This window comes from Sulfitobacter sp., assembly GCF_039977885.1.
GTDB lineage: Bacteria > Pseudomonadota > Alphaproteobacteria > Rhodobacterales > Rhodobacteraceae > Sulfitobacter.
Genome location: NZ_JBDWCI010000018.1, coordinates 1 through 113,029 on the forward strand (window position 1 = coordinate 1; position 113,029 = coordinate 113,029).

At 56.0% G+C, this 113,029-nt stretch carries 108 protein-coding genes, 3 tRNA genes, 1 pseudogene and 1 riboswitch (1 of these 113 cut by a window edge); of the genes and pseudogenes, 57 read left to right on the top strand and 55 right to left on the bottom strand.

The window, feature by feature from the left end; all coding sequences use genetic code 11:
• Positions 1 to 225 precede the first annotated feature (225 nt).
• The 6 genes from ABJM03_RS12170 to ABJM03_RS12195 form a co-directional block, all read right to left on the bottom strand.
• The gene (locus ABJM03_RS12170; RefSeq protein ID WP_348417853.1) at positions 226 to 1,836 is read right to left on the bottom strand and encodes a tyrosine-type recombinase/integrase; all 1,611 of its coding nucleotides are present in this window, start codon (positions 1,834 to 1,836) and stop codon (positions 226 to 228) included.
• The gene (locus ABJM03_RS12175) at positions 1,833 to 2,210 is read right to left on the bottom strand and encodes an AlpA family phage regulatory protein (RefSeq protein WP_348417855.1); all 378 of its coding nucleotides are present in this window, start codon (positions 2,208 to 2,210) and stop codon (positions 1,833 to 1,835) included. The genes ABJM03_RS12170 and ABJM03_RS12175 overlap by 4 nt, the downstream gene beginning before the upstream one ends.
• 147 nt (positions 2,211 to 2,357) lie before the next feature.
• Positions 2,358 to 2,570 carry a MerR family transcriptional regulator gene (locus ABJM03_RS12180; protein WP_348417857.1) on the bottom strand — a complete coding sequence of 71 codons (213 nt, stop codon included), beginning with the start codon at positions 2,568 to 2,570 and terminating at the stop codon, positions 2,358 to 2,360.
• A gap of 27 nt (positions 2,571 to 2,597) precedes the next feature.
• Positions 2,598 to 3,311, bottom strand: a complete 714-nt coding sequence (locus ABJM03_RS12185) for a hypothetical protein (protein ID WP_348417859.1) — start codon at positions 3,309 to 3,311, stop codon at positions 2,598 to 2,600.
• Positions 3,305 to 4,492 (bottom strand): tyrosine-type recombinase/integrase, encoded by a 1,188-nt coding sequence (locus tag ABJM03_RS12190; protein ID WP_348417861.1) that lies wholly within the window; start codon positions 4,490 to 4,492, stop codon positions 3,305 to 3,307. The genes ABJM03_RS12185 and ABJM03_RS12190 overlap by 7 nt, the downstream gene beginning before the upstream one ends.
• Positions 4,493 to 4,642: 150 nt before the next feature.
• Positions 4,643 to 4,733 (bottom strand) — tRNA-Ser (locus tag ABJM03_RS12195).
• Positions 4,734 to 4,890: 157 nt separating this feature from the next.
• Here ABJM03_RS12195 and ABJM03_RS12200 point away from each other — a divergent pair.
• The 9 genes from ABJM03_RS12200 to ABJM03_RS12240 all read left to right on the top strand — a co-directional run bounded on the left by ABJM03_RS12200 (position 4,891) and on the right by ABJM03_RS12240 (position 12,477).
• Positions 4,891 to 5,733 carry a DUF2059 domain-containing protein gene (locus tag ABJM03_RS12200; RefSeq protein ID WP_348417863.1) on the top strand — a complete coding sequence of 281 codons (843 nt, stop codon included), beginning with the start codon at positions 4,891 to 4,893 and terminating at the stop codon, positions 5,731 to 5,733.
• A gap of 2 nt (positions 5,734 to 5,735) precedes the next feature.
• The gene (locus tag ABJM03_RS12205; RefSeq protein WP_348417865.1) at positions 5,736 to 6,560 is read left to right on the top strand and encodes a hypothetical protein; all 825 of its coding nucleotides are present in this window, start codon (positions 5,736 to 5,738) and stop codon (positions 6,558 to 6,560) included.
• A gap of 209 nt (positions 6,561 to 6,769) precedes the next feature.
• On the top strand, positions 6,770 to 7,474 hold the full coding sequence (locus ABJM03_RS12210) for a 50S ribosomal protein L21 (RefSeq protein WP_348417867.1): 705 nt from the start codon (positions 6,770 to 6,772) through the stop codon (positions 7,472 to 7,474).
• Between the two features lie 11 nt (positions 7,475 to 7,485).
• Positions 7,486 to 7,755, top strand: a complete 270-nt coding sequence (gene rpmA / locus ABJM03_RS12215) for a 50S ribosomal protein L27 (protein WP_348417869.1) — start codon at positions 7,486 to 7,488, stop codon at positions 7,753 to 7,755.
• 77 nt (positions 7,756 to 7,832) lie between these two features.
• Complete coding sequence (locus tag ABJM03_RS12220; protein WP_348417871.1) at positions 7,833 to 8,345, top strand: GNAT family N-acetyltransferase; 513 nt, start codon at positions 7,833 to 7,835, stop codon at positions 8,343 to 8,345.
• A 171-nt stretch (positions 8,346 to 8,516) separates the two neighbouring features.
• Positions 8,517 to 9,050 (top strand): GNAT family N-acetyltransferase, encoded by a 534-nt coding sequence (locus tag ABJM03_RS12225; RefSeq protein WP_348417873.1) that lies wholly within the window; start codon positions 8,517 to 8,519, stop codon positions 9,048 to 9,050.
• A gap of 16 nt (positions 9,051 to 9,066) precedes the next feature.
• The gene (gene obgE / locus ABJM03_RS12230; RefSeq protein WP_348417875.1) at positions 9,067 to 10,101 is read left to right on the top strand and encodes a GTPase ObgE; all 1,035 of its coding nucleotides are present in this window, start codon (positions 9,067 to 9,069) and stop codon (positions 10,099 to 10,101) included.
• Complete coding sequence (gene proB, locus ABJM03_RS12235; RefSeq protein ID WP_348417877.1) at positions 10,089 to 11,195, top strand: glutamate 5-kinase; 1,107 nt, start codon at positions 10,089 to 10,091, stop codon at positions 11,193 to 11,195. The genes obgE and proB overlap by 13 nt, the downstream gene beginning before the upstream one ends.
• Before the next feature lie 16 nt (positions 11,196 to 11,211).
• Complete coding sequence (locus ABJM03_RS12240; protein WP_348417879.1) at positions 11,212 to 12,477, top strand: glutamate-5-semialdehyde dehydrogenase; 1,266 nt, start codon at positions 11,212 to 11,214, stop codon at positions 12,475 to 12,477.
• Here ABJM03_RS12240 and ABJM03_RS12245 read toward each other — a convergent pair.
• Positions 12,474 to 13,067 carry a histidine phosphotransferase family protein gene (locus tag ABJM03_RS12245; RefSeq protein WP_348417881.1) on the bottom strand — a complete coding sequence of 198 codons (594 nt, stop codon included), beginning with the start codon at positions 13,065 to 13,067 and terminating at the stop codon, positions 12,474 to 12,476. The genes ABJM03_RS12240 and ABJM03_RS12245 overlap by 4 nt on opposite strands.
• A 33-nt stretch (positions 13,068 to 13,100) precedes the next feature.
• Here ABJM03_RS12245 and ABJM03_RS12250 point away from each other — a divergent pair, with 33 nt between their 5' ends.
• From ABJM03_RS12250 to ABJM03_RS12260, 3 genes are all read left to right on the top strand, one after another.
• On the top strand, positions 13,101 to 13,286 hold the full coding sequence (locus ABJM03_RS12250) for a DUF3553 domain-containing protein (RefSeq protein ID WP_348417884.1): 186 nt from the start codon (positions 13,101 to 13,103) through the stop codon (positions 13,284 to 13,286).
• Positions 13,287 to 13,485: 199 nt separating this feature from the next.
• Positions 13,486 to 14,235, top strand: coding sequence for a GNAT family N-acyltransferase (locus tag ABJM03_RS12255; protein ID WP_348418191.1), 750 nt, complete (start codon positions 13,486 to 13,488; stop codon positions 14,233 to 14,235).
• On the top strand, positions 14,232 to 15,068 hold the full coding sequence (locus ABJM03_RS12260; RefSeq protein ID WP_348417886.1) for a lysophospholipid acyltransferase family protein: 837 nt from the start codon (positions 14,232 to 14,234) through the stop codon (positions 15,066 to 15,068). Before ABJM03_RS12255 ends, ABJM03_RS12260 begins: the two co-directional genes overlap by 4 nt.
• On the opposite strand, the gene ABJM03_RS12265 is transcribed toward ABJM03_RS12260, so the two are convergent.
• Entirely contained in the window at positions 15,058 to 15,621 is a 564-nt protein-coding gene (locus tag ABJM03_RS12265; RefSeq protein ID WP_348417887.1) for a hypothetical protein, read from the bottom strand. The genes ABJM03_RS12260 and ABJM03_RS12265 overlap by 11 nt on opposite strands.
• A 241-nt stretch (positions 15,622 to 15,862) precedes the next feature.
• On the opposite strand from ABJM03_RS12265, the gene rpsB reads away from it, so the two are divergent.
• Together rpsB and tsf are read left to right on the top strand one after the other, a co-directional pair.
• Positions 15,863 to 16,636, top strand: coding sequence for a 30S ribosomal protein S2 (gene rpsB / locus ABJM03_RS12270; protein ID WP_348417889.1), 774 nt, complete (start codon positions 15,863 to 15,865; stop codon positions 16,634 to 16,636).
• A 77-nt stretch (positions 16,637 to 16,713) separates the two neighbouring features.
• Entirely contained in the window at positions 16,714 to 17,589 is an 876-nt protein-coding gene (gene tsf / locus ABJM03_RS12275; RefSeq protein ID WP_348417891.1) for a translation elongation factor Ts, read from the top strand.
• A 405-nt stretch (positions 17,590 to 17,994) separates the two neighbouring features.
• Here the strand turns inward: tsf and ABJM03_RS12280 are convergent, their stop codons facing one another.
• From ABJM03_RS12280 to ABJM03_RS12335, 12 genes and pseudogenes are all read right to left on the bottom strand, one after another.
• Entirely contained in the window at positions 17,995 to 18,750 is a 756-nt protein-coding gene (locus tag ABJM03_RS12280; protein WP_348417894.1) for a LuxR family transcriptional regulator, read from the bottom strand.
• On the bottom strand, positions 18,747 to 19,187 hold the full coding sequence (gene aroQ, locus ABJM03_RS12285; RefSeq protein WP_348417896.1) for a type II 3-dehydroquinate dehydratase: 441 nt from the start codon (positions 19,185 to 19,187) through the stop codon (positions 18,747 to 18,749). The genes ABJM03_RS12280 and aroQ overlap by 4 nt, the downstream gene beginning before the upstream one ends.
• A gap of 333 nt (positions 19,188 to 19,520) precedes the next feature.
• Entirely contained in the window at positions 19,521 to 20,210 is a 690-nt protein-coding gene (gene phoB / locus ABJM03_RS12290) for a phosphate regulon transcriptional regulator PhoB (protein ID WP_348417898.1), read from the bottom strand.
• A 4-nt stretch (positions 20,211 to 20,214) separates the two neighbouring features.
• Positions 20,215 to 20,925, bottom strand: coding sequence for a phosphate signaling complex protein PhoU (phoU, locus tag ABJM03_RS12295; protein ID WP_348417900.1), 711 nt, complete (start codon positions 20,923 to 20,925; stop codon positions 20,215 to 20,217).
• A 4-nt stretch (positions 20,926 to 20,929) separates the two neighbouring features.
• Positions 20,930 to 21,727 (bottom strand): phosphate ABC transporter ATP-binding protein PstB, encoded by a 798-nt coding sequence (gene pstB, locus ABJM03_RS12300; RefSeq protein ID WP_348417902.1) that lies wholly within the window; start codon positions 21,725 to 21,727, stop codon positions 20,930 to 20,932.
• A gap of 15 nt (positions 21,728 to 21,742) precedes the next feature.
• Positions 21,743 to 23,068 carry a phosphate ABC transporter permease PstA gene (gene pstA, locus ABJM03_RS12305; protein WP_348417904.1) on the bottom strand — a complete coding sequence of 442 codons (1,326 nt, stop codon included), beginning with the start codon at positions 23,066 to 23,068 and terminating at the stop codon, positions 21,743 to 21,745.
• A pseudogene (pstC, locus tag ABJM03_RS12310) lies at positions 23,065 to 24,570 on the bottom strand (phosphate ABC transporter permease subunit PstC). The gene pstA and the pseudogene pstC overlap by 4 nt, the downstream one beginning before the upstream one ends.
• Before the next feature lie 84 nt (positions 24,571 to 24,654).
• A complete protein-coding gene (locus tag ABJM03_RS12315; protein ID WP_348417905.1) occupies positions 24,655 to 25,692 on the bottom strand; it encodes a substrate-binding domain-containing protein in 1,038 nt (345 codons plus the stop codon).
• A gap of 156 nt (positions 25,693 to 25,848) precedes the next feature.
• On the bottom strand, positions 25,849 to 26,886 hold the full coding sequence (locus ABJM03_RS12320) for an ATP-binding protein (RefSeq protein ID WP_348417907.1): 1,038 nt from the start codon (positions 26,884 to 26,886) through the stop codon (positions 25,849 to 25,851).
• A 2-nt stretch (positions 26,887 to 26,888) separates the two neighbouring features.
• Positions 26,889 to 27,410, bottom strand: a complete 522-nt coding sequence (locus tag ABJM03_RS12325) for a gamma carbonic anhydrase family protein (protein WP_348417909.1) — start codon at positions 27,408 to 27,410, stop codon at positions 26,889 to 26,891.
• A complete protein-coding gene (gene gmk, locus ABJM03_RS12330; RefSeq protein ID WP_348417912.1) occupies positions 27,407 to 28,048 on the bottom strand; it encodes a guanylate kinase in 642 nt (213 codons plus the stop codon). Before gmk ends, ABJM03_RS12325 begins: the two co-directional genes overlap by 4 nt.
• A gap of 3 nt (positions 28,049 to 28,051) precedes the next feature.
• Positions 28,052 to 28,948 carry a YicC/YloC family endoribonuclease gene (locus ABJM03_RS12335; RefSeq protein ID WP_348417914.1) on the bottom strand — a complete coding sequence of 299 codons (897 nt, stop codon included), beginning with the start codon at positions 28,946 to 28,948 and terminating at the stop codon, positions 28,052 to 28,054.
• 350 nt (positions 28,949 to 29,298) lie between these two features.
• On the opposite strand from ABJM03_RS12335, the gene ABJM03_RS12340 reads away from it, so the two are divergent.
• Positions 29,299 to 29,961, top strand: a complete 663-nt coding sequence (locus ABJM03_RS12340; protein ID WP_348417916.1) for a PAS domain-containing protein — start codon at positions 29,299 to 29,301, stop codon at positions 29,959 to 29,961.
• Between the two features lie 92 nt (positions 29,962 to 30,053).
• Here the strand turns inward: ABJM03_RS12340 and ABJM03_RS12345 are convergent, their stop codons facing one another.
• On the bottom strand, positions 30,054 to 31,424 hold the full coding sequence (locus ABJM03_RS12345) for a 3-deoxy-7-phosphoheptulonate synthase class II (protein ID WP_348417918.1): 1,371 nt from the start codon (positions 31,422 to 31,424) through the stop codon (positions 30,054 to 30,056).
• A 184-nt stretch (positions 31,425 to 31,608) separates the two neighbouring features.
• On the opposite strand from ABJM03_RS12345, the gene ABJM03_RS12350 reads away from it, so the two are divergent.
• Both ABJM03_RS12350 and ABJM03_RS12355 read left to right on the top strand, forming a co-directional pair.
• Positions 31,609 to 32,613: a GlxA family transcriptional regulator gene (locus ABJM03_RS12350; RefSeq protein WP_348417920.1), complete on the top strand. Its 1,005-nt coding sequence runs from the start codon at positions 31,609 to 31,611 to the stop codon at positions 32,611 to 32,613.
• A gap of 10 nt (positions 32,614 to 32,623) precedes the next feature.
• A complete protein-coding gene (locus ABJM03_RS12355; RefSeq protein WP_348417921.1) occupies positions 32,624 to 33,085 on the top strand; it encodes a GNAT family N-acetyltransferase in 462 nt (153 codons plus the stop codon).
• Here the strand turns inward: ABJM03_RS12355 and ABJM03_RS12360 are convergent.
• Entirely contained in the window at positions 33,082 to 34,671 is a 1,590-nt protein-coding gene (locus ABJM03_RS12360; RefSeq protein WP_348417923.1) for a helicase HerA-like domain-containing protein, read from the bottom strand. The two genes, ABJM03_RS12355 and ABJM03_RS12360, sit on opposite strands and share 4 nt — an antisense overlap.
• A gap of 455 nt (positions 34,672 to 35,126) precedes the next feature.
• On the opposite strand from ABJM03_RS12360, the gene ABJM03_RS12365 reads away from it, so the two are divergent.
• A complete protein-coding gene (locus ABJM03_RS12365) occupies positions 35,127 to 35,771 on the top strand; it encodes an invasion associated locus B family protein (protein WP_348417925.1) in 645 nt (214 codons plus the stop codon).
• Between the two features lie 83 nt (positions 35,772 to 35,854).
• Here ABJM03_RS12365 and ABJM03_RS12370 read toward each other — a convergent pair whose 3' ends face one another.
• From ABJM03_RS12370 to ABJM03_RS12385, 4 genes are read right to left on the bottom strand one after another with little or no spacing between them, the layout of a single operon-like run.
• Positions 35,855 to 37,063: a beta-ketoacyl-[acyl-carrier-protein] synthase family protein gene (locus ABJM03_RS12370; protein ID WP_348417927.1), complete on the bottom strand. Its 1,209-nt coding sequence runs from the start codon at positions 37,061 to 37,063 to the stop codon at positions 35,855 to 35,857.
• On the bottom strand, positions 37,060 to 37,323 hold the full coding sequence (locus ABJM03_RS12375; protein ID WP_348417930.1) for an acyl carrier protein: 264 nt from the start codon (positions 37,321 to 37,323) through the stop codon (positions 37,060 to 37,062). The genes ABJM03_RS12370 and ABJM03_RS12375 overlap by 4 nt, the downstream gene beginning before the upstream one ends.
• Before the next feature lie 35 nt (positions 37,324 to 37,358).
• The gene (gene lpxD / locus ABJM03_RS12380) at positions 37,359 to 38,450 is read right to left on the bottom strand and encodes a UDP-3-O-(3-hydroxymyristoyl)glucosamine N-acyltransferase (protein ID WP_348417932.1); all 1,092 of its coding nucleotides are present in this window, start codon (positions 38,448 to 38,450) and stop codon (positions 37,359 to 37,361) included.
• A 29-nt stretch (positions 38,451 to 38,479) separates the two neighbouring features.
• On the bottom strand, positions 38,480 to 40,096 hold the full coding sequence (locus ABJM03_RS12385; RefSeq protein WP_348417934.1) for a L,D-transpeptidase family protein: 1,617 nt from the start codon (positions 40,094 to 40,096) through the stop codon (positions 38,480 to 38,482).
• A 342-nt stretch (positions 40,097 to 40,438) separates the two neighbouring features.
• On the opposite strand from ABJM03_RS12385, the gene ABJM03_RS12390 reads away from it, so the two are divergent.
• A complete protein-coding gene (locus ABJM03_RS12390) occupies positions 40,439 to 41,008 on the top strand; it encodes a DUF882 domain-containing protein (RefSeq protein ID WP_348417936.1) in 570 nt (189 codons plus the stop codon).
• 75 nt (positions 41,009 to 41,083) lie between these two features.
• On the opposite strand, the gene ABJM03_RS12395 is transcribed toward ABJM03_RS12390, so the two are convergent.
• The gene (locus ABJM03_RS12395) at positions 41,084 to 41,824 is read right to left on the bottom strand and encodes an RlmE family RNA methyltransferase (RefSeq protein ID WP_348417938.1); all 741 of its coding nucleotides are present in this window, start codon (positions 41,822 to 41,824) and stop codon (positions 41,084 to 41,086) included.
• Positions 41,824 to 42,945 (bottom strand): Ppx/GppA phosphatase family protein, encoded by a 1,122-nt coding sequence (locus ABJM03_RS12400; RefSeq protein ID WP_348417940.1) that lies wholly within the window; start codon positions 42,943 to 42,945, stop codon positions 41,824 to 41,826. The genes ABJM03_RS12395 and ABJM03_RS12400 overlap by 1 nt, the downstream gene beginning before the upstream one ends.
• Positions 42,946 to 43,210: 265 nt before the next feature.
• Between ABJM03_RS12400 and ABJM03_RS12405 the strand changes: the two genes are divergently transcribed.
• The 12 genes from ABJM03_RS12405 to sulP all read left to right on the top strand — a co-directional run bounded on the left by ABJM03_RS12405 (position 43,211) and on the right by sulP (position 52,509).
• Entirely contained in the window at positions 43,211 to 43,507 is a 297-nt protein-coding gene (locus ABJM03_RS12405) for a virulence factor (RefSeq protein WP_348417941.1), read from the top strand.
• A 31-nt stretch (positions 43,508 to 43,538) separates the two neighbouring features.
• Complete coding sequence (locus tag ABJM03_RS12410; RefSeq protein WP_348417943.1) at positions 43,539 to 44,459, top strand: methylenetetrahydrofolate reductase; 921 nt, start codon at positions 43,539 to 43,541, stop codon at positions 44,457 to 44,459.
• 11 nt (positions 44,460 to 44,470) lie between these two features.
• Complete coding sequence (locus tag ABJM03_RS12415; RefSeq protein ID WP_348417945.1) at positions 44,471 to 45,550, top strand: methyltetrahydrofolate cobalamin methyltransferase; 1,080 nt, start codon at positions 44,471 to 44,473, stop codon at positions 45,548 to 45,550.
• Between the two features lie 237 nt (positions 45,551 to 45,787).
• A complete protein-coding gene (nrtS, locus tag ABJM03_RS12420) occupies positions 45,788 to 46,051 on the top strand; it encodes a nitrate/nitrite transporter NrtS (RefSeq protein ID WP_348417947.1) in 264 nt (87 codons plus the stop codon).
• Between the two features lie 185 nt (positions 46,052 to 46,236).
• On the top strand, positions 46,237 to 46,701 hold the full coding sequence (locus tag ABJM03_RS12425) for a rhodanese-like domain-containing protein (RefSeq protein ID WP_348417949.1): 465 nt from the start codon (positions 46,237 to 46,239) through the stop codon (positions 46,699 to 46,701).
• A gap of 21 nt (positions 46,702 to 46,722) precedes the next feature.
• Positions 46,723 to 47,820 carry an FAD-dependent oxidoreductase gene (locus ABJM03_RS12430; RefSeq protein WP_348417950.1) on the top strand — a complete coding sequence of 366 codons (1,098 nt, stop codon included), beginning with the start codon at positions 46,723 to 46,725 and terminating at the stop codon, positions 47,818 to 47,820.
• 153 nt (positions 47,821 to 47,973) lie between these two features.
• Complete coding sequence (locus ABJM03_RS12435; RefSeq protein ID WP_348417952.1) at positions 47,974 to 48,645, top strand: Crp/Fnr family transcriptional regulator; 672 nt, start codon at positions 47,974 to 47,976, stop codon at positions 48,643 to 48,645.
• An 84-nt stretch (positions 48,646 to 48,729) separates the two neighbouring features.
• Positions 48,730 to 48,942, top strand: a complete 213-nt coding sequence (locus ABJM03_RS12440) for a DUF2892 domain-containing protein (protein ID WP_348417954.1) — start codon at positions 48,730 to 48,732, stop codon at positions 48,940 to 48,942.
• Positions 48,939 to 49,373 carry a YeeE/YedE family protein gene (locus ABJM03_RS12445; protein ID WP_348417955.1) on the top strand — a complete coding sequence of 145 codons (435 nt, stop codon included), beginning with the start codon at positions 48,939 to 48,941 and terminating at the stop codon, positions 49,371 to 49,373. The genes ABJM03_RS12440 and ABJM03_RS12445 overlap by 4 nt, the downstream gene beginning before the upstream one ends.
• 3 nt (positions 49,374 to 49,376) lie before the next feature.
• Complete coding sequence (locus tag ABJM03_RS12450) at positions 49,377 to 49,817, top strand: DUF6691 family protein (protein ID WP_348417956.1); 441 nt, start codon at positions 49,377 to 49,379, stop codon at positions 49,815 to 49,817.
• 18 nt (positions 49,818 to 49,835) lie between these two features.
• A complete protein-coding gene (locus tag ABJM03_RS12455; RefSeq protein WP_348417958.1) occupies positions 49,836 to 50,717 on the top strand; it encodes an MBL fold metallo-hydrolase in 882 nt (293 codons plus the stop codon).
• Between the two features lie 61 nt (positions 50,718 to 50,778).
• Positions 50,779 to 52,509, top strand: a complete 1,731-nt coding sequence (gene sulP, locus ABJM03_RS12460) for a sulfate permease (protein ID WP_348417960.1) — start codon at positions 50,779 to 50,781, stop codon at positions 52,507 to 52,509.
• An 8-nt stretch (positions 52,510 to 52,517) separates the two neighbouring features.
• Here the strand turns inward: sulP and hemA are convergent, their stop codons facing one another.
• The 3 genes from hemA to ABJM03_RS12475 form a co-directional block, all read right to left on the bottom strand.
• Complete coding sequence (gene hemA, locus ABJM03_RS12465; RefSeq protein WP_348417962.1) at positions 52,518 to 53,738, bottom strand: 5-aminolevulinate synthase; 1,221 nt, start codon at positions 53,736 to 53,738, stop codon at positions 52,518 to 52,520.
• A 134-nt stretch (positions 53,739 to 53,872) separates the two neighbouring features.
• Positions 53,873 to 55,021, bottom strand: coding sequence for an amidohydrolase (locus ABJM03_RS12470; protein ID WP_348417964.1), 1,149 nt, complete (start codon positions 55,019 to 55,021; stop codon positions 53,873 to 53,875).
• Positions 55,022 to 55,030: 9 nt separating this feature from the next.
• Positions 55,031 to 56,785 carry a hypothetical protein gene (locus ABJM03_RS12475; RefSeq protein WP_348417966.1) on the bottom strand — a complete coding sequence of 585 codons (1,755 nt, stop codon included), beginning with the start codon at positions 56,783 to 56,785 and terminating at the stop codon, positions 55,031 to 55,033.
• Positions 56,786 to 56,994: 209 nt separating this feature from the next.
• Here ABJM03_RS12475 and ABJM03_RS12480 point away from each other — a divergent pair, with 209 nt between their 5' ends.
• From ABJM03_RS12480 to ABJM03_RS12495, 4 genes are all read left to right on the top strand, one after another.
• Positions 56,995 to 58,026 carry an L-idonate 5-dehydrogenase gene (locus ABJM03_RS12480; protein ID WP_348417968.1) on the top strand — a complete coding sequence of 344 codons (1,032 nt, stop codon included), beginning with the start codon at positions 56,995 to 56,997 and terminating at the stop codon, positions 58,024 to 58,026.
• A gap of 51 nt (positions 58,027 to 58,077) precedes the next feature.
• Positions 58,078 to 59,052: a LysR family transcriptional regulator gene (locus ABJM03_RS12485; RefSeq protein WP_348417970.1), complete on the top strand. Its 975-nt coding sequence runs from the start codon at positions 58,078 to 58,080 to the stop codon at positions 59,050 to 59,052.
• A gap of 143 nt (positions 59,053 to 59,195) precedes the next feature.
• The gene (locus tag ABJM03_RS12490; protein ID WP_348417972.1) at positions 59,196 to 61,634 is read left to right on the top strand and encodes an FAD-dependent oxidoreductase; all 2,439 of its coding nucleotides are present in this window, start codon (positions 59,196 to 59,198) and stop codon (positions 61,632 to 61,634) included.
• A 134-nt stretch (positions 61,635 to 61,768) separates the two neighbouring features.
• Entirely contained in the window at positions 61,769 to 62,665 is an 897-nt protein-coding gene (locus ABJM03_RS12495; RefSeq protein WP_348417974.1) for a DMT family transporter, read from the top strand.
• A 75-nt stretch (positions 62,666 to 62,740) separates the two neighbouring features.
• On the opposite strand, the gene ABJM03_RS12500 is transcribed toward ABJM03_RS12495, so the two are convergent.
• The 11 genes from ABJM03_RS12500 to ABJM03_RS12550 form a co-directional block, all read right to left on the bottom strand.
• Positions 62,741 to 62,817: transfer RNA gene (locus ABJM03_RS12500), tRNA-Arg, on the bottom strand.
• Between the two features lie 55 nt (positions 62,818 to 62,872).
• On the bottom strand, positions 62,873 to 64,093 hold the full coding sequence (locus ABJM03_RS12505) for a cysteine desulfurase (protein WP_348417975.1): 1,221 nt from the start codon (positions 64,091 to 64,093) through the stop codon (positions 62,873 to 62,875).
• Positions 64,086 to 64,673: a YIP1 family protein gene (locus ABJM03_RS12510; RefSeq protein ID WP_348417976.1), complete on the bottom strand. Its 588-nt coding sequence runs from the start codon at positions 64,671 to 64,673 to the stop codon at positions 64,086 to 64,088. Before ABJM03_RS12510 ends, ABJM03_RS12505 begins: the two co-directional genes overlap by 8 nt.
• Positions 64,673 to 65,161 carry a YIP1 family protein gene (locus tag ABJM03_RS12515; protein ID WP_348417977.1) on the bottom strand — a complete coding sequence of 163 codons (489 nt, stop codon included), beginning with the start codon at positions 65,159 to 65,161 and terminating at the stop codon, positions 64,673 to 64,675. The genes ABJM03_RS12510 and ABJM03_RS12515 overlap by 1 nt, the downstream gene beginning before the upstream one ends.
• A 1-nt stretch (position 65,162) precedes the next feature.
• Positions 65,163 to 66,443 (bottom strand): SufD family Fe-S cluster assembly protein, encoded by a 1,281-nt coding sequence (locus ABJM03_RS12520; RefSeq protein WP_348417979.1) that lies wholly within the window; start codon positions 66,441 to 66,443, stop codon positions 65,163 to 65,165.
• Positions 66,443 to 67,198, bottom strand: a complete 756-nt coding sequence (sufC, locus tag ABJM03_RS12525) for a Fe-S cluster assembly ATPase SufC (RefSeq protein WP_348417981.1) — start codon at positions 67,196 to 67,198, stop codon at positions 66,443 to 66,445. Before sufC ends, ABJM03_RS12520 begins: the two co-directional genes overlap by 1 nt.
• Positions 67,199 to 67,257: 59 nt before the next feature.
• Positions 67,258 to 68,055, bottom strand: coding sequence for a polysaccharide pyruvyl transferase family protein (locus ABJM03_RS12530; RefSeq protein WP_348417983.1), 798 nt, complete (start codon positions 68,053 to 68,055; stop codon positions 67,258 to 67,260).
• A 37-nt stretch (positions 68,056 to 68,092) separates the two neighbouring features.
• Positions 68,093 to 68,278: a hypothetical protein gene (locus ABJM03_RS12535; RefSeq protein WP_348417985.1), complete on the bottom strand. Its 186-nt coding sequence runs from the start codon at positions 68,276 to 68,278 to the stop codon at positions 68,093 to 68,095.
• Positions 68,278 to 69,792 (bottom strand): Fe-S cluster assembly protein SufB, encoded by a 1,515-nt coding sequence (gene sufB / locus ABJM03_RS12540; RefSeq protein ID WP_348417987.1) that lies wholly within the window; start codon positions 69,790 to 69,792, stop codon positions 68,278 to 68,280. The genes ABJM03_RS12535 and sufB overlap by 1 nt, the downstream gene beginning before the upstream one ends.
• A 25-nt stretch (positions 69,793 to 69,817) precedes the next feature.
• Positions 69,818 to 70,921, bottom strand: a complete 1,104-nt coding sequence (locus ABJM03_RS12545; RefSeq protein WP_348417989.1) for an aminotransferase class V-fold PLP-dependent enzyme — start codon at positions 70,919 to 70,921, stop codon at positions 69,818 to 69,820.
• Between the two features lie 6 nt (positions 70,922 to 70,927).
• Complete coding sequence (locus tag ABJM03_RS12550; RefSeq protein ID WP_348417991.1) at positions 70,928 to 71,386, bottom strand: Rrf2 family transcriptional regulator; 459 nt, start codon at positions 71,384 to 71,386, stop codon at positions 70,928 to 70,930.
• Positions 71,387 to 71,573: 187 nt separating this feature from the next.
• Between ABJM03_RS12550 and ABJM03_RS12555 the strand changes: the two genes are divergently transcribed.
• The 8 genes from ABJM03_RS12555 (at position 71,574) to typA (ending at position 78,013) form a co-directional block, all read left to right on the top strand.
• Positions 71,574 to 72,227 (top strand): alpha/beta hydrolase, encoded by a 654-nt coding sequence (locus tag ABJM03_RS12555; RefSeq protein ID WP_348417993.1) that lies wholly within the window; start codon positions 71,574 to 71,576, stop codon positions 72,225 to 72,227.
• Entirely contained in the window at positions 72,227 to 72,463 is a 237-nt protein-coding gene (locus tag ABJM03_RS12560; protein ID WP_348417995.1) for a hypothetical protein, read from the top strand. Before ABJM03_RS12555 ends, ABJM03_RS12560 begins: the two co-directional genes overlap by 1 nt.
• A gap of 4 nt (positions 72,464 to 72,467) precedes the next feature.
• A complete protein-coding gene (locus ABJM03_RS12565) occupies positions 72,468 to 73,004 on the top strand; it encodes a hypothetical protein (protein ID WP_348417997.1) in 537 nt (178 codons plus the stop codon).
• Positions 73,001 to 73,588: an HD domain-containing protein gene (locus ABJM03_RS12570; protein ID WP_348417999.1), complete on the top strand. Its 588-nt coding sequence runs from the start codon at positions 73,001 to 73,003 to the stop codon at positions 73,586 to 73,588. The genes ABJM03_RS12565 and ABJM03_RS12570 overlap by 4 nt, the downstream gene beginning before the upstream one ends.
• A 92-nt stretch (positions 73,589 to 73,680) precedes the next feature.
• Positions 73,681 to 74,895 carry an NADP-dependent isocitrate dehydrogenase gene (locus ABJM03_RS12575; protein ID WP_348418001.1) on the top strand — a complete coding sequence of 405 codons (1,215 nt, stop codon included), beginning with the start codon at positions 73,681 to 73,683 and terminating at the stop codon, positions 74,893 to 74,895.
• A gap of 156 nt (positions 74,896 to 75,051) precedes the next feature.
• The gene (locus tag ABJM03_RS12580) at positions 75,052 to 75,663 is read left to right on the top strand and encodes a YitT family protein (RefSeq protein WP_348418002.1); all 612 of its coding nucleotides are present in this window, start codon (positions 75,052 to 75,054) and stop codon (positions 75,661 to 75,663) included.
• 108 nt (positions 75,664 to 75,771) lie between these two features.
• Positions 75,772 to 76,104 carry an SMR family transporter gene (locus ABJM03_RS12585; protein WP_348418005.1) on the top strand — a complete coding sequence of 111 codons (333 nt, stop codon included), beginning with the start codon at positions 75,772 to 75,774 and terminating at the stop codon, positions 76,102 to 76,104.
• Positions 76,105 to 76,195: 91 nt separating this feature from the next.
• Positions 76,196 to 78,013 (top strand): translational GTPase TypA, encoded by a 1,818-nt coding sequence (gene typA, locus ABJM03_RS12590; protein ID WP_348418007.1) that lies wholly within the window; start codon positions 76,196 to 76,198, stop codon positions 78,011 to 78,013.
• A gap of 138 nt (positions 78,014 to 78,151) precedes the next feature.
• Here typA and ABJM03_RS12595 read toward each other — a convergent pair whose 3' ends face one another.
• The 3 genes from ABJM03_RS12595 to recA form a co-directional block, all read right to left on the bottom strand.
• Positions 78,152 to 78,439, bottom strand: coding sequence for a DUF1330 domain-containing protein (locus ABJM03_RS12595; protein ID WP_348418009.1), 288 nt, complete (start codon positions 78,437 to 78,439; stop codon positions 78,152 to 78,154).
• 5 nt (positions 78,440 to 78,444) lie between these two features.
• Positions 78,445 to 81,102, bottom strand: coding sequence for an alanine--tRNA ligase (alaS, locus tag ABJM03_RS12600; protein ID WP_348418011.1), 2,658 nt, complete (start codon positions 81,100 to 81,102; stop codon positions 78,445 to 78,447).
• A 142-nt stretch (positions 81,103 to 81,244) separates the two neighbouring features.
• Positions 81,245 to 82,306, bottom strand: coding sequence for a recombinase RecA (gene recA, locus ABJM03_RS12605; RefSeq protein WP_348418012.1), 1,062 nt, complete (start codon positions 82,304 to 82,306; stop codon positions 81,245 to 81,247).
• Between the two features lie 203 nt (positions 82,307 to 82,509).
• On the opposite strand from recA, the gene ABJM03_RS12610 reads away from it, so the two are divergent.
• Positions 82,510 to 83,106: a gamma-glutamyl kinase gene (locus ABJM03_RS12610; protein WP_348418014.1), complete on the top strand. Its 597-nt coding sequence runs from the start codon at positions 82,510 to 82,512 to the stop codon at positions 83,104 to 83,106.
• Positions 83,107 to 83,120: 14 nt separating this feature from the next.
• On the opposite strand, the gene ABJM03_RS12615 is transcribed toward ABJM03_RS12610, so the two are convergent.
• From ABJM03_RS12615 to guaB, 3 genes are all read right to left on the bottom strand, one after another.
• Positions 83,121 to 85,421, bottom strand: coding sequence for an ATP-binding protein (locus ABJM03_RS12615; RefSeq protein WP_348418016.1), 2,301 nt, complete (start codon positions 85,419 to 85,421; stop codon positions 83,121 to 83,123).
• Between the two features lie 154 nt (positions 85,422 to 85,575).
• A complete protein-coding gene (locus ABJM03_RS12620) occupies positions 85,576 to 86,739 on the bottom strand; it encodes an RsmB/NOP family class I SAM-dependent RNA methyltransferase (protein WP_348418018.1) in 1,164 nt (387 codons plus the stop codon).
• Positions 86,740 to 86,742: 3 nt separating this feature from the next.
• Positions 86,743 to 88,191: an IMP dehydrogenase gene (gene guaB / locus ABJM03_RS12625; protein WP_348418020.1), complete on the bottom strand. Its 1,449-nt coding sequence runs from the start codon at positions 88,189 to 88,191 to the stop codon at positions 86,743 to 86,745.
• 136 nt (positions 88,192 to 88,327) lie between these two features.
• Between guaB and speB the strand changes: the two genes are divergently transcribed.
• The 4 genes from speB to ABJM03_RS12645 all read left to right on the top strand — a co-directional run bounded on the left by speB (position 88,328) and on the right by ABJM03_RS12645 (position 92,453).
• Positions 88,328 to 89,287, top strand: a complete 960-nt coding sequence (speB, locus tag ABJM03_RS12630) for an agmatinase (protein WP_348418022.1) — start codon at positions 88,328 to 88,330, stop codon at positions 89,285 to 89,287.
• Positions 89,288 to 89,461: 174 nt separating this feature from the next.
• Positions 89,462 to 91,501, top strand: a complete 2,040-nt coding sequence (locus tag ABJM03_RS12635) for an ASKHA domain-containing protein (protein ID WP_348418024.1) — start codon at positions 89,462 to 89,464, stop codon at positions 91,499 to 91,501.
• A complete protein-coding gene (locus ABJM03_RS12640; RefSeq protein WP_348418026.1) occupies positions 91,498 to 92,340 on the top strand; it encodes a methyltransferase domain-containing protein in 843 nt (280 codons plus the stop codon). Before ABJM03_RS12635 ends, ABJM03_RS12640 begins: the two co-directional genes overlap by 4 nt.
• Positions 92,341 to 92,379: 39 nt before the next feature.
• A tRNA-Gly gene (locus ABJM03_RS12645) sits at positions 92,380 to 92,453 on the top strand.
• An 809-nt stretch (positions 92,454 to 93,262) separates the two neighbouring features.
• Here the strand turns inward: ABJM03_RS12645 and pgi are convergent.
• Together pgi and zwf are read right to left on the bottom strand one after the other, a co-directional pair.
• The gene (gene pgi, locus ABJM03_RS12650) at positions 93,263 to 94,849 is read right to left on the bottom strand and encodes a glucose-6-phosphate isomerase (RefSeq protein WP_348418028.1); all 1,587 of its coding nucleotides are present in this window, start codon (positions 94,847 to 94,849) and stop codon (positions 93,263 to 93,265) included.
• Position 94,850: 1 nt separating this feature from the next.
• On the bottom strand, positions 94,851 to 96,341 hold the full coding sequence (gene zwf, locus ABJM03_RS12655) for a glucose-6-phosphate dehydrogenase (protein WP_348418030.1): 1,491 nt from the start codon (positions 96,339 to 96,341) through the stop codon (positions 94,851 to 94,853).
• A 237-nt stretch (positions 96,342 to 96,578) separates the two neighbouring features.
• Here zwf and ABJM03_RS12660 point away from each other — a divergent pair, with 237 nt between their 5' ends.
• From ABJM03_RS12660 to ABJM03_RS12670, 3 genes are all read left to right on the top strand, one after another.
• Positions 96,579 to 97,526, top strand: a complete 948-nt coding sequence (locus tag ABJM03_RS12660; protein WP_348418032.1) for a radical SAM protein — start codon at positions 96,579 to 96,581, stop codon at positions 97,524 to 97,526.
• A 190-nt stretch (positions 97,527 to 97,716) separates the two neighbouring features.
• Positions 97,717 to 100,479 (top strand): DNA gyrase subunit A, encoded by a 2,763-nt coding sequence (gene gyrA, locus ABJM03_RS12665; RefSeq protein ID WP_348418034.1) that lies wholly within the window; start codon positions 97,717 to 97,719, stop codon positions 100,477 to 100,479.
• A 171-nt stretch (positions 100,480 to 100,650) separates the two neighbouring features.
• Positions 100,651 to 100,737: riboswitch (glycine riboswitch) on the top strand.
• A 136-nt stretch (positions 100,738 to 100,873) separates the two neighbouring features.
• Complete coding sequence (locus ABJM03_RS12670) at positions 100,874 to 102,106, top strand: D-amino acid dehydrogenase (protein ID WP_348418035.1); 1,233 nt, start codon at positions 100,874 to 100,876, stop codon at positions 102,104 to 102,106.
• A gap of 84 nt (positions 102,107 to 102,190) precedes the next feature.
• Here the strand turns inward: ABJM03_RS12670 and ABJM03_RS12675 are convergent, their stop codons facing one another.
• The 3 genes from ABJM03_RS12675 to ABJM03_RS12685 are packed head-to-tail and all read right to left on the bottom strand — an operon-like array spanning position 102,191 to position 105,617.
• Positions 102,191 to 103,669 (bottom strand): carboxypeptidase M32, encoded by a 1,479-nt coding sequence (locus ABJM03_RS12675; RefSeq protein WP_348418037.1) that lies wholly within the window; start codon positions 103,667 to 103,669, stop codon positions 102,191 to 102,193.
• Positions 103,666 to 104,817: a heme A synthase gene (gene ctaA, locus ABJM03_RS12680; RefSeq protein WP_348418038.1), complete on the bottom strand. Its 1,152-nt coding sequence runs from the start codon at positions 104,815 to 104,817 to the stop codon at positions 103,666 to 103,668. Before ctaA ends, ABJM03_RS12675 begins: the two co-directional genes overlap by 4 nt.
• Before the next feature lie 53 nt (positions 104,818 to 104,870).
• Positions 104,871 to 105,617 carry an RNA methyltransferase gene (locus tag ABJM03_RS12685; protein ID WP_348418039.1) on the bottom strand — a complete coding sequence of 249 codons (747 nt, stop codon included), beginning with the start codon at positions 105,615 to 105,617 and terminating at the stop codon, positions 104,871 to 104,873.
• A 117-nt stretch (positions 105,618 to 105,734) separates the two neighbouring features.
• Between ABJM03_RS12685 and ABJM03_RS12690 the strand changes: the two genes are divergently transcribed.
• Positions 105,735 to 106,361 (top strand): thiamine phosphate synthase, encoded by a 627-nt coding sequence (locus ABJM03_RS12690; protein WP_348418040.1) that lies wholly within the window; start codon positions 105,735 to 105,737, stop codon positions 106,359 to 106,361.
• Between the two features lie 6 nt (positions 106,362 to 106,367).
• Here the strand turns inward: ABJM03_RS12690 and ABJM03_RS12695 are convergent, their stop codons facing one another.
• Positions 106,368 to 107,537: a HupE/UreJ family protein gene (locus ABJM03_RS12695; protein WP_348418041.1), complete on the bottom strand. Its 1,170-nt coding sequence runs from the start codon at positions 107,535 to 107,537 to the stop codon at positions 106,368 to 106,370.
• On the opposite strand from ABJM03_RS12695, the gene ABJM03_RS12700 reads away from it, so the two are divergent.
• From ABJM03_RS12700 to ABJM03_RS12715, 4 genes are all read left to right on the top strand, one after another.
• Positions 107,536 to 108,357, top strand: coding sequence for a DUF4198 domain-containing protein (locus ABJM03_RS12700; protein WP_348418042.1), 822 nt, complete (start codon positions 107,536 to 107,538; stop codon positions 108,355 to 108,357). The two genes, ABJM03_RS12695 and ABJM03_RS12700, sit on opposite strands and share 2 nt — an antisense overlap.
• Positions 108,358 to 108,396: 39 nt before the next feature.
• On the top strand, positions 108,397 to 109,281 hold the full coding sequence (locus ABJM03_RS12705; protein WP_348418044.1) for a PfkB family carbohydrate kinase: 885 nt from the start codon (positions 108,397 to 108,399) through the stop codon (positions 109,279 to 109,281).
• Positions 109,278 to 110,189: a pseudouridine-5'-phosphate glycosidase gene (locus ABJM03_RS12710; RefSeq protein ID WP_348418045.1), complete on the top strand. Its 912-nt coding sequence runs from the start codon at positions 109,278 to 109,280 to the stop codon at positions 110,187 to 110,189. Before ABJM03_RS12705 ends, ABJM03_RS12710 begins: the two co-directional genes overlap by 4 nt.
• Before the next feature lie 85 nt (positions 110,190 to 110,274).
• Positions 110,275 to 111,015 carry a DUF502 domain-containing protein gene (locus ABJM03_RS12715; protein ID WP_348418047.1) on the top strand — a complete coding sequence of 247 codons (741 nt, stop codon included), beginning with the start codon at positions 110,275 to 110,277 and terminating at the stop codon, positions 111,013 to 111,015.
• Between the two features lie 72 nt (positions 111,016 to 111,087).
• On the opposite strand, the gene ABJM03_RS12720 is transcribed toward ABJM03_RS12715, so the two are convergent.
• Positions 111,088 to 111,873, bottom strand: a complete 786-nt coding sequence (locus ABJM03_RS12720) for a 3-hydroxybutyrate dehydrogenase (RefSeq protein ID WP_348418049.1) — start codon at positions 111,871 to 111,873, stop codon at positions 111,088 to 111,090.
• Positions 111,874 to 112,421: 548 nt separating this feature from the next.
• On the opposite strand from ABJM03_RS12720, the gene ABJM03_RS12725 reads away from it, so the two are divergent.
• Positions 112,422 to 113,029 carry the 5' portion of an extracellular solute-binding protein gene (locus tag ABJM03_RS12725; RefSeq protein ID WP_348418192.1) on the top strand. The gene runs 1,111 nt beyond the window's last position, so the window shows 608 of its 1,719 coding nt (coding positions 1-608); it begins with the start codon at positions 112,422 to 112,424; the stop codon falls past the right edge of the window.

Here is a 113,029-nt window from a genome sequence, read left to right on the forward strand (position 1 = left end):
GAGAGGTACTGGCGGATGTCGCTCAGATCGACGAACCGGTCTATCGAACGCAAAAGGTGGTCTTGTGGAACATGATCTTCCAACGAGAACTCATAAAACAGCGCCGCCTGTGCCTCCTGCTTTGGTCCCATCATCGTCAGAGCCCCCGCTTTTATAGGGGAATTGAATCAGTCAAAGCTCTTCAAATCAACAAGAGTTTTTCAACAAAATTCGCCCTTCACCCCATTACGCGAAGGTGCCTTTCTTTTGATGCTCCGAAATAAGTTCTCTGGCACGTTCAAATTCCGCCGTTCCCTTGACCAACCCGTGCTCGTGATAGCGCAACATAAGGATCAGGTCGTCCGGTTGTGCGTCTGAGCCTGAGGCTTGCTCAAAAGCTTCAAAGACGTCATCGATGTCGTTTTGCCCCATTTTTTGATAGTAGCGTTGCGTTGTGCTGATATCGGTGTGGGCCATGTTCGCAGACCAAGCCGCAGTTTGTTGTAGTGTTTTGCAGTGCTTTAGGCCCAACGCTCCGATGTAGTATTTGACGGAATGAGGAGTGAAGCGTTTCTTAACCAGCTCAGACGCGCAATTGAATGCGTTAGAAACCGCATGAATTGAATTCATTACGGCAATATTGGCAGCGCTTCTTGAACTGGGGTGCGGACGCAAGTCTTTTTCGGCGGGAAAGAGTGCGTCGTCTCCACGAAAGCCTAGAGCCGAGATTTCTTCTAGCCAATCCACCACAACCTTTTCGAAAATCGGGGGTAGGGGGAAAAATTTGGTCCTCCAACTCTTGCTGTTTTTTGTCCGTGAAACCTGGCCATCTTGAATGATTTTTCGCTTTGGGACGTCTATATGTTTGACCCTTAAGGATGTAGTCGTATCCACACGCAGAGCACCAAGAAACGCGACTGAAATCATAGCCCGGTCTCGTCGCGCCTTGATGGTGTCCGTCGGCATCCTTTCAACCATCGCGACGACCTCCTTGTCGGTGGGTGTCGGTTTTTCTTCGTCACTAAGGCCTTTCAAATCAAACTTTTTTGGTAAGATAAAATGGCCTGGCAAGGACCTATTCAGGTTTAGGTAGCCACTCTGATCAATCAGCCAATCGAAGAACGCCTTAAGATGCGATGCGCAGTGGCGGACCGTCGACACGCTGCGTTTGTTGTCTCGATCACTCTCAACGCTCATTTTAAGACTGTCGCGGAATGCTGAAACATCGTCCGTTTTAATCTTCCCAAATGACTTTCCGTGAAAGAAAGCCTCGAATTCACGGATAAACGCGAGCTTCGCGCTGATCGTTTTGGCGTCGTAACGCCCGGCAAACTGAAGCCATCGATGTATGATGCGGTCATTCTCGAAGTAGATACCGTCGTTTTCTGATACCTTACTTTTCACAAGACCAACTGGGTCCGGTTCATCTCCTTCGTCTAGCGACACCAAGGTGGTATTGGTATTGATGCAATATGAAATCTTGTCCCAATCTGTCTCATTCACTCGCTTTTGAACCACGCATTCGCAGCTTGGGCAGCGAGCCCAAACGCCTCCAGAACCATTTTTCAGTGGATATAGTTCAAGCGAAGTCAGATCAGGAAAAATCCGCTCTTTGCATTTAAAGCATTTGAACTGACCAATCCGAAGAGTGCCCGTGGTCGCCAGACGCCTTGTCTGGTGAAACCGCTTAATCTCGGCCCCACTGAAGATATATGGTTTGTGGCCGTCAGACGGACGGAGTCCCTCAGCGACCCAATTCGAAGCCGTATTCCGTGTAATGCCAAAGAGCTGCATCAGATCTTCGACTGTGTATACGAAGTGTTTCTTGGGCCTTATTCTTTTGTAAGATCTGCTCATGATGCTCGCCCTTTGGCTAGAAGGCCTTTCGCACCTTTGCGGATCTTGGGCCGCTTGGTTGGCGTACCGCCGGAAGCGCCTGCTTCAAATGCAAGAAGCTCGGTTTCCGACCAGCGGCTTGTGCCTGGGGATAGTTTGATTGGCGCAGGAAACCGGTCGTCTGTTTTGACCCAGCGCCATACGGTGGAACGTCCCACACCGTAGCGTTTTGTGACGTCATCAATTGATAGAAATCGCGAGGCGATCACGGATGCTTGAGTGCGCTTAGTCTTTTCTGCTTTCGGCTTATTTGACTGGGTAGCCTTCTTTGGCTGAGGCTTTAGATCAAACAAATCACCTTGCAATTGCTGTGAGCTAGGAGGGGCTTTAGTCACGAACCTGCCCCCCAAGCCCTGCATGTAATTTGAGCCAGGCGAAAATATGGTGACGGTGCCCAAGTCGTGCAGCGACCCAGAGATAAGCGTCAAGGAAAGTAAGTGATGGTATCGCTGTCGCAAGTGCGATGAGTTCTGAGACCGCCATTAGTCTTGACCCCGATGCGATGGATCAATCCGGTTGGTTTCAGCCCAAGAGTTCAGATCTGATCCACGATAGATGACTTTGCGACCAAGTTTGTAAAAGGCAGGGCCTCGCAATTTGTGACGCCATTGCGCCAGTTTCTCACGGTCTCCAATGATATCGAGCTCTGGGTCGCCCAAGACATAGTTGCGTTCATTTTCGAAGAGATCTGGCACTTTCGACGTTCCTTACGTTGTATTGGATTACAACGAATGGATGCGACTTAAGCTACGCCTTAAGGGTCCCCGATCTCGAAATCGGGGACCCTTAAGGCTTGATAAATATACAAAATAAATTTGGTCCGCAGCAGCAACATACGGCTTAGACGTACCCTTCGGGCAGTTTTGGCTTAGGGTTTGGCGATATTGTTCAGCTATATGAAGCAGATTCGCCTGCTGTTTGGGGTTTTCCTCAACGAAGTCGATCGCCATTCCTAGATGGGCGACGCCTTTATAGGTGGCCCACACCTTTCTCAGGGTATCTATATCCCTTGCTCCACTCACCGAGTGGTATTTTGCAGCCTCCCGGACTTGCTGCAAAATACCAATTTCAGTTTGAACACCCTCGAACTTGTTGTCCATGATCGAGAGCCAGATGAGTTTTCCGATATGCTCCGCGATGTTGAGACGGCGCTCGGTTTTCTCCTCGTAACGTCGGGCAGTTTGCGAAAATTCATATGCAGATTCGCGGCGTTCAGCTTGTGTCCTAATGCTCCATTGTACGAATTTCGCGTTGTCCGGATTAGTAGCCCAACCACTCCCTCCTTCACCTGCGAGCAAATCAAGTCGGGCTGCCACGGCCTCATGCTTCACATTCTTGATGGCCCGTTCTCTGTTTGCATGTGTTTCTTCGCTTAGCGCCACACGTATCAATTCGACAAAGCCCAGTTCCGGCTCGTTTATTGCAATTGTTAGCATTGATTTAACCTCGGTGCGCTGGTGACAAAATCAGACCACTGCGCCATCAATGCTCGTCTTTTTTCAAGCAAATCGGACCGCGCATAGGCTCTCTCAACCTTTGTGCCCACCTTGTGAGACAGACTTCGTTCTGCCACCTCCCACTGACCGTTGCCGGTCTCAGATACCCAGTCCCGGAACGTTGATCGAAAGCCATGAACGGTAACGCCTTCGACGCTCATTCGGCGCAGCAGCATCAGCATTGCCATGTTGGACAAGGGATGATTGCGCTTCTGCCCTTCAAAGACAAAAGTGGATTTAAGCGCTTTCAAGGGCTCTATGATTTCAAGCATCTGGGCCGTGAGCGGCACACGGTGTTCCTCGTTCCCTTTCATGCGATCCTCCGGGCATGTCCAAACGCCCGCATCAAAGTCGAGCTCTTCCCAACGCATCTTCAAGACCTCAGTTGTGCGCGACCCTGAAAGGCAGGTCAGTCGGAACGCGTTTGCAGCCATAGCGTTCCGGCTCACGAGGTCCGCGTAAAAGGCTGGCACATCCTGCCACGCCATCGCTTTATGATGCTTTACTTTTACCTTCACCTTGGGCAGGACCTGTGCCTCTTTAACCAAAGTCACGGGATTTTCTCCCGACCGAAACCCTTTAGAGCGCGCCACGTCCAGCACAACCTTCATACGTTGCGCCAAGCGTTTCGCTGTTTCATGCTTTTCCGTCCAGATCGGCGCAAGACACATCATCACTTCTGGCTGGTCGATGCTATCAATCGGCATGCGCCCGATCTTAGGAAATGCGTAATCGCGGAGGGTATTGATCCATTGTTGACCGTGTTTTGCATTTTTCCACGTTGGCAGGCGCTCAATGTGGACCTGTTGTGCGACCTCTTCAAACGTGGGAACCTCGCGGGTTGCATTGAAACGTGGGTTCAGCCCTTGCTTTGCCATGCGGCGATACTCGAGCGCTCTCTCGCGAGCTTGGTTGATCGTGACAATATCTGCACCGCCAAGCCCAAAGTCCGTGCGCAGTGGTGCGCCCTTTCTGTTCTTCTGGCCTTTCACGACCACACGTACAATCCAACGGCGCGCACCTGAGGGGTCGACTACCAAATATAGACCATTACCGTCGCCATGCCGCCCAGCGCCGAGATTCTCGACCAGCTTCTTTGTCAGTTTTCCGGATAGCGCCATCTAAAAATACCACATTCCATACCACTCAATGAATGATAATAGACGTAATTCGAAGAAACTCAAGGCAACCGGTGAGTGCTGGTAAGTTCCTGAAAATATATGAAAAAGGCCACTCAAAGTGGGCCATTCAAATTCAATAAAAAGGTGTGGTGGCGGAGAGACAGGGATTCGAACCCTGGGAACCCTTTAGAGGCTCAACGGTTTTCGAAACCGTCCCGTTCGACCACTCCGGCACCTCTCCGCGGGGATCGTGGGTCGGCGTTTAGAATGGATTGGCAGGGCAGGCAAGGGGGTACGCGCGCATCTTTGCGCATCTTGCGTATTTTACGTTGCAGCGACTGGAAGAAGGGCTACCTTTGGTCCGAACTCTAAAGATTAGACCTTTATAAGGAACGCTCATGCGACTGATACGTCAAACCGTGATGATCCCGTTGATGATGGGCCTGTTGGCTCTTTCAGCATTACAGGCCACGGCCCAACAACCCGAACAGGCGGACGTGGAAGAGTTTCTTGAGGTGACCGGGTTTGATGTAGCGCTGGAAAGTATTCGACTATCGGCAGATTCCGCTCCGCAGATGCTTGGGCTACAGGCGGATGATTTCGGGTCCGAATGGCAGCGGTTGGTGCGCGAGGTTTTTGATACTGAATTGATGCACGACATGGCCACTGAAATTCTGGGCAAGGCGCTCACGCCCGAGCTGTTGACCCACGCCACCGATTTTTACGCATCCGATTTGGGTAAGCGTTTGGTTGTTGTCGAGAACAGCTCGCATATGGTGGAGGATGACGATCTGAAATCGGAAAGCGGTAGCCAGATTATCGAAGGGCTGGAAGGGATCGGATCGCCGCGGGTGGCGATTTTGGAACGGCTGAATGCAGCAAGCGGAAGTGAAGAGACATCGCTGCGCTCTATTCAGGAGGTCCAGATCCGCTTTTTGTTGGCCGCTGCCGGTGCCGGGGTGATTGAATTGCAAATGGATGAAGCCGACATGCGCGCGGCAATGGATAGCCAGTCCGACGAGCTGCGCGCGTCACTACGCCAAAGCGCGCTTGAGGGCGCGGCCTTTACCTATCAGGCATTTTCCGACGACGAGCTGGTGAGCTATGCCGAAGAACTGGAAGATCCGATGATGAAGAAGGTCTATGAGCTGATGAATGCCGTGCAATATGAGATCATGGCAAACAGGTTTGAAGCCGTCGCTGACCGTCTGCGTGTGATGCAGCCTAGTCAGGACTTGTGAGCATGCGCAGGCTTGTTGCTGCCGCGTTGGTTGTCGTAATGGCGCTCCCGCTTTGGGCGGGGGCGCTTTGGGCAGGCGCGCGCCATACGGTTCTGATGGACGTTCTACAAATCCGTGAGCTCAGCGGCATCTTGCACGAGGAAGGGCTTAAATTCGGCACCCAGTTGAATGAGGAATGGCTTGGCGGGCAGGGCGGTCAGGGCTGGTCACAACAAGTTGCGGCGATTTATGCGCCTGACCGTATCAGCGAAGGCATCCGCGCAGGGCTTGAGCCTGCGCTTGAGGGCGAAGTGCTGGAGGAGGCGATCGTTTTTTTTGCCTCCGATCTGGGGCAAAAGGTTATCATGCTCGAGAATGCAGCCCGCCGTGCGATGGCTGATGAGAGCGTTGATGGCCAAGCGCGTGCGAAATATCTCGAAATCAAAGGAAGCGCAGACCCGAGGCTCGCGCAGATTGACCGGATGATTGACGCGGGCGATTTGATTAACCGCAATGTTACATCGGCGCTGAATTCCAACTATCAATTTCTGCGCGCCTTGGTGGATGGCGATGTCTACCTGATGGACGATGAAGAAATTCTAGAGGACGTTCTGGGAGAGCGCGACGCCATTACCGAGGATACGACGATCTGGTTGGGGGCGTTTTTCAGTCTTGCCTATAGCCCTTTGTCCCTTGAAGAACTGACGACTTATGCCGATTTTTCCGAAACGGCGGCGGGCAAGGCGCTTAATAATGGCTTCTTTGCGGGGTTCGATCCACTGTATGAGGATATCTCCTATGCGCTGGGGCGTGCGATGGCTTTAAATATGGCCGCGGAAGAGCTTTAGTCCGGCGCGGTGAGCAGTTTCGGGCAAAGGTGCTTGACTTACATCTGTAATCACCCGATAAGCCGCGGACCCGACAGGCCCTGCCTGCGTTCGGGTTTTGTTTTAATGACGCCCCCGGGGCGCGCTGTTCGAGGTGGATGAGGGTGCGGCCCTGTCCAAAACGCCCTTAACCGGGGACCACAGAACGCGAAAGAAGTGAAGGAAGACCTATGTTTGCGGTCCTGAAAACAGGCGGTAAGCAATATAAAGTTCAAGCCGGCGATGTGCTGCGCGTTGAACGTATTGCGGCATCTGCCGGTGAGACTGTTCAATTCAACGAAGTGCTGATGCTTGGTGGTGACAACCCACAAGTTGGCGCGCCTATGATCGAAGACGCCGGCGTTCAAGCCGAAGTTGTTGATCAGATCAAAGGTGAAAAAGTAATTCACTTCGTAAAACGCCGCCGGAAGCACTCTTCCAAGCGTACCAAGGGTCACCGTCAAAAGCTGACTCTGGTTAAGATCACAGATATTCTGGCGTCTGGCGCAGGTAAATCCGGTGTTGCAGCCGCGATTGGCACCGGTTCCGTTTCTGCCGCAGCTGTGGCCGCAATCACCGGTAAATCCGCTGATGCAGCTGCACCTGCGAAGAAAGCCAAAGCAGCCAAGCCTGCAAAAGCCGAGGCACCTGCCAAAGCTGAAAAGCCTAAAGCAGCCAAGAAAGCAGCGAAATCCGAGGGCGACGATTTGTCCAAGATTTCCGGTGTTGGTCCCGTTATCGTGGGCAAGCTGCATGACGCAGGCATCACCACATTCGCACAGATCGCGGCGTGGACTGATGCAGACGTAGAAGAGATCGAAGAGAAACTGTCGTTCAAAGGTCGTGTGGGTCGTGAAGACTGGATCGCACAGGCTAAAGAATTGGCTAAAGGCTAAGGAGAGACCTAATGGCACATAAAAAAGCAGGCGGTTCATCCCGTAACGGTCGCGACTCAGCTGGTCGCCGCCTTGGTGTGAAGAAATATGGCGGCGAAGCCGTTATTCCCGGCAACATCGTCGTGCGTCAGCGCGGCACCAAATTCTGGCCTGGCCAGAATGTTGGCATGGGCAAGGATCACACGATCTTTGCAACTGTTGAGGGTAGCGTTCAGTTCCACAAGGGCCTGAAAAACCGCACATTTATCTCCATCGTACCGGCGGCAGAAGCTGCTGAATAAGCCGTACCTGTAGATGAATAATTCAGGGGATCGGCGGAAACGCCGGTCCCTTTTTTATGTTTTACCGAAAGCGCATCATGACTGATCGCATCATCACCCCGCGCCTCACGTTAAGGCGGTATGCTCGCCGTGACGCGGCGCGTGTTGCTGTGTTGATTGGTGAATGGGATGTGGCACGTTGGCTTTTGCATGTGCCTTATCCCTACGCTGAAGCGGACGCCCATACCTTTATCGAGAGATCGCAGCAGGCAGGCCCGCATATCTATGCCATCACCCTAAAGGATACGGTCATCGGTGGCATTTCTATCAAAGATGAACTTGGGTATTGGCTGGGCAAAGCTTTCTGGGGGAAGGGTTTTGCCACTGAAGCCGCGCGCGCGTTGATCCAGCGATATTTCGCAGGCCGGAGCGATGATTTGCGGTCTGGTTATATCATTGGCAACTGGGCGTCATGTAATGTCCTAACCAAGTTGGGATTTGCCAAGACCCACGTCAAAGAGTTGCATTGCGCGGCCTTAAACAAACCTGTTCGGGTGCAAAAGATGATCCTGTCGTCAGATGCACTGCAGGCCTGTCAGGGAGCTGTCTAATTATGCCCTTGTCGCCCAGTTGCTACATGGGGTCTCTTCGCCGGAATGCGGACAGGACCATGCCCGTTGAAGTGGTTGTAGATAGCTGTTTCGCTCCCATTTTTATGTGGATACCGGTCGCTTTGCCGTTTGGGTCCGTTTTATTCGTTCTATTTGCCTGAGGAGGTGCATATGGAAACCTCAACCCTTCAGCCCACCCTTAAGACTGATCGTTTTGCCTTGCGGCCCGTTCGGCAGTCTGACCTTGCGCTGATCGAACATTACGCCGCTGATAAGCGTCTCGCTGTGCAAACCACGCGTATTCCGCATCCGCTGCCACCGGGAGTGATTGCAGCGTTCATCGACCGTGCGCTTGCGCCTGACCGGGTCGAGGACGTTTGGGTGATTGATGGCGGCGCGCCGGACCGTGAAGAGATCATGGGTGTTGTGAGCCTGACCTGCCTTGACCGGAACCAGTCCGAAATTGGCTATTGGGTGGCACCGCCATTCTGGAATACGCATCTGGCTTCGGAGGCGGTGCAGGCGATTGTTGCCGGTAACCCGCAGGGGTCCGATACAATGTTCGCAAGTGTCTTTCATGACAACCCGGCCTCTGCCAAGGTCTTGACGAACGCGGGATTTGCCTATCTGGGTGATGCTGAAACCTTTTGCCTTGCCCGCGAGACAACCGTGCCGACGTGGACATACAGCCTCAAGCTGCGCTAAATAATTAGGATATCTGATGAAATTCCTCGACCTTACGAAAGTTTACATTCGATCCGGCGCTGGCGGCGGGGGGTGTGTCTCGTTCCGGCGGGAAAAATACATCGAATACGGCGGCCCTGATGGCGGTGACGGTGGCGGTGGTGGCTCGGTCTGGGCCGAGGCGGTTGACGGGCTGAATACGCTGATTGATTTCCGCTACCAGCAGCACTTTTTCGCGAAAAACGGGCAGCCCGGTATGGGCAAGCAGCGCACAGGCAAGGACGGCGACGATATCGTTCTGCGTGTCCCTGTGGGCACCGAAATTCTGGACGAAGACCAGGAGACCGTCATCGCCGATATGACCGAGCTTGGCCAACGGGTGCAGCTGGCGCGCGGCGGGAATGGCGGCTGGGGCAACCTGCATTTCAAATCCGCCACCAACCAGGCGCCGCGTCGGTCGAACCCCGGACAAGACGGGGTTGAGCGTACGCTTTGGCTACGGCTCAAGCTGATTGCCGATGTGGGTCTGTTGGGGCTACCCAATGCGGGCAAGTCTACGTTCCTTGCGGCAACCTCCAATGCGCGCCCCAAGGTAGCGGATTACCCGTTTACCACCTTGCACCCCAACCTTGGCGTTGTGGGCGTGGATAATGCAGAATTCGTCATTGCGGATATTCCCGGTCTGATCGAAGGAGCCCATGAGGGCCGTGGCCTAGGGCACCGTTTCCTTGGCCATGTGGAGCGTTGCTCGGTCCTGATGCATCTGGTGGATGGCACCTCAGAGACAATGGTTGAGGATTACCACACGATCATTGGCGAGCTGGAGGCATATGGCGGAGAACTTGCCGACCGGCCGCGGATCACAGTGCTGAACAAGATCGACGCACTAGATGAGGAAGAGCTTGCAAGTGCTTGTGCTGAATTGAAAAAGGCAAGTGGCGGAGCTGTGATGCAGATGTCTGCAGTAGCGCGGACCAATACGGTCGAGGTCTTGCGTGCGCTTCGTTCTCAGATCGATGATGACCGCATAAAGCAGAAATCCTCGGAGGAGGACGTGCCTTGGCGACCCTAAGCAATGCCCGCCGTGTCGTGATCAAGATCGGTTCGGCGCTTTTGGTGGACCGCGACAGTGGCAGCTTGCGCGCTGACTGGCTTGCCGCGCTGGCCCAAGATGTTGTTTGGCTCAAAGGGCAGGGGACCGATGTTGTGCTGGTCTCTTCGGGCTCGATTGCTCTGGGGCGTGGCGTGCTTGGGCTTGGCCTTGGCTCGCTTGCGTTGGAGCAATCACAGGCCGCTGCTGCAGTAGGGCAGATCCGGCTCGCCCGTGCATATGAGGAAGCGCTGGCGCCGCATGGCATCACCACCGCGCAGGTACTGGTCACGCTGGAGGACAGTGCGAACCGGCGCCGCTATCTCAATAGCCGCGCCACGCTCGAGACACTGCTGGGGCTTGGTGCTGTGCCGATTGTGAATGAGAATGATACGGTCGCTACGGATGAAATCCGCTTTGGGGACAATGACCGGCTTGCCGCACAGATTGCTGTGACGGTTGGCGCGGATAAGCTGGTGCTGCTGTCGGATGTGGATGGGTTCTATACCGCCAATCCGGCGGATGATCCGACAGCCACGCGGTTTGACGTGATCGACGCGATCACACCGCAGATCGAGGCGATGGCAGGTGATGCAGGATCGGGCCTGAGCAAAGGCGGCATGAAGACCAAGCTGATGGCGGCCAAAACGGCGGTTTCGGCGGGCTGTGCGATGGCGATTACAGACGGGTTTTGCCTGCGGCCTCTGACGGCTTTGACGGGTGGAGCACCGTCGACATGGTTTTCTGCACAAACGGACCCGCAAGCGGCGCGAAAGGGCTGGATCGCGGCGATAAAACCCATGGGCACGCTGACGCTTGATAAGGGGGCTGTTGCAGCCTTGGGGCGCGGCAAAAGCCTTTTGCCTGCGGGTATCACTGCAGTCACCGGTCATTTTGAGCGGGGTGATGCGGTGGCGATTATCGGGCCGGATGGCGCGGGGATCGGTTCGGGGCTGGCGCGCTATTCCGCTGCCGAGGCGGGGCTGATCAAGGGGCATCAAAGCGCCGAAATCGAGGCCTTGCTGGGCTATCCGGGCCGTGCGGCATTGATCCACCGTGATGATATGGCCCTTTAAGACAAAGGACAAAAAGATGACCCAAAACCAGGATATTGCCACTGTAATGGCTGACATCGGCGCCCGCGCCAAAGCGGCCGCTGCGCAACTTGCTATAGCCAGCGCCGAGCGTAAACATGCGGCACTCATCTCGGCAGCGGACGCGGTTTGGTCCGCGCGGGAAGATATCTATGCAGCGAACGCGCAGGATATGGAATTCGGGACACAAAAAGGGTTGAGCCCTGCGATGCTCGACCGGCTCAAGCTGGACGAAGACCGTCTGCGCGGGATCATCGACGGGCTGCGTGCTATTGCCGAACAGGCCGATCCTGTGGGCGAAGTGATGGCCGAATGGGAGCAGCCAAGCGGGCTACATATCCGCCGCGTTCGGACCCCGTTAGGCGTGATTGGCGTTATCTATGAATCCCGTCCCAATGTGACAACAGATGCGGGCGCGCTTTGCCTGAAGGCCGGCAATGCCGTCATTCTGCGTGGCGGGTCAGAAAGTTTTCATTCAAGCCGTGCGCTGCATGCGTGTTTGCAGCAGGGCTTGCGTGATGCGGGGCTACCCGAGGATGCAGTGCAATTGGTGCCTACCCGCGATCGGGCTGCCGTACAGGAAATGCTGACCATGACCGATACGATTGACGTGATCGTGCCGCGCGGGGGCAAGGGGTTGGTGGGTTTGGTGCAACGCGAGGCCCGCGTGCCGGTGTTTGCCCATCTGGAAGGGGTCGTGCACATCTATATCGATAAAGAGGCCGACCCCGAAAAAGTGCTCAAGGTTGTGCTGAATGCCAAAACGCGGCGCACCGGAATTTGTGGTGCTGCTGAATGCCTGCTGATCCACCGTGATGTGGTGGCAACCATCGGCCAGGGTGTGGTCCGTGCCTTGATTGATGCAGGGGTCGAAGTGCGCGCGGATGCGAAATTGGCCGATATTGCAGGCACCTCACCAGCCGCGCAGGCCGATTGGGGGCAGGAATATCTGGATATGATCATCGCGGCCAAAGTGGTGGATAGCCTTGAAGATGCGATGGATCACATCCGCTCTTATGGCTCCAACCACACGGATTGCATTCTGACCGAAGATCCACAGGCCGCGCAGACCTTTATGAATACGGTTGATAGCGCGATTATCATGCATAACGCCTCCACCCAATTTGCAGATGGGGGCGAATTTGGCATGGGAGCTGAAATCGGCATTGCTACGGGAAAAATGCACGCCCGTGGACCGGTCGGCGCGCAGCAGCTTACCAGCTTTAAATATCTGGTAAGCGGCGACGGTGCCGTACGGGCCTAAATGGTGAGGGTGAGGGTTGTCTCGTCTTTTTCGACGGTAATCTCGCGCCCTTCATCCTTGGCGATCAAAGGCATCAGGCCGAATTGAACATGAGCGGCGCGCAGATTTTGCGGGCCTGCATCCCCTTGAAACTGGGCCCATAGTTCTGGATCAAAGTTGAATTTATCCGCATGGCCGGTCAACACAAGCCGGTCCCCGTTCTGGATGACTTCGATCCGGCCGCCAAACGGCATACTGGTTTCCAGACAGAGCAACGCCAGAAACCCCAAACGCAAGTCGCCCCGCATCATTCCGTCCAACGGCCCCCATGCCACGGACAGGCGCGGACCATTGTAGATATCTTTCAGTATCGACATGATTTCAGGGCGCCCGACGGTTTGCTCTCCTGCTGCGCCAAAGGCGATGCGGAAGAAACGGATGCGCGCGCTGGCGCTTTGCACGCTTTCGCTGATCAACGCCATTTCCGGACTGGTGGAGGTACTGCTCATCTCCAGCAGCTCAATCCCGTTGTTGATAGCGCCAATCGGGGATATCAGATCATGACAGATACGGCTGCCAATAAGGGCTGCGAAATTGGTGTCTTTACCCATCAGACGACACTCCCGGTTTTGAAGGATATTGTTATGGAAGATCTCAATGCAATTGCCACCCCGGGGATGTTGGTACGGCACCCTGACAAACCGGACTGGGGCGTGGGGCAGGTACAAAGCAACATAGGTGGCAAACTCACAGTTAATTTCAGGGACGCTGGCAAAGTCGTGATAGACAGCGCGCGCGTTGGCATGATGCCTGTTTACAAAGATGATTAATCTGACATCAGGGTTAATTATAGGTAACTACCTACCATCCTTTTGGAGAACTACCATACCAGAATGTCGAATTAATGACTAAATCATCCCTATTGAGTAAAAAGAGTAGAGTTCAATGACTTCTGTTTCAAGGACAATACGCATGCGTATGGGCTGTAATCTTGCGCAAAGCGCCTGCGTTTAAGGGAACAATCGCGTGGTGGCAGAAGAATTTACCGTCAAGTTGGCCGAAACCGCACAAGAGCTGCAGGCAGCCCAACGTTTGCGGTATGAGGTTTTTGTAGAGGAGTTGGGCGGTGACGGCGCATTGGTCGATCACATGGCTCGACTGGAAAAGGACCGCTTTGATCCTTTTTATGATCATATGATCATTATGCCTGCAGGAAGCGCGCAGGTTGTAGGGGTCTACCGTATGTTACCACCGAACGCAGCAAGGGCAGCGGGTGAGTATTATTCAGAAGCGGAATATGATCTGGAACCGCTCAGGACTTCGGGGCGCCGGCTGTTGGAGTTGGGGCGCTCGTGCCTGCATCGCGACTACCGAGGGGGGGCTGCGATGCACCACCTTTGGGCGGCACTGGCGCGCTATATTGTTGAGCACCGGATCGAGCTGCTGTTTGGCGTGGCAAGTTTTGTTGGCACGGACACAAAGGCACTCGCGGCACCGTTGTCGTTGCTACATCATCGACATCTTGCGCCGGCCGATTTGCGGGTGCGTGCCCGCGCGCCCTTTGTTGCGATGGACATCATCAATGAGCAGCAGTTGGATCGCCGCGCGGCGATGTTGGAGATCCCCAGCCTGATCAAGGCCTACCTACGTTTGGGAGGCTGCGTGGGCGAGGGGGCTTTTGTGGATCATAGATTTAACACGACAGATGTTTGTCTGATTATGGACACCCGCCAGATGAGCATGCGTCAAAGCCGCATCTACGCAGGGGCCCAGGCATGAGCGTACAATGGAACAGCGATACCTATCCGCAAAGGCCGACCCTGACGGCCCGCGACTGGCTTCGTGTGATCTGGCGCGCTGCTGCTTTGGGGGGGCTGGTTTTCGGTGGGCTTGCGGTTTTGTTGCTCTGCCGATTGTTTGAACGCCCTTTGTGTGGGCTGCGCCGACCGGTGACGCCTTATATCACCCAATTTGTCTGCCGCGGGGCTTTTCTGATCCTCGGGATCACCTTGCATGTACGCGGAGCCCCCATGACAGCGCGGGGCGCTGTGGTGGCCAATCATTCAAGCTGGCTGGATATTTTTGCGCTTAACGCGGGCAAGCGTGTATATTTCGTGTCGAAATCCGAAGTGGCCGATTGGCCCGGTATCGGCTGGTTGGCGCGGGCGACGGGCACTGTTTTTATCGAACGCAACCGCGCGCAGGCCAAATCCCAAACCGAAATTTTCGAGGCGCGGCTTTTGGCGGGTCACAAGCTGTTGTTTTTTCCTGAAGGGACCAGCACCGATGGGCTACGGGTGTTGCCGTTCAAGACAACGCTGTTTCAATCCTTCTTTGCCGACGGGCTGCGGGAAGCATTATCGATCCAGCCAGTGACGTTGCGGTATAAGGCACCCGAGGGCATAGATTCGCGGGTTTACGGCTGGTGGGGGGATATGGATTTTGCACCACATCTGCTTGCGACACTTGGCCTTGCCTGTCAGGGGGAGGTCGAAGTCATATACGGCACACCGCTTAAAGTGGCTGAATTTACCGACCGTAAGGCGCTTGCAAAGGCCTGCGAGGAAGCGATCCGGCAGGCCTTGTTGTTGGAGAGTCCGGTTAGTTGGTGAACCCGAAGGCGTCGTCAGGAACAGGCCGCATTTTGCCGCTGACGTCCCAGTCCATCATCAGACAAGCAGAGCCTTTCCGCTGGAAATAAGTCGCCTCGACCGCGTACCAACCAGCCGAGGGTACTTCGACTTCGACTTCGCCTGTCCGCTCACAGCCACGCACCTCATCCGCAAGTGCGACCTGCTGGCCGCCGATTTTCGCGTCCAAGCCATCATTGCTAAAGAAATCAACGGTATAGATACCCGCTTCTTCAAAATGGACATAGCCGGAAATATCGGCAGCGACCTTTGTTGTTTCGCCAGATGTTAAAACCGTTTCTTCGGGGTCTGTATCCAGATAGGACAGCCCGCGCAAAGGCGCGCCGGGTTTGGCCTTTGTCAGCTTGCTGCGCGCGGCGTCCAGATCGCGACCGCCTGCGCCTGTGGCATAAGCGACCGAAAGACCCGCTTGCAGCCCCTCTGGTTGTGGATCGGCAAGGGTAAGGGTTAGCGGTTCCGCAAGAACCGAGGTTGAGGCCAGTCCGATAATTGCGGTTGTGATAAGCAGTTTCATGGTATTTTCTTTCTTTATCCCCGTTGTTGGAAAATAGTCTGCCGAGTCAAAAGCCGTTTGTCCATCATAACCACGAAGTCATGTTTGTCTCTTGCATAGGCTGCCTTACCGCCGTATACGCGCGCTACTTAAACCCGCAATCGGGGTTGGGCCTTTGGGGGAGAAATCCTCAAACGTCCGCCGGTTGGCAGCATATGCTGTCATACCCCCGATGAGGCTAAACCGGAAAGGTAATACCGACATGGCTCTTCCTGAGTTCTCCATGCGCCAACTGCTTGAAGCAGGCGTACACTTTGGCCACCAGACACAGCGCTGGAACCCACGCATGGGTCCGTACATCTACGGCGCGCGTAACGGCATCCACATCATGGACCTGACACAGACCGTCCCAATGCTTGAGGACGCGCTGAAGATCATCCGTGACACCGTCGCTAAAGGCGGCAGCGTTCTTTTCGTTGGCACCAAGCGTCAGGCAGCACAGCCGATCGCAGATGCCGCAGAGAAATGCGCACAATATTACATGAACCACCGCTGGCTCGGCGGCACACTGACCAACTGGCAGACCGTGTCCAAATCCATCCAGCGTCTGAAAACCATCGACGAGCAGTCCGAGATCGGTTTTGCCGGCCTGACGAAAAAAGAGCGTCTGGGCATGGAACGCGACCAAGCCAAGCTGGAAGCCTCTTTGGGTGGTATCCGTGAAATGGGCGGCCGTCCTGACCTGATCTTTGTTATCGACGTACGCAAAGAACAGCTGGCCATCGCAGAAGCCAACAAACTGGGTATCCCAGTTGTGGCTGTGGTTGACACCAACTGCTCGCCTGACGGCATCGACTATATCATCCCGGGTAACGACGACGCGGCACGCGCCATTGCTCTGTACACCGATCTGGCTGCACGTGCGGCTCTTGACGGCATGTCCGCTCAATTGGGCGCCGCTGGCGTTGATCTGGGTGCGATGGAAGAAGCACCTGTTGAAGAAGCCGTTGCTGAAGAAGCACCTGCCGCGAGCTAAAGCTGTCACAGGCTTGTAACACGGGGCAGGGTACAACCTGCCTCGACTGTACACCTTAGAATAGGAGATCCATAGCGATGGCAATTACAGCATCTATGGTCAAAGAACTCCGCGCGCAGACCGGCGCGGGCATGATGGACGCGAAAAAAGCGCTGACAGAAAACAATGGCGACATGGACGCCTCTGTTGATTGGCTGCGCACCAAAGGTCTGGCAAAAGCCGCCAAGAAATCCGGCCGCACCGCGGCAGAGGGTCTTGTCGCAGTCAGCGTTGACGGTGGCCGCGGTGTTGCGGTTGAAGTCAACTCCGAGACAGACTTTGTTGGCAAAAACGCCGACTTCCAGAAAATGGTTGCAGGCATTGCAACTGTAGCGACCGGCGTTGCAGATATTGACGCGCTGAAAGCGGCTGACATGGACGGCAAGTCCGTTGAGCAGACCGTGACAGACGCCGTTGCTGTGATCGGCGAAAACATGTCCGTACGTCGCATGTCCGCGATCGAAGGCGACACTGTTGTATCCTACGTACACAACGCTGCTGCACCTGGCATGGGTAAAATCGGTGTTCTGGTTGCAATGACCGGCGGCGACGATGCGTTTGGCAAACAGGTTGCAATGCACATCGCTGCTGTGAACCCGGCCTCGTTGTCTGAAGACGATCTTGACCCCGCAGTGGTCGAGAAAGAAAAGCAGGTTCAGATCGACATCGCGCGCGAATCCGGCAAGCCGGAAGCAGTGATCGAGAAAATGATCGTTGGCCGTATGAAGAAATACATGGCCGAAGTGACCTTGTTGAACCAGTCTTTCGTTGTGAACCCTGACCTGACCGTTGGCGCGGCTGCTGCTGAAGCAGGTGCGACTATTTCCGGTTTTGTTCGCCTCGAAGTTGGCGAAGGCATCGAAGTCGTCAAAGAAGACTTTGCCGCAGAAGTTGCAAAAGTAAGCCAAAGCTAAACTTTTGATATCATCTACGACTAAGAAAGGCGGTGCAGCAAATGCGCCGCCTTTTTTGTATGCGGCTCAATAAACTGCGCAAGTCTCAGGGTAGGGGTGTTATAGGGCAGGCGGCTAAAATACCCCCATAAATGAACAACGCGGCTTCCCGTTTGGAAAGCCGCGCTGCGCAATTAGCCCCATTGAAAACATCAACTCCGGGGAGAGACGAGACCTTTTGCATCGGCAGATGGTGCCACAGGGGCGTCCAACCACACGAAAACCCGATAGAGCCCTGTAATTGCAGAGATAATCGAGCCTCTCACCAACCTAGCTAAGCCTTAATGGTTTGGTAACCGGAATGTCGCTCACTTCCCGTCATAGGGGAAGTCAGGTATTCCGTACCTTTCGAATTTAATTTAGATTTCAGCGGTCTAGGATAAACATTTGATTGGCAAATGCCGCTTTCATGACCGCATGCGCTGTGGTTTCAACGTCCAGGGCTTCCCGCGCGAGGCGTAGGTGTTTTTCAACAGTTGCCGCCTTGAGCCCCATCAGAATCGCAATGTCCTGTGTGGTTTTCCCGTGGCCCACCCATTCAAGCACTTCGCGCTGTCTGGGGGTCAAGCTCCGGTTCGGAGCAGTATAGGGCAGGGACAAGATTTTCAGGTGAACGATATTGTTCATCAAGGCAATGTCTGTCCCGTGGACGGCCCATGTCGCATCAACGTCTTCCTGCTCGATCCCCGCTTTTGCGGTTAATGCGATTGCACCTTTTGTGCGAACTGAAGTTGATTGAAAACTTATGGTATATCCCGCAGTTACACCCATTTCTTTGTTGAACTCCAGAACGCGGGCCTCTTCAGGAGTGAGCGTCTGGCTGTTCTTCATCTCAGCTAGTAATTTCCAGCTGCGTGCCCCTTGATTGGCCAAGGCCCAATGGACCATCGGCGCGTGAAAGTAATGGCCTTCGTCTATGAAAACAGAGGTGTATTCAGGGCTGTGATTGGTCAGCAGAATAAAATCGCTCGGATCGCCCAATGAGGTCGACGTGCGGTAACGGGTGAAACCGTAAAGCAACCGATCAAAGCCGAACTCGGCCATTTTATCGACATGCATATCCCAAAGCTCTTCGATGCTTTGGCTGTCCGCAACATCTATGAGGTACTCACGTAATCTCACGGTGTGGACAGCCTGACATGAAGAGCGTCCAGCGCCATCAGATAGCCTTGGGCTCCAAATCCGCAGATCTGGCCGATGGCGACTTTGGACAGGTACGAGACATGGCGGAATGGCTCACGCGCGTGGATGTTGCTTAAGTGGACTTCGACCATGGGTAGCTCGACCGAGGCGACCGCATCCATGAGCGCAATGGAAGTATGGGTATAGGCACCGGCGTTGATGACCAAACCGTCATGGACAGATTTGGCCGCGTGAATAGCGTCGATCATCACACCTTCGTGGTTCGATTGCGCAAATTCGACCGACAGGCCCAGTTCAGCAGCACGGACAGCACAAGCAGCTTCAACATCTGCCAGAGTGGTTGATCCGTAAACTTCCGGTTGGCGTGTGCCTAACAGGTTGAGGTTTGGGCCGTTGAGAACAAGAACCGAAGCCATGAAGTATCCAATGCAAAAAAGATTACAAATTTTGCCAGTATGATGCAGGGCTGTCCAGTGTTTAGGTCATGTTCCGGCAATGCGCATATATGTTTCTCTACATATAAGGGTAGCAAAATCCAAATGGTAAGGGGTTAAAAAATGCCGTTTACGTTACCTTGATGGGCACAGGTGCCGGTTATCTTACGTCAGCGCAACTGTGGTATGTATTTATTTAACATAATACTGATTATGCAGAATTTGGATATGCGCGAATAGGCCTGAACGAGTGTGCTCAATTCAATCCCCCCGAGCCGGTATTGAAGTTCAGCTCGGGGTTCTGAGGAATGCTGTTCAGCCTAAAGCGTAGCCGCTGCCACGCACTGTGCGGATGGGATCTGTTCCACCTCCGCCGGCCAGCGCCTTGCGTAGCCGTGCGATATGGACATCCACGGTGCGCGTGTCCACGTAGATGTCGCGGCCCCAAACGGTATCGAGCAGCTGATCGCGGCTATAAACCCGTCCCGGTTTCTCCATCAATGTCGCGAGCAACCGATACTCTGTCGGCCCCAGCTTGATCTCATGCTCCGACCGGATCACACGGTGGGTCTCTGCGTTTAGCATGATATCTTCAAACGTCAGCATCGCCCCCGAAGCCGCTGGTCGAACGCGGCGCAATTGTGTGCGCACACGGGCCATCAGCTCACGCAGGTTATAGGGTTTAACGATGTAATCGTCCGCACCGGTATCAAGGCCGCGTACGGCGTCGACTTCCTCTGACCGTGCGCTGAGCATGATCACAGGTATGTCTTTTGTATCGGTGCGCGTTTTTACCCTTCGGCAGACTTCGATGCCGGACAATAGCGGCATCATCCAATCAAGGATGATAAGGTCTGGTGCGGCCTCATCAATGAGGATCATAGCCTCTTCACCATTATCCGCGCTGCGCACCGCATAACCTTCGGCTTCAAGGTTATATGCCAGAACTTCACGCTGTGCCGGTTCGTCTTCGACCAGCAAAACTTGAATTTTGTCTACCGACATCGCTTCATACCTGCGTATTGATAGAGGTTTCATCCGCCTTCGGGCGCGCCTCATCCGGGTGCGTGCCGGTCACCAGATACACGACCTGTTCGGCCATGGATGTACAGTGATCGCCCATCCGTTCGACGTTTTTGGCAATGAAATGCAAGTGCATACAGGCCGTTATGTTGCGCGGATCTTCGAGCATGAAGGTCAGGAATTCGCGAAACAACGCATTATACATCTGGTCCAGATCCTCATCGCGGGCGATCACGTCAGCGGCCAGATCCGCATCGCGACGGATATAGGCATCCAACGCATCTTTGAGCATTTCTTCGGCCAGTCGCGCCATGCGGCGGATCGCACCGGCGCTGTCATTGACCGGTGGCATCTGCGCCAGAACGCCCGTGCGCTTGGCCATGTTCTTGGCATAGTCGCCAATACGCTCGAGGTTGCCTGATATTTTTATGACGCTCAACACCATGCGAAGGTCAACAGCCGCGGGCGCGCGCAGGGCGATGACGCGTGCGGCATCTTCGTTGATCTGCGATTCAAGCAGGTCGATGGCCTTGTCCCCTGCCCGCACCTTTTCGGCCAGCGGTTCATCGCGGGATTCAAGGCTTTTAGCGGCCAGACGGATGCTGTCTTCGACCAATCCGCCCATCTTCATGATCTGGGCCTGAACCTTTTCAAGGTCGCGGTCAAAGGCAGAGGCGATGTGGTTTTGCTCTTCCATGATCTTAACCGATCCTTCCTGTAATATAGCTTTCTGTGCGCGGGTCTTCGGGCGCGGTAAAGATTTTGTCTGTGTCCCCGAACTCGACAAGGTTGCCGAGGTGGAAGAACGCTGTGCGCTGGCTCACCCGCGCGGCTTGCTGCATCGAGTGGGTGACGATCACAACCGAATAGCTTTGGCGCAGCTCGTCAATCAGCTCTTCGACCTGAGCGGTGGCAATCGGATCCAGCGCTGAACATGGCTCATCCATCAACAGCACTTCAGGTTCAGTGGCCACAGCCCGTGCGATGCACAGACGTTGCTGCTGGCCACCGGATAACCCTGTGCCCGGTGCGTGCAGCCGGTCTTTTACTTCGTTCCAGATAGCACCGCGTTTCAGCGCGCGTTCCACGATCTCGTCCAGCTCGGCCTTGTTGCGGGCCAGCCCGTGAATGCGGGGGCCGTAGGCGACATTGTCATAGATGGATTTGGGAAAGGGGTTCGGCTTTTGGAAAACCATGCCGACCTTGGCGCGCAGTTGCACAGGGTCGACTTTGGGGTCTTTGATATCCTCACCGTCGATCAGGATTTTACCTTCGACGCGGCAGATGTCGATGGTGTCGTTCATCCGGTTGATACAGCGCAGAAAGGTGGATTTTCCGCAGCCTGACGGGCCGATGAAGGCGGTTACAGTCTTATCTTCGATCTCGACGTTGACGTCTTTGATCGCGTGATTTTCACCGTAATAGACCTGCACGCCTTGGGCGGAAATTTTTGAAGTGGTCACGGCTTTTGCCTCCGGTATTTGTGTGTCGTCTCGCATGATGTCTCTCCTTGCTTACCAGCGGCGCTCAAAGCGGCGGCGTAGCATGACTGCGATTGCGTTCATTGTGATCAAGAAGACCAGCAAGATGATGATGCCGCCCCAAGCGCGCTCATAGAACGCAGGGTCAGAGCGTTTGGCCCATTCGTAGATTTGCGCCGGCATGGCAGAGTTCGGGCTCAGCAGGCCCTCACTGATGCTTTCAGGACCGTTGGAGGCGATAAACCCGACCATCCCGATCAGCAGCAAAGGAGCGGTTTCGCCCAAAGCCTGCGCCAGCCCGATGATTGTGCCGGTCAGAATACCAGGCGCCGCAAGGGGCAACACATGGTGGAACACTGATTGCATCTTTGAGGCCCCTACCCCCAATGCCGCGTCGCGGATCGACGGAGGTACGGATTTGAGAGAGGCACGTGTCGAGATGATAATCGTCGGCAATGTCATCAGCGTCAGCACCAGCCCCCCGACAAGCGGAGCGGAGTTTGGCAGGTGCATGTAGTTGATGAACACAGCCAGACCAAGAATACCGAATACGATCGACGGCACCGCAGCGAGGTTCGAGATATTCACCTCGATCACATCGGTAATCCAGTTCTTTGGCGCGAATTCCTCAAGGTAGATCGACGCGGCCACACCAATGGGCAAAGCCAGCGCAAGCACGACCAGCATCATGAAAAGTGACCCGACCATGGACACCCCAATCCCCGCCGCCTCTGGCCGCGCATCAGAGCTGTCTGCCCCTGTGATAAAGGCAAGGTTGAATTTCTTTTCCAGCACACCAGAGGCGATCATCTGGTCAACAAGATCAAGCTGCTCTGCGTTGATGTTTTTGTCGTTGGCAATGCTGGCGCGGGTTACACGCCCTTTGAGATAGCCATCCACACGGCCCGAGGCGAGGAAATCAAACTCCACGGTTTGACCGATCAAACTCGGATCAGCCAGCACCGCATCGCGCATCTGCGCTTCGGCACCTTTGGACAGAATACCTGCCATCTTTTTCGGTGCCAGATCGGATTCCAACGTGCCATCGGCGACCAGTTTCTCAAACGCTGCATTCAGCAATGGTTTATAGCCAAAGGTCGACACTTTCTTGATGTCATCAATATTTCTATTGCCCTTCTTATCGATCTTGGCCGCATCCAATGTCACGGGAACGGTGAGGAACGTCTGTTGAAACGCCCCTGTGCCGCGGCCGACAATGGTGACCAGCAAGATGATCAGCATCAACATCCCGATGGCAATGGCGGTCAGACCGTAAGCTTTGAACCGGGCCTCGGCGCGGTTGCGCTTGGTCGTGCGGGCGTCTTGTTTCAGAAGCGATGTGTGGGTTGCGTCGGTCATTCGTACTGCTCCCGGTATTTACGCACAATATAAAGGGCGATTACGTTCAGACCCAAGGTCAAGACAAACAGCGTGAGGCCAAGGGCAAAGGCCACAAGCGTCTCGGGGCTGGCAAAATCCGTATCACCGGTAAGCTGGCTCACGATGCGGGTGGTGATGGTGGTCATGGCCTCAAAGGGGTTACCCGAGAAGCGCGCAATGGCCCCTGCCCCCAGTACCACGATCATTGTCTCGCCAATGGCGCGTGAGGCTGCCAATAGGATCGCCCCGACGATACCCGGAAGCGCCGCCGGCAGAACCACCTGACGGATCGTTTCAGAGGGTGTGGCCCCCAACCCGTAAGAGCCGTCCCGCAGGCTTTGAGGCACGGCGTTGATGATGTCGTCGCTAAGCGAGGAGACAAAGGGGATCAGCATGATGCCCATGACCAGACCTGCCGTGATGACGGCTGTGGCGCCAGACATCAGCGGCGCACCATCGCGCAGCCCTTCCATGCTCAGAACCCCGGCGCGCCCAAAGATATCCACCAGAAACGGCCCGACTGTCAGCAAGGCAAACAGGCCGTAAACGATGGTCGGGATCCCAGCGAGGATTTCCAAAAGTGGCTTTGCCACCGCGCGCAGTTTAGGGCCTGCGTATTCGCTGAGGTAAATGGCTGCAAACAGGCCAACCGGCACAGCCACCAGCAGCGCGATGATGGAGATGTAGAAGGTCCCCCATAGCAGCGGCAGGATCGACAGCTCACTATTGCCACGAAAGTTCGGTGCCCATGCGCTGCCGAAGAAGAAGTCCTGCCACGGGTGCAGTTTGAAGAAGTTGATCGTCTCAAACGCCATGGACAGTACAATGCCAACGGTTGTCATAATCGCGAGTGAGGCAGCCAGAACCAGCAACGCAAGCACGCCGCGTTCAACCACATTGCGCGCGCGGAACGCAGGATCAGCAGCGCGTAGCGCGAAAAGTAAACCAGCCAGCGCGAGTATGAGCACCAGACCTGAGCGCACCGCATCCCAGCGCGCATCGAGGCTGCGCATCTTCTCTGCGGCGGCCAGCACTTAGGGCTCTACATCAGAGCCAAGTGCCACACCTACGCTGGCCAAAGTAGCACGTAATGTTGCCGGATCATCGCGCAGGGCTGCGATGCTTTGCGCATCCAGCACGCCTTGGCTCAGCGCGATACCAAGCCCGTCTGCTACGCGGTTCACATCGCTCATCACCAGCGATTGCGTGCCCTCTGTCTCAACCGCCGCAGCGGGCAACAGCGGAAGCACCGCATTCTGAATTATCATGGGTTGGGTCAACAACCAGATCACCAGCACGCCAAGTGCGGGGATGGTTGTGAACATGGCGGCAGTCATGCCGTAGTAATTCGGCAGCGAGTGCAAGACACGTGCATCGCCCCCTGCACGCGACATGGCCCGGCTTCGGGCCGTGACATATCCGATGGCAGCAAGCGCCAGCACAACAAGGACAAGGGTGAGAGGGCTACTTAGTAAAGTCATGGTCACAGGGCTCCGCCAATCGGCGCTAAAGGTAAGGGGCCACTTCAAAAGCAGCCCCTTGTCATTTCATTTATTGCATGGGTTTTAGGCCCCGCCACCCATGACGGTCTCGTTGGAAATTGCTTCCTGAGTTTTTTCCAGTTCTGGATCGGATACCAGACCGTATTCGGCCAATGGGCCGTCTGGGCCTGCGATTTCGTCTGCGACGAAGAATTCAGCGAATTCTTTCAGGCCCGGGATGACGCCGATGTGGGCTTTTTTGATGTAGAAGAACAAGGGGCGCGATACAGGGTATTCGCCGGTCGAGATGCTCTCGGTGGAAGGTACAACGTCGGACATTGTTGCAACTTGCAGCTTGTCAGTGTTGTTCTCATAGAAGGCCAGACCGAATACGCCGATGCCGTCTTTGTTGCTTTCGATACGCGCCAGCGTCTCAGTGTAGTCGCCGTCGATGTCTACAGATACGCCATCTGTGCGGATCGCCATGCATGTGCCTTCGGCGGTGTCTTCGTCGATACCTGCGTCAGTCATTGCATGCAGTGCGCCACTGGCTTCACAACCGGCAAGGATCACTTTTTCTTCGAACACTTCGCGTGTGCCGTGCTTGGTGCCCGGGATATAGGCCGCGATAGGCTGTGCGGGGAAGTCAGGGTTTACCTGGTCCCATGTGCTGTAGGTGTTCTTGACCAGTTTGCCGTCAACCATGTGCTCGGCGGCCAGTGCCTTGTACCAGTCTTCTGGCGTGAAGGCGAATTCTGCACCGTTGATGTCGGAGGCGAAAACGATCCCGTCATAGCCAACGCGTACTTCGATGATGTCAGTCACACCGGCTTCGGCGCAGGCTTTGATCTCTTTTTCGCGGATCGCGCGGGACGCGTTTGCAATGTCGATGGTGTTTTCGCCAACACCTTCACAGAAACGCTTGAGACCCGCGGAGGAGCCGCCGGACTCAACAACCGGTGTTGGGAAATCAAAGTTTTCACCAAATGCTTCAGCTACGATGGAAGCGTAGGGCAATACAGTGGAGGAACCGGCAACTTGAACCTGATCACGCGCGGCAGCAGCGGTTGCAGATACGGCAGCAATGGCCAGCGCGGAAGTCGAAAGTTTTACGAAAGACATCTATGTCTCCTGTCAGCAAATAATCCCATCACCCCATGGTGACTTGATGGTGGTCTAAAAGGCCTGTGCTGTGCTTTTGTGACAGTTGTATTACAGTTTTATGACAGGCGGGGATTTTTGTAACAATCATTACCGGAACATTAATCAACAGCAGGCCTATTTGATTGGTAAAAGAACCGTAAATACAGAGCCTTGCCCCAGTTCAGAGGCTATTTTGATCCGGCCGCGGTGGCGGTTCAGAATGTGTTTTACAATGGCAAGCCCAAGCCCGGTCCCGCCTAATGCACGGCTGCGGTGGCTGTCGGCACGGTAGAATCGTTCTGTCAGGCGCGGCAAATGTTGCGGCTCGATTCCCGGCCCCTCGTCGCGCACGCTCACCTGAATACCCGCCGCGCGAAGTGCTGGTATCTCGTCATGTTCTGTCAGGGTGATTGTTACGGGCTTATCCGCGCCACCATATTTGATCGCATTTTCAATCAGGTTTGTGAAAACCTGCATCAGCTGGTCACTATCCCCGCCGATCTGCACCGGATGATCGGGAAGCTGCGGGACCAACGTCACCCCCGCCTCAACGGCCAATGGATTGAGATTGCGCATGGTGGTGGACATAATCGCCACCAGATCGACCTGCCCCGATGGGCGCACCCGCTCGTCCGCCTCGACCCGGCTAAGCGATAGCAAATCACCCACAAGCCGGTTCATGCGTTCGGTTTCTTTGGTCATCGTCTCGAGAAACCGCTCGCGCGCAGTGGCATCATCGCGTGCAGGCCCGCGCAAGGTCTCGATAAAGCCCATCAGCGCTGTCAGCGGTGTGCGTAGCTCATGACTGACATTGGCAACAAAATCACGGCGCATCTGGCTTGCGGCGGCGACATGGCTGATATCCTGAAATGTCACCAGAACCGTGCCGGAATCCCCTACGGCGGTGACAGTCACCGTATAGGTCACGTCATGGCCATCCTCGCGGGTAAGATACTCCGCGGTGCCCTGTGTTCCCTGCGCCAGACAACGTTCAACCACTTCGACCACGGCGGGTTGGCGAAGTACGGTGATGAAATGGCGCCCCTGAGCGGGCAGCCCCAACAGTTTTTGCGCAGTGGCGTTGATTGAAAGGATTTGTTCACCTTGCGCAATTGCCAACGCAGGCAGCGGCACCGCCGCCAGAACATCAGATACAGGCAGCGGGAGTGTCATGATTATATCGCCTTCAAATCGCGGGCAAAGCGCACCGCATTCTGTTGATAGTGCTCTGCACTTCGGCTGAGCCCTGCAATTGCCTTGGCGTCCAGCTCGCGCACCACTTTACCCGGCACGCCCATCACAAGGCTGCCGTCAGGGATGACTTTATTCTCGGTAATCAATGCCCCTGCCCCGATCAGACAGTTTTTTCCGATCTTGGCACCGTTCAGTATTGTCGCGCCCATGCCAATCAACGTGTTGTCGCCAATCGTGCAGCCGTGCAGCATTACTTTGTGACCGATGGTGCAATTCACGCCAATCGTCAGCGGGTAACCGGGGTCCGTATGACACACACAGTTTTCCTGCACATTCGATCCCGCGCCTACGGAAATCAGCTCATTATCGCCGCGCAGGGTGCAGCCGAACCAGATAGATGATTTGTCGGCAAGTGACACATTGCCAATGACATTGGCATCATGTGCAATCCATGCGCTGTCGCTAATTTGCGGTGCCTTATCGCCAAGCGCGTAGATGGTCATTTCAGATCCTCGAACTGCGCTTGCAGCTTGCGGGCGATATCGCTCAGCTGTGGCTGCTGCGTCCGCTTGAGCCGTTCTGCGGCAATGATGGTTTTGAGTTTTTCTTCGGTTGCGTCAAGATCATCATTTACCAACACATAATCATAGCCGTCCCAATGGCTGATCTCGTCCCAACTTTTCTGCATGCGCTTGGCAATCGTTTTCTCGTCGTCCTGACCGCGGCTGACCAACCGGCGGTGCAGCTCTGCGATTGACGGCGGCAGGATGAAAATCGACAATGTATATAGGCCCAAGGGCGAGTTGCGGATCTGTTGGGCCCCCTGCCAGTCGATATCGAACAACACATCGCGACCCGCGTTGATGCCTTTTTCTACCGGTCCTTTGGGTGATCCATAGAAGTTGCCAAACACATGGGCATGTTCAAGCATTTCGCCCTCACCCACCCATTTGCGAAAATCGTCTTCGGTGACGAACAGATAATCCTTGCCGTCCACTTCCCCTTCGCGCGGGGCGCGGGTGGTGGCCGATACAGAAAAGCTTAGCGTGTCGTCCCATTTCATCAGCCGCTTGGCCAAAGTGGATTTACCCGCGCCTGAAGGCGAGGAAAGAATAATCAAAAGGCCGCGCCGGTCGTTCATTGTTCACTCCACATTCTGCACCTGCTCACGCAGTTGGTCTATCACCGCTTTGAGCGCCAGTCCCACGCGCGTCAATTCGCTGTTTTGCGCCTTTGAGCACAGCGTATTGGCCTCGCGGTTGAACTCCTGCATCAGAAAATCCAGTTTTCGCCCGATTGGGCCCTCTTGGCTTAGCAATGCTGTGGCAGCCTCGACATGCGCGTGTAGCCGGTCGATTTCTTCGGTTATATCGGATTTAACTGCAATCAGCGCAAGCTCGGCCGCGATCCGGTCAGGATCAATTTCCTCGGCTGTTTCAAGCACGAGAGCAAGGTTGCGCTTTAGCGTTTCAGCGGCCTGAAGGCTGCGGGCCTGTGCCAATTGGGTCGCCTCCGTTGTCAGCGCACTGATCTGGGCAAGCTGATCGCGCATCACGGCCTCCAATGCGGCCCCTTCGGCGGCGCGCATGGCCTCGAAAGCGGCGAGCACTGTGTCAAACTCTGCCAACAGAGCTTTTGCAAGTGCATCATTGTCATCCTCGACCACGGCCTGTTCAAGAACGCCGCGCATGGTGACGATATCGGTGGCTTTGGACGGCGCAAGCGACACGCCCGCATCCATGGCCGCCGTTTCAATCTGGCCCAAAGCGGCAAGTACGGTCGCAAGCTGCGCCTCGTTTACGGCCAAGGTGCCGGCACCAGCGCCGTCCTCACGGATGACCCTTAGGCCAAGCGCCACATTGCCCCGTGCCAGCGCTGCATTCAGCCGCGCCCGCAAATTCGCTTCGAGCCCGGGGATCCAGTCGGGCACCCGGATGCGCAGGTCCAATCCTTTGCCGTTCACTGCGCGAAGTTCCCAGCTCCAGCTGTGAGGGGCCATATTGCCTGACTGGGCGGCAAAGCCCGTCATGGATTTGATCATATCTACCCCTTCGCACCATTGGCCTGTCCTGTATGCGTGGATAGGTTTTTTTCCCCGTGACCCGCAAGCCCCCGACTGCATATCGATGGAAGACAATTAAGTTTAGAGAAAGGGATCAAGCATTGTTACGGCTGAAACGACATTAACCGATATGACTAAAATGTGACCCGCAGGGGCCAAGTTTTGCTTTATATGAGTCAAATACACAGCATCTCGCAGAAGGCGTGGTGCAGCTGATCGGGCGTTTGCCCCAACAGCCACGCGGAAAACCGCCACCTCAGCCCACAAAACCGATCAAGACGGGAGCTTTCATGGACAACTCGATAAAAAATTCGCAGACTATTATTTCAATGTCTGATTACCAACCTCACAGCGGATATGCCCCACTGTCGCTTGTCGAAGCCTATTGGGATGCCCTGCGGGGTGTGCGCGAAATGCCCAAACGCGCAGAGATTGATCCGCGCGGCATCGAGAGCGCGCTGGAAAACGCCTTTATCCTGGAGCGTATCGCACCTGGCGTTGCCCGTCTGCGCATTGCTGGCAAACACTTGCATGACGTAATGGGAATGGAAGCCCGCGGTATGCCTATCACCGCTTTCTTTGAGCGCGAAGAACGCACACGTGTTGCAGGTGTCCTTGAGGAGGTTTTCCAAACGCCGGCCACCGCAGAGTTACGAATGAGATCACCCTCAAGTCTTGGACAGCCCGAGCTAGAGGCGCGTATGATCTTATTGCCGCTCAAAAGCGATTTGGGTGACATCAGCCGTATCTTGGGTTGTTTGGTGGTAACAGGCGATTTGGGCAACACACCACGCCGGTTTGACGTAGCTGAAGTGAGCACACAGCGCTTGGGCAAAGGTCCGGCCAAGACCAAAGAGCTTCACGTGGCTGAAAAGGCACCACAGGAATTTGCGGAGCAAAAGGCGATGTTCACCCGCCCGCAATCAACGCCCATCGCCGAGACTGCTAAAAAACGGCCCCCTTACCTGCGGTTGGTCGAGCCGGAAGAGTAAATCGCTCCGAGCGATCCAGCACATCAAAGGCACCTAAAAACAAAAGGCAGAGCGTTTCCGCTCTGCCTTTTTCATCTTCATGGGCGCAGCAATTAGCCTGCGGCCTGAATGCCCGAATTGGCACGGCGTGCTGTAAGTTCCTCAGCGACCAAGAATGCCAGTTCCAGCGATTGGCTCGCGTTGAGACGCGGATCGCAGGCAGTGTGATAGCGATCTGACAAGTCTTCGTCAGATACCGCACGCACGCCACCGGTACATTCGGTCACATCCTGACCTGTCATCTCGAAATGAACACCACCCGGGATTGTCCCCTCGGCGGCGTGAACGCCAAAGAATTCGCGCACTTCGCGTAGAACGCTTTCAAACGGGCGGGTCTTATAGCCTGAAGAGGATTTAATCGTGTTGCCATGCATAGCATCACAGGTCCAAACCACGTTGGCCCCTTCTTCTTTTACGGCCTTGACCAGACGCGGCAGGTGATCACCCACCGAACCGGCACCAAAGCGCGAAATCAATGTCAGGCGCCCTTCTTCGTTGTCAGGGTTCAATTTTGCCATCAGCTTTTTCAGGTCATCGACTTCCATCGACGGGCCGCATTTCAAACCGATCGGGTTTTGAACGCCGGACAGGAATTCAACATGCGCACCGTCAGGCTGACGCGTACGATCGCCGATCCACAACATGTGGCCCGAACCAGCCAGCCACTTACCGGTTTCCGCTTCTTGGCGGCACAGTGCTTCTTCGTATTCCAGAAGCAGGGATTCGTGGCTGGTGTAGAATTCAACTGATTGCAGCGTATGTGCTGTGTCCGATGTCACACCAGCCGCCGCCATGAAATCAAGCGAGTCCGAAATGCGGTTGGCCACATCGCGGTATTTCGCGGCTTTTTCACCATCGGTGAAACCAAGGGTCCAGCCGTGTACCTGATGCACGTCCGCATAGCCGCCTGTGGAAAAGGCGCGCAGCAGATTAAGCGTGGCTGCTGCCTGCGTGTAGGCGCGCATCATGTTGTCAGGGTTCGGAATGCGGGCTTCGGGTGTGAAGGCCAGATCGTTGATGATGTCGCCACGGTAGCTGGGCAGCTCGACACCATCCACCGTTTCGGTATTGGCCGAACGGGGTTTGGCGAATTGGCCTGCCATACGGCCTACTTTGATCACCGGCACTTTGGCACCATAGGTCAGTACCACTGCCATCTGAAGCATGACCTTGAACGTGTCGCGGATCATGTCCGAGCTGAACTGCTCAAAGCTTTCGGCGCAATCGCCGCCTTGCAGCAAAAATGCTTCTCCGCGCCCTGCTGCAGCCAGATGCTTGCGCAGGCGCCGTGCTTCACCGGCAAATACCAAAAGTGGATATCGGGCGAGCTGTTCTTCGACTGCGTTCAATGCGGCCTGATCAGGGTAATCGGGCATTTGAATCCGTGGCGCCGCGCGCCAGCTTGATTTGGTCCAGGAAGTCATTTCTCTCGCTCCGGTCGTTGGCGAATTGCGCAAAATGTTGGCGCAAACGCTGGGTCAGAAGGCTTCTATACAAAACATGAGCCTGAGTGGCCATAACAGATTTGACGGCTTGACGCGGCATTTGTCCTCATGCCTAGTACCGCATCTGTAATATTGAAACGCCTGCCCTGTGAGTGTCCGCACAATGGTGACTACCCCATCCGTACAACGCATTCCCCAAAACAATGAAAAGGCGCGTAAATTTGTCTTTGTCCTGTTGGATAATTTCAGTTTGCTCTGCTTTGCGACCGCCATTGAAAGCCTACGGATTGCCAACCGGATGGCAGGCCGGACAATTTATGAATGGGAACTGGTTGGTGAAGGCGGTGAGCAGGCAGTTTGCTCTGCGGGCACAGTGTTCAAACTTGACGCGGATTTAGGCGATTTGGGCCGTGATGATACGTTGTTTCTTTGCGCGGGGATCGACGTGCAGGCGGCCACCACCAAAAAGATCCTGTCGTGGTTGCGCCGTGAGGCCCGCAAGGGGATTTTGATCGGGGGCCTGTGTACCGGTGCTTATACGTTGGCAAAGGCAGGTCTTTTGGATGGCAAACGGGCGACGATCCATTGGGAAAATCAGGACAGCTTTGAAGAGGAATTCGACGAGGTTGTACTAACCAAGTCTGTCTTTGTGGTCGAATCCAACCGGATGACCACTGCGGGCGGGACCTCGTCGATTGATTTGATGCTTAAAATCATTGCCGATGATCAGGGTGAAGATCTTGCCAATGCGGTGGCGGACCAGCTGATTTATAACTCGATCCGTACGGATCAGGACACACAGCGTTTGTCAGTGCCCACCCGCATCGGCGTGCGCCATCCCAAGCTTAGTCAGGTGATCCAGATTATGGAAACCAATATCGAAGAGCCGATAAGCCCGTCGATACTGGCCCGCGATGTGGGCATGTCCACGCGCCAGCTGGAACGGCTGTTCCGGCGCTACCTGAACCGCAGCCCAAAGCGGTATTATATGGAACTGCGTCTGCAAAAGGCGCGCAATCTGTTGATGCAAACCGATATGAGTGTGATCAACGTGGCGCTGGCCTGTGGATTTGCGTCGCCGTCACATTTCTCCAAATGCTACCGCGCACATTATGATACGACCCCTTACCGCGAACGTGGCAGCCATGCTGCGCGCCTATCTCCCTGAGGGAATGAGAATGGGCAGCATTGCTGTATTGTCCGGTGATCCGACCCAACCCCAGGCGCACGCGCTGCTTGAGGCCAGTCATGCTCTGATGGGATCGCTTTTCCCGCAGGAAGCTAATCATTTTCTATCCATCGACAGGCTTACGGCGCCAGATATCGGGTTCTTTATCGCCCAAGACAAGGATGACGTGCTGGGCTGTGTGGCCTTGGCCGATTGCGGCACCTACGGAGAGGTGAAATCGATGTTTGTTGATCCTGCCGCACGCGGGCGCGGTGTGGGCGATGCGCTTTTGCGTCATCTGGTAGATGTGGCACGGGCCCGAAAACTGCCGCGACTGTGTCTGGAGACAGGTACACCGGGGCTGGAGGCGGCGCATCGCTTGTATCTGCGGCACGGCTTCAAGGATTGCGCCGCCTTCGGGGACTACGAAGACGGTGCGCCCTTTAGCCGTTATATGGCACGCGCCCTTTAACGCCCTTTGAACAACCCGCCCAGAATGCCGCGTACGATGCGGCGGCCTGTTGTGCCTTTGAGTTCTTTGATCACGACATTGGCGATTGCACCGCCGATCCCCTGCCCCGCGGCTGTGCGGCTGCTGGTTCGACGTGTTGTCGTGCTTGACCCTTTGCCCGCATAGCGCCGCGCCTGTTTGAATTCGCGCAAGGATGGTGTGTCGGCCGTGGCAGCCTTGGCCGCTTTTGCCTCTGCTTCGGCTTGCTCGATTGCGGCCTCCGCGGCTTCTGCCTCGGCGGCGGCTTGTTCGGCGCGTTTGTGCAGCATCTCAAAGGCGCTTTCACGGTCCAGCGGGCTTTCGTATTTTCCCGCCATGGGGGACGCCGCCATGATCTCTTTACGCTGTGCCCCGGTGATCGGGCCAAGCTGCGAGGAAGGCGGGCGTATCAATGTACGTTCAACGATACCCGGCACGCCCTTGGGTTGCAGCATCGAAGTCACGGCCTCGCCTACGCCAACCTCCCGGATCGCATCTTCGGTACTGAAGGAGGGGTTCTCGCGGTAAGTCTGCGCAGCCATCCGCAGCTCTTTCTGGTCCTTGGCAGTGAAAGCGCGCAGGGCGTGTTGTACGCGGTTCCCAAGCTGGCCGAGGATGTCTTCGGGCACATCCGCCGGATTTTGGGTAATGAAATAGACGCCGACACCTTTTGAACGGATCAGTCGCGCAACCTGTTCGACCTTATCGATCAGCGCTTTGGGCGCGTCATCAAACAACAGATGCGCTTCGTCAAAGAAGAACACCAGCTTTGGTTTATCAGGGTCGCCGACCTCGGGCAGTTCTTCGAATAGTTCGGACAGCAGCCACAGCAGGAAGGTCGCGTAAAGCTTGGGAGCCCCCATAAGCTGATCTGACGCCAGAATGTTGATCATCCCGCGCCCTTGGTCATCGGTCCGCATCAGGTCGGAAAGCGCCAGCGCGGGCTCACCAAACAACTTTGCACCGCCCTGATTTTCCAATACCAGCAAACGCCGCTGGATCGCCCCGATTGATGAGCTGGAAACATTGCCGTAACGCAAGGATAGATCCTTGGCATTCTCGCCGATCCAGACCAACAGAGCCTGCAGGTCTTTGAGGTCAAGTAGTGGCATACCGTCTTCATCGGCCACGCGGAACGCAATGTTGAGGATCCCTTCCTGAGCTTCAGTCAGCCCCAGAAGTTGCCCCAGCAGCAGTGGCCCCATCTCTGATATCGTGGTGCGCACGGGGTGGCCCTGTTCGCCGAAGAGGTCCCAAAAGGTGACGGGAAAGGCTTCATAGGTGAAATCGTCAAATCCGATTTTTGTGGCGCGCTCGGTAAAGGCACCGTGCAGCTTGTGGGCGGGATCGCCTGCGGCGGCCAGACCGCTCAGGTCGCCTTTGACGTCCGACAGGAACACAGGCACACCAGCCTTGGCAAATCCTTCGGCCATGATCTGCAAGGTCACGGTTTTACCGGTACCCGTGGCCCCCGCCACCAGCCCATGCCGGTTTGCATATTTCAGCGATAGATATTGTTGCGTACTATAATCAGGCCCGCCGCCACCGATAAAAAGATCAGAACCCACAATGACGTCTCCTGTAATACTTGCTTAACCGCACCTTCCGGAGCGGCCCGGGCCAGCATACTTACTTAACCTGTTTGCGCCATAGTGAATTTATCGGTTCCTTGATGTCCTTGAGGTGCCGATACTTCCTCCCTGTCAGACTTGCCGTACCTTCGGGTACGGCTTTTTTACGCCCGCATCCTATTACCGAAGAGTTTTCCGGATTTCCGGTTGACCGATTGTATGGGCTTGCATATCGTGTCGATAATAAGTCGGCAAAGTCCGGCAGGGAGTTACCATCTATAAAAAAGAGAGCGTTCTTCGCTCTCTTTTTTTATTTTCCCATGGTCCGCAACGACGTAGCTATGCATCAGCGGAAAAATGCAAATTCATGAAGCGACTTGCGCGCAATCCCCCTGACATCTGTGCATCAGGGTGTTAAGTCGGTTCAACTGCAATCAAACGACGGATTTCACATGACCCATTCTTCACCAGTTTTAACGTTTTGTGCTGCGTTGGCGCTTTTATCCCCAGTAGCGGTTTTCGCGCAATCGACCACTTCGGGCGATTTGACTGTGGCGCCTGCTGACGCGGACAAACCGGCCGACGCGGCCAAACCAACCATCGAAGACCAGCTGAGCCTTGGCGAAGATGCTCAAAGTGCCGTTGGCGCCCCCTATACCCGCGAAGAAGTCGGTGCATGGGAAATTCGCTGTATTCGTGTGGAAGAAGGCGAAGAGCCTTGCCAGATGTACCAGCTTCTGGATGACGGTGAAGGTTCGCCAGTGGCAGAAGTATCCATGTTCCGCCTACCCGACGGCGGCAAAGCTGTTGCAGGTGCGACTGTGATTGTACCGCTCGAGACAGCGCTGCCAAACCAGTTGACCATGTCCATCGACGGTGGTCAGGCCCGCCGTTATCCTTATGCGTTCTGCAACGCTGTAGGCTGTTACGCGCGTCTGGGCCTTACGGCCGATGACGTGACTGCATTCAAACGTGGGGCCAATGCGACGCTCACAATCGTTCCCGCGCTTGCGCTTGACCAGAAGGTTGAGCTGAACCTGTCGTTGGACGGCTTCACCGCCTCCTTTGATAAAGCAACCATCGTTACCTCACCTTAAGTGCGATCTTGTTCGAATGCGAAAGGCCGCTCCGATCCGGAGCGGCCTTTTTTGTTGCAAAGAGTTAAAATCGAGCTGCTTGGTTAAATTCGGCGCAGGGCAAGAACCGCGTTCATACCGCCAAAGGCGAAGGCATTACTGAGCGCCACCTCAACCGATGCCTCACGGGCCGTATTTGGCACGACATCCAGCGCGCATTCGGGGTCAGGTTCAATATATCCGATCGTCGGCGCGACGACCCCGTCCTTCAAGGCCATGATACAGGCCAGCAACTCCACAGCGCCCGTGCCGCCGATCAGATGGCCGTGCATGGATTTGGTCGAGCTGATCATCAATCTGTCAGCATGGCTGCCAAAGACATCTTTGACAGCAGCACATTCGGTTTTGTCATTGGCGGCCGTGCCCGTGCCATGGGCGTTGATGTAGCCCACGTCGGACGGATCAATCTTTGCGTCGCGCAATGCCCCCGCCATGGCACGTGCCGCGCCTTCCTTGGAGGGCATCACGATGTCTGATGCATCCGAGGTCATGGCAAAGCCCGCAACTTCGCACAGGATCTGCGCGCCGCGCGCACGTGCGTGGTCAAGCTCTTCGAATAGAAACACGCCCGCGCCCTCACCCTGAACCATCCCGTTGCGGTTGGCCGAAAACGGGCGGCAGGCATCTTTGGACATCACGCGCAGCCCTTCCCACGCCTTGATCCCGCCAAAGCACAACATGGATTCAGAACCGCCTGTTACCATTGCTTTTGCCATCCCCGAGCGGATCATGGAAAATGCTTGTGCCATGGCATGGTTTGAAGAGGCGCAGGCCGTGGACACGGTAAAGGACGGGCCTTTGAGGTTCCATTCCATGCTCACATGGCTGGCGGCCGCGTTATTCATCAGTTTGGGGACCACGAAAGGATGCACGCGGTTTTTACCCTCCGCATAGACCGTTCGGTAGTTGTCATCCCACGTACTCACCCCGCCGCCGGCCGTGCCCAGTACCACACCGCTGGTTTCGGCCAATTTCCCGTCAAAGATAAGCCCGGACTGGTCTATCGCCTGCCGGGCCGCAGCAAGGGTGAACTGGGTAAACCGGTCATAAAGCGACAGTTGCTGTCGGCTATAGCGGCCTTCGCTTTCAAACCCTTTGACCTGTCCGCCGATCTGTATCTGGAGCCGGTCGAGATCGCGGATATCCAGTGGACCGATCCCGCAAGCGCCTTCTCGCATGGCGGCAAAAGTCTCGGGCATGGAATGGCCCAGCGGGTTGACCGTTCCGGCACCGGTAATAACAACGCGTTTCATTCAGGTTGTTGCTCGGCCTGAAGCCGTTCAATCCCTGCGACAATGCTGGCCACTGTGCTGATGTCAAAATCGGACTCGGTCGGCTTATTGGCATTGAAGGGCACGGTAATATCAAAGGCTTCTTCAATGGCAAAGATGCTTTCGACCAAACCAAGACTGTCTATACCAAGGCTTTCCAGCGTGCTGTCCATCGTCACATCCTCTGGCTCTAGCAGGGCCTGTTCTGCGATGATGGTGATGACCTGATCTTTGACGCTCATGGGGTGGTTCCTTTGCGGCTGTCCTCGGGCAAGACTTAGGCATCCTTACCGGTTTTGAAAACTGCCTTTTTCAGCTCTGCAACCTCGCGGAGCAGGCGCGGCAGGCGGCGTAGTGATTTATATTGTTCAATCTGCTTGTCCATCTGCGTGCCAGGGTAGCCCAACATGGCGCGTCCTGCTGGGACATTAGAGAGCAGTTTCGTACCGCCCCCCGCAACAACGCCGTCACCGATGGATATATTATCCCCCACGCCGCATTGCCCGCCCAGCACGACATTATCCCCGATGGTCACGGACCCCGCGACCCCGACTAAACCGCACAGCAGGCAATTTTTCCCGACCACGACATTATGCCCCAGATGCACCAGATTATCGAGTTTGCTACCGTGGCCCACATAGGTGTCGCGGATGGTGCCGGAATCGATGGTGGCGTTCATCCCGATCTCCACATCGTCGCCAATCCTGACCGAACCGAGCGTGTGAATCCGGGCCCACTCTTGCGCCTGTGCGTCGCCTTGATGGCCCAGACTGTGGCGGATGGTTTCGACCGGATTGGGCTCCGGCGTAACAAAGGAAAACCCGTCGCCGCCAATGCGCGCGCCGGCCTGTGCGATAAAACGTTCACCGATGGTGACACGCGCACCGATGCTAACGGCCTCGCGCAGATAGGCACGCGGGCCAAGGGTGGCGTCCGCGCCAATAAAACACTGCGGTCCAATCACACTGCCCGCACCGATTTTTGCACCTTTGGAAATCACGGCAAGCGGGCCAACGCTCACCCCCTCGCCCAGCTCTGCTTGGGGGGCGATGACAGCACTTGGATGAATTCCTGCTGCAAACCCCTGCCCGGGGTCAAGCATTCTGGTCAGCCCTGACATGGCATAACGCGGACGTGGTGCGATGATTCCAGCCTCCAGTCCCAACGCCTGCCAGTCGGCCCCCTCCCACAGGATTGCCGCACGGGCCTGTCCTTGGTCCAGATCATCAGCGTATTTCGGAGACATAGCCAGCGCCAGGTCCTGCGCTGTGGCGCTGGCGGGTTCAGCTGCGCGGGCGATTGAAATACCAATGGCGCCAAAGGCTTTTGCCCCCAGCGCCACTGCAATCTCTTTAACGGTATAGCTCATGTCGCGCTCCTTGGAGGTTGCGCGCAGATTTACCCCTGAACGCCACCGACTTCTACCCCTGCCTTTTGCAGGGCGTTCCAGATCTTTGCGTCACGACCATAGATGTCGCGGCGGAAATTCATATTGCCCCGCGCATCGGTAAAGGCGGTGCGGTAGATGATGTGCACCGGCACAGGTGTTTCCAGATTCACGCGGGCTTCACGGCCTGTGTTCAGCTTGGATTTGAAAAAGCCCATTGGATCGGCTTCCTGCTTGGACAGAAGGGTCTCGGCAAATTCGAAAGGTTCGCTCAGCCGGACACAGCCGTGGCTAAAGGCGCGCACTTCGCGGCCAAACAGGCTTTTTGCCGGCGTGTCATGAAGGTAAATATTATATTTGTTGGGAAACATGAATTTCACCAATCCCAGCGCATTGGTGCTGCTGGGCGGTTGGCGCATGGCAAAGGGGAAATTCCGCGCCGTATATTTCGCGAAATTGGTAGCACCGCGGTTGATCTTGCGGCCTTTACGGTCGGTAATCTCGATATGGCTGACCGCATTTCGGTTGTTGCGCAGCGCGGGCAAATATTCATTCACGACGATCGAGCGCGGCACATACCAGCTGGGGTTGATGACCATATGGGTCATCGTATCGGAAAACTCGGGCGTGGGGCGGTCTTCTTTATTGGCACCCACCACTGAACGCGTCTCGAATGTGACGTGGCCGTGATCAAGCACTTTTGCGGTGAAGTCCGGGATGTTCACCAGAATATGGCGATCGCCACGCTCTTTGTTGAGCCAACGCTCGCGTTCCAATGCCACCAATACCAGCTTGAGGCGTGTGGCAATGGTTTGATTTAGCTCCTTAATGGTGCTTTCACCCGCGCTGCCGTCAATTTCAAGACCATGCGCCTTCTGGAAGGCTTTGACGGCCTCAACCATGGCCGCGTCATAGGTTTTGGCGTTCGAGCGCGCCAGATAGCCCATGGACATCAGCCGGTTGCGCAGGGTCAGCACCGCAGGGCCCGATGCCCCGGGTTTGAGCGACGAGGCATTTACCGTCGGGCCCCAACCGCCATTTTGCTGCTGTTCCTGCAACAGCATTTTCTGTTTCATCAGCGCGCTATATTCCACTGTGCGCGGTGCCAGCCCGCGCAGATAAGCAGCCGGTTGCGACGACAGGAACCCTGAAATCAATTCTGCACGGTCGGTGTATTCAACTTCGCGTTTGATTGCATCCACGACCTGTGAGGGGATCAACGCGCCGCTTTGGATATCGCGGGCGTATTGCAGATACATGCGCGTCATCTCGACCTCGATCAGACCCAGATCGCGAGCTGAACGTGCGGCTTTCATCTGGCGTTCAAGCGCCGCCACATCATAGCGGCTTACCGGCAAACCGTGGTCTCCCGCGCGGCTTAGCGCGTCAAACAGCGCGGAGCGGCGGGCCGCATGCAGATCGCTATTGCCGGTCCAGATGCCTTCAAAATTATGATCACGGTAAAACTTGGCAATCACATCGTCGCGTGATCCGGTTTCGGCCACAGCCTGTTTGAAGGCGGTGAGCTGTGCCTGAGCCGGTGACGGAGCAGAAGAAAAAATTACGCCAAGCGCCAAAGCGCACGCAATTGCCTTTGGTGCATTTAGTAAACTCAAATACTGGCGCATGAAAAAACTCTCCGAAGATCTCTAGGTTTCGGAAAACTATTCATAATTTTGGGCCGGTAAGTCCACTCACATTCGCGCCACTCCTAGAGGAAACGTATTGATCTGTGTTTTTTTGACACAAGATATCGTTGTTTGCCTCATCAACGGTCACCAAATGCGCAAAAATTTGCCTAAAATTCCCCTGATAACGTAACGCGGGGATTCACCCCTTGGTTCCGAAATTCCTCTATGCAATACATGTAGTGCATCTGGGGAGATGAATTAACGCCTGTGTAACATCACAGGCACATTGGCAGAATCCACAGGCAAGCCAGCTTTATTGGCAAGGACGGGACAATTAGTATGACGGTTAATTCCACCTCAGGTATGACGCGGCGCGGCCTATTGGGCGCATTCGCAGCAACAGCACTCACCGCAGCCCCTACATACGGAAATGCAGCAGGCTTCCTGCGCGGTGGCGGTGATATCCGCCGTATCAAGATGTATTCCGGCCGTACGGGCGAACGGATCGACATGATCTATTGGATCGAGGGCGATTACATCCGCGACGCCGTGAAAGAAGTGAATTATTTCATGCGCGACTGGCGCACCAATGACACCGTAAAAATGGATCTGCGCACGATCGACATTATGGCCGCCGCCCATAACCTGATGGATGTGGATGAACCCTATATGTTGCTGTCAGGCTACCGTAGCCCGAAAACCAATGCGATGCTGCGCTCCCGCTCGCGCGGGGTGGCCAAGAACTCCCTGCATATGAAAGGCCAAGCGGCCGATTTGCGCCTCAGCTCGCGCTCGGTATCGCAAATGGCCAAGGCGGCGGCCGTTTGTCGTGGCGGCGGTGTTGGCCGCTACTCCGGCTCCAACTTTGTACATATGGATTGTGGCACCGTCCGCACATGGGGCAGCTAAACCGCCCTATTCTTCAAATGTCCCAAATCAAAAATAAACGCCCCATCGGGGCGTTTTTCTTTGTGTGCAAGGTTGTTATTCCTGCGTTTCGTCCGGTTTATCCGCCTTAAAGCCGATGGCGACCACGAATTTTTCCGAACTGTCCTGCCTGCTCGACGGTGGCTTGTAGTTGGCCACTTTGCGGAAGCGCTTTTTGAGCAATTGCTGCAACTCACCCTCGGCACCGCCTGCCAGAACCTTGGCGACAAAAGTGCCGCCCTCATCCAACACGTCAAACGCGAAATAGGCAGCAGCCTCACACAGCGCGATAATCCGGTTGTGGTCTGTCTGCTTGTGCCCTGATGAGGCAGCCGCCATATCCGACATCACGACATCCGCATTCCCGCCCAGCCATTCCTTGACCTTGAGGTCGGCATCATCTTCCATGAAATCAAGCTGGTGGATCTCACAGCCCGCGATGGGCTCCATCTCTTGAAGGTCAATGGCCAGAATCGTGCCCTTCGCCTTACCGCTTTTTTCGCCAAGGATGTTGGAACGCTTGACCGCCACCTGGCACCAGCCGCCAGGTGCCGCACCCAAATCAACGATCCGCGCGCCAGGCACGAGGAAGCGGTATTTATCGTCCAGCTCCATGATCTTGAACGCCGCGCGCCCGCGATAACCTTCGGCCTTGGCCCGTTTTACATAAGGATCGTTTAACTGCCGCTGCAACCAGCGGGTCGAGCTAAGCTTGCGGCCGCGCGCCGATTTCACCTTAACTTTCAGATCGCGCTGTCCGCGGCCTGATGTGTTCTTTCCTGTCGGCGTCTTGCCCATCAGAATGTTCCTTCTTCAAGCACGCCATCCGCGCTCATTTGTGCATAAAGTAGCCCCTCGCGCAGACCACGGTCGGCCACGCTGAGCCTGTCCGTCGGCCAGCAACGCATCAGTGCCTGCAAAATTGCAGCCCCAGACATGATCAACGCCGAGCGGTCGTGCCCGATACAGGGATCGGCCCGCCTGCCCTCTGGCCCCATCGCCAGATATTTGTGGATCACCTTATCAATCTGCGTGCTCGTCATATGCATCCCGTCCACTTTGGTCCGGTCATAGCGGCGCAGGCCTAGATGGCTTGCCGCTACAGTAGTGACTGTACCAGAGGTGCCGACAATCTGGAACCGCTCTTGCGGTTGTGCGGATTGATAGGGGGTGAAATCGGTCAGGTTTTCTTCAAAGAACCAGCTCATCAAGGCAAAGCGCGCTGCGTCATCCTCAACATCGGAAAATTGATCCCGCAATGTGGCCACGCCCAAGGGCACGCTGATCCAGTCGACCACACGCGCCGCGGGTATATCTGTCTTTGCCTGCACAAACCCGCCGTGCAGCCGCATGATGGATTGCGCGCGGTCCTTTTTGGGCACTTTCGAGATATCGATCCACACCAGCTCGGTCGAGCCGCCGCCAATATCCACAACCAGCAGGTTCTCTGTCTTCGGACTGACCAGCGGCGCACAAGATATTACAGCCAGCTGCGCCTCCTGTTCGGGAGCGATGATATCAAGGCGAAGCCCGGTTTCGCGGGTGACACGGCGCATGAAGTCAGAACCGTTCAGCGCACGGCGGCAGGCTTCGGTGGCCACAAGGCGCATCCGCTTGACCTTGTTACGCCGCAGCTTTTGCTGACAAATACGAAGCGCTTGTATGGTGCGCGTCATTGATCCGCGCGACAATCGCCCGGTTTTCTCGAGCCCTGCGCCAAGTTGCACAGACTTCGAGAAACTGTCCACCACATGAAACCCCCCGCCTTCGGGGCGGGCGATCAACATGCGACAGCTATTTGTGCCCAGATCAAGGGCCGCATATAGGTCGTTCGATCTGGACGAAACTGGCGCGGGGCTCAGAACCGTCGATATGTTTCGTTCGAGCGCGCCCGCACCTTTGGAGCGCTTTGGCGCCATGGGTTGCGCCTTTCATTACGAGTTGTAACATTGATACGTCTTGTGGTGCCCGCGCGCAAGCGCCCTCGGTCACGATTGCGCGGGAATTTAATGCACCTCACCAAGATCATGCAGCGAATGACGGGCCCTGCCCCTCGTGACACGAGGCGCAATGCGCTAACCATAGGTCGCGGATGAGACGGCTTGTGTCGAAAACGACAATCGGTCGATGTGGACCATCCGCTAGAGATGAAGTGGCGCAAAAGTGCAAAGACAGGAATCGTAGATGGCAGATGTAGTAATCGTGTATTGGCGGGATATCCCGGCGCAAGTCATTGTCGGCAAAGGCAGACGTGGCCAGAAACGCATCCTGCCAGAACGTTTCGAACAGGCCATTGATCGTGCTGCCATGAAGGTCGGTGCCGGTGATACGGATGCGTATCTTGCCGAGTGGCGCAAGGCAGATGCCTATACTGTCGAAGGCGAAGATGCCGCGGTTGCCGATGCTGAAGCCGCGCGCATTGATGCGGAATACGACCGCGAGCGTATCAAGGCACTTATTGCAAATGACGGCTGGGCCTGACGCCCTTCATGACAGTTAAAGGAGCCGCCACATGGCACTGTTGAACTTCCGCAAAAAAGACGATGACGCTGTCGGCGTGAACCCCAAAGTCGAAAGCTTTCTTCAGGATTTCTCGATCGAGGTAATGCCACGCACAGCCGAGAAGGTCGAAGATTTCCGCGCGCTGCTGCCTGCGGGGACGCGGGTCTATATCGCCCACATCGAAGGCACCCCGATCGAGGATATGGTCGCGACCGCGCGGCGCCTTGCAGGCGACGGCTTTGCCGTTATGCCGCATTTTCCCGCCCGCATCATCAAAGACAAGGCCACGCTGGCCGACTGGATCGCACGCTATCAGGGTGAAGCGGATGTAAAACAGGCGCTGTTGCTGGCGGGTGGTGTTGCCGCGCCGCATGGGGATTTCTCTGACAGTATGCAGTTGATGGAAACAGGGCTATTTGATCAGGCGGGGTTCGAGCGTTTGCATGTGGCCGGACACCCCGAAGGCAATCGCGACATTGACGCCACCGGCACAGCCAATGTTGATGCCGCGCTGCGCTGGAAGAATGATTTCCAAACCCGAACAGATGCGAAAATGGCCATCGCCACGCAGTTTGCGTTTGAAGCCACGCCGATCATTGATTGGGCCGACAGTCTGGTAGAGGCGGGCATCACCCTCCCCGTTCATATCGGCATCGCCGGTCCGGCCAAGCTGCAAACGCTGATCAAATTCGCCATCGCCTGCGGCGTGGGGCCATCGCTAAAGGTATTGCAAAAGCGAGCGATGGATGTGACCAAGCTGCTTCTCCCCTATGAACCAACAGATATCTTGACCGAGCTGGCCGCACATAAGGCCGCCAATCCCGAATTTAACATCAGCCATGTGCATTTCTTTCCGCTTGGCGGGATCAAAACCAATGCCACATGGGCCCAAAACAATGGCGGCGATTCTGCCGTTCCTGCATCCGCCTAAAGGACTGACCAATGACCAGAACGATCGTCGAATCCAAAACAAAAACTGCCATTATCGGCTTTGACCAGCCCTTCTGCGTCATCGGGGAACGGATCAACCCTACAGGCCGCAAAATCTTGGCCGAAGAGCTGGAGCGTGGTGATTTTTCCCGCGTTGAGGCCGATGCCATCGCGCAGGTTGCCGCAGGTGCCAACATCCTCGACGTAAACTCGGGCGCTGTTTTCTCGAATAAAATGGCCGAAGACCCACGTTATGCCGACAACAACTTTGTCGAGCCGATGCTGATGCCCGAGATGATCAAACGTGTTCAGGCCGTGACCGATTGCCCGATCTGCATCGACAGCTCTGTGCCCGGCGCGTTGGAGAACGGTCTGGAGGCCTGCGAAGGCCGCCCGCTACTCAACTCGGTGACCGGTGAAGAAGAGCGTCTGGAGCTGGTTCTGCCCCTGGTCAAGAAATACAATGTGCCGGTTGTCGCGATTTCGAACGATGACACAGGTATTTCCGAAGACCCTGACGTACGTTTCGCTGTGGCCAAAAAGATTGTTGAGCGCGCCGCCGATTTCGGGATCCCCGCCCATGACATCGTGGTGGATCCACTGGTCATGCCTATTGGCGCGATGGCAACAGCGGGCCATCAGGTCTTTACCCTTGTACGCCGTTTGCGTGAAGAGTTGGGCGTAAACACCACCTGCGGTGCCTCCAACATCAGCTTTGGCCTGCCCAACCGTCATGGCATCAACAACGCGTTTCTGCCTATGGCCATGGGTGCCGGCATGACATCCGCAATCATGAATCCCGTTGCCCTACCCGTCAACGCCAAGAAAATTGCCGCAAAAAAAGAAGAGCTTGCAGCCCTTGGTTTGATCTTGCCCGAAGGCATGGACGACGAGACATTTGTGAACCTGTTTGGCATGGGATCAACCCTGCCCAAGCCCGGCAAAGAAATGGAAGCGATCCGCGCGGCGAACTTCCTGTTTGACCGTGACCCGCACGGTGGCGACTGGATCAACTTCAACAAGGTCGCTCCAAAAGCAGGTCAGGAAGGGCGCGGCCGCGCAGGCCGTACCGGTGGCCGCCGCCGGAAGTGAATAAAGGGTTAAGAGTGGCGATTAGGTTAATGTTTTAGTTTGCTTTTTTCTCTCTTGCCAATTCTTGAATGTTAGCTTCCGCCATGCGTGATCCTGCTGGATCGCTCATGGCGGTTGCACATCACTTGCACAAGTTGTTGATCACAGGGACAAACGCTGGACATGTCGGCCTGCGCCTGTTTGTCTCGATTGTATTCCCGCCACGCCGGCCGGGGGGCTATCGGGATCGGAAGTGACATGTCATCAAATGAAAATATGGGTTTCATTGCGATCGCAACGGATGTGACCGTGGTTAAACGCGCTATGCGGATTGCATTGATCGTAGGCACCGTTCTTGCCGTGATCAATCAGGGCGACAAACTGCTGGCGGGCCAACTGGATTTCGGCATGGCGATACGTATCATCCTGACCTACTGCGTCCCTTACAGCGTTTCGACTTATTCTTCGTATCTTGCGGTGAAGGATAATATCCAGCGTACCGCCCGACAGGATAACGCCTGATCGCGCAGCAAATGCCACTTGCACGCCTGTTTTCGAGATGTGCTCACAGATAACTTATTGGATAAAACGGTGACTTCGTCACATAAGTCTTGAAACGCTCCCGTTAGGGATGCGGGCAAGCGCCCTGAAGTGAGGTCACCAATATGCCAGAGGATAACCCCTCCCATCCGACAAGGCGCCTGTTTATGACAGGCGGCGTTGTTGCCGTCGCAGCGGGAGGGCTGTTTGTCGCGAATTGGTTCAACGTCTTTGCAGATACCTCAGGCGGCGACCGGCTGACCGTGACCGAAGCCCACCGCCAAGCAGAGGCAGGGCAGATTTACCTGATTGATATTCGTCGCCCCGATGAATGGAAACGAACCGGAATCGCAGCACCTGCATTGCCGCTGGATATGCGGCGCAAGGATTTCGAGGAGATGCTCCAATCGTTGCTTGCCAGTGGCGGGGACAAGCCCGTCGCATTGATCTGTGCGCGTGGGGTCCGTTCTGCTCATATGGATAAACGCCTGCGTGCAAACGGTTTTACCAGTATCATCGACGTACCAGAGGGGATGCTTGGTTCGGGTGCAGGGCCTGGGTACCTCAAGGAAAATCTGCCTTTGCGTGCTGCAACTGTCATGGAACTTGCCGGAAAGGTCGCATGGCTCTGAGCGAATGGAACAGGAAATTTAATGAACCAGAATTCTTTGAAATCGGTCGTCCTTGTGGGCGGTGGGCATACGCATGCGCTTGTTTTGAACGCTCTTAAGGATGCGCCCCTTGCTGGTGCCCATGTGACGGTGATCAACCCGGGCTCGACCGCGCCCTATTCCGGCATGTTGCCCGGTTTCGTGGCCGGGCACTACACGCGGGAAGAGTTGGATATTGATCTGGCGGCGTTGACGGCAAAGGTCGGAGCGACATTGATCGACGGGCGCGCGGTTTCGATGGATCCACAGCAGCGCAAAATCGGTCTGGAGGACGGCAGGACGCTTTCCTATGATCTGGCGTCGGTTGATGTGGGGATTACCTCACGGATGGACGGGCTTGCCGGTTTTGTAGAACACGGCGTTCCGGCCAAGCCATTGGCCGATTTTTCCGCGAAATGGGACAGTTTCCGCAGCTCTGCAGGTATCAAACATGTGGCAGTCATCGGCGGCGGTATTGCCGGAGCCGAGCTGGCTATGGCCATGGCCTTTGCCCTGCGCAACCATGCAGGCCCGGTATCGGTCAAACTGTTGGACCGCAGCCAAATCCTGTCCGCCAATAGCGCGAAAGCCCAAGCCCGCGTGCGTCGTGCGCTTGGCGAAAACGGCGTTGAGGTACTGGAGGGCATTGGCGTGGCTGCAGTTACCGCCAATGGCGTGACCTTGGCGGATGGCCGTTCGCTTGATGCGAATTTTATCGTAGGGGCAGCGGGGGCCACGCCGCATGGCTGGATCGCGGATACCGGCCTCGACCTGAAAGATGGGTTTATTGCTGTGGATCAATCGCTTGAGAGTAGTTCTTCGGGTGTTTTTGCAGTGGGTGATTGCGCTCATATGACCTATAATCCCCGCCCCAAGGCGGGGGTATACGCAGTACGTCAGGCGCCTGTGTTGCTACGCAATCTGCGCAATGCCTTGGCAGGCGCGCCGCTGAGCCACTATGACCCGCAAGCGGATTACCTCAAGCTGGTGTCGCTGGGCGGCAAACGGGCCTTTGGTGAAAAGATGGGGATCGGGTTGGCTGGTTCCTTGGTCTGGCGTCTGAAGGACAAGATTGACCGCGATTTCATGAAGCAGTTTTAAGCAATCAGAGCTTTCTCAGGGTCAACTTGTCATCCTTCATTTGCTGTGGCACAGAAATGCACCTGTGACCCTCATGGCTTCAAGGCGCTGCAAGTCGCCCCAAGGACAGTGCGGGCACCTGCCAATGCTGCCGCAATCAGAGGTCGTCGTGATATGAAAAACACTACCGATTGGGTGGACCGCTTTGCAGGCCTTTCGCAACTGGACGGGCCAGTTAAGGATCTGTTGCTCAAGCGCACCAAGATCGTAACTGTGCCCCGCGACACTATGATATTCGGCCCCGGTAATTCGCCTGAAAACATGCTGTTCCTGCTTGATGGGACCGTTCGGGTACAGCAAGTGTCCGAAACGGGCCATGAAATTGTTCTATACCGTATTGAGGCCGGCGAAAGCTGCGTGCTGACCACCGCTTGCCTGCTGGCCTATGAGGATTACTCTGCTGAAGGCATCGCCGAGACAGCAGTTCAGGCGGCCGCCGTCCCGCGCGCGGTCTTTGACGAACTGGTCTCCCAATCCAAACCATTCCGCAGCTTTGTCTTCGCCGCCTTTTCCAAACGCATCACGGACCTGTTTCTGATGATCGACGAAGTCGCCTTTCAGCGGCTTGATGTGCGTCTTGCCGGCCGTTTGCTAAAGCTTTCGGACAAGAGCAACAGGGTTGCCACGACCCATCAGAAACTGTCGATCGAGCTGGGCACCGCGCGTGAGGTGATCTCGCGCCAGTTGCAAGAATTCCAGCGCCGCGGCTGGATCGCGCAGGCGCGCGGGCGTGTGGATATTCTGGATCGGGCCCAGATCAGCCAACTGGCGGCGCACGAGACCTGAAAACGACGGCTATTGGTGACATAGTCACAAACAGCAGCCTCTCTTGCGATCTATGCTTGGCGTAGATTTCAAAGGAGAGATGAAATGACTGTTAATCTTGGATCGCTTGACCGACGTATTCGCGTGGTTCTCGGAGCTTTGCTGTTGATCTTACCATTTATCAGCGGCATGGCGATTTTTGAATCCGGTGCAATCACGGCAGTTTCGGTGATCGCAGGGCTTGTTCTGATTGGAACGTCGGCGATGAAATTTTGCCCCCTTTACCGCGTGTTTGGCATCCGCACTTGCAAGCTATGATCGAGACGACCTTCACCCCGCTGCAATCTCTGGGCGGCGGGGCCTTGATCGGGCTTTCGGCCGTTCTTCTTATGGGGGTCATGGGCCGTATCATGGGCGCCACGGGTATTTTGGCCGGGCTACTACAACCGGCGGGGCTTGGGGATTGGATGTGGCGGGCCGCGGTCATTCTAGGGATGTTATCTGCCCCTGCCTTCTATAGCGCGTGGACAGGGCAGATGCCGGCAATCACTGTGCCTGCCTCGGGCGGGATGCTGGTTATCGGGGGTTTTGTCGTCGGGGTTGGCGTTACCTTCGGCTCTGGCTGCACGTCGGGGCACGGGGTGTGCGGAATGGCGCGCTTGTCACCGCGCTCTGTCGCTGCCACGCTGACATTCATGGCCGCCACCTTTGTGACCGTCTTTATCATACGCCATGTGATCGGAGCCTGAATAATGCGTTTTCTGACATCTTATCTGATTGGTCTGGTCTTTGGCGCAGGGATCTTGATCTCCGGCATGGCAAATCCGGCAAAAGTGCTGAATTTCTTCGACATTGCCGGGACTTGGGACCCGAGTCTTGCTTTCGTGATGGGCGGCGCATTGATTGTCACCGCGATAGGCTACAAGGTGGTTCTGAAGCGCCCTTCCCCGCTGTTGGGGGCTTCTTTTCAGCTACCGCTTCGCCGCGACCTTGATCTTTCGCTTCTGGGCGGCTCTGCGGTTTTCGGTGTGGGTTGGGGGATTGCCGGTTTTTGTCCTGGCGGCGCGCTCCCTGCCCTTGGCACCGGTCGCATTGAGGTGCTGATTTTTATAATAGCCCTTGTGGCAGGCATTGTCGTCGCCAGAAGGTTACAAGCCATCTACCAAAGTCGCAGCCAAAGGCCTGCTGCTTGAAACGCCGGAGATTGAACAATGTCCTACCCCGTACAGCTCTCGGTGAAAGCCGATGTATCCGCACATTTCGATGATGCCACCAATACGGTCAGCTACATCGTCAAAGACCCTGATAGCAACCACTGCGCCATTATCGACAGTGTGATGGATTTTGACTATGCTTCGGGGCGTATCACCTATGAAGCCGCTGATGGGTTGATCGCCGAAATCACGGCGCGTGGCCTTACGCTGGACTGGATCATCGAAACCCACGTTCATGCCGACCACCTGAGCGCGGCCCCCTATATCCAGCAGAAACTAGGCGGCAAAATCGGCGTGGGCGAAAAGATCATGCTGGTTCAGGAAACCTTTGGCAAAATCTTCAACGAAGGGACCGAATTCCAGCGCGATGGATCGCAATTCGATGCGCTGTTCAAAGATGGCGACACCTATATAATCGGAAACATGCAGGCCTTTGCCATCTACACACCGGGGCACACGCCTGCCTGTATGGTGCATGTGATGGGCAATGCCGCATTTGTGGGGGATACGCTGTTCATGCCTGATGGTGGCTCGGCGCGCTGCGATTTTCCCGGCGGGGATGCGGGGGTATTGTATGACAGCATTCAAAAGGTACTGGCACTACCTGACGATATGCGGCTGTTTATGTGCCATGATTACGGCCCCAACGGGCGCGACATCGAATGGGAAACCAGCGTCAAAGAAGAGAAAGCCCACAACATACACATCGGGGCTGGCAAGACCCGTGAAGAGTTCATCAAGTTTCGCAGCGAACGCGACGCTCAATTGGGTATGCCACGGCTGATCATCCCGTCGCTTCAGGTGAATATGCGCGCAGGGGAGCTGCCCACCGACAAGGATGGAAACCCGATGCTCAAAGTACCGGTAAACGGCATTTAACGGCTTCCGCCCCGGGTCTGGCGGATAGAATACGAATAAAGGCTTCGATGGCTCCCATGAAATGAAACTCCTGACCTATTTTCCCATCCTCACTTGGGGGCGGGACTATAACCGCGCTACTCTCTCTCACGATCTGGTAGCGGCGCTGATTGTGACGATCATGTTGATCCCGCAATCGCTTGCCTATGCTTTGCTAGCGGGGTTGCCTGCCGAGGCGGGGCTTTATGCCTCGATCGGGCCGATTATCCTTTATGCCATTTTCGGGACCAGCCGCACACTCGCCGTTGGGCCGGTTGCAGTTGTGTCGCTGATGACGGCTGCAGCGCTCAGCAACATCGTAGAGCAAGGCAGCATGGGCTACGCCACAGCGGCTCTTTCGCTGGCTGCATTATCGGGGCTTATTCTACTAGGGATGGGGATATTTCGTCTCGGGTTTGTGGCAAACTTCCTATCCCACCCTGTGATCGCGGGCTTTATCACCGCCTCCGGCATCCTCATCGCGGCAGGCCAGATCAAACATATTCTTGGAATTGATGCGCAGGGGCATAATCTGGCCGAATTGACGATATCGCTTGTTACCCATCTGTCCCAGATAAACTGGACCACTGCGATCATCGGCATTTTTGCCACCGGTTTTCTGTTCTGGGTTCGCAAGGGGCTGATGCCTGTGCTGAAACGATGTGGCCTTTCTGCTGGGTTTGCGGGGATCGTTGTGAAAACCGGACCGGTTGCGGTGGTTGTCGTGACAACGCTTGCAGTCTGGCTGTTTGATCTGACCGGACGCGGCGTGAAAATCGTAGGAGATGTGCCCCAATCCCTGCCCCCGCTGACCCTCCCTTCTTTCTCGCCTGATCTGGTCGGACAGTTGTTGTTTCCTGCCTTTATGATTTCGATCATCGGTTTCGTCGAAAGCATTTCTGTCGCACAAACCCTTGCCGCGAAAAAGCGCCAGCGCATTGACCCCGATCAAGAGTTGATCGGACTTGGGGCGGCCAATGTTTGTGCTTCGCTTTCTGGCGGGTTTCCGGTCACGGGCGGGTTTTCCCGCTCGGTGGTGAATTTTGATGCGGGGGCTGAAACGCCTGCCGCAGGCGCGTTTACGGCAATGGGCCTTGCCATTGCTGCTGTGGCGCTGACGCCGCTGATCTACTTTCTGCCCAAGGCGACGCTCGCGGCGACTATAATCGTCGCCGTGGTGAGCCTTGTTGATCTGTCCATTCTCAAACGCAGTTGGTCCTATTCAAAAGCTGATTTTGCCGCTGTACTGACCACGATCCTGATCACTTTGGGCATCGGTGTCGAGGCGGGCGTCTCTGCGGGTGTGGGCCTGTCGATCCTGTTGCATTTGTATAAAACCTCCAAGCCGCATATCGCCGAGGTCGGGTTGGTTGCGGGAACCGAACACTTCCGCAACATCCTGCGCCATGATGTTCAAACCAACCCCGCCGTTGTCACCCTGCGCATGGATGAAAGCCTCTATTTCGCGAATGCGCGGTTTCTCGAAGATCAAATCCACAACCGTGTTGCCAGTGATCCAGCCATCCGCCACGTCATTTTGCAATGCTCGGCCATCAATGAGATCGACTTGAGCGCGCTTGAATCGCTCGAGATGATCAACGCCCGCCTTGCCGAGGTGGATATTAAGCTGCACCTCTCGGAGGTCAAAGGCCCGGTTATGGACCGCCTGCAGCGTCAAGATTTTCTGTCCCATATGACGGGACAGGTGTTTTTATCCCAATACGATGCCTTTTGCGCGCTGGCCACGGCTGGCACATCCTGCGCAGAGGCCTAGCAGCCCGTTTATTCCGCGGCCATTGGCATACGGGCCAATTGGCAATGTTCCCAAAGCGCGCCAAGGGTTTGGGTAAGATGCGCGATGTCTTGAGCGGAATGCACCGGTGATGGGGTGATCCGCAGGCGTTCGGTCCCTTTGGGTACAGTGGGATAGTTAATCGGCTGGATATAGATGCCGTAGTCTTTCAACAGGACATCCGAGATGAATTTGCATTTCACCGGATCGCCAACCATCACGGGGATGATATGGCTGGGGTTGTCCACATGGAGAATGCCCAAAGCATCCAATTGCGCGCGAACCTTTGCGACATTTTCCTTGTGCCGGGTGCGTTCCTCGTTGCTTTGTTTGAGGTGGCGGATCGAAGCCGCGGCACCTGCGGCTACTGCAGGCGGCAGGGCTGTGGTGAAAATAAACCCGCTGGCAAAACTGCGCACGAAATCGCACAGCTCGGCCGAGGCGGCAATATAGCCGCCCATAACGCCAAATGCCTTGCCCAACGTCCCTTCGATCACGGTGAGCCGGTGCATAACCCCTTCTTGTTCGGCAATGCCGCCGCCACGCGGACCGTATAGCCCAACGGCGTGGACTTCATCGAGGTAGGTCATGGCATTGTATTTATCCGCAAGATCACAAATCTCGGCAATCGGCGCGATATCCCCGTCCATGGAATAAACGCTTTCAAATGCGATCAGCTTGGGGCGTTCCAGCGGCAGCGCGCTAAGCTTCGCCTCAAGATCCTCAAGGTCGTTATGGGCCCAGATCAGCCGCTCGGCCTTGGAATGGCGAATACCTTCGATCATCGACGCATGGTTAAGCGCATCAGATAGAACCACACAATCAGGAATACGCGCGGCCAACGTGCCAAGCGCCGCCCAGTTCGAGACATAGCCAGAGGTGAACAGCAGTGCATCTTCTTTACCGTGCAGGTCTGCCAACTCCCGTTCTAGAATGACATGATCACCGGTCGTGCCCGAAATATTGCGGGTGCCGCCTGCCCCTGCACCGACGCGGTCAAGCGCTTCATGCATTGCATCCAGAACGGTCCGATGCTGTCCCATGCCCAGATAGTCATTAGAACACCAGATGGTTACATCCCCTTGATGCGCCCCGCGTGAGGTGGCCTGCGGGAAATTTCCGCAATGGCGTTCTAATTCGGCAAAGGTCCGATAGTTGCCTTGGCCGCGCAAATCATCCAGCGCCGTCTTAAAGAAATCTTGGTAGTCCATCGCGCCCTCGCAGCTTGACCTTCGGTATTGTACAAACAGGAAGGATCTGCCTGTACTTACGCGGTATCAACCAGCGGGTTTTTTCGGGCTTTGACATAGATCAAACCCCTGAATTTTTCTGCGATCCGTCGTTATTAGCTACCCAATAGGTCCCGCGCAATCCGCTCGAATATCGCGGCCCCCACAGGGGTCAGATTGTCATCAAAATCATAGTCCGGATTATGGAGCGCGGCAAAATCTTCGCCCGGGCCAAGGCACAGCATTGCCGATTTAGCCCCCCAACCGAACACGCCGAAATCTTCGGAGGCATGCATCGGCACCCCTTCGGTTCCATGGCTGACCCCGATGGCATCCATAGACTTGCAGGCCACCGCAAAGGCATCGGGATGGTTGATTGAGGCTGCGAAATAATCGCAAACCTCAAAGGAGATCTGCAAACCATGCTTTTGTGCGGCATCACCCGCAATGGCACGCGCTTCCGCCTCAATCGTTTCCAGACCGGCATCGCCCGTGGTCCGCAATGTTGCGTAGATCACACCATCACCGGGGGCCACCCCGAACGTAGGCTCACCCATTTGCATATGGGTTATGGTCACCAATCGAAAGCTGTCATCCAACGCGCCACCCTGCCCCAATGCTGATAGCGCGGGGACCAGTTCGACCATCGCAGTAGCAGGAGAAACCCCGTCCTGCGGATCAGCGGCATGGGCCGTTTTCCCTGTAAGGGTGATTTTCAGTCCCAATGAGGCGCAGTTGATCACGCCTGTACAGGTTGAAACATAGCCAAATGGCCGACCCGGTTCATTGTGGATAGCAAAGGCCCAATCGGGGCTAATCTGTTCATAGGCAGGGTCGGCAACCACCGCTTTTGCGCCGCTGCCATCTTCTTCAGCGGGCTGGAACATCAAGACAACGCGCCCTTTGGCGACAGGTTTGCGCGACAACAACCGCCCCAATGCAAGCAACATGGTCATATGCCCGTCATGCCCGCAGACATGGCTTTTGCCCGCAATCTCAGACACCCAGTCGTTATCACTGCGCTCTTGGATCGGTAGGGCATCCAGCTCGGCGCGGAAAAGCACGGTCTCGCCTTTGGTGCCACTGTCAAACACCGCCGCCACACCGTGACCGCCCAGCCCCGTTAATATCCGGGACGGAGAAAGCTGTTTGAGCGCTGCGGTGATTGTGCGAGCTGTTTCAACCTCTTGACCAGAGATTTCTGGACGGCGGTGCAAAGCACGGCGAAATGCCGTGAGCTCCACAAGATCTGAGTTTGTCAGCATGATGTGCCTTTATTCATTTTTTGACCCTCGCCTGTGTGAAGCTTCGCGCTGGGCCTTTTGGCGCCGCAATCCCCAATAGGCAGTAGTGAAATACAACAGTGTCGAACACAAAGCCACAGTATAGAAAACATCAACCTGTGCATCATAAGTCGCGATGTCGGGACTGGCGAAAAGGGTGATAGCGGCAAACGCCAAGGGCGCGATCAGCCCGCCTAAAATCCAGACCCAGCGGATGATGTGATCCAGCGTGGCAGGTTCAGGGGTGCTGTCGACAGGCCCTTCGGTCTGGGCCTGTTCTTTATGAAATGCGCTGATCTGCGCCTCGAAACCGGCCTGCTCGCGCTGTGCATCGGGGAATTCATCTGCTGCCCCGTAAGCCCGCGCAAGGATTGTGTAAAGCACAACACTGAACGCCCATGTGGGGAGGAAAATATAATAGAGCAACACAAAATCAAATATATTGAGCAATGCGGCAAAAGCGATGCCAGCAGCCCAGGTGATCAGCGCGGGGATATTTCGGGGCAGATTTTTCAGATGCATCCAGTAGCGCGTCATACCGAAGCGTTTGAACAAAACATGCTCTGCAAACACGATCCCGCCAATTGGCATCACGGCAAGACCCGCATAAGTCAGCAGTGGCAGAATGCTTCGGTAGAAGAACGGAAAGACGGCGGCACAGACCACGCCTGCGCCTACGATTGCCGTGACCTTTGCGCGCGAATGATCGGGAAAGATCGACTGTGCCGCAAGGCCGGCGCGATAAAGGTTGGAATTGGCCGTTGTCCAACCTGCGACCACAACGATAATCAGACCCGTCCAATTCAACGCTTCAAAGGTCATTTTGCCCGGGCTGATCTCGGTCAGTGGCGTCTGGGTCAATGTGGCGACCGCAGCCCCCATGATCCCTGCACAAATCCATCCGATGTAATGCCCGACGATCAAGCCGGACGAGGATGCAATGCCGTACCAGCTTTTTCGGGCATAGCGGAGCAAGGCCATGTCGATCAGGCCGAAATGCGCAATGCTATTGGCCGCCCAGGCAAATCCGGCTACGCCCCAAAAACCGATGCTCATAGAGCCATCGGGTGTTTCCCCTGTGAAAATATCCGATTTGGCCAGCGCGACAAACTCGCCAATGCTTGCCGTTGTCTGGCCGTTTACCGCCTCCAGCAAGGGCGGGATCAAAACAACCGCGCCACATATGAACATTGTTGCAAGCCATGGCGCGCTGATGCTGGCGAAATCGGAAAGAATTTCAAAACCAAAGATGGCAACCGCGACCACCACCACGGATAAAACCGCAACGACGGCCACAAAAAGCAAACTAGTGGGATAAGGGGCCGTTTGCGCAGGCACATCCAGTTGCAGCGTCACCCCCGTTGCCGCGACTGTAATCATGGCCGCAGCGATCATGCCGAAAAATATGACATTCACCCCGTTATACAGCGTCGAGGTCGTCGTGCCGGCGATCCTGCCCAGATAGGCATAAAGGCTAAGCCGCACATCCGTCGCAATGCGCGCAGTAATCAACCAGAAACTGAGCACTGCCATGAGGTTACCGATGAGTAACCCGAAAACAACATCGTTGAAACTCGCGCCGAGAGTCACAAGCGTAGCGCCGATGACAAACTCGGTCGCGGCGATATGTTCGGCCCCGTATAGCCCAAAGAAATGCCCCATCCGATAGCGTCTGTGCTCCGGAACAGGCAGCTGCTCTTCATCGACTTGGCTTAGATCCGGATTGGTTGGGAAAAGGTCTGGCATGAAATTCTCTTAGGTTAGGAGCCGCAGCAGCCTGTAAAAACAGATGCATATTATTGCCTAACGGCCGGGGTCCCTGAAAGGTTCACGACAAAATCGCGCCATCCCCGTGATAGGGCCCTTGGGCGAGCGGTAGCCCGATTTCAGCCGCCCCTTACATCGCGAAAATCCCTAGGCTAACATCATGTTCATCGGGGATGGAGGAGCGGGTTGTGAAAGCCATTGTTGTACATGGAGCCAAGGATCTACGATTAGAGGAATGCGATAAGCCACAGCCGCAAGCGGGTCAGGTGCTTGTGCGGATAGAGGCCGGCGGCATTTGTGGATCGGACCTGCATTATTATAACCATGGCAGCATCGGTGAGATCCAGCTCAAGCAACCGATGATCCTGGGTCACGAGGTGGCTGGCCGGATCGAAGAATTTGGCAAGGGGGTTCAGGGGCTGGAGGTTGGGCAACTGGTTGCCATCTCGCCCTCACGGCCTTGTCAGTCTTGCGTATATTGCCACGAGGGTAAGCAGAACCACTGTTTGAATATGCGCTTTTACGGCTCGGCCATGCCGTTCCCGCATATTCAGGGGGCGTTCCGGCAATGGATTGTTGCGGATGTAGCGCAATGCGCTGTGGCAGACGGGCTGAGCGCGGGCCAAGCGGCCATGGCCGAACCTCTTTCTGTTGTTTTACACGCGGCAAAGCTTGCCGGTGCGCTGACAGGTAAGCGTGTGTTGGTAACCGGTTGCGGGCCGATCGGATTGCTTGCGGTACTGGTGGCGCGGGCGGCGGGTGCGGCGCAGGTGGTGGCCACTGACATCGCAGAGCTACCTCTCAGGACCGCGTTGCAGATCGGCGCGGATAATGCCCATAACGTAGCCGATCATCCTGAGGCACTGGCAGGCTATAGCGCCGACAAAGGCCATTTTGATGTGATGTTTGAATGTACCGGCATTGCGCCTGTCATCGCCTCGGCCATCCCTGCCCTGCGCCCGCGCGCGGTTCTGATGCAACTCGGGCTTGGCGGTGACATGATGTTGCCGGTTCAGGCCATGACCGCCAAGGAAATTCAGCTCAGAGGATCGTTCAGGTTTCATGAGGAGTTTTTTACCGCCGTTGACATGATGCGTCGTGGTCGGTTGGATGTAGCGCCCTTGATTACAGCAACTGTGCCACTCGAACAGATGCAATATGCCTTTGATCTTGCTGGTAATCGTAAGACTGCGTTGAAAGTCCAGCTTAGTTTTGCCTAATGTCCCCGAAACGGCAAAGCAGACCGGCACTTCCTGATTGGCAATACTTCAATGGCATCACCTTCTACTCACAAAGACCTTAGCCTTAAGGGGCTGGAACTGTTTCAAAGCTATGCTCGGACCCATTCGCTGCGCGAAACTGCGCAGGAATCAGGCCTGTCGATCAGCACGGTGTCACACCATCTGCGCAGCCTCGAGGAACATCTTGGCGTGGCTCTGTTCGATCACGAACGCCGCCCGATGGTGCTCACCGTGAAAGGCCGCAGTTTTTTGCGCAATATCACGCAGGCCATGCAAAGCATCCGTAAAGCCTCAGCCGAGGCCACCGCAGGCAGCGTGGCCGAGACGAGCTATTTGCGCATTGGCACAATCGAGGACCTCGATAGCGATCTGACACCCGACCTGGCCGTCTATCTGTCCCGACACATGGCAGGCTGCGATTTTCTTTATCACACCGGCACAAGCCACGAGATCATCCGCAAGCTGCGCCATCGCGAGCTTGATCTGGGCGTTGTGACCACACCGCAAGGCACGTTGAGTGATCTAGAGGACTGGACCGTGCTGCGTGATCCTTTTGTTGCGGTGATGCCTGTAGGTGCCGAAGATTCCTTGCCCGAAATTATCGCGGGCGGGGGCAAGTTGCCGTTCTTGCAGTTTTCCTCGGATCTGATGATTGCCACCCAGATCGAGACACAGCTGCGCAGGCTCGGCGTGCAATTGCCGCATAAATTCGAATGCAGCAATAACCAGACCTTGATGGCAATGGTTGCCGCAGGAGCAGGATGGACTATCACTACGCCGCTTTTGTTTGCCCGCGCCCGCCGTTTTCAACCCAAATTGCGCATGCTGCCCTTTCCCGGCAAAAGCTTTGGCCGGACCCTGTCACTTGTGTCAAGCCCCGATTGCCCCCGCGATGTGATCGACCTCGTCAATCACAAGCTGCGACAAGGGTTGGGCGCTCAGGTCATTTCGCCAATGCATGAGGCGGCACCATGGCTAAGGGATCAATTCGGTCTGTTGGACTAGAAGCAATCCGAAAGCCTGACGCGCAATCTAATTTCACTCATCCGGATTTAGTGTTCTCATTTATCGGAACTAAAAGCTTGAACTTGTAACGCCTGTAAAAAGCCTGCTCACGTCGCTTTAGTATTTTCCAAAGGACTCTCTCCATGAAGTCACGGACTAAAGTTGCGGTCATCGGCGGCGGCATTGCCGGCTGCTCAACCCTTTATCACCTGACCGAAGAAGGTTGGACGGATGTGGTCCTGATCGAGCGGGACGAGCTCACATCAGGGACCACATGGCACTCGGCTGCGCAGGTTACGAACTTTGGCATGAACCAAACGATGGTCGGCCTGAAATCCCATTCCATTGCCCTGTACAAAAAGCTGCGCGATGATCCTGACTATCCTGTCGGTTACCACCACGGTGATGGCGGCATCCGGCTGGCCAACAACGAAGCCCACATGCAGGGCTATCGTCACTTTGCATCTATGGCCCGCGGTATGGGGGTCGAATACGAAGTTATCGACGCCGACGAATGTGCCCGCCGTCATCCACTGATTTCTACAGATAACCTGATTGGTGGCCTATGGGACGGCGAAGACGGCGATATTGATCCCGCACAGCTATGTCAGGCTTTGGCGTACCATGCGCGCAAAAAGGGTGCGCAGGTTTACCGCCAGACCAGTGTTACAGGTCTGACCCAGCATAAAGACGATACATGGACCGTTGAGACAGACAAAGGCAACATCGACGCCGATATCGTTGTAAACGCCTGTGGCTACCGCGTGAACGAAGTCGGCGCAATGATGGGTGTGCATCACCCCGTCGCCTCTATGGAGCACCAGTATTTCGTCACCGAAGATATTCCGGCCATCGCCGAGGCAGGTCACCGGATGCCGCTGCTGCGTTGCCCGATCTCGGATTATTATTCGCGTCAGGAAAAAGGCGGTCTGCTGGTCGGTTTTTATGAACAGGACTGTAAAACATGGGGTATGGACGGGATTAACCCGGATTTTTCAAACGATCTGTGCCCCGATGACCTTGAGCGTGTGATGGACGTGCTTGAAGGCGCGTTCGAACGAATGCCCGTCCTGACAGAGGTTGGCATCAAGCGCGTCGTGAATGGACCTATCACCTATACCATCGACGGCGCGCCATTGGTTGGCCCGATCCCCGGCAAACGCAACGCATTCTGCATCATCGGCCTGCGTGCCGGTCTGGGTGAAGGCGGCGGTCATGGCTGGTTGTTGGCCCAACAGATCGTGCATGGCGAAGCGCAATATGACACATGGGTCATCGACCCGCGCCGTTTCACCGGCCACACAAACGTCGAACTCACGGCGCTAAAGGCCATTGAGGATTACCAGAACGAATTCCGCTTCCACTTCCCGCATGAGCACCGCCCCGCAGGCCGCAACGCGAAAACCACGCCGATCACGCCGATCATGGCAGCAGAAGGAGCGGCATTCACGGTTGTGAACGGCTGGGAGCGTGTGGATTACATCAAACCATCCCCTGATTTTCATCCTACCCTAAGCTTCGACTTTGACGAATCCCTCCCCATTGTTGCCCAAGAAGTCCGCAACGTTCAGGCAAATGCCGGCCTGTGCGAGGTCAACGGTTTTAACCGTTTCGAGATTACCGGCGAGGACCGCCACAAATTCCTCGACCGCATGTTCTGCGGTAATGTGACCCGGAAAGACGGCCGCGTGGGTCTCGGCTATATGCTCAACACCCACGGCATGATTAAGGGCGAGGCCACAGTGGCCAATATTCCCGCCTCTGATCGTGGCCCTGCCCGTGCATGGTATGGCTCGGCCGCTGCCGCCGAGTTCCACGACATGGACTGGCTGAAAATGCACATGGATGTCCGCGAGGACGTCCAAATCAACAGCCTGACCAACGATCAGACAATCCTTGTTCTGGCAGGCCCCAAAGCGCGCGAAGTGCTACAGGCCTGTTCCCGCGCAGATTGGTCCAAGGAGGCGTTCCCGTGGCTGTCTGTGCGTGAAGCCTTCATCGGTTTCTCGGCGGTTACCGTCTTGGGGGTCAGCTTCTCCGGTGAGCTGGCTTATGAAATCCACGTCCCCAATGCATCACTTTATGCGGTCTATCTGGCCCTGCGCGAAGCGGGCAACGCCCACGGCCTGAAAATCTTTGGCGCACGGGCTGTGGAGTCCATGCGGATGGAGAAAGGCTTTTTGCATTGGAAGGCTGATCTGCTGACTGAGTTCGATCCTTTTGAAACAGGGCTGGACCGGTTTGTAAAAATCGACAAGGACGCAGATTTCATCGGGAAACAAGCGTTGAAGGCGCGAAGGGAGAACGGCCCATTGCGCAAGCTTGTTACGCTGAAGGTATCCCATGACACAGCGCCGGCACATGGCGGTGCCTCGTTGATGGACGGTGACACGGTTGTTGGAACAATCACATCGGGCGACTATGGTCACCGTGTGGGCATGAACCTCGCTTATGCGTTCGTCATGCCTCAGAAGGCCGTGATCGGCACAGTGATGAAGCTGGACCTATGTGGCGACATAGTAGATGCCGAGGTGATCACGCCATCCCCCTATGACCCGTCCTTTGCATTGATGCGCAGCTAAACAGCCACACACTCCGCCGTGGTCATGGTGGGGGGTGTGAGCCGCTCGCCTTTGTCCAAACGCCTTGCCACTGCCTGCATGCAGGCCTACTGCTGTTGTGTTTACAATCACTTCCACAAAATGGCGCGCTGCATATGTCCGATGGCTCCCCCTCCCTTGTCAAAGGCTTCGCTGCGACGTGGACGATCGTTATCGTCTGGTCCTTCTGGCTTATCGTGAGCCGTGTGGCCAATGGCAGCGGGCTGACGATCTATGATCTGGCAGCCTTCCGGTACGGGCTGGCCGCCGTAATTGCCTTGCCGTTATGTCTATATTTCAAACCATGGCGGAACATGCGCTGGGTCCAGATCATTGTCGTGTCCTTCATACTGGGCCCTGTTTACATCCTCATCGTTTTTTCGGGTTTCATCTATGCGCCCGCGGCCCATGGCGGGATATTCATGAACGGGCTTTTGCCGCTCATGAGCATTATTTTCGCTGTGGTCGTGCTGCGCAAGCGACCGGAGGTAAAGCAGATGACCGGTGCTTTGCTGATCCTTATCTCTGCCGTAGCTTTGGCATGGGATGCCAGCACCTCAAGCACTGCTGACGCCTGGATAGGTGACTTGCATTTCCTGATCGGGGCAGTGTTCTTTTCGGCCTATGTGATCCTGTCCGAACGCTGGAAACTGGGCGCAATACAGATCCTGTTTTGCGGCACGGTCGTGAATGCGGCGCTTTATCTACCGGTATGGTGGTTATGGCTACCTTCGGGAATTGCCGAGGCTCCTTTGGGGCCGTTGTTGCTACAAGCCGTATATCAGGGTTTTGTCCCAAATCTGATCGGCCTTTTGCTGATCGCCTATGCGTCACGCACAATCGGGAACGGGAACACATCCTTCATCCTTGCAGCAGTGCCCGGCGGTGGCGCCATTCTGGGCGCGCTGGTACTGGGAGAAACGCTCAATTGGATCAGCATCCTTGCCCTGTGTTTGCTGACAGCTGGCCTATTGATGAGCGTACGCCGCCAAAGGCCGCCCTCCCCAGTGTGACCGGGCCAGCGGGCAGCACCAACCGAAAGCCCAAGCCTTTGAGTGTGACGTCAGGCAATTACTAAAAAGGAGATGTGGCGGACCATAGAGGATTCGAACCTCTGGCCTCTGCCTTCGGAGGGCAGCGCTCTATCCAGCTGAGCTAATGGTCCACGGCTGTGGTATAGTCCGCATGCCCTGCCCCTGCAATCCACAAATCGGCTTGGATCAGGCGAAAAGTTCGTGGGCAAGTTCCAGCGCGTCGATTAGCACATCCACCTCATCTTTGGTGTTGTACATGGCGAATGACGCGCGGCAGGTGGCGTTGAGGTCAAGATGCTGCATCAGCGGGCCGCAACAATGCTGCCCTGCCCGCACTGCCACGCCTTTTTTGTCCAAAATGGTCGATATGTCGTGGGCATGGGCGGCGCCATCCATGGAAAAGCTGAATATAGCGCCCTTGTCCGGTGTGGTGCCCTGAACAGTGATCCAGTTCAACCCCGCAAGCCGTTCGACGGCATAATCGCGCAACGTGGCTTCATGGGCGGCAATATTATCCATTCCGACACGGGTCATATAATCCAGCGCAACACCTAGGCCGATGGTTTGCACAATCCCCGGCGTTCCGGCTTCGAACTTCATAGGGGCGTCATTGTAGGTCACAGCATCGCGGGTGACCTCGCGGATCATATCACCGCCACCGATAAAGGGGCGCATTTCGGCCATACGCTCGGCCTTGACATAGATAGCACCCGACCCTGACGGGCCGTATAGCTTGTGACCTGTCAGGCAATAGAAATCACATCCGATATCCTGCACATCCACGGCCATGTGAACCGCTGCTTGGGAGCCATCGACCAACACAGGCACATCGCGGGCATGGGCAGCAGAGGTGATCGCTTTCACGTCCACAACGGTGCCCAGGACATTGGACATATGGGTGATCGCAATCAGTTTTGTCTTTGGGGTGATTGCGTCAATCACGGCTTGCGGGTCCAGCGCGCCATTGGCATCGACCTCGACCCATTTAATCACCACGCCCATGCGTTCGCGCAAAAAGTGCCAAGGCACAATATTGGCGTGGTGTTCCATGATACTTAGAATGATCTCATCGCCCGCTTCCATGCGCGGCATGGCCCAGCTGTAGGCGACCATGTTGATCGCTTCGGTGGTGCCAGAGTTAAAGATGATCTCATCTTCCGAGGCCGCATTCACAAAGCCCGCAACGATACCGCGCACGGCCTCGTATTTATCCGTTGCCAGATTGCTGAGCGTGTGCAGCCCACGGTGCACATTGGCATATTCGTGGCTATAGGCGGTGGTGATTGCATCAATCACAACCTGCGGTTTTTGCGCCGAGGCACCGTTGTCCAGATAGGTCAGCGGCTTGCCGTTGACCTGCCGCGACAGGATCGGAAAATCGGCGCGGATTTTGTTTACATCATACATTCGGAGAAACTCCCATTGCGCCCATGCCAATCAGACCGATCAGCATCATCAAGCCAAAAGCGACCCCGACCGCGGCCAGAACAATCACACCGACGCCGTGCAACAATGTGGGCAGGCGCAGCGCTTCGGTGATGAAATTAACGGTGATCCACAGCGCCATGCCGCTGACCCCCAGTGATAACAGCTGCCCGATCGTCGGGGCGATTATCGTCACAACAAACAAAACCGCCTGTGCGGCCATTTGCAGCGCTTGCAACCAGACAAGCAGGCTCAGCAGATCGCCCAGATCCCCCTGCCCGCCAATGGCGCGGCCCGCCCAATAAAAGCCGTGCACGCTCATCACCTGCACGCCTGCGATGATAAAGAAGAACGATATCGGGTTCCGCATGAAGCTTGGCAATTGCGATACGTCTTCGGTCAGGATCGATATCCCGAAGATGATGCTGTTAAGCACAGCCACAAGGACAAGCGCCGTCCAAAGAACATCACGACCCAGAAAGAGGTTCATGATCTTTTGCGCGGCGCTGCGCGGGCTCTGGAGGGTTTCCAGCGCCAAGTCTTTAAGCGCGTCTTGCTGCATTATTCAGGTGCTCCATCCGCGCTAAGCAGGCCAGCTGCCCAGAACCACCCGAAGACAGCGATCCAGACAAAGCCTACGGCCTGCAATTGTACCCCGGGACCGATAAACCCCGCCGTGAGCCCCATCAACAACAAAACCGGTGTTGACGCCAGCAATGCCCATATCAGCGTAAAACGGATTTGATACCCCGTCACATTACGCCGTGCGATGCGGGCCAAAATCCAAATGACACCTGAAAAGGCATAGAGCAGGATGGGCAGGATAAAGATGTACAAAAAGGCGCTCCAATACAGCCGCGCCAATAGCGGGATATCGGGGTCCAGCTCTGCCTCGCGGGCTTGATAGGGTGTGGAGGCCACAAACATCAATATACCCGCGATAAGCAAGAACAACAGCGCACGCACCTCATTGCGGCCTTGCGCCAGAAAGCGCGAGACCACTTTTGAGGGGCCACGGTAAGTGGCCACGATATCGCTCGTCAGCGCCACCTTAGCTGCGGCGCCGCGTCAGCCACGCACCAAGGCGCGTGTTCATGTCATCGCGCAGGTTCTCGTGGTGGATTTCCTCCACTGCTTCGGCCAGAAACGCGAGCGTGAGCATATCTGTCGCCTCTGCCATCGGCACCCCACGTGAGCGTAGGTAATACAGCGCTTCCTCGTCAATCGCACCAGAGGTCGAGCCGTGGCTACAGGCCACATCATCGGCATAGATCTCAAGCTCGGGCTTGACCAAGAACTGGCTGTCGCCATCAAGCAGCAAGGACTGGCTGATCTGGTAGCCATCAGTCTTTTGCGCGCCTGCTTTTACAAGGATTTTACCCTGAAATACGCCTGTCGCCCCGTTGCGCAGCACTTTTTTGAAAACCTGACGGCTTTCGCAATTTACTGCATCATGGGTGATGAACACCGTGTCGTCATGGTGGAAATCACCATCGCCGACACAGGCCCCTGCAACATGCGCGATAGCATCGTCGCCGGTCAGCTCGATCACGCAGTCATTGCGGGTCAGCTGACCGTTCATGGTCATCGTGAAGGAACGGAAAGCGGATTCTTTGCCCAAGCGGGCAAAAATATGGGTCGCGGCGCGACGGTCATGATCGCGGCCTTGCGCACGGATGTGGTGGAAAGAAGCGGTATCAGCCACTTCGACTTCCAACACATTGTTAAACCGCGCAGCAGCCGGACCATTTTCCAACAGCGTCATCTCTGCACCTGCGTCCAGCTTGACACAGTGGTGTAAGATCGCATCAGAAGCATCTGATACATGGCTATAAACCAGACTTACAGGTTTGCTTGGCTTGCCCGTGACGTGGATCAAAATACCATCAGTTGCAAAGGCTGTATTGAGCGCGGCCAAGGGACGTTGCACAGGGTTCTGGCCCTGCTTTTCGAGCACACCATAAACCGATGTGGCCCAATGCAGATCACTTTCAGATGCGGCCAAACGCTCGATCGTGATGCCCTCGAGGCTCAGATCATCAGAGGCGTCAGCGTCAAACACACCGTCCACAAAAACGATCTTGAGCCGCTCGATGTCCTCAAAGATTTGCGCGTCCGAGACGGACATCGCGGCAGCCGCCGGCGCGTCTACTTGCGTCAATGTATCGGGGCGCGTGTATTTCCAATACTCGTCGCGGCGCTGGGGCAATCCCATGTCGCGCAGGCGAGACAGCGCATCCGTGCGCGCAGGCAAAGCCCATGTGCCCGTTGGCATCGACAGGGACGAAATCATCGCCTCTGTCGGATCTGTATTTACTGCTGCGTCCGCCATTACACCACCTCGGCCAAGATATCGGTGTAACCGTTGTTTTCAACTTCCAACGCCAGCTCGGGACCACCGGTTTTTACAATGCGGCCATTGGCCATGATATGCACGACATCGGGTTTAATGTGATCCAGCAAACGCTGATAGTGGGTGATCACAAGGAAACCGCGACCCTCGGAGCGCAGCGCATTCACGCCTTCGGCCACCAGCTTCATCGCATCCACGTCAAGGCCGGAATCTGTCTCGTCCAGGATGCACATCTTTGGCTCAAACATCGCCATCTGCAGAATTTCGTTGCGCTTTTTCTCACCGCCGGAGAAGCCCACGTTGACAGGGCGCTTCAACATATCGGCGTCAATTTTCAGCTCTTTTGCGCGTGCGCGTACAACTTTGAGGAACTCGGCAGCCGACATTTCTTCTTCGCCACGAGCCTTACGTTGCGCGTTAACGGCCGTGCGCAGGAAAGTCATGTTGCCCACGCCGGGGATTTCCACAGGGTATTGGAACGCAAGGAACAGACCAGCAGCGGCGCGCTCTTCAGGTTCCATATCCAAAAGGTCGACCCCTTCGAGCGTGGCAGAACCACCTGTTACCTCATAGCCGTCCTTACCGGACAGAACATAGGAAAGTGTCGATTTACCAGAGCCGTTCGGCCCCATGATCGCGTGCACTTTGCCCGCTTCGACTTCCAGATCAACGCCTTTGAGGATTTGCTTGTCTTCGTCTTCCAGATCGACCTGAAGGTTTTTGATGCTCAGCATGTGAGTGCTCCTTTGTATTCTATTCTTGCGCCAATGGCGCGGTGTGCAGGGGGCAGCGTTTAGGCTGCTGATTTAAGTCGGGCGGGGAAGGTTTCATGCAAAGCCGCACGGGCCGCTTCGATTTCTTCCCCATATTCGATGGGTGCGGATTTAACCGCTTTTGCTTGCGCGTAATCGCAGGGCGCAGACATGTCACGCCGCCCGATCGAGGCGGCATAGTCGTGATATTTGAGCCAGCTTTGGCCCTTTGGTTCGATCCAGGTGTTCGGCACTCCGTAAGCATCGGCGATGATCAACCCATGCAAAGACGAGGCAAACACATGGGCACAGGCAGCGATCTGCAAACAGACCTCGACAGGATCACCGCGCGGATCAATCAACAGATAGGCCGGATCTGATGCCACAAAGGCCAACAATGCCGGATCATCCATCAATGTATAATGCGGAACGACCCCGATACGGTCCGCACGGTCACCTTCGAACGGCAAAGCCTCATTGATCAAAAGCCCCGGATCACCGAAACGTTTATGTTCAAGTTTGAGCAGCGCCGCCGTAACAGGACCACGCAACAGCGCAACCTCGACGTTGTCTAAAAAATCGTGCCCGAAGACAGGATTAAGTAAACCCGTCCCCCAAACACAAAGCTTTTCGCCTGATTTGCGCGCTTCCTTGTGCGTGCGTTTCACCACCTGCATCACCGAGCCGATGGCGAACATATCAGCCTTACGGGGCCCCGAGTGTTCAACCTCACGACGCGCCACATGTCCCACGATCAACGGATTGATCGCATCGCCGAAATTCGGCTCTGCCTTCCACCAATGCAGGCGCAAGGGGCTGTTGTGGGACAGCGTGCTCATCTCTGAACACCTGTCGCAAAACCTGTGATGGCGGTTGTCATGATTTACGTCCCTTGATCCAACGGATGACCAAACCGATGACCAGATAGAACAGACCAAACAATAGCGCTGACAGCACTGCCTCAGGCCAGCCGTCGCCTGCCTCGACGCCAAAGCCAAAACCGAGGCTCAGCACCAGATAGACCGCTATAGCGACCGCTGTTTCCTTCAGCAGTTTGGACATCAGCCAACGGAACCTTCAAGAGAGATCGCCACAAGCGCTTGCGCTTCCATGGCAAATTCCATTGGCAAGGCTTGCAACACGTCCTTACAGAACCCGTTTACAACCAGCGCCACGGCTTCTTCCTCGTCCATGCCGCGCGAGCGGCAGTAGAAGAGCTGCTCGTCATCCACCTTGGATGTGGTCGCCTCATGCTCAACGCGGCTGCTGTTATTCTTGACCTCGATATACGGCACTGTGTGCGCACCGCATTTGTCGCCGATCAGAAGGCTGTCACATTGGGTATAGTTGCGGCTGTCCTTGGCTTTGGGGTGCATCGAAACCAGACCACGGTAGGTGTTCTGCGCCTTGCCCGCCGAGATGCCCTTGGACACGATGCGCGACTTGGTGCGCTTGCCAAGGTGTACCATTTTGGTGCCGGTATCGGCCTGCTGCATGTTGTTGGCGATGGCGATTGAATAGAATTCGCCCTGGCTGTCGTCGCCGCGCAGGATGCAGGACGGGTACTTCCACGTCACTGCAGAGCCGGTTTCGACCTGCGTCCACATCACCTTGGCACGGTCACCGCGGCAATCAGCGCGTTTGGTCACAAAATTATAAATGCCGCCCTTGCCGTCTTCGTCACCGGGGTACCAGTTTTGGACGGTGGAATATTTCACTTCGGCGTCTTCTTCGATGATGATTTCAACCACAGCAGCGTGCAGCTGGCTTTCATCGCGCTGCGGCGCGGTACAGCCCTCAAGGTAGCTCACGTATGAGCCTTTGTCGGCGATGATCAACGTCCGCTCGAACTGGCCAGTGTTTTCCGCGTTGATACGGAAGTAAGTGGACAGCTCCATCGGGCAACGCACACCTGGCGGCACGTATACAAACGACCCGTCCGAGAAGACAGCCGAGTTCAGCGTGGCATAGAAGTTATCCTGCACAGGCACGACCGAACCGAGGTATTTCTTGACCAGCTCAGGATGATCTTTGATCGCTTCCGAAATCGAGCAGAAAATCACGCCCGCTTTTTTCAACTCGTCCTGAAAGGTTGTCCCGACCGAGACAGAGTCGAATACCGCATCCACGGCCACGCGGCGCGGCTCATCGGACATCTCTTCGGCACCTTCGACGCCGGCCAGAATAGCCTGTTCTTTCAACGGGATACCGAGCTTTTTGTAAGTTTCCAAAAGCTTGGGATCTACTTCATCAAGCGACTTGGGCTTTACCGCCATGCTTTTGGGGCGCGCGTAATAATACTGTTGCTGGAAGTCGATCGTCGGATAATCCACCATCGCCCAATCCGGTTCGCGCATTTGCTGCCAGCGGGCATAGGCCCCAAGGCGCCATTCGGTCATCCACTCGGGCTCGTCATTCTTGGATGAGATCAGTTTGACGATATCCTCATCCAAACCCAGCGGCGCATATTCCATTTCGATGTCGGTGGACCAGCCATGTTTATAGGCGCCGCCAACCTCGCGCACTGCATCAACGGTTTCTTGATCAACACCGTCTTTTACTATCGTCGTATCCATCTTCTTTTCCTTTCGGGGGGCCGCTTCAGGCTGCCCGCTTTTGGTGTTTCTCAAAGGCGCTGCACCATGCATCGGTAAAGCGCATAATTTCATTTCTCGTCGTCTCAAGGCCAAGCGAAACGCGGATCGCGCTTGTGGCCTCCTCTTCTTCATATCCCATCGCCATCAAAACCTTGCTGGCCTTGACCTTTCCGCTTGAACAGGCGGAACCGGCCGAAACCGCAAAACCCGCGAGATCCATCTGCATGACTTGCGTTTCCCCCTTCCAACCCGGCGTCAGGATGCAAGAGGTGTTGGGCAGGCGGGCAACTTGGTTCCCGACAAAAATAGTCTGTTTAGAGGTAGAGGCAATAGTCTTTTCTAGAATTATTCTAAGTTCTTCAACTTCGCTCCATTTTCCCTCCGAAACATCCCGGTTCGCTGCTTCGGCAGCTGCGCCAAAACCCGCGATACCGATCACGTTTTCGGTGCCCGAGCGGCGGTTCATTTCCTGCCCACCGCCCAGCAGCATCGGCTCAGGATCGTCGGCAGTGAAATTGATCAGCGCGCCCACGCCTTTCGGGCCACCCATCTTGTGGGCCGAAAGAATTGCATAGCTTGGCGTGATTTCTTCGTAGATCACAGGCATCTTGCCAGCCATCTGGGTGATATCACACAGCGCGAAATAGCCCTCACCGCTGCCAGCAACGCGCAAGTTGGGGCGCATGATGCCCGTTTCGCTGTTGGCGGCGGACACAGCGATCAACCCCGTGCCCATATCGGATTCATGGCGGATCTGGTTACCATCCCCGTCATAAAGGCTCTGCAATGTGCGCCCGCTCCAGACACCTAAACAGTCATGTTCGGTCGGTAGAGCAGCAAAAGTCCCACGGTGTCGGCCTTTTTGCGCGACAGCGAGCGCTGCGGCTTCGGTAGCGCTTGAGGTGAAAATCACCTGCTGTGGTTTGCAGCCAACCAATTCAGCCACTTGCGCGCGCGCCCGCTCGACCAGCATCTTTGCTGCGCGCCCTTCGGCATGAACGGACGACGGGTTACCGACAATATCCATCGCGGCGATCATTGCCTCGCGTGCCTCGATGCGCAAAGGGGTCGTCGCATTGTAATCAAGATATATTCGGGCTTTGGCCATGGGGGCTTACTCGTCCACGACGGCAAATAGGTTCGGCACAGCCGGACAGGGCGACATCTGGTTGCTCACCACATCTGACAAACGCGTCTGGTGTAAAAACACATAGACATTCGCAGACAAGCCTTGCCACAGCCGGTTGGTCAAAGACTGTGCCCGACTGCCCGAAGCCCCACCAGACGCACCTGCACCCTTGTGCATCGCATCAACCGATTCATCTACCGCAGAGAGGATGTCGACCACTCGTATTTCCGATGTGGATTTGGCCAAACGGTACCCGCCACCGGGCCCGCGCACCGAAGTCACCAGCCCCGCGCGGCGCAGCTTGACAAACAGCTGTTCCAGATAGGGCAGCGAGACCGATTGCCGCTCAGCAATATCACCCAACGAGACAAGACAACCCTCGGGTTGAAGCGCGATATCGGTAAGGGCCACCATCGCATAGCGACCTTTCGTGGATAATTTCATGTCGCATCCTATCGATAAGGCAGGCTTTTGTTTGACCTTGGCGGTCGAAATGCCTACATCCCACTAGCGCGGGTCCGCGTCTGTGGATTCACATATATTAGAATTGTTCTAAGATGCCCAAGCGAATTCGTCAAGAATGTCGCGGCAATGTTTTGCTGGCCCTGAGAACTTAACAGAAAGTATTTGCATGCCCGAGGTGATTTTTCCCGGACCCGAAGGCCGCCTTGAAGGCCGCTACCACCCGCAAAAAGAACGCGATGCGCCAATTGCTATCGTTTTGCACCCCCATCCCCAGTTCGGCGGCACGATGAATCACAAGGTCGTGTACAACCTGCATTACGCATTCTACAAAATGGGTTTTACGGTTCTGCGGTTCAATTTCCGCGGCGTGGGCCGGTCTCAGGGTGAGTATGATCAAGGCATCGGCGAGCTGTCTGATGCGGCATCAGCCCTCGATTACCTGCAGTCGATGAACAATAACTCCAAACACTGCTGGGTTGCCGGTTTCTCCTTCGGGGCATGGATCGGTATGCAATTGTTGATGCGCCGCCCTGAAATCACGGGCTTTATCTCGGTTGCGCCGCCTGCGAACATGTATGACTTCAGCTTCCTCGCGCCCTGCCCCGCATCCGGTCTGGTGATCAACGGCACCGGCGACCGCGTGGCACCTCCTGCCGACACTGTAAATCTGGTCAACAAGCTGCATGAGCAAAAAGGCATCACCATCACCCACCAAGAGATTGAGGGTGCCGGTCACTTTTTTGAAGAGCCGCATATGGACACGATGATCAACTCCACAACCGAATACGTGCGCCGCCGCCTGACAGAGAACACACGCTAATGGCAGATGACGCCGTCACAAAAATGGCCAACCAACTGGCCGAAGAATGCCTTGCCGTTCAGAAAGAGACCGGCGAGGATCGGCTGTTCATGGAGGTCGGGTCAGTGATTGGTGCGTCTTCACAAACGCTCGAGGAAGCTTTTTTGACGGCCATCCGCACACGAATGGCCGAACAGAAAGGCCGCGCGTTTCTGGCGACAAAGCTGAAGAAGCACCGCGCCACCACAGGCGACTAGACGCATGGCGACGCTCAGCCAAGCTCCACGTGCAAAATTTTCGCGTACGATGGCTGAGCACATTGGACCCGCGCTCCTTGCGCGCGGGTTCTACGAGATAGGCTTTGTGGACACTAACGAACACTTTCTTGGACAAGACCGAACATTTTTCTACCGTATAAGTCAGACAGCTGTTGTGCGCATGAATGTTTGGGTGACCGATCTCGAAGCGCCAGCGCTTGTCGCGGATTGCACTGCACATAACGTCCCCGCCGCAGCCAGCAACTCTGATGCGGCGGCTTATGCCAACGATGACGTAAGTGATATGAATATGCAGGTCGCACGCGTGATCGATATACCACTCACCGATGACGACCAGAGACTTCCAAACGGGCTGCTTGCATTCGCTGCATTGTATCAGGTTATATTCTTGGTGCGGGCATTTATCGGGCCCTTCATCACTGCATTCAAAAATCAGGCAAATAAACGGCCGTCTGTACTGGCCGAACGTTTTCTGAACCAAATCCCTAAAATTGACGACTATCTAAGGAACGCCGCATGACCAATCGCCTTGAGCAACAAATCGCCTTTCTCAATGAGGCGGATAAGCTCAAGACAATCGTACGTGCGACCGAGCTTTGCGATAACTCCCGTTATGAAAACTCGGCTGAACACAGCTGGCACTTGACGCTTTACGCGCTTGTGCTGGCCGATCAGGCCGGACCGAATGTTGATATCAACCGCGTCATAAAAATGCTGATCCTGCATGATCTGGTAGAGATCGACGCGGGCGACAATCCGATCTTTGGGGAGGTCGATGTCGCCAAGATGGAAGCGCAGGAGCAAATTGCCGCTGACCGCATATTTGGCCTGCTGCCCGATGATCTGCGCGAAAGCCTACGCGCTATTTGGGAAGAATTCGAAGCAGCCGAGACAGCCTCGGCGCAATTTGCCAAATCGCTCGACCGTTTCCAGCCGCCCATGCAGAACCTGCAAGCCGGTGGTGGCAGCTGGACCGACTACAATGTGACTGAAAAACAGATCGAGACCCGTATCGGTGGTAAGATTGCTTTGGGCGCGCCCGCCTTGTGGGATTATGCCCGCACGCGGATTGCTGCTTTTTTCGCCGCAAAGCCCAAAGCATAAAATTGCCCCGGTATCCCCTGCCTCGCCGACTTTCCCTTGGGGCAAAATTGAGCTACACGATCAACGATATAGCCTAGCCAAAGGACACCTCCATGACAAAGATCAAGGTAGAGAACCCCATCGTCGAACTCGACGGGGATGAGATGACCCGCATCATGTGGGATTTCATCAAGAAAAAGCTGATCCTGCCCTATCTGGATGTGGATCTGAAATACTACGACCTTGGCATTCAGGCGCGCGATGATACGGATGACCAGATCACGATTGATTCCGCAGAAGCGATCAAAAAATATGGTGTCGGCGTTAAATGTGCGACCATCACGCCGGATGAAGCACGCGTCGAAGAATTCGGTCTCAAGAAGATGTGGCGTTCGCCCAACGGGACGATCCGCAACATTCTGGGCGGTGTGATCTTTCGCCAGCCGATCATTTGTAAAAACGTGCCCCGCCTTGTGCCCGGTTGGACCCGCCCCATCGTTGTGGGCCGCCATGCGTATGGCGACCAATACCGCGCCACCGATTTCAAATTCCCGGGCGCAGGCAAGCTGTCGATGAAATTCGTCGGCGAAGACGGCACCACGATTGAGCATGAGATTTTCGACGCGCCTGATTCCGGTGTGGTGATGGCAATGTATAACCTCGACAAATCCATCATCGACTTCGCGCGCGCCTCGCTCAACTATGGTCTGAACCTTGGCTGGCCTGTGTTCCTGAGCACGAAAAACACGATCCTCAAACAATATGACGGTCGTTTTCTCGAGCTGTTCCAGCATATTTACGAGACTGAATTCGAAGATAAATTCAAAGCAGCCGGCATTTATTACCAGCACCGCCTAATTGACGATATGGTTGCTTGCGCGATGAAGTGGAATGGCGGCTATGTCTGGGCCTGTAAGAACTATGACGGCGATGTGCAGTCGGACACTGTGGCACAGGGCTTTGGTTCGCTCGGGCTTATGACATCTGTGTTGATGACCCCCGATGGCCAAACGGTCGAGGCCGAAGCCGCACACGGCACGGTCACGCGGCACTACCGTCAGCATCAGGCGGGTGAGGAAACGTCGACCAACTCCATCGCCTCGATCTACGCATGGACCGGCGCGCTCAAACACCGCGGTAAGCTGGACGAAAACGCTGCCCTGACCAGTTTCGCCGAGACCTTGGAAAAGGTCGTTGTAGATACTGTAGAGGATGGCCACATGACCAAGGACCTCGCGCTTTTGGTTGGCCCAGATCAGGGTTGGCTGACGACGATGGGCTTTTTGGAAAAAGTCGACGAAAATCTCAACGCGGCTCTCAAGGGCTAATGACCAATACGGGGGCAGCATTGAATGCCCCCGTACCCCGCCATTTGCGGGTTTATTAAGCGGCAGTTCTGCGCAAATCGGTTTTTCCTCAACCGTCTGACAGAAAACAGCAAGTACCTCTTGGAAGGTCAGCAATATTGTCCTATCTGGCTTGATATGAAAAGCCATAAACCACCCCAAGACCACACCGCAATTGATGATGCCCAAGGGCTATCATTGGGCGTGTTCCTATGCAGCTTTGGTGTTTACCTGCTGACCTCTGCCGGTCTGATCACGGGTCAAACCGCGGGTGTGGCCGTAATCATCGCCTATTTGTCCGGTTATTCCTTTGGCGCGGTGTTTTTTGTTATAAACTTACCCTTTTATGCCATCGCGTGGCAGCGGCTGGGCACGGCATTCACCGTTAAATCATTGATTTCGGTCACGATGTTGTCGGTAATCACCGAAGTTATCCCGCTGGGCATCACCATTCAGACCATTCATCCCCTGTTTGCCGCCATCGCCTTTGGGGCGTTGGTCGGGCTGGGATTGCTCGCAATGTTCCGGCATAACGGCTCACTGGGCGGTTTCGGGGTGGTCGCGTTATTGGTCCAAGACAGCACCGGTTTTCGCGCAGGCTGGGTTCAGCTTATCTTTGATGTCATCGTCTTTGGTGCCGCGCTGTTTCTCTTTGAGCTTCCGATTGTCTTGTATTCAATTGTAGGGGCCATTGTGCTGAACCTGATCATTGCCATCAACCACCGTCGCGATCGCTATATTGCAGTATAACCTGACCAATCCGTGTAACCTATCACAGCTGCGGGTGATTGCGTTGCGGTTGAGGTCGTGGAAGAAAGATTGTGGGAATCGTTCCCCTCGTCGTAAAAGGTCGTCGCAATGCCTGTTTACCTGATCCTTGCCCTTGCTGTACTGGCCGAAACAATTGGCACAACGGCGCTTCAAGCAAGCCAACAATTTTCAAAGCCCCTGCCCTCAATTCTGGTCGTCGTGGCCTACGCAGTGTCATTCTATCTGTTGTCGGTCACCCTGCGCACAATGCCGGTCGGAATTGTATATGCCCTGTGGAGCGGGCTTGGCATTATTCTGATTGCCACCATCGGTTGGGTTGTTTTTGGTCAACGCCTGGATCTGCCCGCTATGATCGGTCTGCTGATGATCATCGGCGGGATCGCGGTAATTCATCTTTTTTCGGCAACATCTTCACATTAAACCGCCTCATTTACCGCAAACTGGTTTTTTGCTGGCCTTTGGCGCGGATGCACGGTAGAGGCCGCTCAACTCCCTGAGACAAGGTATACCCATGGAACTGCGCAACATCGCAATCATTGCACACGTTGACCACGGCAAGACGACGCTGGTGGACGAACTTCTGAAACAATCCGGTACGTACCGCGAAAACCAGGCGACAACCGAACGCGCCATGGACAGCAACGATCTGGAACGCGAACGCGGCATCACGATCTTTGCCAAGCCGACGTCGGTTGAATGGCAAGGCACGCGCATCAACATCGTTGACACCCCCGGCCACGCCGACTTTGGTGGCGAAGTTGAACGCATCCTGTCGATGGTCGACGGTGTGGTACTGTTGGTGGATGCCGCCGAAGGCCCGATGCCACAGACAAAATTCGTGACCTCCAAAGCACTGAAACTGGGCCTCAAGCCGATCGTTGTGATCAACAAGGTCGACAAACCCGATGGTGAGCCTGATCGCGCTTTGGACGAATGTTTTGATCTGTTCGCCAGCCTTGACGCAACAGACGAACAGCTTGATTTCCCGACCATGTACGCTTCTGGCCGCTCTGGCTGGGCTGATATGGAACTGGACGGCCCACGCAAAGATCTCTCTGCGCTGTTCGAACTGATCCTTGATCACGTGCCTGCCCCGAAACAGGTTGCCGAGGCTGACAAACCCTTTACCATGCTGGCAACCACATTGGGCGGCGATCCCTTCCTTGGCCGCCTGCTGACAGGCCGTGTTGAGACCGGCACGCTGAAAGCTGGCCAGACGATCAAAGCGATGTCGCGCGACGGCACATTGATCGAGAACTTCCGCTGCACCAAAATCCTCGCCTTCCGCGGGCTGGAGCAGACCGCCATCGACACAGCAGAAGCAGGCGACATTGTCTCCATCGCGGGCATGACCAAGGCAACGGTTGCCGATACGCTGGCCGATCAATCCGTCAACGACGCGATCCCTGCCCAGCCGATTGACCCGCCCACAATCACCGTAACATTCGGCATCAACGACAGCCCGCTGGCAGGCCGTGATGGCAAAAAGGTACAGTCTCGCGTTATCCGTGACCGCCTGATGAAAGAAGCCGAATCCAACGTAGCGATCAAAGTCACCGACAGCACCAATGGCGATTCATTCGAAGTTGCTGGCCGCGGCGAACTGCAGATGGGTGTTTTGATCGAAAACATGCGACGTGAAGGCTTCGAGCTGTCAATCTCGCGCCCTCAGGTTCTGTTCACCGAAATCGACGGTGTGCGCCATGAGCCGATCGAAGAAGCCACAATCGACGTGGATGATGAATACTCAGGCGCAGTAATCGAAAAGCTGACCGGTGTGCGTAAAGGCGAATTGGTAGAAATGAAGCCTGCCGGTGCTGGTAAAACGCGGATTGTGGCACATGTCCCCTCACGCGGTTTGATCGGCTATCATGGTGAATTCCTGACTGATACCCGTGGCACAGGCGTTTTGAACCGCGTGTTCCACGACTGGGCCCCGCACAAGGGCAAGATTCCGGGCCGTCGCGCCGGTGTTCTTATCTCCATGGAAAACGGCACGTCTGTTGCCTTTGCTCTGTGGAAGCTGGAAGACCGCGGCAAATTCTTCATCGGCGCGCAAACCGATGTGTATCAAGGTATGATCATCGGCGAACACAGCCGTGACAACGATCTCGAAGTGAACCCGCTGAAGGGTAAGCAGCTGACCAACGTCCGTGCCTCTGGTACTGACGAAGCCGTGCGTCTTACCACACCGGTCACCCTGAGCCTTGAAGAAGCGATTGCTTACATCGACGATGATGAGCTGGTTGAAGTGACACCGAACGCCGTGCGTCTGCGCAAGCGTTTCCTTGACCCGCATGAACGTAAGCGGATGTCGAAATCCGCTTAAAGGATTTGATATAGAATAGAAAAAGGCGCTCCGTATATGGAGCGCCTTTTTTGTTTTCCGATGAAGTTGGGGCTTTGCCCCCTTGGCGCAAGCGCCAATTCCCCCAGAGTATTTTTAGCTAGAGAAAATAGCGAAATATTACTCGTTCGTTTCAATAATCATCAATTCGCGTTCTGACGCGTGTCTGGCGTGCTCCAGCGCTGCTTGATAGGTATCCGAGTGATAGCAGCGTTCGGCCGTTTCTACATCGGGGAAGCGGGCGACTACATTGCGAGGGCGCTCTTTTCCTTCGAGTTGAACAAAGCGTCCCCCGCGGGCTATGAACGTGCCATCGTGTTCAGCAATAGCTGTTGTCGCGAGGGCTGCATATTTTTTATACGCCTCCTCGTCTGTGACTGTGACATGTGCGATCCAGAGTGCGCCCATTCGGGTTATCCTTTCAAAACAGTTTCGGCAGCGGCAATCGCCGCCTGTGCGTTTTCAGCTGAGTCACCGCCGCCCTGTGCCATATCGGGACGCCCGCCGCCGCCTTTGCCGCCCAATTCTGCAACGGCGGCACGCAGGATGTCCACAGCCGAGAGAGATGCCTTGAGATCATCTGTTACGCCTGCTGCGACCGCCGCTTTTCCACCGGTATCGGCAATCAGCAAGACAGCACCCGAACCGATGCGTGTTTTATGTTCGTCTACCAATGCTGGGAGGTCCTTGCCGGTCACCCCTGTAAGCACCTGAGCATGGAAAGCGATGCCATTGATGGTCTTTGCCTCGGCTGCTGCGCCTGCCCCTCCGGACATAGCGAGTTCACGGCGCAGCTGTGCTACCTCATTTGCAAGGCTGCGGCGTTCGTCCATGAGTGCGCGCACCCGTTCTGGAACAGAGGCTGCCGGGGCTTTCAGCTCTGACGCGGTTTGGGTTAGAAGGCTATCCTGTGCGCGCAAATGTGCCATCGCCGCCTCACCAGTGAGCGCTTCGATCCGACGAACACCTGCGCTGCTGGCGCTGTCACCGAGCAGTACAAATGCACCGATGTCGCCGGTGCGGGCCACATGAGTACCGCCGCAAAGTTCGAGCGAATATGTCGCGCCATTTGTACCTTTGCCGGAGCCCTCCTGCATGCCCATGGAAACCACACGGACTTCGTCACCGTATTTTTCACCAAAGAGCGCTTGGGCACCCAGAGCGCGGGCGTCATCGGGTGTCATGATACGGGTTTCGACCGCGGAGTTCTGCCGGATGTAGCTATTTACTTCGGTCTCCACCGCCGCAAGATCAGCTATGCTGATTGCCTCGTTATGGCTGAAGTCAAAACGCAGCCGGTCCGCTGCATTCAGCGAGCCACGCTGTGCCACATGATCGCCAAGCGCGTGGCGGAGGGCTTCGTGCAGCAGGTGCGTCGCCGAGTGATTGGCGCGGATGGCACTGCGGCGGGCATGATCTACCTTGAGCACAGCCGATTGCCCGTTAGACAGATTGCCGGTTTCCACGGTGGCAATGTGAATGAAGACATCAGCGGCCTTGCGGGTGTCCGTAACGCGAGCAGTGCCTGTTTCGGTTGTGATCAAGCCGGTGTCGCCCAACTGACCACCGCTTTCGCCGTAGAATGGCGTTTGGTTCAGGGCGATTTGCACTTCTTCTCCGGTCTGGGCCGCATCAACCAATTTGCCACCCTGTACCAGCGCACCGATTTTGCCTTCGGCTGTTTCGGTTTCATAGCCAAGGAAATCTGTGACACCGACCTTATCGGCCACGTCAAACCAGACGGTCGCATCCGCCGCCTCGCCCGAACCGGCCCATGCCGCACGCGCCTTGGCTTTTTGGGCAGCCATAGCCGCATCGAAACCCTCGATGTCAACGGCGCGGCCTTTTTCGCGCAGGGCGTCTTGTGTGAGGTCCAGTGGGAAACCGTAGGTATCGTAGAGTTTGAACGCCGCCTCGCCAGAAAGGTTCGCCCCTTCGGTCAGCCCTCCCAATTCGTCATCGAGCAGCTTTAATCCACGATCGAGCGTTTGCCGGAAACGGGTTTCTTCCTGCAGCAAGGTTTGCTGGATCATGGTTTGGGCCTGACCCAATTCAGGATAGGCCTGCCCCATCTGCGCCACCAACGCAGGGACCAAGCGGTGCATCAGCGGATCCTTGGCCCCCAGCAAATGCGCATGGCGCATGGCGCGACGCATAATCCGGCGTAAAACATAGCCGCGGCCATCGTTGCTAGGCATTACGCCATCGGCCATCAGGAATGAGGTCGAGCGCAAATGGTCGGCAATCACACGGTGGTGCGTCTTGCCTGGGCCATCCGGGTCACTGCTGGTCGCATTGGCCGAAGCCTCGATCAGGTTGCGCATCAAATCGGTGCTGTAGTTGTCATTTGTCCCTTGCAGCAGGGCCGCAACGCGCTCAATCCCCATACCGGTGTCGATGGATTTATTCGGCAGATCACGGCGCGTGCCATCCTCGAACTGCTCGTATTGCATGAAAACGAGGTTCCAGATTTCGACAAACCGGTCGCCGTCTTCCTCGGGCGAGCCGGGAGGGCCACCCCAGATGTGATCACCGTGGTCATAGAAGATTTCTGTACATGGGCCACATGGGCCTGTGGGACCAGCTGACCAAAAGTTATCATCCGTGGCAATCCGGATGATGCGATCATCGCTCAGGCCTGCATGTTTCTTCCAGATCGCGACCGCCTCATCATCGGTGTGATAGACCGTCACCAACAGTTTTGACGGATCAATGCCCATCACTTTAGTCAATAGATCCCAAGCCAGCGGAATGGCGTCTTCCTTGAAGTAATCGCCAAAGCTGAAATTGCCCAACATCTCAAAGAAAGTATGGTGCCGCGCCGTGTAGCCGACATTGTCCAGATCGTTATGCTTGCCGCCCGCGCGTACGCATTTTTGTGCCGTGGTGGCGCGGCTATAATCCCGCGTCTCGACGCCGGTGAACAGGTTCTTGAATTGAACCATACCGGCCGCGGTGAACATCAGCGTGGGGTCGTTGCGTGGCACAAGCGGGCTTGAGGCCACGATCGCGTGCCCGTTGTCCCCGAAATAATTCAGAAAAGTCGATCGGATTTCGTTGAGCGTCTGCATGATGTCCGTCCTTTGGGCACGCGGGAAAGGTCTGTTTGAAATAGCGTTGCGGCGGTGGGCTGTCCACAGGTAGACAAGCAAAAAAGGGTGCCAGCCTTGCAGCTTGCACCCTTTTAAAAATTTAGCGGGACAAAGGCCGGTATTATTCGTCCAGAATATCCGCATCATCCGAGCCGTCAAAGTCCAGGCCGTGCGCTGCGCGGATCTTGTCCTCGATGTCGATGGCCATGGCTTCATGTTCGCGCAGATAGTTCTTGGCGTTCTCACGCCCCTGCCCGATCCGTTCATCGCCGTAGGAGAACCAGCTGCCCGATTTATCGACGATGCCGGCTTTTACCCCCATGTCCAACAGCTCACCCATCTTTGAGATGCCTTCGCCGTACATGATGTCGAACTCGACCTGCTTGAACGGCGCAGCCACCTTGTTCTTTACAATTTTGACACGCGTCTGGTTGCCCACAACCTCATCGCGGTCTTTGAGCGAACCGATGCGACGGATGTCCAAACGCACCGAAGAGTAAAACTTGAGCGCGTTGCCGCCTGTTGTTGTCTCGGGGCTGCCGAACATAACGCCGATTTTCATCCGGATTTGGTTGATGAAAATAACCATGCAATGTGACCGCGCGATCGAACCGGTGAGCTTACGCATTGCTTTGCTCATCAGACGCGCCTGCACACCAACAGAGCTATCGCTCATCTCGCCTTCCAGTTCGGACTTGGGCGTAAGCGCAGCAACCGAATCGACCACAACCATATTGACCGCGCCGGACCGCACGAGCGTGTCGGTAATCTCCAACGCTTGCTCACCCGTGTCAGGCTGCGAAATCAGCAGCTCGTCAATATCTACGCCCAACTTTTTAGCGTACTGCGGGTCGAGCGCATGTTCGGCATCCACGAATGCGCAAACACCGCCGGCTTTCTGCTGCTCTGCGATACAATGCAGGGTCAGCGTCGTTTTCCCAGAAGATTCAGGGCCATAGATCTCGATGATCCGACCCATTGGCAACCCGCCAATTCCCAGCGCGATATCAAGCCCCAGCGAGCCCGTGGAGGATGCTGTGATATCTTGCATCGCCCCTTCAGCGCCGAGCTTCATAATAGAGCCCTTACCGAACTGCCGTTCGATTTGTGCCAAAGCGCTATCGAGCGCCTTTTGCTTGTCTGCCGATTTCTTATCCATATTCAAAAGATCTGCCGTTGCCATTTGGGTTCGTCCCTTACTGTCACAGGCACACGGTGGCGGCAATCGCCCCATTCGCCTTCGGGTTTATGTTCCACTAATGTTCTTATGAGCACAAAAGTGGAACACTTCAATCAAATTCTTTCTATTCAAGCTTTGCGCGAGATTGGTTAAGAAGGTGTTGAGGTCTGTCCGAGTTTACCGGATGCTGCTGTAAGGAGAGGCGAATGCTTGTATTTTTCAAAGAGCGGCTGGCATTTCTATCAATGCCAAAGACCGGAACGACAGCCTATCAGACGGCGCTGGCCCCACGGGCCGATCTGGTCATCACCGACCCGCCTTTGCTCAAACATGCGCCTGTTTACCGTTATAATCGCTTTATTCGCCCGATGTTTTTGAATGTATGCGATGCCGAGATGGAGCTGATGGCAGTGATGCGCGAGCCGATCAGCTGGCTGAACAGCTGGTACAGATACCGGCGGCGACCCTTTATGAGCGATAAGCCCAATAATACCCATGGGGTGACCTTCGACGAGTTCGTTTTAGCCTATATGAAAGGCAAACGCCCCGGCTTTGCCGAAGTTGGAAACCAACTGAAATTTCTGGAGCGTCAGCCCAATGGAACGGGAATCACCCATCTTTTCAGCTACGAAGACCAACCCCGCCTCAAAAGCTTTCTCGAAGAACGACTGGATGTGAAGCTTGACCCCGGTCGGGAGAATGTATCGCCTAAAATGGATGCACCTTTGTCACCGGATATCGAAGCGCGGTTCAGGCGCAAGTTCGCAGAGGATTTTGAGCTATATGAAAGCATCCCACGCTAGCCTGCTACCCAAGGTTAATGCAGTTGTTTGTTAACCGTATCGGTTAGATCGCTAAGGGAGAACGGTTTAGGCAGGAAAACCGAATTCGGAATCTTCTTTTGCGCCTCGCCCAGACTATCTTCGGCATAGCCTGAAACAAACACCACCCTGACATCCGGACGGACCTTTAACGCTTCGCGCACCCAGCTTGGCCCGTCCATACCAGGCATAACCACATCCGTCACAAATACGTCGATCTTCAAGGTTTCATCCTGCAAGGTTTCCAACGCGGCTTCGGCACTTTCCGCCTCCAGCACGGTATATCCCCGCAGGCGCAAGGCACGGCTGGCAAAGGCGCGGACCGGTGCCTCATCCTCCACCAAAAGAATAACGCCACCGGCCGGCACTGCTCCCGCAACGGCCACCACTTCGGCTTCTTTTGGTGAGACGTCTTGTACCTGTTGCGGCAATGCGGGGAAGTATAGCGTGAAATCCGTCCCCACGCCTTCGGTACTATCCACAAAGATATAGCCGCCCGATTGTTTGATAATCCCGTAAGCCGTTGAAAGCCCCAAACCGGTGCCCTCTCCGGTTCGTTTGGTGGTAAAGAAGGGCTCGAACACTTTTTGCAGCTTGTCCTGCGCAATCCCCTTACCATCATCACTGACCTTGATGATCACGTAATTCCCTTCCGGCACGGTCACCTGATCGCGGGTAAGCGGCTTGGTCAGGGTTAAATCCTGTGTCACAATCCGGATTTCGCCACCCGATGGCATGGCATCGCGCGCATTCACGACCAGATTCATCAACACCTGTTCAAGCTGGCGCTTGTCCGCCCGAATGGGTTGCAACAAGGGATCATGGCTCAGCGTGAGTGTCACCTTCTCACCGACCAGCCGGTTCAAAAGATGGGTCAAATCCGCAAGAGTATCACGCATATCAAGAGTTTCAGGACGTAGGGTTTGTTTGCGTGAAAAGGCCAGCAATTGCCCGACCAAAGCGGCAGCGCGATTGGCGTTCTGGTTAATCTGGACCAGATCCGCATAATCGCTGTCTCCTTGGTCATGGCGCAATAACAACAGGTCGCAATGCCCTGAAATTGCGGTCAAAAGGTTGTTGAAATCATGAGCAACACCACCGGCAAGCTGGCCAATCGCCTGCATTTTCTGGCTTTGAACGAACTGTGCTTCAAGGGATTTCAATTCTGTGGCGTCGTGTAAAACCGCAACCAGCGCGGGCGCACCGTCTTCTTCGATACGGTTCAGGGTCACTTGAACAAAGGCCTCCCTATCGCCACGGGTCAAGCGCAAGAATTCTGATTTCTGGACCAGACGTCCGGCCAATGTATCCTCTAGCCAATCTGTAATCGAACGGCCCAAACCTTCCATCAACGCCGACAGATGTGCCCCCTCAACCAGCGAAACGCCGATCAATTTCGAAGCGCGGATGTTGAACGCTTGCACTTTTCCATCCGGTGCAATCTTGACCATGGGGATCGGCATATCCTGAAAAACATGCCAATCAGGTGTGAGTTCAGGCGTAGAGGCATCAACGGCAGGCGGTGGCAGCAGATAAATGGCGCGCCGTCCGGCACCAGCATCGGTTTGCGCAATCAAAGCGGGCTGGTTGCCTGCCACTGTTGCGACATCCATCACCGTTCCGGGTACGATCACAGCGTCAGGAAACAGAGTATCAAGCGATTTACCACGCGCGCCGACAAATTGCCGCGCAGCGTGGTTCATCGACAAAATCGCCCCACTCCGCCCCACCATCAACATAGGGAGTATGCGGCTATCAGAGGGCAACGTACCGGCACCTTGCAGGTTCACCGGCTCGATACGCCACGCAAAGCCGCTTGGCCCGATGTCATGCACCGCAAGCAACAGTTGATTGCTATTACTCACGATTTCTTCGCGCGCGGATCCCGTCGCAGCAGCCCGGGATTGCAGCCGGAAAAGGATTGGGCTGACGTGACCCAACCGGTCTTGCACCAACCCGGCAAGCGTTTTGCCCGCAATCGGTCCAAATGTGCGCTCTGCCGCGGCATTTCCATAGGTGATAAGCCCGTCACTTTGCGTGATCAGGCTTGGCGCGCTGTCGTTCAAAACAAAATTACATATGGCGTTTAGGTGTTGGTCCCTAGAAAATCGTTGTCCACTGCGCAAGATTGCCAATACCACAACAACACACAGCAAACTTGCCGCCGATGCAATCGCGGCCTGTCGTTGCAATCCTGTCAGAGATAACCAGGCCGCAGCGCCCAATATCACAGCAATCCCACTCAACAAAACAAGCCGCCCCGGCGCGAGCATTGCAAACCGGTTTGCAACTGTCATTTCCCGAGTCTGTCTTTCTTGCATGCAATCCCTTCCAAAACGCCAAGCGACCGCTAACGCGAATCGTAGACCTACTGTTCGCCTGAAGGGTTAACCGAGCCTTAACCGAGATCCAAAATAACCCATTGCTCACGCATGGATTTAGGCTTCCTGATTATTTACCTTGGGTCAAGTGTGCGATGAAAAACCCGTCGCCCGACGGGCTGACATCATAGGTTTTATGCCATGTGCAGATCCATTCGCCGTGACGTGCCAAAAACGCCTCGACCCGGGCCATATTTTCCTCGTTGAGGATCGAACATGTCGCATAGGCCAATGTGCCCCCCTGCGCGACCAGAGCGTGGGCTGCGTCAAGGATGTCATCCTGCAACTGGCATGTATCGTTCAGCTTTTCCTCAGTCAGGTTCCATTTCGCCTCGGGCGCGCGGCGCCACGATCCGCTGCCCGAACAGGGCGCATCCACTAGAACCAAATCGTAAGGGCCACTGCGCGCCAACTCGCTTGTGGTCAACTGGGTAATCTCTGCCTCGGCACGTGCGGCACGCAGTGGCAGGTCACGCGTGCGGGCAGGATCGCCGTCATGGGCGAAAACGGCGTCCGCCCCCCGCGCGGCCAGCGCCAGCGCTTTGCCACCACCACCTGCGCAGTAATCGAGAACCCTCTTGGCCTCAGGCAACCCATCGACAACAGCCTGACTCGAGGCATCTTGCAGCTCCACGAACCCCTCCAGATAGGCGGGCGCGTTTCGCACACGCCGTGGCCCCTCTACAACTGTCAACGCCGTAGGGCTAAGCGGATTTGCCTCGACCTCGACACCGGCCTCTTTAAGCATGAGGGTCGCCCCAGAAGCATCTGCTTTTGATGTATTTACGCGCAACGTCAATGGTGCGCGCGACTGAAGCGCAAGCGCTGTTTGTTGCGCGCCATCGCCAAGGCTCTCGCTAAACCGTTGGGCCAGCCAGTCAGGCAAGTTCAGCGCTTCGGCCTGGGGGAGTTCACCCTCCGGGCGGGTTTGCTCATATTCGGCCAAAGGCGCAGGCGCATGGCCCTCACCGGTGAAAACCGTGTCGAGGTCAACGCCTTGCGCACGCAATAACCCAATCATCAGGCCCCGCCCCGTCGCGGCACCACCAAACCAGGCGGCTGATCGTTTTTGGCGCAGCACGTCAAAAACATAATCACGGATCGCGGCACGGTCCTTGGAGCCGGCGAACCGGTTCGCACGCCCCCAGCGGGTCAACACCTGCTCGGCTGGCGTGCCGTCACCGATCATGTCAAGAATCTCGATGGCGGCGGCCACCCGTGCTGCCGGTGTCATAGCTTATCCAATTCGGTAGTTGGGGGATTCACGCGTGATCTGAACGTCATGCACGTGGCTTTCCTTCAGCCCCGCACCGGTAATTTTCACAAAGCTGCAGTTCTTGCGCATCTCGTCGACAGTGGCGCAGCCGGTATACCCCATGGCAGCACGTAGGCCGCCAACCATCTGGTGTACCACCGTGGCCGCGCTGCCCTTATAAGCAACCTGCCCTTCGATCCCTTCAGGCACCAGCTTGTCACTGGCCGCATCCTTCTGGAAATAGCGATCCGCCGATCCGCTGGCCATCGCACCAAGGCTCCCCATGCCGCGGTAGCTTTTGAAGCTACGGCCCTGATACAGGATAACTTCGCCCGGGCTTTCGTCCGTACCGGCGATCATTGAGCCAACCATGGCACAGGATGCCCCCGCTGCAATCGCCTTGGCGAAATCACCCGAGAATTTGATCCCGCCATCGGCAATCACAGGTGTATCACCGGCTGCCTTCGCGCAATCCATGATCGCGGTCAGCTGCGGCACACCAACACCGGCAACCATGCGCGTGGTACAGATAGACCCCGGCCCGATGCCGACCTTTACAGCATCCGCGCCTGCGCCAATCAGCGCACGAGTGGCTTCGCCGGTGGCCACGTTACCCGCAACCACTTGCACCTCATTGCTCAGCTTCTTGGCCCGCTCCACCGCGATAGCCACCCCTTCGGAGTGTCCGTGGGCCGTATCAATCACAATCATGTCTACGCCGGCATCCACCAACGCTTCAGAGCGCTCAAAGCCCGCATCACCGGTCGTCGTCGCTGCCGCGACACGCAACCGGCCCAGCTCATCCTTACATGCAGTAGGGTTCAGCACGGCCTGCTCGGTATCCTTGAGCGTGAGCAGCCCGGTAAGCTTGCCCTTCCCGTCCGTCACCAACAGTTTTTCGATCCGGCGGGCCTTCATCAGGCTAATTGCCTCGTCACGGTCTGCCGGCTCGTTCAAGATGGCAAGGTTGTCGCTGCTCATCATCAGATGCACAGGGGTGTCATCCGCATGCGCGAACCGCATATCGCGGTTCGTCACAATCCCGACAACGCGACCGGTCTCGTCGACCACGGGAAAGCCGGTCACGTTATAACGCGCCTGCAAAGCCTTCGCGTCGGCCAGCGTTTGATTGGCCGTCAATGTGATCGGATTATAAACGATACCGCTCTCGAAACGCTTGACCCGACGGATCTCGCGCGCCTGCTCCTCGATATCCAGATTGCGGTGCACAACGCCCATGCCGCCAGCCTGAGCCATGGCAATAGCCATACGGCCTTCGGTCACGGTATCCATCGCCGAACTCAGCAAAGGAATATTAAGCGCAATGGTTTGCGTCACATGTGTGCGTGTATCTGCGGTGGACGGAAGCACCGAAGATGCGGCCGGAACCAGCAACACATCATCGAACGTCAGGGCCTCACGAATCTCCATAACAACCTCCAAGGGTAATGGCATCATTTGGCGGTTTCATATCTCACGGATCTACAAGATTGAAAAGACCCGATGACACCATCACTTGCTTTCGCCCTGCCTTTCGCCAAAGCTGCGCAGAATGAAGGAGATAAAAATGGCGAAACACGGCTATGACAGCGGCAGGCTTGACCTCCCATTTGTGGGGATCGCAACATTTGGCAAACGGCCCTTTGAAGTAGACTGGAACAAGCTTGACGCGGATGTGGCCATCCTTGGTGCGCCCTTTGACGCAGGCACACAATACCGCAGCGGTGCCCGCTTCGGCCCGCGCGCAATTCGCGAAGCCTCCACCCTGTTCAGCTTCGGCCACGCCGGTGCCTATGATCACGAAGATGACGCAACCTACCTGCCCGGCGATGTAAACATCGTGGATATGGGAGACGCCGATATCATTCACACCGATACCGAAGCCAGCCATAAAAACATCGAAACAGGCGTGCGCGCCGCCCTTGCCGCCGCGGCCCTGCCTGTGGTCATTGGCGGTGATCACTCGGTCAATATCCCCTGCATTCGTGCCTTTGACGCTCAGGGCGATTTCCACATCCTGCAAATCGACGCACATCTCGACTTTGTCGACGAACGCCACGGCGTGCGTCACGGCCACGGCAACCCAATGCGCCGCGCGGCCGAGCATGACTATGTGACCGGCCTCACCCAGGTCGGCATCCGAAATGTCAGCTCCACCGCCAAAGAAGGCTACGCTGACGCCCGCGCCATGGGCTCTGACATCATCAGCGTGCGCCAAGCGCGCAAAATGGGCACAGGCGGCGTGCTCGCCCATATCCCGCCTGACGCAAGGGTCTATGTGACACTCGACATCGACGCCTTCTGCCCATCCATCGCACCAGGCACAGGGACCCCCTCCCATGGCGGCTTTCTCTATTATGAGGTGCTCGAACTTTTGCAAGCTGTCGCAGAACGCCACGAAGTCATCGGCATGGATCTGGTTGAAGTCGCTCCTGACTATGACCCCTCCGGCTCAACCCAAATCCTCGCGGCGCAAATCCTGCTCAATTTCCTCGGCTTCATCTTCCATGCCCGCCGCCAAAGCTGACGCCTATTTTCTCTAGCCTGAAATACTCCGGGGGAATTGGCCCGCAGGGCCAAGGGGGCAGCGCCCCCATCTGCGACAAATGACGCAAGCACACCGAATTATGACGCCCCAAGCCTTCCCCTTCGCGCAAGCAAAGCTATTGTGCAGCCAAACACCTGTCTGGAAGTCAAAAATATGAGCGACAATCCCCTTGTTATCTTTACCCCCTCAGGCAAACGCGGGCGGTTTCCGGTGGGCACATCGGTCCTGACGGCTGCTCGTCAACTAGGGGTTGATCTCGATTCCGTTTGTGGCGGGCGGGGCATCTGTTCCAAATGCCAGATCACGCCGGGCTACGGCGAATTTTCCAAACACGGGGTTACCGTGGCACCGGACGCATTATCAGAATGGAACAAGGTCGAAGCGCACTATGATGAAAAACGCGGGCTCAAGAAAGGCCGCCGTTTGGGCTGTCAAGCGACAGTGCTCAAGGATGTGATCATCGACGTGCCCGCTGAATCCCAAGTCCACAAACAGGTCGTCCGCAAACGTGCCGAAGTGCGCGACATCACCCTCAATCCCTCGACAAAACTCTACTATATCGACGTTGACGAACCCGATATGCACGACCCCTCCGGTGATCTTGAGCGGCTGCAAAAGGCGCTGTTAGAGCAATGGCAGCTGGATGAGGTCACGGCGGACCTGCACATCTTGCATGTGATGCAAAAGGTTTTGCGCAAGGGCGATTGGAAAGTTACCGTCGCCGTCCACCTTGGCGATGACGAAAACAAGCCTCGCATCATGCATATCTGGCCGGGCTTTTATGACGGCACGATCTATGGCGTGGCCGTTGACCTTGGCTCGACGACCATTGCCGCGCATCTGTGTGATCTGCAAACCGGCGATGTCGTGGCCTCCTCCGGCGTGATGAACCCACAGATCCGCTTTGGCGAAGATCTGATGAGCCGCGTGAGCTATTCCATGATGAACGAACGCGGTGCCGAGGAAATGACGCTGGCCGTACGTGAAGGCATGTGTTCGCTTTTTACCCAACTCGCATCCGAGGCCGAGATCGACAAGCAGCTCATCGTGGATGCCGTGTTTGTCTGTAATCCGGTCATGCATCACCTCTTCCTTGGCATTGATCCTTTTGAGCTGGGTCAAGCGCCATTTGCGCTGGCCACCTCAAACGCCATGCGCCTGCGCGGCCGCGATCTGGACCTCAACATCCATGAAAGCGCGCGTGTCTATATGCTGCCCTGCATCGCGGGGCATGTGGGTGCGGATGCTGCGGCTGTGGCGCTCTCTGAAAGCCCGCAAACCTCCGAAGACCTCGTTCTGGTTGTCGACGTCGGCACCAACGCGGAAATCCTGCTGGGGAACCGCGAAAAAGTGCTCGCCTGCTCGTCACCCACCGGCCCAGCCTTTGAAGGTGCGCAAATCAGTTCCGGCCAGCGCGCGGCCCCCGGTGCAATTGAGCGGGTCGAGATTGATCCGGTGACCAAACTGCCGCGCTTCAAGGTCATCGGCTCGGACCTGTGGTCCGATGAGGAAGGTTTTGAAGCTGCCATCGCCCAAACCGGTGTCACGGGGATCTGTGGTTCCGGCATCATCGAAATGGTCGCCGAGATGCGCATGAACGGAATTGTTGACGCACCGGGCCTGATTGGCACAGCCGAGCAGACAGGCTCGGCCGCTGTTTTCGCGGATGGACGCACCAACAGCTATCTGGTCTATGATGGCACGGCGCAGGACGGCCCGAAAATCACAGTGACCAACCGCGACATCCGCGAAATCCAAATGGCAAAGGCCGCGCTCTACTCAGGTGCGCGTCTTCTCATGGATAAATTCGGTGTCGACAAGGTAGACCGCGTGGTTCTGGCCGGTGCCTTTGGGGCGCATATCTCGACGAAACATGCCATGGTGATCGGCATGATCCCCGATGCCCCGCTGGACAAGGTTACCTCGGCCGGCAATGCAGCAGGCACAGGCGCACGCATCGCATTGCTCAACCGCGATGCCCGCGCTGAGATTGAAGAAACCGTCAAAGAAATCCACAAGATCGAAACCGCCATTGAGCCGCGTTTTCAAGAGCATTTCGTGAACGCCTCAGCGATGCCCAATGCAGTTGAGCCTTTCCCGATCCTCAATTCCATTGTCACCCTCCCCACACAGACCTTCAACACCGGTGGCGGTGATAGCAGTGGCGGCGGCCGGCGGCGGAGACGTTCATGAGCGGCAATGACGACCAGCGCCGGTTCTGGAGCGATACCGTCGGCCAAATATGGATCGACCAAAGCGCCGCCACAGACGCGCTATTTGCACCGATCCTCAACGGTCTGATTGAGCGCGCCGAATTGGCTGCCGGTCATAGCGTGCTCGACATTGGCTGCGGCGCAGGGGCCAGCACATTTGCCGTGGCCGACATGATCGGTGCCACGGGCCATGTGACTGGAATTGACATATCCGATGTCCTTCTCGGTGCTGCACAGGAACGCGCCGCAGGCTACACCAACGTCGGCCTGCTTATGGCGGATGCCCAGGACAATCATTTTGTGCCGGATTCCGCAGATGTAATCATCTCGCGTTTCGGTGTGATGTTCTTTAGCGATACGGCAGCCGCTTTTGCCAATATCGCATCCGCGCTGCGCAAGGACGGGCGGATATATTTTGCCACATGGGGCGCGGTCGGGCAAAACCCTTTCTTCACGCTGCCTGCACAGGTCGCCCGCGCACAGCTGGGTGAAATGCCGAAACCTGACCCCGACGGTCCCGGCCCGTTCGCCCTGCGTGACCCGGAATTTATAAAAACAATTCTGGATCAGGCCGGCCTTGAAGGTGAAGTCGAGACAGTAGACATCACCCTGCCCTTTGACGGAGATGCCATCAGCCTGGCGGAAAACATGTGCTTTATCGGCCCCGCCCAAACCGCGCTTGCCCATTTCGAAGCCGATGACACCACCCGCGGCCAGCTTAAGGCAGCATTGGCCGAGGCACTTAGCCAATACGCCACGGCAGACGGGCTGGGGATTCCGGCACAGATCAACTATATCACCGCGCGCAAACCCTCTTGACGACTGCGCAGGCTGGGCTTAGGTCACTCACATTGGCGCGCGGGTATGGTGAAAAGGTATCACGGCAGCTTCCCAAGCTTTAGTTACGAGTTCGATTCTCGTTACCCGCTCCATGAAAATAAAGATATTACATTATTTTCAATGATCTCCTCCCTTTCAGATACACACCACCACATGGAAAATATTATCTAGGGTTGTATCTTCCGGCTTTCCGGCACGATCTTTCCTCCATAGGTAGAATTCAATTAATCATCTACTTTAAGCGGCTTGAAAGATTTTGATAAAATTTAGAAAAATCAAATTTTTAGTACTATTATTCTTATTGGGGGGCTGTTTGGGAATAACCCCGAACCTCTATATGGAACCCCTCAACGGAAGCGGTTCAATGCAAACCGGGGCAAATGGCGAGCAATCCTTTCGCTATGCTTTCGCATCAACGGCTTACGACAGCCTTAACCTTTCTCCTGAGGAGGTTAGGCAAGCTCACATATCTTCAATTGAAACTTGGCTTGGTACAAATTCTTTTTGTCCGCGTGGATACAATATTCTGTCCAGCACGAAACACGGGGATACCCTTCTGTATTCCGGAAGTTGTAAATGATTTGATGCTGATCAGCCCATAAGCTGCATCGCCCTGTCCGTATCCACACCAGCGTCTTTGGCTACTGTCAGTGTTTAATCGCCATCGGCCTGCCGCCTGTATCAAGCGCCTCTAGTATCGGCTAAAGGCCTGCTCGCCGCGCGACCTCATCGTATGTCAAGCGTCAGGGTTTCTTGAGCACCGACAAAGCGCATTTATATGGAGCCATTAGACTGCAAGCTTCAGATGCCTCGGGCTTACTTCAAGGGAGTATGGGGGCCAGCCCCCTTGGCCCCTCGGGGGCCAATTCCCCCGGAGTATTTCAGGCTAGAGAAAATAGGGTTAGCCGTGGCGGTGGATGTAGTTCACCAGTGCGGCGGTCGAGGCGTCCTGACCGTCAGTCGGTTCGGTCCCTTCTATCACCGGCTGTAGTGCCGTCGCCAGTTCTTTGCCAAGCTCAACGCCCCATTGGTCAAATGACAGGATATCGAGGATGACGCCTTCGACGAACACGCGGTGTTCATAGAGCGCAATAATCTGGCCCAAGGTGAAAGGGTCAAGCTCGGGGTACAGCAATGTCGTTGAGGGACGGTTGCCGGTAAAGACGCGGTGGCGCGCCTGCTTTTCAAGCTCCTCGCCGGTAAAGCCCTTATCTGCTGCGATTTTGCGGGCTTGGTCGAGTGAGCGGCCCTGCATCAAAGCTTGGGACTGGGCGAGGCAATTGGCAACCAGCAATTGGTGGTGGTGTGCCAGATCGGGTTCGTGGCCCTTTGCAGCCAGCAGGAATTCGCAGGGGATCACCCGGGTGCCTTGGTGGATAAGCTGGTAGAAGGCGTGCTGCCCGTTTGTGCCGGCAGCCCCCCAGACCACCGGGCCCGTATTGCGCGGGCTGTCGCTGCCGTCGCGGGTAACGCCTTTGCCGTTTGATTCCATCTCGAGTTGTTGGAGATAGTTGGGCAGCAAGCCGAGGCGTTCATCATAGGGCAGCACTGCACGGGTCGCATGGTTGCAGATCTGGTTATGCCAGATCCCCACCAGTGCCAGCAGTACGGGCAGGTTTTCATGCAAATCTGCGCTGCGGAAATGGGAGTCCATGTCTTGAGCCCCGCGCAGGAATGCATCAAAGGCTTTCGGCCCGATGGCGATCATCAGGGACAGGCCAATTGGCCCCCACACCGAATAGCGCCCGCCGACCCAATCCTCAAACCCGAAGACCTGAACGCGGTTGATCCCGAAATCGGTTGTTTTATCCTCCGCGGTGCTGAGGGCCGCGAATTGTGTGGACGGATCGCCGCCATGGTCAAGCATCCATGCCCGTGCCGTGCGCGCGTTTGTCATTGTTTCGATCGTGGTGAATGTTTTGGAGGCCACAATCACCAATGTCGTTTTCGCGTCCAGAACCCGCAAAGTGTCTGAAATGTCTGCGCCGTCCACGTTCGATACGAAATGGCAGCGCGGGCCGTCATGATAGGGTGCCAATGCGCGCACTGCCATGGCAGGTCCCAGATCGGAGCCACCGATGCCGATGTTCACCACATCGGTATAGGCCCCATCGCGGACTTTCTCCGCAAAAGCGCGCATGTCCGCCAACGTTTGGTGCACGCCGGGCATCACATCCACCCCGTCAACCATGACCGGCCCGCCGTCCAGATTGCGCAACGCAGTGTGCAGCACCGCGCGGTCTTCGGTCTCGTTTATGCGCGCGCCTGCGAACATTGCATCGCGACGGTCCTCGACGTTCGTATCGCGGGCCAAAGCCAGCAGGGTTTCGCGAATATCTGCGGTTATGTTGGTTTTGGAATAGTCGAAATACATGTCACCGGCTGTTGCCGTGAAATCACCGGCGCGCGCAGGATCTGCCAAAAGATCGGCAATTGTCCGGTTTCCAGTGGCTTTATGTAGCTCGGAGAGCTTGGTCCAATGGCTCATTTCATGCGCCCCGCTTTGGTGTTTTCGGTGTCAGGCTACGCCATGCGCGGCCCTCGCGGCGCAGCAGCTCGACCGCGTCTGTGGGCCCTTCGCTGCCATGGTCATAGGGTTTGGGGACATCATTGCGCGCCTCCCAGCCTTGTATGATCGGATCGGTCCAGGCCCATGCGGCCTCGACTTCGTCGCCGCGCATGAACAATGTCTGGTTGCCGCGGATCACATCCATGATCAGACGCTCATAGGCATCGACATGTTCGACGTCGTCTTCCTTCAGCGCGTCGGCAAAGGACATATCAAGGGGCACGTCAATCAGGCGCATACCGCCTGGTCCGGGTTCCTTGATGGTCACCCCCAGCGTGATGCCCTCATTCGGTTGCAGCCGGATCGAAAGCACATTGCGGTGGCGGCCTGCATCCTCGCCGAAGATGCTGTGCGGTGTATCCTTGAACACCACGGTAATTTCGGAGGCCCGATCTGCGAGACGTTTGCCTGTGCGCAGGTAGAACGGTGTGCCCGCCCACCGCCAGTTGCTGATCTGGGTGCGCAGGGCGATAAAGCTCTCGGTGCGCGAGCGCGGGTTGTCGACCGCAGTACGGTAGCCGGGGTTGTCGGCCTCGTTGCAGGCTTCGGCCTGATATTGACCGCGCACGATGTGATAGGCAGGCACCGGGTCAAGCGCACGGATCACTTTAAGCTTTTCATCGCGCACCGCGTCAGGATCAAACCGCGCAGGCGGTTCCATCGCAATCAGGCACAACAACTGCATCAGGTGGTTTTGCACCATATCACGCATTGCGCCGGATTTATCGTAATATTCACCACGTCCGCCCACGCCAACGGTTTCTGCCACTGTGATCTGGATATGATCGACATATTGGCTGTTCCACAGCGGCTCGAACAGCATGTTACCGAAACGCACGGCCATGAGGTTCTGAACGGTCTCTTTCCCCAGATAGTGGTCGATGCGGTAAATCTGGTCTTCGTTGAAATAGGTCGCCAGTGTTTTGTTAAGCGCACGCGCTGTTTCAAGGTCGCGACCAAAGGGTTTTTCGACCACGATGCGGGCCCGTTCGTCTGCCATGCCCCATTTTTGCAGCCGCTCTGCGATATCGCCAAACAACGACGGGGCCACCGAGAAATAATAGGCTTCGATGTGGTCGGTGCCCGACATCAGTGATTGCAGTTCTTTCCAACCGCCCTCACCACGGGCGTCAATGGTGACATATTCCAGCTGCGCCAGAAACGCATCCAGACTGTCACAGGCTTTGGCCTCTTCGCCGCCGAACTCTTCAATGGCTTCGCGTACCAGAGTCCGGTAGCCTTCGCTGTCCAGCTCACTGCGCGCAGCACCGATCACACGGGCCTGCGGAGGCATCTGCCCTGCGCAAAAGCGTCGGTACAAACCGGGCAGGATTTTGCGGCGGGCCAGATCGCCTGTGCCGCCAAAAATCACAAGATCAAACAGATCGACGGGAATAACGCGTGAAACCATGAATTCGGGCCCTTGTTGTTTGCGCGGCGTGCCTATCCGCCGCCACATCGCGCGCATAGTTGCACGCGTGCAGTTAGATATAGATGAACACCCCCTGTCGAGGGCTTTGTTAGCGCAAACATACTTAATATCGCTCCAATCACAAGTCCGTCAGGCAATGTGTTGCCTCTTTTATTGTCTTTACCTATGTCCTAGCCCATCTACAAATAATGAGTGGATTGCAGAAAGAGGTGTCTCGTGAAGGATAACGCATTGGCCAATCTCGGTAAATTTTCCGACAGCCTTGTAACGGCCAAGGGCGAGCCGCGCGCAAGCGTTGCGCTGAACAACCCTCAGACGCTTTGGTTCAACACCGGGACACTGTGTAATATCCAGTGCGTCAACTGCTATATCCTGTCGAGCCCCACCAATGATGCTTTGGTTTATATCACTGCAGATGAGGTCCGCGACTACCTTGACCAGCTTGATGCGCGCAACTGGAACGTGAACGAAATCGCCTTTACAGGCGGTGAACCGTTCATGAACCCGCAAATGATAGAGATCACCGAGGCTTCGCTGGAGCGCGGGTATGATGTACTGATCCTGACCAATGCAATGCTGCCCATGATGCGCAAGAAAATGCGCGAAGGATTGCTCCGCCTCAACGCGGCCTACCCTGGCAAGCTGACCATGCGCATTTCGGTCGATCACTACCGTGAGGACCTGCACGATGCCGAACGCGGCAAAGGCGCGCTGGCCAAGACGATCACGGGCATGAAATGGCTGTCCGAGAACGGTTTCCGAATGGCCGTTGCAGGCCGGTCGGTATTTGCAGATAGCGACGCCGACAGCCGCGCAGGGTATGCAGCCTTTTATGCCGAGCATGGCTTTGACATTGATGCCAACGATCCGGGGATGACCGTGCTGTTCCCTGAGATGGACGAGACAGTGGAAGTGCCTGAGATCACTACCGCGTGCTGGAACATTCTGGATGTCTCGCCGGATGCGATGATGTGCGCCTCTTCGCGGATGGTGGTAAAACGGCGCGGTGCGGAAAAGCCTGCTGTGCTGGCCTGCACCTTGCTCCCCTACACTGAGGAGTTCGAGCTGGGCACCACATTGGAGGAAGCCGAGCGTGACGTGTCGCTGAACCATCCTCATTGCGCCAAATTCTGCGTGCTGGGCGGGGCAAGCTGCTCTGGCTGATGGATGCACGGCACAATCCCTGGCTTTGGGCCACTGCCCGCCCCTGTGAAATGAGCCGCAGTAGCCGTATTTTCACGCCAAAACCTGCCGTGAACTTCAAGAAATCTCCCAATCCCATTGCACCTGATATAGGCTTCACGCTATAGTGAGCCGCAATATATAGAACACATCAGCCAAGCTGGGACAGACTTTGACCGACACGCCGGAAACGCCTGAAAACGAAGATGAAAACCGCGCCGAACGCCCTGTATTCGAAGGGCCATCGGTTACGATCGAGCATGAGATGCGTACCAGCTATCTCGATTATGCGATGTCGGTCATCGTCAGCCGTGCGATCCCTGATCTGCGCGACGGTCTCAAACCCGTGCACCGGCGCATCCTGTTTGCCATGCATGAAACCGGCAATACCTTTGATAAATCCTACCGCAAATCCGCCCGTCCGGTCGGAGATGTGATGGGTAAATATCACCCGCATGGGGACAGCGCGATCTATGACGCGCTTGTGCGTATGGCACAGGATTTCTCCATGTCGCTGCCGCTGCTTGATGGTCAGGGTAACTTTGGCTCAATGGACGGCGATAACGCAGCTGCCATGCGCTATACCGAAGTGCGCATGGACAAACCTGCCGCCTTCCTGCTGTCGGATATCGACAAGGAAACTGTTGACTTTCAAGACAACTATGACGGCAAAGACCGTGAACCCACGGTTCTGCCTGCCCGCTTCCCGAACATGCTGGTCAATGGTGCGGGCGGTATTGCCGTGGGTATGGCCACCAATATTCCGCCCCATAACCTTGGCGAAGTGATCGAAGCCTGTCTGGCCCTGATCGAGAACCCCGATCTGACCTCCGAAGAGCTGATCGATTATGTTCCCGGTCCCGACTTCCCCACTGGCGGGATCATGCTGGGCCGCTCGGGAGCGCGCAAAGCCTATCTTGAAGGGCGCGGTTCGGTCATTGTGCGCTCAAAAACCCGTATCGAAGAAATCCGCAAGGACCGCTGGGCCATTGTCATTGATGAGATCCCCTATCAGGTGAACAAAGCCTCCATGATCGAAAAGATCGCCGAGGCTGCGCGCGACAAAAAGATCGAAGGCATCGCCCACGTCCAAGACGAATCCGACCGCAACGGTGTGCGCGTCGTGGTTGAGCTCAAGCGGGATGCGACGGCCGAGGTGGTGATGAACCAGCTCTTCCGGTTCACGCCGATGCAGACCTATTTCGGCTGTAACATGCTGGCCCTGAACGGTGGCCGCCCAGAGACACTCACACTGCGCCGCTTCCTCACCTGCTTTATCGACTTCCGCGAAGATGTCGTGGCCCGCCGCACGGCCTATCTGCTGCGCAAAGCGCGTGAGCGTAGCCACATCCTTTGTGGTCTTGCCGTGGCTGTTACCAATATTGACGAAGTTGTTGCGACGATCCGCTCTTCTGCTGATGCCGCCGAGGCGCGCGAAAAGCTGATGACCCGCCGCTGGCCGGCTGAGAGCATCCTTGAGTATATCGCGCTGATTGATGACCCCACACATACGGCCAATGACGACGGCACCTATAACCTGTCGGAAATCCAGGCGCGCGCCATTCTTGAGCTGCGCCTGCAACGCCTGACCCAGATTGGCGTGAAAGAAGTCACCGATGAGCTGGAAGAGCTGGCCAAGAAGATCAAGGAATACCTCGAAATTCTGGGGAGCCGTGAGCGGATCATGGGCATCATCCGTGACGAGCTGGCCGAGGTCAAAGAACAGTTCGCCGTACCGCGCCGTACGGAAATTGTCGACTGGTCCGGCGACATGGACGACGAGGACCTGATCGAGCGTGAAGACATGGTCGTGACCGTCACATCGGGCGGCTATATCAAACGTACCCCATTGGCCGATTTCCGCAGCCAGCGCCGCGGCGGCAAAGGTGTGTCGGGCATGGCCACCAAAGAAGAAGACGTGGTCACCACGCTCTTCGTGGCCAATACCCACACGCAACTGCTGTTCTTCACCACCGATGGCATGGTCTACAAACTCAAGACATGGCGTTTGCCGCAAGGGGGCCGTACCTCCAAAGGTAAGGCCATTGTCAACATCCTGCCGATCCCTGTGGGCGTGTCGATTTCCTCGATCATGCCAGTGGACAGGGATGAAAAGGAATGGGACGACCTTCAGGTGGTGTTTGCCACCTCTGCTGGTACCGTGCGCCGCAACAAATTGTCTGATTTCACCAACGTCATGCGTAACGGCAAGATCGCGATGAAGTTCGAGGAAGAGCACGCCGAGACAACCCTGATCAATGCGCGCATCGCCAGCAACGATGATGATGTGATGCTGGTTACCAATTCCGGCCGTGCGATCCGCTTCCGTGCGACGGATGTGCGCGTCTTCAACAGCCGCAATTCGGTTGGCGTCCGCGGGATCAAGCTGGACGGTGACGATAAGGTTGTTTCGATGTCGATCATACGCCACTTTGATGCTGGCAGCGATGAACGTGCCGCCTATCTGAAAATGCGCCGCGCCATGGCGGGCATCGCTGATGACGCGGATTCTTCAGTTGATGAGGACGAAGGCAACGCAGATATGCCGCTGGAACAGGCGCGTTATGCTGAAATGTCGGCGGCCGAGAACCTGATCCTGACCATCACTGCCGGTGGCGCAGGTAAGCTCAGCTCCAGCCATGACTACCCGCTGCGCGGACGTGGCGGCATGGGTGTCACGGCATGGACCAAAGGCTTGCCGCTTGGTGAAATCGTCGCCGCCTTCCCCGTCGAGATGGGCGATCAGATCATGCTGGCCACGTCCAAAGGTCAATCTATCCGCGTTCCCGTCGAAGGTATCTCTTTCCGGTCACGTTCCGCCGGAGGTGTGAAAGTATTCAACACCGGCAAGAACGAAGAAGTCGTATCCGTTGCATGGATTGCGGATCAGGGGGACGAGGTCGAAGAAGGTGAAGCTTCGCCAGATACCGAGTAAGATCGAGACCAAAGTATAAAAAGAGCCGCTTGGAAACATAGCGGCTCTTTTTTCATTCAACAGCGCGATGGGCACCCTTTGGCGATAAGGGGTATCACGGTTTTTAAAATCCATTCACCATTCCTAGAACACCGTTGCGTTTCCTATCGGAAACATACATAAATGCGCCACATCTCCCCCGCGGGAGAGATCGGGAATACCCGACGCCGAAGGAGCAACGCCCCGGAAACTCTCAGGCAAAAGGACCGCGGATCAGGAGCCAAAATCTGGAGAGCGGGCGCAAGCCCCACCGAAGGAGCAACCCCGATGTGCCTTGTCATTGTCATGGGGAGAAACTCTCAGGTTCACCAACAGATGGGTCCAGAACCGGCTTGCCGGTGAAAAAGGACGTACCATGCGCAAAATCGCTGTTATCGGCGCCGGCATCACGGGAATTACAACAACTTATGCTTTGTTAAACCGTGGCTTTGAAGTCACCGTTTTTGACAAGAACCGCTATGCCGCGATGGAGACCTCATTTGCCAATGGTGGGCAGTTGAGCGCCTCAAACGCCGAGGTCTGGACGCAATGGTCGACGATCTTCAAAGGTCTGAAATGGATGACCCAACGCGGTGCGCCCTTATTGGTGAACCCGAAACCAAGCTGGCATAAATACAGCTGGATGGCCGAATTCATGGCCAATATTCCAAACTACAAAGCCAACACAATCGAGACCGTTCGCCTTGCGATATCCGCACGCGATCACCTGCGCGGCCATGCGGCTGCTGAAGGGTTTGAGTTTGATCTAGAACAGCGCGGTATCTTGCATGTCTATGACTGCAAACCTGATTTCGACAAGGCGGCCAAGGTAAACGATCTATTGGCCGAAGGCGGCCTGGAGCGGCACGCGGTTACCCCCGACGAGATGCAAAAAATCGAACCCGCGCTACAAGGTAATCTATACGGCGGCTATTACACCCAAAGCGATTTCACAGGTGATATCCACAGCTATGCAAAGGGGCTTGGCGCCGCCTGCAAGCGACGTGGCGCGGTGTTCCAATACGACGCGCAGGTCGAGACATTGACCAAATGCACTGACGGAATAGACGTCCGCTGGTCCGACAAAACAGGGCATGTTTCAGACCACTTTGACGGTATCGTTATCTGTGCCGGCGTGCGATCACGGGATCTGGCGGCGCAGCTTGGGGATCGGGTCAATATTTATCCGGTAAAAGGCTATTCGATCACGGTGCAGATGGAAGATGACACCAGCCGCGCGGCTGCCCCTTGGGTGTCATTGCTTGATGATAAGGCAAAGATCGTCACTTCGCGTTTGGGCCCGAATAAGTTCCGCGTGGCTGGCACCGCTGAATTCAACGGCTACAACAAGGATATTCGGAACGACCGTATCGAACCTTTGGTCAAATGGGTCGAAAAGCTGTTTCCCGACATCAGCACGGAACATGCGATCCCTTGGGCAGGTTTGCGCCCGATGATGCCCAATATGATGCCACGTGTCGGTGCAGGCCGCGCGCCTCAGGTGTTCTACAACACAGGGCACGGGCATCTGGGCTGGACCCTATCGGCCGCCACTGCCGAAATCGTGGCCGACAGTATTTTGCAGGCAAGCCAAAAGAACAGCCGATAGATCAGGACCTTCCACAGTTCAGCTAAAACCAGCGATGCCAATGTGCAGCCCCGCCCTGAGGCTGCACAGCGCATTTTTGCCGGATCAAAGGCCGTAGATGTCGCTGAATTTCTCTTTCAGATAAGTCAGCAGCGGACCTTCGGTGGGTTCCTGACCCGAAGCCTGCTCAATCACTTCACGCGGTGTGTAAAGCCCTCCGTGGGTTTGCACATTTGCGCCCAGCCAATCCGTCGCGGGGGACGTATCGCCTTTGCTCAATGCTGCATCCAGATCAGGCACCGCCTTGCGCATCGCCTCGTTCAGGCAGCCTGCATAAACATTGCCCAATGAATACGTCGGGAAATAGCCGAACAGCCCCACAGACCAATGCACATCCTGCAGCACACCGTTCGAAGGCTTATCCACCGCATAGCCAAAATCGGCTTCGAACCGGTCGTTCCACGCGGCCTCAAGGTCACTTACCTGCAAGTCACCCGTCATCAAGGCCCGCTCAAGATCAAAGCGCATCAGCACGTGCAGATTATACTGCAGCTCATCCGCTTCGGTGCGGATATAGCCATCGTTCACGCGGTTGACGGCGCCATAGAACGCATCTTCGTCCTTGATCCCGAAATCGCCAAAGGCATCTTTCATCTGGCCTAACAACCAGCCGGTAAAGGCACGGCTGCGCCCGATCTGGTTCTCGTAAATCCGGCTTTGGCTTTCATGTACGCCCATGCTAACGCCGCCACCCAGCGGAGTCAGCAAATAAGCGCGGTCGATGTTTTGCTCATAGCAGGCGTGCCCGACCTCATGGATGGTCGAGTAAAAACAGTTGAATGGATCAGCAGGATTGGTACGTGTCGTGATCCGCACATCAAGCCCCGAGCCGGATGAAAACGGATGCACCGCCTTATCCACGCGGCCATGGGACATGTCATAACCAAACGTTTTGGCCAGCAGGCGCGTCAGTTTCATCTGCGCGCCCTCATCAAAATTGCCTTCAAGCTTGGCCGGTGCCTCGGCCTCGCGGACCGCCGCGCGTAGCTCGCTTAGCACGGGACGCATGGCACCAAACATCGCCTCAAGCCCTGCGCCTGTGGCACCCGGTTCATAGTCATCCAGCATCGCGTCATAGATATCGCCGCCAGCGGCCAGCGCTTGGCCCTCTTCACGCTTAAGCATGATCACTTCGGCCAAGGTTGGTGCGAAGGATTTGAAATCATCTGCCGCGCGGGCCTCCGCCCAGATGCCTTGAGCCTCAGAGGTCAGTTTTGCCAGACGCGCAGCCAATGCTGCAGGCACTTTTGACGTCCGCGCAAAGCTGCGGCGGATTTCGCGCATCTGCGCTTGGCCTACGGCGTCAAGCTCTGCATCGTTGATCGCGGCCAGCCAATCGGCCACACGCGGGTCAATGCGGCGCGCGTGCAGAACGCTTTCCATGGCGGCCATTTCCTCACCGCGTTGCGGCGCAGCGCCGCGCGGCATCATCGTTTCCTGATCCCAGCCAAGCCTGCCGGCCACCTGCCCCAAGGCCTGAGTGTCGCGGGTAAAGGCAAGCAAGTCGGCGTAAGCAGTCGTCATGTGGAGGCTCCTCTGAGCGATGTAGCAACGGGGTAAAGAGAAAGATGGCGTGCGCGCAGGATCAACACCCAGCACAATACAGCAAGACCTTGGTGCATCAGTGCCAAAGGCAGCGCCGCCTCATACAGAACTGTGACAATACCCAGCACAACCTGCAAGCAGATCGCAGCAAACACGGCGTGAAAGGCAAACTGCGTTCTTGGATGAGCCGAGCGGCGGCCAGCCAACCAGACATAGATGGCAAAGGCGAACAAGGCATAGCCGGTCATCCGGTGGATGAACTGCACCAGACCAGGGTTTTCGATAAAGTTTTTCCACATCGGTTCAAACACGAAGGCTTGCGGCGGAAAGAACCGGCCCGCCATCAGCGGCCAATCGGTATAGGTGCGCCCTGCATCAATGCCCGCAACCAGCGCGCCGATCAGAATTTGCGCCATGGCAAAATACATCAAAACCGTGCCGAGCGTGAACAGTTTGGCCTCTTTGGCGCGGCGGGCTTGGATCAGGTCGCGCTCAGGCCGCCCAAGGCTCAGGGCGTACCAAGTGATAAATCCGAGGATCACAAAAGCAAGCCCCAGATGCGTGGCCAAACGGGTGCTGACCACATCCGTGGTTGCCTCCCCCGAGGTCACACCAGAGGAGACCATCCACCACCCAATCGCACCCTGTGCGCCGCCCAGAACACCAATGAACAGCAAACGCGGCGTCCAGCCTGCGGGGATCTGACGGCGCAGCAGGAACCACAAAAAGCCAAGTGCCCAAACGGCTCCGATCACGCGGCCCAGCTGTCTGTGGCCCCATTCCCACCAATAGATGAGTTTGAAATCAGCTAGCGTCATCCAACTGTTTTGCAGACGAAATTCGTCGATTTCCTGATATTTTTCAAATTCGGCCGCCCATGCCGCCGCATCCAGCGGTGGCAGCGCACCTGTAAAGGGGCGCCATTCGGTAATGCTCAGCCCGCTATCGGTCAACCGCGTGGCACCACCCACAAGGATCATTGCAAACACCAGTGCAAAAAGCACAAACAGCCAGCCCCGAATGGCCAGCCGCGCGCCGCCGCGCCCTGCGTCAATGACACCTGTGGTCACGACCGGCTTTGCGGTATCGGCACCGACTTCCTCGAACAGCTTGCGTTTGGTGGCCATGGAACTCTCCGTCTTGTATTGTTTTCAGGGCTATCCGCTATCCCTTACAGCGTCTAGCCGCGTTCCTTCCATCGGACCATCTGACGCAAGGTGCCATGCAACATTTGCACATCTGCACGGGTCAACGGCAGGCGGCTCCACATGTTGCGCAGATTGGTCTTCATCGAAGTGGCTTTATGTTCGGGAAAGAAAAAACCCGCCTCTTCCATGCGCTCTTCGTAATGTTTGGCCAAATGCTCGATCTCGGAGTTTTGCGCCCAGTCTGTGCCTGCCATCTCATGGGTAATGCCCTGTTGGGTCGTGCTTTGACGCATCCATTCATAGCCCATAAGCAACACGCATTGCGCAAGGTTGAGAGAGGCAAATTCAGGGTTCACAGGGACAGAGACAATGGCGTTGGCGCGGCTTATGTCGTCATTCTCAAGCCCTGCGCGCTCGGGGCCGAACAGGACCGACACCCGCTCGCCCGCTGCGATCTTCTGGGCTGCCAATGCCATGGCGGCCTCTGGTGTATAGACCGGTTTGGTCATGTCACGGTCCCGCGCGGTAGTGGCAAACACAAAACTGGCATCAGCCACAGCATGAGGCAAATCCGGCGAGATAACCGCCGCATCCAACACCCGCCCCGCCCCCGAAGCCATAGCAACCGCCGCCGGATTGGGCCAACCGTCACGGGGCGCGACAATACGCATATGGTCCAGACCGAAATTCAACATCGCACGGGCGGCAGCGCCGATGTTTTCGCCCATCTGCGGGCGGACAAGAACAAAGCTCGGGGCGGTAGGGTTTTCAACTGTCATACCGCCCTCTTACCCCGCGCCCCTGCCCTTGCCAATATGGCGGCGCAGATGGATTACAGTTTCCATCCCAGCGCGGTTTGCGCTAATCACGCCTCTGAGAACCAAAGGACGCATCCCATGCAAGACGCCCCAGACCAACCGCAACTTTATCTGATTACCCCAACAGTGCTAGATCCGGCTGATTTTGCCGATACGCTGGCCCGTGTGCTTGACAGCCACGACACCGCCTGTGTCCAGCTTGCGCTCGCCAGCCGCGATGAGGATGTATTGTCCCGCGCGGCGGATACCCTGCGCACTGTGACGGATGCGCGTGACGTGGCGCTGGTGATTTCCGAACATACGCTGCTGGCCGAACGGCTTGGGCTGGACGGTGTGCACCTGAATGACGCCGCACGCTCGGTGCGCCATGCGCGCAGCGTGCTGGGCGCGGATGCCATCGTCGGCTGCTACTGCGCCGGATCACGCCACGATGGGATGAACGCGGGTGAAGCCGGTGCTGATTATGTGTCGTTTGGGCCAATGCGCCCTACCGCGCTGAATGACGGCGAAACCGCCGAAATCGAGTTGTTTCAATGGTGGTCCGAAGTGATCGAAGTACCCTGCGTGGCCGAAGGCCAGCTTGACATTGCGACGATTTCGAAACTTGCCCCGATCACCGATTTCTTTGCCATCGGTGATGAAATCTGGGGGGCCGAGGATCCCGTTGCGGCCCTTTCCACGCTTTGGGCCGCCGCAATCGGCTAAGCGGATCTATAGCAGCGTCCGCTCAACCACCCAGAAGGCACCGATAAGTGCGATCAAAATCGAACCGGTGACCGAGATTGCGCGGAACATCACAGGATATTCGGTAACCATCTCTTCAGGCCCGTCCAGACGGGCCTGACGCGCCGCCCATACACCAATCCAGATCAGCGCAAAGGCCAGCAGGATTACCGTCAGCTGGCCAACCTCGACCCCTACGTTAAACCCGATCAATGCGGGCACGAATTGCCCCTCCGGCAGGCCGAATTCGCCCAGTACAGATGCAAATCCCAGCCCGTGCAGCAGGCCAAAGCCGAAAATCACCGCAGGGCGCCATCTGGTCAGGCCACGGGCAAAGATATTTTCAATTGCCACATAAACGATCGAGGCAGCAATCAAGGGCTCCACAATGCTGCCCGGCACAGTCACAAGGCCCAAAGCCGCCAGCGCCAGTGTGATCGTATGAGCCAAGGTAAAGGCAGACACCTGCCAGATCAGCGGACGCAGATGGATCGACAGGAAAAACAGCCCCAAAACAAAAAGGATATGATCCAACCCTTGCGGCAGAATATGGTCAAAGCCGACAGGGATATATCCCAAAAACGTATGCATCCCTGTCGAACGGTCTCCTCCGTCCAGCACAATCGCAGGGCTGCTTTGCCCGCCGCGGATAAAGCCGGTAAAAGGGGCCTCAACCCCTTGTTGGCGCACAACCAGATCACCGCCGCCTTCGGGCCATGTGACAGTAATCGCGGCACCTGCGGGCGCTTCAGCGCTGAGCTGCCAATCCGCAATGCGTGACAGTTCGATATTCGCAACCTGCGGCACATTGATGTACTGGCTCGTAAGGGCAAGAGCTTTGCCATCTATGCTCAGCACGGGGAGCGCATTCCAACCTTGCAGCAATTCCGGCGCACGGGCGGCCAATGCATCGGGTGCCAAGGCGCGCAGCGCATCGTAATCCGTAGCTTGGGCCGCATCATTCGTGTTCTTGACCGCGTCCAGATCAACCCCCGCCAGAAAAGCCTCGAGGTTGATCTGCAAATCCAGACGGGCCTGCCCGCCCTCTACAGTTAGGTCGGCGATTGTCGGCACCACTTCGTGGGCAAGTGCCGCCCCACTTGACAATGCCACAGCCAGCGTCAGCTTAGCCCATAACAACAAGGAAAATCGTTTCATGTGCCGCACCTTTATTTCAACATTTGTCTGCGCTGTCTGGGCAAGCGCCCATATGGCCTTTGCACATGAGTTTTGGATTGAACCACTGGAGTTTCAAGCAGAAAACAACGCCGCAGCGGTAGCGAACCTACGTAACGGGCAATTATTCCAAGGTACGGCGCTGTCGTTTTCGAACCGCTCAACCACCCGCATCGAAGCTGTCATGGGCGATGACGTCGTCCCGATTACCGGCCGCTTGGGCGACCGCCCCGCGATACAATTGCCCCCCATGAACCGTGACGGGTTGCTTATCCTTGCCCATGAGGCCGCACGCGCGACAGTCACTTATAAAGACTGGCCCGAATTTGAAGCCTTTGCCGCGCATAAAGATTTCACCACCGCCGCCGAGGTCCATGAGGCACGCGGTTGGCCAAAAGAAAATTTCAAAGAAACCTACACCCGCCATTCCAAATCGCTCATAGCCCTCGGCAGTGGCGAAGGGGCGGATCATGCGCTGGGGCTGGCGACCGAATTTGTAGCCCTCGACAACCCTTATGCTCAGGGGTTTGACGGTGTGTTCGATGTCGAGCTGTTGTATCAAGGTGCGCCCCGCCCAAATGCCCAGATCGAAGTTTACATGCGCAATGCGAAAGATGAGGTGCAGGCCAGCATCACCCGCACCGATGGCGAAGGGCGCGCATCCATACCTGTCACAGCAGGCATGGAATATATGCTCGACGCGGTGGTGTTACGCCCCTTCGAGGGGCAAACCAGCCAAAGCAATGGCCCCGTCTGGGAAACGCTTTGGGCTTCGATTACCTTTGCAGTTCCTGCACACTAGCTCTTGCAGACCGCCGCTGGTCGCGTCAGAACAAAGGCTATGAATAACACCCCTCATATCCTGTGTATCGGCTCAGTCCTATGGGACGTCATTGGCCACTGTGACACTGCCATGCGGCTCGGCTCGGATATGCCGGGGCGCATATCGCGCCTGCCCGGCGGTGTGGCGCTGAATATTGCCATGGCCCTGCGGCGGTTCGGGCTCAAGCCTGCGTTGCTTAGCTGTGTCGGCCGCGATCCCGAAGGGGTCGAGCTTATTCAGGCCTGCGCTGCACGCGGCCTGATGACCGGTCTTATCTACCGCTCGGATGACCTGCCGACTGATAAATATATGGCAGTCGAAGGTAAGAACGGGCTGATTGCCGCAATCGCCGACGCCCATTCGCTGGAAACAGCGGGCGCGCGGATTCTGCAGCCGCTTCAGGATGGCGATCTGGCCATTCCCTATACCGGTGCTGTGGCATTGGACGGGAACCTGACGGTTGAGCTGTTGTCCGATATCGCCAATAGCCCGCTTCTGGCGCAAGCCGATTTGCGGCTGGCCCCTGCTTCACCCGGAAAGGCGATGCGTTTGGCCCCCTTTGTGAAGGCCGGGCGTGGTACGCTTTATGTCAATCTGGAAGAAGCGGGTATTCTATGTGCCCGTGAATTCGACAACTCTATGCAAGCAGCAGAAGAATTGCTGGCGCAAGGTGCTGCACGTGCGGTTGTGACCAACGGAGGCAACGCCGCTACTGTCGCCAGCCCCGACGCCCAGATCAGTCAGGACCCTGCCATTGTGCCAGTGGCGCGTGTCACCGGCGCAGGCGACACCTTTATGGCAGCGCATATCGCCGCCGAGCTGCTTGGCCTCACCCCTGAGGCCGCCCTTGATGCAGCCCTATCTGCTGCTGCCCTTTATGTTTCCGGAGAAACCACAATATGATCCCTATCACCTATTCCAGCGAAGTGGCGCAAGCACGCCGTGACGGTGCCGCTATCGTGGCTTTGGAAAGCACGATCATCACCCATGGCATGCCCTATCCGCAAAACATCGAGGTCGCCCGCGCCGTCGAAACGGATGTGCGCGAAGCCGGTGCAGTGCCCGCCACGATTGCCGTATTGGACGGCACGCTGCACGTTGGTCTGGAAGAGGATCAGCTGAGCATGTTGGGACAGGCCAAAGGCGTCGCCAAACTGAGCCGTGCGGATATGGCCGCCTGTCTGGCCACCGGTGGCACGGGGGCCACAACAGTTGCCGCTACCATGATTGCAGCACGGCTTGCCGGTATTTCCGTCTTTGCCACGGGCGGCATTGGTGGTGTGCATAAAGGCGCCGAAGACAGCTTTGACATCTCGGCTGACCTGCTTGAGCTGGCGCAAACCGCCGTGACAGTTGTGGCCGCCGGAGCCAAGGCCATTCTGGACGTGGAAAAAACACTCGAAGTGCTTGAAACCCAAGGTGTGCCGGTGATTGCGGTGGGCCAAGACAGCTTCCCAGCATTCTGGTCACGGGAATCGGCTTTGGCTGCTCCTTTGCGTATGGATAATCCCGCCGACATCGCCCGCGCACATCTGCTACGCACAGAGCTGGGCCTACCTGGTGGGCAGCTTGTGGCCAATCCGATCCCGAAAGACGCGGAAATCCCTGCGGCCACATTGGCCCCGATCATCGCCACGGCCCAAAGTGATGCAATTCAGGCAGGTATCACAGGCAAGGGCGTCACCCCCTATCTACTGCAACGCATCTTCGAGCTGACCAAAGGTCAGTCCCTTGAGGCCAATATCGCGCTTGTGCGTAACAATGCACGCTTTGCAGCCCAAATTGCCCGCGAATTGCGCACACTCACGTAGATTTCAGCATTCTAACCCATTGAGACTGTGCCTTCGCATGCTTAGCTATTAACCAGTTATTAGCTTGATCGGACCCATCCAATAAATGACCACACCCTTTGACCCTGATCCCCTGACGCCCCCCAAACGCGGAATGCTGGGGCGTCTTCGCGGTAATTTTCTGACAGGGCTTGTGGTTATCGCACCGGTCGGGCTGACGATCTGGCTGATTTGGACAGTTGTTGGCTGGATTGACGGGTTTGTGCTGCCGCTGGTACCGTTTCGCTACCATCCTGACAGGCTTATTCAAGATCTGTTGGGCCTTGACCCTTCGCTACAAATCAATGTGCGCGGCATCGGGGTTATCATCTTTTTGCTGTTCACCGTGCTGGTGGGCGTCATGGCAAAGGGGCTCATCGGACGCTCCCTTATCCGTTTTGCGGAATCCCTGGTTGAGCGGACCCCTGTGGTCCGGTCGGTCTATTCGGGGATCAAACAAATCTCTGAAACCATTTTCGCCCAAAGCGAAAGCAGCTTTGAATCGGCTTGCCTGATCGAATACCCCCGCAAAGGCATCTGGGCGATCGGGTTCATATCCACTGACGCCAAAGGCGAGATCGCCAGCAAGTCCCAAGGAACGGGGGAAGTGGCATCGGTATTCCTGCCTACGACACCAAACCCCACATCCGGGTTTTTGCTGTTCGTGCCTAAACGCGACCTGATTATGCTCGACATGACGGTTGAGGATGCCGCGAAATTGGTGATTTCTGCAGGGCTTGTGTACCCAAACACCAAGGCGCAACAAGACGGCGATCCGCCGATCCTTAACCTGAACGAGCCGGATTAACCGGCTTGCCTTTTCCACTTTCCAATCTCTGATAGCAGTGTGTCGACCCCCAAAGAGGGGGCCATGCCTATCTCAGAGTGCGGTCCAACCGCCATCGACGCTGATGCTGGTGCCTGTGATCTGCGCGGCCGCCGAAGAGCATAAGAACGCCGCTGTGCCGCCCATCTCTTCGACTGTGGCGAATTCCTTGCTGGGCTGACGTTTGAGCATGACATTCTTGATCACCTCTTCGCGGTCCATATCGTATTCTTTCATCGTGTCAGGGATCTGGCTTTCGACCAGAGGCGTCAACACGTAGCCCGGGCAGATCGCGTTGGCGGTGATCGGCTCTTCGGCGGTTTCAAGTGCGGTCACTTTGGTCAGGCCGATGATCCCGTGTTTGGCCGCGACATAGGCAGATTTATACGGCGATGCCGTCAACCCATGCGCCGAGGCAATATTGATCACCCTGCCCCAACCGGCCGCACGCATCATCGGCAACGCCGCTGCGGTGGTATGGAATGCGGAGCTGAGGTTGATCGCAATGATCGCATCCCATTTACCTGCTGGAAACTCGGGGATCGGGGCCACATGCTGAATACCTGCGTTGTTGATCAGAATATCGCATGCACCGGCTTCTTCGATCAGCTTGCGGCAGTCATCGCCTTTAGACATATCCGCCTGAATATACCGCGCCTTGACGCCGGTCACATTGGCGATCTCCTCAGCCAGCGCGTGATCCTCTTTGTTATCGGTATAAGAGTTCAGGACGACATCTGCCCCCGCCTGTGCCAGTTGCTGGGCAATCCCCAGACCAATGCCAGAGTTGGATCCTGTGATAACTGCTGTTTTGCCGGATAGATCATAAGTAAGGGCCATGTTCGTTCTCCTGATTGACGCATGAAAACCCTACAAAGAATGCTGCATCTGCGAAAGGGCCCCATGCCGGTCTGTCAGACATGGCCCCCGACCGGTTAATCTTCAACCCGAAGGCAGGCGACAGGAATTAAAACGCCGATCTTAACGAATGATTCCGACTCATCACGCGGCCGTTACCGATTCTGTGAGTGCGAAAATGACCAAAGCCACAGCCCCTGTTCAAGCTGCCCTACCCTGAACCTCCTAAAAACAAACAAAAAAAACGCCCGCACAAGGCGGGCGTCAAGTTATTGAGGCAGGTTTCATACAGGCAAGAAACCTATCGAGCAGTGACCTCTGTATAAGGAATTACATGCCAAACGCCAAGCTAAAAGTTTGCGCCTCAGCTTCAGGCAAGTTAGAGGTTTTAATAATAAAAATAAGGGCAGATCGGGATTGTTTCGGAAATGAGTTTGAATAATTTCTCAAAAGCACAAGGCTTTGCGGCCTTAACTTCATTCATTTTATGGGGATTCGCCGCCCAAGCAGAACCCGAACACGCGATTGCGATGTACGGGATGCCCGAACTTCCCGCAGATTTCGAGCAATTGCCCTACGTCAACCCGAACGCGCCTTTGGGCGGTGACATTGTTTTGGGCAATACCGGCGGCTTTGACAGCCTCAATCCCTTCATCCTCAAGGGCACCGCGCCCTGGCAGCTCCCGTTTTTCACCCATGAAACTCTGATGGGACGGTCCTGGGACGAGCCTTTTACACTTTATGGTCTGTTAGCCGAAACCGTTGAAACAGACGAAGACCGCAGCTGGGTTGAATTCACGCTGCGTGAAGGCACGACATTCTCAGACGGAAGCCCGCTGACGGTCGATGACGTCATCTTCAGCTTCGAGCTTTTGGGCACGCAGGGCCACCCACGCTACCTCAGCCTTTATAACCAGATTGAAAGCATCGAGCAGACTGGCCCACGGTCGGTCAGGATGACCTTCAATACCCCTAACCGCGAACTCGCTCTGCTGGCTGGTTTGCGTCCGATCCTGTCCAAGGCACAATGGGAAAACCGTGATTTTGCCAATACACAGATTCATGACATCCCGCTGGGCTCTGGCCCCTATACGATCACGGATTACGAACAGGGCCGTTTTGTCGAGCTGACCCGCAA

Excerpts from the sequence above, each read along its gene's own strand:
- ABJM03_RS12350 (WP_348417920.1), top strand. The coding sequence starts at position 31,609 with ATGGTGACTACCCCATCCGTACAACGCATTCCCCAAAACAATGAAAAG.
- ABJM03_RS12210 (WP_348417867.1), top strand. The coding sequence starts at position 6,770 with ATGTTTGCGGTCCTGAAAACAGGCGGTAAGCAATATAAAGTTCAAGCC.
- ABJM03_RS12700 (WP_348418042.1), top strand. The coding sequence starts at position 107,536 with ATGTGCCGCACCTTTATTTCAACATTTGTCTGCGCTGTCTGGGCAAGC.
- ABJM03_RS12705 (WP_348418044.1), top strand. The coding sequence starts at position 108,397 with ATGAATAACACCCCTCATATCCTGTGTATCGGCTCAGTCCTATGGGAC.
- ABJM03_RS12635 (WP_348418024.1), top strand. The coding sequence starts at position 89,462 with ATGAGCGACAATCCCCTTGTTATCTTTACCCCCTCAGGCAAACGCGGG.
- ABJM03_RS12265 (WP_348417887.1), bottom strand. The coding sequence starts at position 15,621 with ATGAAACTGCTTATCACAACCGCAATTATCGGACTGGCCTCAACCTCG.
- ABJM03_RS12315 (WP_348417905.1), bottom strand. The coding sequence starts at position 25,692 with ATGTCTTTCGTAAAACTTTCGACTTCCGCGCTGGCCATTGCTGCCGTA.
- ABJM03_RS12485 (WP_348417970.1), top strand. The coding sequence starts at position 58,078 with ATGGCATCACCTTCTACTCACAAAGACCTTAGCCTTAAGGGGCTGGAA.
- ABJM03_RS12510 (WP_348417976.1), bottom strand. The coding sequence starts at position 64,673 with ATGCAGCAAGACGCGCTTAAAGACTTGGCGCTGGAAACCCTCCAGAGC.
- ABJM03_RS12240 (WP_348417879.1), top strand. The coding sequence starts at position 11,212 with ATGACCCAAAACCAGGATATTGCCACTGTAATGGCTGACATCGGCGCC.
- ABJM03_RS12545 (WP_348417989.1), bottom strand. The coding sequence starts at position 70,921 with ATGGCCAAAGCCCGAATATATCTTGATTACAATGCGACGACCCCTTTG.
- ABJM03_RS12555 (WP_348417993.1), top strand. The coding sequence starts at position 71,574 with ATGCCCGAGGTGATTTTTCCCGGACCCGAAGGCCGCCTTGAAGGCCGC.
- ABJM03_RS12415 (WP_348417945.1), top strand. The coding sequence starts at position 44,471 with ATGACCAGAACGATCGTCGAATCCAAAACAAAAACTGCCATTATCGGC.
- ABJM03_RS12530 (WP_348417983.1), bottom strand. The coding sequence starts at position 68,055 with ATGAGCACGCTGTCCCACAACAGCCCCTTGCGCCTGCATTGGTGGAAG.
- ABJM03_RS12475 (WP_348417966.1), bottom strand. The coding sequence starts at position 56,785 with ATGCCAGACCTTTTCCCAACCAATCCGGATCTAAGCCAAGTCGATGAA.
- ABJM03_RS12470 (WP_348417964.1), bottom strand. The coding sequence starts at position 55,021 with ATGCTGACAAACTCAGATCTTGTGGAGCTCACGGCATTTCGCCGTGCT.
- speB (WP_348418022.1), top strand. The coding sequence starts at position 88,328 with ATGGCGAAACACGGCTATGACAGCGGCAGGCTTGACCTCCCATTTGTG.
- ABJM03_RS12715 (WP_348418047.1), top strand. The coding sequence starts at position 110,275 with ATGACCACACCCTTTGACCCTGATCCCCTGACGCCCCCCAAACGCGGA.
- ABJM03_RS12710 (WP_348418045.1), top strand. The coding sequence starts at position 109,278 with ATGATCCCTATCACCTATTCCAGCGAAGTGGCGCAAGCACGCCGTGAC.
- aroQ (WP_348417896.1), bottom strand. The coding sequence starts at position 19,187 with ATGGCTTCGGTTCTTGTTCTCAACGGCCCAAACCTCAACCTGTTAGGC.
- sulP (WP_348417960.1), top strand. The coding sequence starts at position 50,779 with ATGAAACTCCTGACCTATTTTCCCATCCTCACTTGGGGGCGGGACTAT.
- ABJM03_RS12250 (WP_348417884.1), top strand. The coding sequence starts at position 13,101 with ATGGAAGATCTCAATGCAATTGCCACCCCGGGGATGTTGGTACGGCAC.
- ABJM03_RS12685 (WP_348418039.1), bottom strand. The coding sequence starts at position 105,617 with ATGACAGTTGAAAACCCTACCGCCCCGAGCTTTGTTCTTGTCCGCCCG.
- ABJM03_RS12585 (WP_348418005.1), top strand. The coding sequence starts at position 75,772 with ATGCCTGTTTACCTGATCCTTGCCCTTGCTGTACTGGCCGAAACAATT.
- rpsB (WP_348417889.1), top strand. The coding sequence starts at position 15,863 with ATGGCTCTTCCTGAGTTCTCCATGCGCCAACTGCTTGAAGCAGGCGTA.
- ABJM03_RS12345 (WP_348417918.1), bottom strand. The coding sequence starts at position 31,424 with ATGACTTCCTGGACCAAATCAAGCTGGCGCGCGGCGCCACGGATTCAA.
- ABJM03_RS12375 (WP_348417930.1), bottom strand. The coding sequence starts at position 37,323 with ATGAGCGTCAAAGATCAGGTCATCACCATCATCGCAGAACAGGCCCTG.
- ABJM03_RS12490 (WP_348417972.1), top strand. The coding sequence starts at position 59,196 with ATGAAGTCACGGACTAAAGTTGCGGTCATCGGCGGCGGCATTGCCGGC.
- pstB (WP_348417902.1), bottom strand. The coding sequence starts at position 21,727 with ATGCGAGACGACACACAAATACCGGAGGCAAAAGCCGTGACCACTTCA.
- ABJM03_RS12595 (WP_348418009.1), bottom strand. The coding sequence starts at position 78,439 with ATGGGCGCACTCTGGATCGCACATGTCACAGTCACAGACGAGGAGGCG.
- nrtS (WP_348417947.1), top strand. The coding sequence starts at position 45,788 with ATGTCATCAAATGAAAATATGGGTTTCATTGCGATCGCAACGGATGTG.
- ABJM03_RS12220 (WP_348417871.1), top strand. The coding sequence starts at position 7,833 with ATGACTGATCGCATCATCACCCCGCGCCTCACGTTAAGGCGGTATGCT.
- ABJM03_RS12535 (WP_348417985.1), bottom strand. The coding sequence starts at position 68,278 with ATGTCCAAACTGCTGAAGGAAACAGCGGTCGCTATAGCGGTCTATCTG.
- ABJM03_RS12365 (WP_348417925.1), top strand. The coding sequence starts at position 35,127 with ATGACCCATTCTTCACCAGTTTTAACGTTTTGTGCTGCGTTGGCGCTT.
- ABJM03_RS12610 (WP_348418014.1), top strand. The coding sequence starts at position 82,510 with ATGCTTGTATTTTTCAAAGAGCGGCTGGCATTTCTATCAATGCCAAAG.
- gmk (WP_348417912.1), bottom strand. The coding sequence starts at position 28,048 with ATGAACGACCGGCGCGGCCTTTTGATTATTCTTTCCTCGCCTTCAGGC.
- ABJM03_RS12440 (WP_348417954.1), top strand. The coding sequence starts at position 48,730 with ATGACTGTTAATCTTGGATCGCTTGACCGACGTATTCGCGTGGTTCTC.
- ABJM03_RS12695 (WP_348418041.1), bottom strand. The coding sequence starts at position 107,537 with ATGAAACGATTTTCCTTGTTGTTATGGGCTAAGCTGACGCTGGCTGTG.
- ABJM03_RS12370 (WP_348417927.1), bottom strand. The coding sequence starts at position 37,063 with ATGAAACGCGTTGTTATTACCGGTGCCGGAACGGTCAACCCGCTGGGC.
- ABJM03_RS12400 (WP_348417940.1), bottom strand. The coding sequence starts at position 42,945 with ATGGCGCCAAAGCGCTCCAAAGGTGCGGGCGCGCTCGAACGAAACATA.
- ABJM03_RS12395 (WP_348417938.1), bottom strand. The coding sequence starts at position 41,824 with ATGGGCAAGACGCCGACAGGAAAGAACACATCAGGCCGCGGACAGCGC.
- ABJM03_RS12565 (WP_348417997.1), top strand. The coding sequence starts at position 72,468 with ATGGCGACGCTCAGCCAAGCTCCACGTGCAAAATTTTCGCGTACGATG.
- ABJM03_RS12260 (WP_348417886.1), top strand. The coding sequence starts at position 14,232 with ATGAGCGTACAATGGAACAGCGATACCTATCCGCAAAGGCCGACCCTG.
- ABJM03_RS12560 (WP_348417995.1), top strand. The coding sequence starts at position 72,227 with ATGGCAGATGACGCCGTCACAAAAATGGCCAACCAACTGGCCGAAGAA.
- ABJM03_RS12670 (WP_348418035.1), top strand. The coding sequence starts at position 100,874 with ATGCGCAAAATCGCTGTTATCGGCGCCGGCATCACGGGAATTACAACA.
- phoB (WP_348417898.1), bottom strand. The coding sequence starts at position 20,210 with ATGTCGGTAGACAAAATTCAAGTTTTGCTGGTCGAAGACGAACCGGCA.
- ABJM03_RS12580 (WP_348418002.1), top strand. The coding sequence starts at position 75,052 with ATGAAAAGCCATAAACCACCCCAAGACCACACCGCAATTGATGATGCC.
- typA (WP_348418007.1), top strand. The coding sequence starts at position 76,196 with ATGGAACTGCGCAACATCGCAATCATTGCACACGTTGACCACGGCAAG.
- ABJM03_RS12405 (WP_348417941.1), top strand. The coding sequence starts at position 43,211 with ATGGCAGATGTAGTAATCGTGTATTGGCGGGATATCCCGGCGCAAGTC.
- ABJM03_RS12435 (WP_348417952.1), top strand. The coding sequence starts at position 47,974 with ATGAAAAACACTACCGATTGGGTGGACCGCTTTGCAGGCCTTTCGCAA.
- ABJM03_RS12615 (WP_348418016.1), bottom strand. The coding sequence starts at position 85,421 with ATGACAGTTGCAAACCGGTTTGCAATGCTCGCGCCGGGGCGGCTTGTT.
- ABJM03_RS12190 (WP_348417861.1), bottom strand. The coding sequence starts at position 4,492 with ATGGCGCTATCCGGAAAACTGACAAAGAAGCTGGTCGAGAATCTCGGC.
- ABJM03_RS12205 (WP_348417865.1), top strand. The coding sequence starts at position 5,736 with ATGCGCAGGCTTGTTGCTGCCGCGTTGGTTGTCGTAATGGCGCTCCCG.
- sufC (WP_348417981.1), bottom strand. The coding sequence starts at position 67,198 with ATGCTGAGCATCAAAAACCTTCAGGTCGATCTGGAAGACGAAGACAAG.
- ABJM03_RS12690 (WP_348418040.1), top strand. The coding sequence starts at position 105,735 with ATGCAAGACGCCCCAGACCAACCGCAACTTTATCTGATTACCCCAACA.
- ABJM03_RS12620 (WP_348418018.1), bottom strand. The coding sequence starts at position 86,739 with ATGACACCGGCAGCACGGGTGGCCGCCGCCATCGAGATTCTTGACATG.
- rpmA (WP_348417869.1), top strand. The coding sequence starts at position 7,486 with ATGGCACATAAAAAAGCAGGCGGTTCATCCCGTAACGGTCGCGACTCA.
- ABJM03_RS12325 (WP_348417909.1), bottom strand. The coding sequence starts at position 27,410 with ATGACCATCTACGCGCTTGGCGATAAGGCACCGCAAATTAGCGACAGC.
- ABJM03_RS12185 (WP_348417859.1), bottom strand. The coding sequence starts at position 3,311 with ATGCTAACAATTGCAATAAACGAGCCGGAACTGGGCTTTGTCGAATTG.
- ABJM03_RS12720 (WP_348418049.1), bottom strand. The coding sequence starts at position 111,873 with ATGGCCCTTACTTATGATCTATCCGGCAAAACAGCAGTTATCACAGGA.
- ABJM03_RS12495 (WP_348417974.1), top strand. The coding sequence starts at position 61,769 with ATGTCCGATGGCTCCCCCTCCCTTGTCAAAGGCTTCGCTGCGACGTGG.
- ABJM03_RS12340 (WP_348417916.1), top strand. The coding sequence starts at position 29,299 with ATGTCTGATTACCAACCTCACAGCGGATATGCCCCACTGTCGCTTGTC.
- ABJM03_RS12445 (WP_348417955.1), top strand. The coding sequence starts at position 48,939 with ATGATCGAGACGACCTTCACCCCGCTGCAATCTCTGGGCGGCGGGGCC.
- pstA (WP_348417904.1), bottom strand. The coding sequence starts at position 23,068 with ATGACCGACGCAACCCACACATCGCTTCTGAAACAAGACGCCCGCACG.
- guaB (WP_348418020.1), bottom strand. The coding sequence starts at position 88,191 with ATGGAGATTCGTGAGGCCCTGACGTTCGATGATGTGTTGCTGGTTCCG.
- ABJM03_RS12170 (WP_348417853.1), bottom strand. The coding sequence starts at position 1,836 with ATGAGCAGATCTTACAAAAGAATAAGGCCCAAGAAACACTTCGTATAC.
- ABJM03_RS12320 (WP_348417907.1), bottom strand. The coding sequence starts at position 26,886 with ATGACACTCCCGCTGCCTGTATCTGATGTTCTGGCGGCGGTGCCGCTG.
- alaS (WP_348418011.1), bottom strand. The coding sequence starts at position 81,102 with ATGCAGACGCTCAACGAAATCCGATCGACTTTTCTGAATTATTTCGGG.
- ABJM03_RS12335 (WP_348417914.1), bottom strand. The coding sequence starts at position 28,948 with ATGATCAAATCCATGACGGGCTTTGCCGCCCAGTCAGGCAATATGGCC.
- ABJM03_RS12390 (WP_348417936.1), top strand. The coding sequence starts at position 40,439 with ATGACGGTTAATTCCACCTCAGGTATGACGCGGCGCGGCCTATTGGGC.
- ABJM03_RS12575 (WP_348418001.1), top strand. The coding sequence starts at position 73,681 with ATGACAAAGATCAAGGTAGAGAACCCCATCGTCGAACTCGACGGGGAT.
- ABJM03_RS12385 (WP_348417934.1), bottom strand. The coding sequence starts at position 40,096 with ATGCGCCAGTATTTGAGTTTACTAAATGCACCAAAGGCAATTGCGTGC.
- ABJM03_RS12355 (WP_348417921.1), top strand. The coding sequence starts at position 32,624 with ATGGGCAGCATTGCTGTATTGTCCGGTGATCCGACCCAACCCCAGGCG.
- tsf (WP_348417891.1), top strand. The coding sequence starts at position 16,714 with ATGGCAATTACAGCATCTATGGTCAAAGAACTCCGCGCGCAGACCGGC.
- obgE (WP_348417875.1), top strand. The coding sequence starts at position 9,067 with ATGAAATTCCTCGACCTTACGAAAGTTTACATTCGATCCGGCGCTGGC.
- ABJM03_RS12425 (WP_348417949.1), top strand. The coding sequence starts at position 46,237 with ATGACAGGCGGCGTTGTTGCCGTCGCAGCGGGAGGGCTGTTTGTCGCG.
- pgi (WP_348418028.1), bottom strand. The coding sequence starts at position 94,849 with ATGAGCCATTGGACCAAGCTCTCCGAGCTACATAAAGCCACTGGAAAC.
- ABJM03_RS12225 (WP_348417873.1), top strand. The coding sequence starts at position 8,517 with ATGGAAACCTCAACCCTTCAGCCCACCCTTAAGACTGATCGTTTTGCC.
- ABJM03_RS12455 (WP_348417958.1), top strand. The coding sequence starts at position 49,836 with ATGTCCTACCCCGTACAGCTCTCGGTGAAAGCCGATGTATCCGCACAT.
- ABJM03_RS12550 (WP_348417991.1), bottom strand. The coding sequence starts at position 71,386 with ATGAAATTATCCACGAAAGGTCGCTATGCGATGGTGGCCCTTACCGAT.
- phoU (WP_348417900.1), bottom strand. The coding sequence starts at position 20,925 with ATGGAAGAGCAAAACCACATCGCCTCTGCCTTTGACCGCGACCTTGAA.
- ABJM03_RS12505 (WP_348417975.1), bottom strand. The coding sequence starts at position 64,093 with ATGTATGATGTAAACAAAATCCGCGCCGATTTTCCGATCCTGTCGCGG.
- ABJM03_RS12245 (WP_348417881.1), bottom strand. The coding sequence starts at position 13,067 with ATGGGTAAAGACACCAATTTCGCAGCCCTTATTGGCAGCCGTATCTGT.
- ctaA (WP_348418038.1), bottom strand. The coding sequence starts at position 104,817 with ATGGCCACCAAACGCAAGCTGTTCGAGGAAGTCGGTGCCGATACCGCA.
- ABJM03_RS12570 (WP_348417999.1), top strand. The coding sequence starts at position 73,001 with ATGACCAATCGCCTTGAGCAACAAATCGCCTTTCTCAATGAGGCGGAT.
- ABJM03_RS12640 (WP_348418026.1), top strand. The coding sequence starts at position 91,498 with ATGAGCGGCAATGACGACCAGCGCCGGTTCTGGAGCGATACCGTCGGC.
- lpxD (WP_348417932.1), bottom strand. The coding sequence starts at position 38,450 with ATGAGCTATACCGTTAAAGAGATTGCAGTGGCGCTGGGGGCAAAAGCC.
- sufB (WP_348417987.1), bottom strand. The coding sequence starts at position 69,792 with ATGGATACGACGATAGTAAAAGACGGTGTTGATCAAGAAACCGTTGAT.
- zwf (WP_348418030.1), bottom strand. The coding sequence starts at position 96,341 with ATGGTTTCACGCGTTATTCCCGTCGATCTGTTTGATCTTGTGATTTTT.
- hemA (WP_348417962.1), bottom strand. The coding sequence starts at position 53,738 with ATGGACTACCAAGATTTCTTTAAGACGGCGCTGGATGATTTGCGCGGC.
- ABJM03_RS12410 (WP_348417943.1), top strand. The coding sequence starts at position 43,539 with ATGGCACTGTTGAACTTCCGCAAAAAAGACGATGACGCTGTCGGCGTG.
- recA (WP_348418012.1), bottom strand. The coding sequence starts at position 82,306 with ATGGCAACGGCAGATCTTTTGAATATGGATAAGAAATCGGCAGACAAG.
- ABJM03_RS12675 (WP_348418037.1), bottom strand. The coding sequence starts at position 103,669 with ATGACGACTGCTTACGCCGACTTGCTTGCCTTTACCCGCGACACTCAG.
- ABJM03_RS12520 (WP_348417979.1), bottom strand. The coding sequence starts at position 66,443 with ATGGCGGACGCAGCAGTAAATACAGATCCGACAGAGGCGATGATTTCG.
- ABJM03_RS12430 (WP_348417950.1), top strand. The coding sequence starts at position 46,723 with ATGAACCAGAATTCTTTGAAATCGGTCGTCCTTGTGGGCGGTGGGCAT.
- ABJM03_RS12450 (WP_348417956.1), top strand. The coding sequence starts at position 49,377 with ATGCGTTTTCTGACATCTTATCTGATTGGTCTGGTCTTTGGCGCAGGG.
- ABJM03_RS12200 (WP_348417863.1), top strand. The coding sequence starts at position 4,891 with ATGCGACTGATACGTCAAACCGTGATGATCCCGTTGATGATGGGCCTG.